This is a genomic window from Bradyrhizobium macuxiense (assembly GCF_007993935.1).
Lineage (GTDB): Bacteria > Pseudomonadota > Alphaproteobacteria > Rhizobiales > Xanthobacteraceae > Bradyrhizobium > Bradyrhizobium macuxiense_A.
Genome location: NZ_VITY01000004.1, coordinates 516,766 through 628,822 on the forward strand (window position 1 = coordinate 516,766; position 112,057 = coordinate 628,822).

At 64.9% G+C, this 112,057-nt stretch carries 104 protein-coding genes and 1 pseudogene (1 of these 105 cut by a window edge); 60 read left to right on the forward strand and 45 right to left on the reverse strand.

Annotated elements, in window-relative coordinates; genetic code table 11:
- The 5 genes from FBZ93_RS13665 to FBZ93_RS13685 all read left to right on the forward strand — a co-directional run.
- Positions 1-1,614 (forward strand): hypothetical protein (locus tag FBZ93_RS13665; protein WP_167529029.1); only part of this gene is annotated, 1,614 nt, incomplete at its 5' end.
- Between the two features lie 62 nt (positions 1,615-1,676).
- A complete protein-coding gene (locus FBZ93_RS13670; RefSeq protein ID WP_146986449.1) occupies positions 1,677-2,723 on the forward strand; it encodes a TAXI family TRAP transporter solute-binding subunit in 1,047 nt (348 codons plus the stop codon).
- A 77-nt stretch (positions 2,724-2,800) separates the two neighbouring features.
- Entirely contained in the window at positions 2,801-3,355 is a 555-nt protein-coding gene (locus tag FBZ93_RS13675; RefSeq protein ID WP_246667464.1) for a hypothetical protein, read from the forward strand.
- A 39-nt stretch (positions 3,356-3,394) separates the two neighbouring features.
- The gene (locus FBZ93_RS13680) at positions 3,395-3,994 is read left to right on the forward strand and encodes a DsrE family protein (protein WP_146986450.1); all 600 of its coding nucleotides are present in this window, start codon (positions 3,395-3,397) and stop codon (positions 3,992-3,994) included.
- Between the two features lie 180 nt (positions 3,995-4,174).
- Entirely contained in the window at positions 4,175-5,515 is a 1,341-nt protein-coding gene (locus FBZ93_RS13685; RefSeq protein WP_146986451.1) for a Rieske 2Fe-2S domain-containing protein, read from the forward strand.
- Between the two features lie 337 nt (positions 5,516-5,852).
- On the opposite strand, the gene FBZ93_RS13690 is transcribed toward FBZ93_RS13685, so the two are convergent.
- On the reverse strand, positions 5,853-7,460 hold the full coding sequence (locus FBZ93_RS13690) for a Na+/H+ antiporter (protein ID WP_146986452.1): 1,608 nt from the start codon (positions 7,458-7,460) through the stop codon (positions 5,853-5,855).
- Between the two features lie 209 nt (positions 7,461-7,669).
- Positions 7,670-8,044, reverse strand: a complete 375-nt coding sequence (locus FBZ93_RS13695) for a nuclear transport factor 2 family protein (RefSeq protein ID WP_146986453.1) — start codon at positions 8,042-8,044, stop codon at positions 7,670-7,672.
- A gap of 99 nt (positions 8,045-8,143) precedes the next feature.
- On the opposite strand from FBZ93_RS13695, the gene FBZ93_RS13700 reads away from it, so the two are divergent.
- Positions 8,144-8,590 carry a GFA family protein gene (locus tag FBZ93_RS13700; protein WP_167529030.1) on the forward strand — a complete coding sequence of 149 codons (447 nt, stop codon included), beginning with the start codon at positions 8,144-8,146 and terminating at the stop codon, positions 8,588-8,590.
- A gap of 20 nt (positions 8,591-8,610) precedes the next feature.
- On the opposite strand, the gene FBZ93_RS13705 is transcribed toward FBZ93_RS13700, so the two are convergent.
- A complete protein-coding gene (locus FBZ93_RS13705; protein WP_246667465.1) occupies positions 8,611-9,027 on the reverse strand; it encodes a hypothetical protein in 417 nt (138 codons plus the stop codon).
- 204 nt (positions 9,028-9,231) lie between these two features.
- On the opposite strand from FBZ93_RS13705, the gene FBZ93_RS13710 reads away from it, so the two are divergent.
- The gene (locus FBZ93_RS13710) at positions 9,232-11,130 is read left to right on the forward strand and encodes a caspase family protein (RefSeq protein ID WP_146986454.1); all 1,899 of its coding nucleotides are present in this window, start codon (positions 9,232-9,234) and stop codon (positions 11,128-11,130) included.
- A 209-nt stretch (positions 11,131-11,339) separates the two neighbouring features.
- Here the strand turns inward: FBZ93_RS13710 and FBZ93_RS13720 are convergent, their stop codons facing one another.
- The gene (locus FBZ93_RS13720; RefSeq protein WP_146986455.1) at positions 11,340-12,020 is read right to left on the reverse strand and encodes a DUF1345 domain-containing protein; all 681 of its coding nucleotides are present in this window, start codon (positions 12,018-12,020) and stop codon (positions 11,340-11,342) included.
- A gap of 18 nt (positions 12,021-12,038) precedes the next feature.
- Positions 12,039-12,959 (reverse strand): polyprenyl synthetase family protein, encoded by a 921-nt coding sequence (locus tag FBZ93_RS13725; RefSeq protein WP_050425858.1) that lies wholly within the window; start codon positions 12,957-12,959, stop codon positions 12,039-12,041.
- Positions 12,960-13,159: 200 nt separating this feature from the next.
- On the opposite strand from FBZ93_RS13725, the gene mtgA reads away from it, so the two are divergent.
- The 4 genes from mtgA (at position 13,160) to FBZ93_RS13745 (ending at position 15,530) form a co-directional block, all read left to right on the forward strand.
- Entirely contained in the window at positions 13,160-13,831 is a 672-nt protein-coding gene (gene mtgA / locus FBZ93_RS13730) for a monofunctional biosynthetic peptidoglycan transglycosylase (RefSeq protein WP_146986610.1), read from the forward strand.
- A gap of 157 nt (positions 13,832-13,988) precedes the next feature.
- Complete coding sequence (rpmF, locus tag FBZ93_RS13735) at positions 13,989-14,174, forward strand: 50S ribosomal protein L32 (protein ID WP_021077536.1); 186 nt, start codon at positions 13,989-13,991, stop codon at positions 14,172-14,174.
- A 228-nt stretch (positions 14,175-14,402) separates the two neighbouring features.
- A complete protein-coding gene (locus FBZ93_RS13740; RefSeq protein WP_146986456.1) occupies positions 14,403-15,041 on the forward strand; it encodes a hypothetical protein in 639 nt (212 codons plus the stop codon).
- Positions 15,042-15,059: 18 nt separating this feature from the next.
- Positions 15,060-15,530, forward strand: a complete 471-nt coding sequence (locus tag FBZ93_RS13745; protein ID WP_146986457.1) for a YybH family protein — start codon at positions 15,060-15,062, stop codon at positions 15,528-15,530.
- A 15-nt stretch (positions 15,531-15,545) separates the two neighbouring features.
- On the opposite strand, the gene FBZ93_RS13750 is transcribed toward FBZ93_RS13745, so the two are convergent.
- Positions 15,546-15,830 (reverse strand): hypothetical protein, encoded by a 285-nt coding sequence (locus FBZ93_RS13750; RefSeq protein ID WP_146986458.1) that lies wholly within the window; start codon positions 15,828-15,830, stop codon positions 15,546-15,548.
- 219 nt (positions 15,831-16,049) lie between these two features.
- On the opposite strand from FBZ93_RS13750, the gene FBZ93_RS13755 reads away from it, so the two are divergent.
- Positions 16,050-17,741 (forward strand): putative bifunctional diguanylate cyclase/phosphodiesterase, encoded by a 1,692-nt coding sequence (locus FBZ93_RS13755; protein WP_146986459.1) that lies wholly within the window; start codon positions 16,050-16,052, stop codon positions 17,739-17,741.
- Between the two features lie 161 nt (positions 17,742-17,902).
- Here the strand turns inward: FBZ93_RS13755 and phaR are convergent, their stop codons facing one another.
- Complete coding sequence (phaR, locus tag FBZ93_RS13760) at positions 17,903-18,493, reverse strand: polyhydroxyalkanoate synthesis repressor PhaR (protein ID WP_050404779.1); 591 nt, start codon at positions 18,491-18,493, stop codon at positions 17,903-17,905.
- Between the two features lie 312 nt (positions 18,494-18,805).
- Here phaR and FBZ93_RS13765 point away from each other — a divergent pair, with 312 nt between their 5' ends.
- The 3 genes from FBZ93_RS13765 to yddG all read left to right on the forward strand — a co-directional run bounded on the left by FBZ93_RS13765 (position 18,806) and on the right by yddG (position 22,195).
- Positions 18,806-19,984, forward strand: a complete 1,179-nt coding sequence (locus FBZ93_RS13765; RefSeq protein ID WP_146986460.1) for an acetyl-CoA C-acetyltransferase — start codon at positions 18,806-18,808, stop codon at positions 19,982-19,984.
- Between the two features lie 273 nt (positions 19,985-20,257).
- Positions 20,258-20,983 (forward strand): acetoacetyl-CoA reductase, encoded by a 726-nt coding sequence (phbB, locus tag FBZ93_RS13770; RefSeq protein WP_050425845.1) that lies wholly within the window; start codon positions 20,258-20,260, stop codon positions 20,981-20,983.
- Between the two features lie 339 nt (positions 20,984-21,322).
- Positions 21,323-22,195: an aromatic amino acid exporter YddG gene (yddG, locus tag FBZ93_RS13775; RefSeq protein ID WP_146986461.1), complete on the forward strand. Its 873-nt coding sequence runs from the start codon at positions 21,323-21,325 to the stop codon at positions 22,193-22,195.
- A gap of 85 nt (positions 22,196-22,280) precedes the next feature.
- On the opposite strand, the gene FBZ93_RS13780 is transcribed toward yddG, so the two are convergent.
- Together FBZ93_RS13780 and gloB are read right to left on the reverse strand one after the other, a co-directional pair.
- The gene (locus tag FBZ93_RS13780; protein ID WP_146986462.1) at positions 22,281-22,715 is read right to left on the reverse strand and encodes a cupin domain-containing protein; all 435 of its coding nucleotides are present in this window, start codon (positions 22,713-22,715) and stop codon (positions 22,281-22,283) included.
- On the reverse strand, positions 22,715-23,482 hold the full coding sequence (gene gloB / locus FBZ93_RS13785) for a hydroxyacylglutathione hydrolase (protein WP_146986463.1): 768 nt from the start codon (positions 23,480-23,482) through the stop codon (positions 22,715-22,717). The genes FBZ93_RS13780 and gloB overlap by 1 nt, the downstream gene beginning before the upstream one ends.
- 183 nt (positions 23,483-23,665) lie before the next feature.
- Here gloB and FBZ93_RS13790 point away from each other — a divergent pair, with 183 nt between their 5' ends.
- Positions 23,666-24,418 (forward strand): class I SAM-dependent methyltransferase, encoded by a 753-nt coding sequence (locus FBZ93_RS13790; protein ID WP_074132158.1) that lies wholly within the window; start codon positions 23,666-23,668, stop codon positions 24,416-24,418.
- Positions 24,419-24,568: 150 nt separating this feature from the next.
- On the opposite strand, the gene FBZ93_RS13795 is transcribed toward FBZ93_RS13790, so the two are convergent.
- Together FBZ93_RS13795 and prmC are read right to left on the reverse strand one after the other, a co-directional pair.
- Positions 24,569-25,348 carry a DUF4167 domain-containing protein gene (locus tag FBZ93_RS13795; protein ID WP_146986464.1) on the reverse strand — a complete coding sequence of 260 codons (780 nt, stop codon included), beginning with the start codon at positions 25,346-25,348 and terminating at the stop codon, positions 24,569-24,571.
- Positions 25,349-25,863: 515 nt separating this feature from the next.
- Positions 25,864-26,754, reverse strand: a complete 891-nt coding sequence (prmC, locus tag FBZ93_RS13800) for a peptide chain release factor N(5)-glutamine methyltransferase (RefSeq protein WP_146986465.1) — start codon at positions 26,752-26,754, stop codon at positions 25,864-25,866.
- 105 nt (positions 26,755-26,859) lie between these two features.
- Between prmC and FBZ93_RS13805 the strand changes: the two genes are divergently transcribed.
- The gene (locus FBZ93_RS13805) at positions 26,860-27,285 is read left to right on the forward strand and encodes an HIT family protein (protein ID WP_146986611.1); all 426 of its coding nucleotides are present in this window, start codon (positions 26,860-26,862) and stop codon (positions 27,283-27,285) included.
- A 79-nt stretch (positions 27,286-27,364) separates the two neighbouring features.
- On the opposite strand, the gene FBZ93_RS13810 is transcribed toward FBZ93_RS13805, so the two are convergent.
- Complete coding sequence (locus tag FBZ93_RS13810; protein ID WP_146986466.1) at positions 27,365-28,267, reverse strand: LysR family transcriptional regulator; 903 nt, start codon at positions 28,265-28,267, stop codon at positions 27,365-27,367.
- A gap of 129 nt (positions 28,268-28,396) precedes the next feature.
- Here FBZ93_RS13810 and FBZ93_RS13815 point away from each other — a divergent pair, with 129 nt between their 5' ends.
- From FBZ93_RS13815 to FBZ93_RS41085, 3 genes are read left to right on the forward strand one after another with little or no spacing between them, the layout of a single operon-like run.
- Positions 28,397-29,581: an MFS transporter gene (locus FBZ93_RS13815; protein ID WP_146986467.1), complete on the forward strand. Its 1,185-nt coding sequence runs from the start codon at positions 28,397-28,399 to the stop codon at positions 29,579-29,581.
- 20 nt (positions 29,582-29,601) lie between these two features.
- Entirely contained in the window at positions 29,602-30,144 is a 543-nt protein-coding gene (locus tag FBZ93_RS13820; protein WP_246667466.1) for a cyclophilin-like fold protein, read from the forward strand.
- A complete protein-coding gene (locus FBZ93_RS41085; RefSeq protein ID WP_208764005.1) occupies positions 30,113-30,772 on the forward strand; it encodes a hypothetical protein in 660 nt (219 codons plus the stop codon). Before FBZ93_RS13820 ends, FBZ93_RS41085 begins: the two co-directional genes overlap by 32 nt.
- On the opposite strand, the gene FBZ93_RS13830 is transcribed toward FBZ93_RS41085, so the two are convergent.
- The 4 genes from FBZ93_RS13830 to FBZ93_RS13845 all read right to left on the reverse strand — a co-directional run bounded on the left by FBZ93_RS13830 (position 30,729) and on the right by FBZ93_RS13845 (position 35,632).
- Complete coding sequence (locus tag FBZ93_RS13830; RefSeq protein WP_146986468.1) at positions 30,729-31,427, reverse strand: ABC transporter ATP-binding protein; 699 nt, start codon at positions 31,425-31,427, stop codon at positions 30,729-30,731. The genes FBZ93_RS41085 and FBZ93_RS13830 overlap by 44 nt on opposite strands.
- On the reverse strand, positions 31,424-33,283 hold the full coding sequence (locus tag FBZ93_RS13835) for a branched-chain amino acid ABC transporter ATP-binding protein/permease (RefSeq protein ID WP_146986469.1): 1,860 nt from the start codon (positions 33,281-33,283) through the stop codon (positions 31,424-31,426). The genes FBZ93_RS13830 and FBZ93_RS13835 overlap by 4 nt, the downstream gene beginning before the upstream one ends.
- Before the next feature lie 13 nt (positions 33,284-33,296).
- Positions 33,297-34,172 (reverse strand): branched-chain amino acid ABC transporter permease, encoded by an 876-nt coding sequence (locus tag FBZ93_RS13840; RefSeq protein WP_146986470.1) that lies wholly within the window; start codon positions 34,170-34,172, stop codon positions 33,297-33,299.
- A gap of 104 nt (positions 34,173-34,276) precedes the next feature.
- Positions 34,277-35,632, reverse strand: coding sequence for a substrate-binding protein (locus tag FBZ93_RS13845; protein ID WP_146986471.1), 1,356 nt, complete (start codon positions 35,630-35,632; stop codon positions 34,277-34,279).
- A gap of 244 nt (positions 35,633-35,876) precedes the next feature.
- On the opposite strand from FBZ93_RS13845, the gene FBZ93_RS13850 reads away from it, so the two are divergent.
- Together FBZ93_RS13850 and FBZ93_RS13855 are read left to right on the forward strand one after the other, a co-directional pair.
- On the forward strand, positions 35,877-36,365 hold the full coding sequence (locus FBZ93_RS13850) for a hypothetical protein (protein ID WP_074130713.1): 489 nt from the start codon (positions 35,877-35,879) through the stop codon (positions 36,363-36,365).
- 146 nt (positions 36,366-36,511) lie between these two features.
- Positions 36,512-36,982, forward strand: a complete 471-nt coding sequence (locus FBZ93_RS13855) for a MarR family winged helix-turn-helix transcriptional regulator (RefSeq protein ID WP_146986472.1) — start codon at positions 36,512-36,514, stop codon at positions 36,980-36,982.
- A gap of 114 nt (positions 36,983-37,096) precedes the next feature.
- Here the strand turns inward: FBZ93_RS13855 and prfA are convergent, their stop codons facing one another.
- The 3 genes from prfA to FBZ93_RS13870 all read right to left on the reverse strand — a co-directional run bounded on the left by prfA (position 37,097) and on the right by FBZ93_RS13870 (position 42,255).
- Positions 37,097-38,176, reverse strand: a complete 1,080-nt coding sequence (gene prfA, locus FBZ93_RS13860; RefSeq protein WP_146986473.1) for a peptide chain release factor 1 — start codon at positions 38,174-38,176, stop codon at positions 37,097-37,099.
- Positions 38,177-38,233: 57 nt separating this feature from the next.
- Positions 38,234-40,501 (reverse strand): phosphoenolpyruvate--protein phosphotransferase, encoded by a 2,268-nt coding sequence (gene ptsP / locus FBZ93_RS13865; protein WP_146986474.1) that lies wholly within the window; start codon positions 40,499-40,501, stop codon positions 38,234-38,236.
- Positions 40,502-40,998: 497 nt separating this feature from the next.
- Positions 40,999-42,255 (reverse strand): aspartate kinase, encoded by a 1,257-nt coding sequence (locus FBZ93_RS13870; RefSeq protein WP_146986475.1) that lies wholly within the window; start codon positions 42,253-42,255, stop codon positions 40,999-41,001.
- Positions 42,256-42,464: 209 nt separating this feature from the next.
- Here FBZ93_RS13870 and FBZ93_RS13875 point away from each other — a divergent pair, with 209 nt between their 5' ends.
- The 4 genes from FBZ93_RS13875 (at position 42,465) to FBZ93_RS13890 (ending at position 45,631) form a co-directional block, all read left to right on the forward strand.
- On the forward strand, positions 42,465-42,932 hold the full coding sequence (locus tag FBZ93_RS13875) for a PH domain-containing protein (protein WP_146986476.1): 468 nt from the start codon (positions 42,465-42,467) through the stop codon (positions 42,930-42,932).
- 14 nt (positions 42,933-42,946) lie between these two features.
- Positions 42,947-43,729, forward strand: coding sequence for a bifunctional 2-polyprenyl-6-hydroxyphenol methylase/3-demethylubiquinol 3-O-methyltransferase UbiG (gene ubiG / locus FBZ93_RS13880; protein ID WP_146986477.1), 783 nt, complete (start codon positions 42,947-42,949; stop codon positions 43,727-43,729).
- A 317-nt stretch (positions 43,730-44,046) separates the two neighbouring features.
- Positions 44,047-44,328, forward strand: coding sequence for a GIY-YIG nuclease family protein (locus FBZ93_RS13885; protein WP_146986478.1), 282 nt, complete (start codon positions 44,047-44,049; stop codon positions 44,326-44,328).
- A gap of 403 nt (positions 44,329-44,731) precedes the next feature.
- Entirely contained in the window at positions 44,732-45,631 is a 900-nt protein-coding gene (locus FBZ93_RS13890) for a DMT family transporter (RefSeq protein WP_146986479.1), read from the forward strand.
- Between the two features lie 58 nt (positions 45,632-45,689).
- On the opposite strand, the gene FBZ93_RS13895 is transcribed toward FBZ93_RS13890, so the two are convergent.
- The 5 genes from FBZ93_RS13895 to FBZ93_RS13915 all read right to left on the reverse strand — a co-directional run bounded on the left by FBZ93_RS13895 (position 45,690) and on the right by FBZ93_RS13915 (position 48,753).
- Entirely contained in the window at positions 45,690-46,130 is a 441-nt protein-coding gene (locus tag FBZ93_RS13895; RefSeq protein ID WP_146986480.1) for an EamA family transporter, read from the reverse strand.
- Positions 46,131-46,296: 166 nt separating this feature from the next.
- Positions 46,297-46,767 carry a DUF1178 family protein gene (locus FBZ93_RS13900; RefSeq protein WP_146986481.1) on the reverse strand — a complete coding sequence of 157 codons (471 nt, stop codon included), beginning with the start codon at positions 46,765-46,767 and terminating at the stop codon, positions 46,297-46,299.
- Positions 46,764-47,642: a carbon-nitrogen hydrolase family protein gene (locus tag FBZ93_RS13905; protein WP_146986482.1), complete on the reverse strand. Its 879-nt coding sequence runs from the start codon at positions 47,640-47,642 to the stop codon at positions 46,764-46,766. The genes FBZ93_RS13900 and FBZ93_RS13905 overlap by 4 nt, the downstream gene beginning before the upstream one ends.
- Positions 47,642-47,914 (reverse strand): glutaredoxin 3, encoded by a 273-nt coding sequence (gene grxC / locus FBZ93_RS13910; protein ID WP_146986483.1) that lies wholly within the window; start codon positions 47,912-47,914, stop codon positions 47,642-47,644. Before grxC ends, FBZ93_RS13905 begins: the two co-directional genes overlap by 1 nt.
- Positions 47,915-47,943: 29 nt before the next feature.
- On the reverse strand, positions 47,944-48,753 hold the full coding sequence (locus tag FBZ93_RS13915; protein WP_146986484.1) for a ComF family protein: 810 nt from the start codon (positions 48,751-48,753) through the stop codon (positions 47,944-47,946).
- Between the two features lie 78 nt (positions 48,754-48,831).
- On the opposite strand from FBZ93_RS13915, the gene FBZ93_RS13920 reads away from it, so the two are divergent.
- A complete protein-coding gene (locus FBZ93_RS13920; RefSeq protein WP_146986485.1) occupies positions 48,832-49,674 on the forward strand; it encodes a methyltransferase domain-containing protein in 843 nt (280 codons plus the stop codon).
- A gap of 416 nt (positions 49,675-50,090) precedes the next feature.
- Here the strand turns inward: FBZ93_RS13920 and FBZ93_RS13925 are convergent, their stop codons facing one another.
- Entirely contained in the window at positions 50,091-50,501 is a 411-nt protein-coding gene (locus tag FBZ93_RS13925; protein WP_146986486.1) for a (deoxy)nucleoside triphosphate pyrophosphohydrolase, read from the reverse strand.
- Between the two features lie 250 nt (positions 50,502-50,751).
- On the opposite strand from FBZ93_RS13925, the gene FBZ93_RS13930 reads away from it, so the two are divergent.
- On the forward strand, positions 50,752-52,101 hold the full coding sequence (locus tag FBZ93_RS13930; RefSeq protein WP_146986487.1) for a TadE/TadG family type IV pilus assembly protein: 1,350 nt from the start codon (positions 50,752-50,754) through the stop codon (positions 52,099-52,101).
- A gap of 105 nt (positions 52,102-52,206) precedes the next feature.
- On the opposite strand, the gene argJ is transcribed toward FBZ93_RS13930, so the two are convergent.
- Positions 52,207-53,448: a bifunctional glutamate N-acetyltransferase/amino-acid acetyltransferase ArgJ gene (argJ, locus tag FBZ93_RS13935; protein ID WP_146986488.1), complete on the reverse strand. Its 1,242-nt coding sequence runs from the start codon at positions 53,446-53,448 to the stop codon at positions 52,207-52,209.
- Positions 53,449-53,714: 266 nt separating this feature from the next.
- Complete coding sequence (locus FBZ93_RS13940; RefSeq protein WP_146986489.1) at positions 53,715-54,668, reverse strand: peptidylprolyl isomerase; 954 nt, start codon at positions 54,666-54,668, stop codon at positions 53,715-53,717.
- 432 nt (positions 54,669-55,100) lie between these two features.
- Between FBZ93_RS13940 and secA the strand changes: the two genes are divergently transcribed.
- Positions 55,101-57,965, forward strand: coding sequence for a preprotein translocase subunit SecA (gene secA, locus FBZ93_RS13945; RefSeq protein ID WP_146986490.1), 2,865 nt, complete (start codon positions 55,101-55,103; stop codon positions 57,963-57,965).
- A gap of 26 nt (positions 57,966-57,991) precedes the next feature.
- Here secA and FBZ93_RS13950 read toward each other — a convergent pair whose 3' ends face one another.
- Together FBZ93_RS13950 and FBZ93_RS13955 are read right to left on the reverse strand one after the other, a co-directional pair.
- Positions 57,992-59,203, reverse strand: a complete 1,212-nt coding sequence (locus tag FBZ93_RS13950; RefSeq protein ID WP_146986491.1) for an ABC transporter substrate-binding protein — start codon at positions 59,201-59,203, stop codon at positions 57,992-57,994.
- A gap of 190 nt (positions 59,204-59,393) precedes the next feature.
- Positions 59,394-59,774: a cupin domain-containing protein gene (locus FBZ93_RS13955; RefSeq protein ID WP_246667467.1), complete on the reverse strand. Its 381-nt coding sequence runs from the start codon at positions 59,772-59,774 to the stop codon at positions 59,394-59,396.
- Between the two features lie 458 nt (positions 59,775-60,232).
- On the opposite strand from FBZ93_RS13955, the pseudogene FBZ93_RS41945 reads away from it, so the two are divergent.
- Positions 60,233-60,751, forward strand: a pseudogene (locus tag FBZ93_RS41945) (tetratricopeptide repeat protein); the annotation flags it as partial.
- A gap of 9 nt (positions 60,752-60,760) precedes the next feature.
- The gene (locus FBZ93_RS13960; protein WP_246667469.1) at positions 60,761-63,088 is read left to right on the forward strand and encodes a tetratricopeptide repeat protein; all 2,328 of its coding nucleotides are present in this window, start codon (positions 60,761-60,763) and stop codon (positions 63,086-63,088) included.
- 90 nt (positions 63,089-63,178) lie between these two features.
- On the opposite strand, the gene FBZ93_RS13965 is transcribed toward FBZ93_RS13960, so the two are convergent.
- The gene (locus tag FBZ93_RS13965) at positions 63,179-63,616 is read right to left on the reverse strand and encodes a VOC family protein (protein WP_146986493.1); all 438 of its coding nucleotides are present in this window, start codon (positions 63,614-63,616) and stop codon (positions 63,179-63,181) included.
- 160 nt (positions 63,617-63,776) lie between these two features.
- Entirely contained in the window at positions 63,777-64,220 is a 444-nt protein-coding gene (locus FBZ93_RS13970; protein ID WP_038387042.1) for a MarR family winged helix-turn-helix transcriptional regulator, read from the reverse strand.
- A gap of 178 nt (positions 64,221-64,398) precedes the next feature.
- Between FBZ93_RS13970 and FBZ93_RS13975 the strand changes: the two genes are divergently transcribed.
- From FBZ93_RS13975 to FBZ93_RS14015, 9 genes are all read left to right on the forward strand, one after another.
- Positions 64,399-65,580: a substrate-binding domain-containing protein gene (locus FBZ93_RS13975; protein WP_146986494.1), complete on the forward strand. Its 1,182-nt coding sequence runs from the start codon at positions 64,399-64,401 to the stop codon at positions 65,578-65,580.
- Between the two features lie 65 nt (positions 65,581-65,645).
- Positions 65,646-66,830: a substrate-binding domain-containing protein gene (locus tag FBZ93_RS13980; RefSeq protein ID WP_146986495.1), complete on the forward strand. Its 1,185-nt coding sequence runs from the start codon at positions 65,646-65,648 to the stop codon at positions 66,828-66,830.
- 335 nt (positions 66,831-67,165) lie between these two features.
- Positions 67,166-68,680 carry an amidase gene (locus FBZ93_RS13985; RefSeq protein ID WP_146986496.1) on the forward strand — a complete coding sequence of 505 codons (1,515 nt, stop codon included), beginning with the start codon at positions 67,166-67,168 and terminating at the stop codon, positions 68,678-68,680.
- A gap of 36 nt (positions 68,681-68,716) precedes the next feature.
- Positions 68,717-69,574 carry a branched-chain amino acid ABC transporter permease gene (locus FBZ93_RS13990; protein ID WP_146986497.1) on the forward strand — a complete coding sequence of 286 codons (858 nt, stop codon included), beginning with the start codon at positions 68,717-68,719 and terminating at the stop codon, positions 69,572-69,574.
- Between the two features lie 5 nt (positions 69,575-69,579).
- Positions 69,580-70,800 (forward strand): substrate-binding protein, encoded by a 1,221-nt coding sequence (locus FBZ93_RS13995; protein WP_146986498.1) that lies wholly within the window; start codon positions 69,580-69,582, stop codon positions 70,798-70,800.
- A 7-nt stretch (positions 70,801-70,807) separates the two neighbouring features.
- Positions 70,808-71,905 carry a branched-chain amino acid ABC transporter permease gene (locus FBZ93_RS14000; protein WP_246667470.1) on the forward strand — a complete coding sequence of 366 codons (1,098 nt, stop codon included), beginning with the start codon at positions 70,808-70,810 and terminating at the stop codon, positions 71,903-71,905.
- On the forward strand, positions 71,892-72,626 hold the full coding sequence (locus FBZ93_RS14005) for an ABC transporter ATP-binding protein (RefSeq protein ID WP_146986500.1): 735 nt from the start codon (positions 71,892-71,894) through the stop codon (positions 72,624-72,626). The genes FBZ93_RS14000 and FBZ93_RS14005 overlap by 14 nt, the downstream gene beginning before the upstream one ends.
- Positions 72,619-73,320: a branched-chain amino acid ABC transporter ATP-binding protein gene (locus FBZ93_RS14010; protein WP_146986501.1), complete on the forward strand. Its 702-nt coding sequence runs from the start codon at positions 72,619-72,621 to the stop codon at positions 73,318-73,320. The genes FBZ93_RS14005 and FBZ93_RS14010 overlap by 8 nt, the downstream gene beginning before the upstream one ends.
- A 74-nt stretch (positions 73,321-73,394) precedes the next feature.
- Positions 73,395-73,625: a hypothetical protein gene (locus FBZ93_RS14015; RefSeq protein WP_146986502.1), complete on the forward strand. Its 231-nt coding sequence runs from the start codon at positions 73,395-73,397 to the stop codon at positions 73,623-73,625.
- Positions 73,626-73,652: 27 nt separating this feature from the next.
- On the opposite strand, the gene FBZ93_RS14020 is transcribed toward FBZ93_RS14015, so the two are convergent.
- The 5 genes from FBZ93_RS14020 to FBZ93_RS14040 all read right to left on the reverse strand — a co-directional run bounded on the left by FBZ93_RS14020 (position 73,653) and on the right by FBZ93_RS14040 (position 78,599).
- Entirely contained in the window at positions 73,653-74,048 is a 396-nt protein-coding gene (locus FBZ93_RS14020) for a nuclear transport factor 2 family protein (RefSeq protein WP_146986503.1), read from the reverse strand.
- Positions 74,049-74,446: 398 nt separating this feature from the next.
- A complete protein-coding gene (locus FBZ93_RS14025; protein WP_146986504.1) occupies positions 74,447-75,934 on the reverse strand; it encodes a L,D-transpeptidase family protein in 1,488 nt (495 codons plus the stop codon).
- 229 nt (positions 75,935-76,163) lie between these two features.
- Positions 76,164-77,126 carry an acetyl-CoA carboxylase carboxyltransferase subunit alpha gene (locus FBZ93_RS14030; RefSeq protein ID WP_050423919.1) on the reverse strand — a complete coding sequence of 321 codons (963 nt, stop codon included), beginning with the start codon at positions 77,124-77,126 and terminating at the stop codon, positions 76,164-76,166.
- 289 nt (positions 77,127-77,415) lie between these two features.
- Complete coding sequence (xerD, locus tag FBZ93_RS14035; protein ID WP_146986505.1) at positions 77,416-78,435, reverse strand: site-specific tyrosine recombinase XerD; 1,020 nt, start codon at positions 78,433-78,435, stop codon at positions 77,416-77,418.
- Between the two features lie 17 nt (positions 78,436-78,452).
- Positions 78,453-78,599 (reverse strand): hypothetical protein, encoded by a 147-nt coding sequence (locus tag FBZ93_RS14040; RefSeq protein WP_050405944.1) that lies wholly within the window; start codon positions 78,597-78,599, stop codon positions 78,453-78,455.
- 145 nt (positions 78,600-78,744) lie between these two features.
- Here FBZ93_RS14040 and FBZ93_RS14045 point away from each other — a divergent pair, with 145 nt between their 5' ends.
- Genes FBZ93_RS14045 through FBZ93_RS14055 form a run of 3 tightly spaced genes read left to right on the forward strand, consistent with a single transcriptional unit; the run spans position 78,745 to position 81,841 of the window.
- Positions 78,745-79,377: a shikimate kinase gene (locus FBZ93_RS14045; RefSeq protein ID WP_146986506.1), complete on the forward strand. Its 633-nt coding sequence runs from the start codon at positions 78,745-78,747 to the stop codon at positions 79,375-79,377.
- On the forward strand, positions 79,374-80,516 hold the full coding sequence (gene aroB, locus FBZ93_RS14050; RefSeq protein ID WP_146986507.1) for a 3-dehydroquinate synthase: 1,143 nt from the start codon (positions 79,374-79,376) through the stop codon (positions 80,514-80,516). Before FBZ93_RS14045 ends, aroB begins: the two co-directional genes overlap by 4 nt.
- Positions 80,517-80,533: 17 nt before the next feature.
- On the forward strand, positions 80,534-81,841 hold the full coding sequence (locus FBZ93_RS14055) for an HlyC/CorC family transporter (RefSeq protein WP_146986508.1): 1,308 nt from the start codon (positions 80,534-80,536) through the stop codon (positions 81,839-81,841).
- 149 nt (positions 81,842-81,990) lie between these two features.
- Here the strand turns inward: FBZ93_RS14055 and FBZ93_RS14060 are convergent, their stop codons facing one another.
- Together FBZ93_RS14060 and FBZ93_RS14065 are read right to left on the reverse strand one after the other, a co-directional pair.
- The gene (locus FBZ93_RS14060) at positions 81,991-82,440 is read right to left on the reverse strand and encodes a hypothetical protein (RefSeq protein WP_146986509.1); all 450 of its coding nucleotides are present in this window, start codon (positions 82,438-82,440) and stop codon (positions 81,991-81,993) included.
- Between the two features lie 76 nt (positions 82,441-82,516).
- On the reverse strand, positions 82,517-82,792 hold the full coding sequence (locus tag FBZ93_RS14065; RefSeq protein ID WP_146986510.1) for a BolA family protein: 276 nt from the start codon (positions 82,790-82,792) through the stop codon (positions 82,517-82,519).
- Positions 82,793-82,901: 109 nt separating this feature from the next.
- Between FBZ93_RS14065 and FBZ93_RS14070 the strand changes: the two genes are divergently transcribed.
- Positions 82,902-83,537, forward strand: a complete 636-nt coding sequence (locus FBZ93_RS14070; protein WP_050423915.1) for a J domain-containing protein — start codon at positions 82,902-82,904, stop codon at positions 83,535-83,537.
- A 172-nt stretch (positions 83,538-83,709) separates the two neighbouring features.
- On the opposite strand, the gene FBZ93_RS14075 is transcribed toward FBZ93_RS14070, so the two are convergent.
- Positions 83,710-84,804, reverse strand: coding sequence for a citrate synthase/methylcitrate synthase (locus FBZ93_RS14075; protein ID WP_146986511.1), 1,095 nt, complete (start codon positions 84,802-84,804; stop codon positions 83,710-83,712).
- A gap of 76 nt (positions 84,805-84,880) precedes the next feature.
- Here FBZ93_RS14075 and FBZ93_RS14080 point away from each other — a divergent pair, with 76 nt between their 5' ends.
- Positions 84,881-86,104 carry a citrate/2-methylcitrate synthase gene (locus tag FBZ93_RS14080; RefSeq protein ID WP_146986512.1) on the forward strand — a complete coding sequence of 408 codons (1,224 nt, stop codon included), beginning with the start codon at positions 84,881-84,883 and terminating at the stop codon, positions 86,102-86,104.
- A gap of 3 nt (positions 86,105-86,107) precedes the next feature.
- Here the strand turns inward: FBZ93_RS14080 and FBZ93_RS14085 are convergent, their stop codons facing one another.
- The gene (locus FBZ93_RS14085) at positions 86,108-86,770 is read right to left on the reverse strand and encodes a DedA family protein (protein WP_146986513.1); all 663 of its coding nucleotides are present in this window, start codon (positions 86,768-86,770) and stop codon (positions 86,108-86,110) included.
- A 296-nt stretch (positions 86,771-87,066) separates the two neighbouring features.
- Here FBZ93_RS14085 and cobS point away from each other — a divergent pair, with 296 nt between their 5' ends.
- From cobS to FBZ93_RS14120, 7 genes are all read left to right on the forward strand, one after another.
- Entirely contained in the window at positions 87,067-88,065 is a 999-nt protein-coding gene (cobS, locus tag FBZ93_RS14090) for a cobaltochelatase subunit CobS (protein ID WP_371814880.1), read from the forward strand.
- A gap of 3 nt (positions 88,066-88,068) precedes the next feature.
- Positions 88,069-88,479, forward strand: a complete 411-nt coding sequence (locus FBZ93_RS14095; RefSeq protein ID WP_095731654.1) for a GNAT family N-acetyltransferase — start codon at positions 88,069-88,071, stop codon at positions 88,477-88,479.
- Positions 88,476-90,374, forward strand: a complete 1,899-nt coding sequence (gene cobT, locus FBZ93_RS14100; RefSeq protein WP_146986514.1) for a cobaltochelatase subunit CobT — start codon at positions 88,476-88,478, stop codon at positions 90,372-90,374. Before FBZ93_RS14095 ends, cobT begins: the two co-directional genes overlap by 4 nt.
- Before the next feature lie 3 nt (positions 90,375-90,377).
- Positions 90,378-91,469: an esterase-like activity of phytase family protein gene (locus tag FBZ93_RS14105; RefSeq protein ID WP_167529032.1), complete on the forward strand. Its 1,092-nt coding sequence runs from the start codon at positions 90,378-90,380 to the stop codon at positions 91,467-91,469.
- A 130-nt stretch (positions 91,470-91,599) separates the two neighbouring features.
- Positions 91,600-92,712, forward strand: coding sequence for an NADH:flavin oxidoreductase/NADH oxidase (locus tag FBZ93_RS14110; protein WP_146986515.1), 1,113 nt, complete (start codon positions 91,600-91,602; stop codon positions 92,710-92,712).
- A gap of 176 nt (positions 92,713-92,888) precedes the next feature.
- Complete coding sequence (locus FBZ93_RS14115) at positions 92,889-93,989, forward strand: LLM class flavin-dependent oxidoreductase (protein WP_146986516.1); 1,101 nt, start codon at positions 92,889-92,891, stop codon at positions 93,987-93,989.
- A gap of 243 nt (positions 93,990-94,232) precedes the next feature.
- A complete protein-coding gene (locus FBZ93_RS14120) occupies positions 94,233-94,652 on the forward strand; it encodes a hypothetical protein (protein WP_146986517.1) in 420 nt (139 codons plus the stop codon).
- Between the two features lie 45 nt (positions 94,653-94,697).
- Here FBZ93_RS14120 and FBZ93_RS14125 read toward each other — a convergent pair whose 3' ends face one another.
- Entirely contained in the window at positions 94,698-95,876 is a 1,179-nt protein-coding gene (locus tag FBZ93_RS14125) for an ABC transporter substrate-binding protein (RefSeq protein ID WP_146986518.1), read from the reverse strand.
- 151 nt (positions 95,877-96,027) lie between these two features.
- Between FBZ93_RS14125 and FBZ93_RS14130 the strand changes: the two genes are divergently transcribed.
- Positions 96,028-97,026: a winged helix-turn-helix domain-containing protein gene (locus tag FBZ93_RS14130; protein ID WP_146986519.1), complete on the forward strand. Its 999-nt coding sequence runs from the start codon at positions 96,028-96,030 to the stop codon at positions 97,024-97,026.
- A gap of 48 nt (positions 97,027-97,074) precedes the next feature.
- Here the strand turns inward: FBZ93_RS14130 and FBZ93_RS14135 are convergent, their stop codons facing one another.
- Positions 97,075-97,695 (reverse strand): TetR/AcrR family transcriptional regulator, encoded by a 621-nt coding sequence (locus FBZ93_RS14135; protein ID WP_208764009.1) that lies wholly within the window; start codon positions 97,693-97,695, stop codon positions 97,075-97,077.
- A gap of 52 nt (positions 97,696-97,747) precedes the next feature.
- Between FBZ93_RS14135 and FBZ93_RS14140 the strand changes: the two genes are divergently transcribed.
- The 4 genes from FBZ93_RS14140 to FBZ93_RS14155 all read left to right on the forward strand — a co-directional run bounded on the left by FBZ93_RS14140 (position 97,748) and on the right by FBZ93_RS14155 (position 104,612).
- Positions 97,748-98,005, forward strand: a complete 258-nt coding sequence (locus tag FBZ93_RS14140; protein ID WP_146986520.1) for a hypothetical protein — start codon at positions 97,748-97,750, stop codon at positions 98,003-98,005.
- Positions 98,006-98,292: 287 nt separating this feature from the next.
- Positions 98,293-101,763, forward strand: a complete 3,471-nt coding sequence (locus FBZ93_RS14145; RefSeq protein ID WP_146986521.1) for an acyl-[ACP]--phospholipid O-acyltransferase — start codon at positions 98,293-98,295, stop codon at positions 101,761-101,763.
- Between the two features lie 87 nt (positions 101,764-101,850).
- The gene (locus tag FBZ93_RS14150) at positions 101,851-103,635 is read left to right on the forward strand and encodes a flavin-containing monooxygenase (protein WP_146986522.1); all 1,785 of its coding nucleotides are present in this window, start codon (positions 101,851-101,853) and stop codon (positions 103,633-103,635) included.
- 14 nt (positions 103,636-103,649) lie between these two features.
- The gene (locus tag FBZ93_RS14155; protein ID WP_146986523.1) at positions 103,650-104,612 is read left to right on the forward strand and encodes an alpha/beta hydrolase; all 963 of its coding nucleotides are present in this window, start codon (positions 103,650-103,652) and stop codon (positions 104,610-104,612) included.
- Positions 104,613-104,789: 177 nt separating this feature from the next.
- Here the strand turns inward: FBZ93_RS14155 and FBZ93_RS14160 are convergent, their stop codons facing one another.
- The gene (locus tag FBZ93_RS14160) at positions 104,790-105,995 is read right to left on the reverse strand and encodes an ABC transporter substrate-binding protein (RefSeq protein ID WP_146986524.1); all 1,206 of its coding nucleotides are present in this window, start codon (positions 105,993-105,995) and stop codon (positions 104,790-104,792) included.
- A 275-nt stretch (positions 105,996-106,270) separates the two neighbouring features.
- Positions 106,271-106,495, reverse strand: a complete 225-nt coding sequence (locus FBZ93_RS14165; protein ID WP_050423900.1) for a hypothetical protein — start codon at positions 106,493-106,495, stop codon at positions 106,271-106,273.
- Positions 106,496-107,395: 900 nt separating this feature from the next.
- Between FBZ93_RS14165 and FBZ93_RS14170 the strand changes: the two genes are divergently transcribed.
- Entirely contained in the window at positions 107,396-109,489 is a 2,094-nt protein-coding gene (locus FBZ93_RS14170; RefSeq protein WP_167529033.1) for an RDD family protein, read from the forward strand.
- 105 nt (positions 109,490-109,594) lie between these two features.
- Here FBZ93_RS14170 and rpmB read toward each other — a convergent pair whose 3' ends face one another.
- Complete coding sequence (gene rpmB, locus FBZ93_RS14175) at positions 109,595-109,903, reverse strand: 50S ribosomal protein L28 (protein ID WP_050423898.1); 309 nt, start codon at positions 109,901-109,903, stop codon at positions 109,595-109,597.
- Positions 109,904-110,256: 353 nt separating this feature from the next.
- Between rpmB and FBZ93_RS14180 the strand changes: the two genes are divergently transcribed.
- Both FBZ93_RS14180 and FBZ93_RS14185 read left to right on the forward strand, forming a co-directional pair.
- On the forward strand, positions 110,257-111,087 hold the full coding sequence (locus FBZ93_RS14180) for a DUF3108 domain-containing protein (protein WP_146986616.1): 831 nt from the start codon (positions 110,257-110,259) through the stop codon (positions 111,085-111,087).
- 671 nt (positions 111,088-111,758) lie between these two features.
- Positions 111,759-112,057 carry the beginning of a helicase-related protein gene (locus FBZ93_RS14185; protein WP_146986526.1) on the forward strand. Its footprint extends 3,256 nt past the window's final position, so only the first 299 of its 3,555 coding nucleotides appear in the window; it begins with the start codon at positions 111,759-111,761; its stop codon lies off the right edge, out of view.

Sequence of the window (112,057 nt, forward strand, 5' to 3'; positions counted from 1 at the left end):
CAGAAGTCGCTGGCGCAGGAGCACGAGCGGGCCGCGAAACTGGAGAAGGACCTTGCGGCGGCACGCCGTGACGTGGAGACGCAAACCGCGCTGGCGGCCAAGGCGAGCGATGAAACGGCGCGGCTGAAGAAGGCTTCGGAAAGCGGCGTTGCCGACTCGCAAAAGTCGCTGGCGCAGGAGCACGAGCGGGCCGTGAAACTGGAGAAGGACCTTGCGGCGGCACGCCGTGACGTGGAGACGCAAACCGCGCTGGCGGCCAAGGCGAGCGATGAAACGGCGCGACTGAAGAAGGCTTCGGAAAGCGGCGCGTCGGACTCGCAGAAGCCGCTGGAGCAGGAGCAGAAGCGGGCCGCAAAACTGGAGCAGGACCTCGCGGCGGCGCGTCGCGACGCGGAAGCGCAAACAGCGCTCGCGGCCAAGGCAAAAGACGAAGCGGCCCGGCTGAAGGAGGCCTCGCAAGGCGGCGCCGTGGACCTGCAGAAGTCTCTGGCGCAGGAGCATGAGCGGGCGGCGCGGTTGGAGAAGGACCTTGCGGCAGCTCGTCGCGACGTGGAAACGCAATCAGCGCTGGCGACCAAGGCAAGCGATGAGGCGACGAAGTTGAAGCAGGCCTCGCAAAGCGGTGCGGACCGGCAGAAGTCGCTGGAGCAGGAGCACGAGCGGGCCTCGCGGCTGGAGCTGGATCTCGCGGCGGCTCGCCGTGACGTGGAAACGCAATCAGCGCAAGCGGTCAAGGCGAGCGACGAATTAGCCAAGGCAAAGCTTGCAGCGGAAGCCGGCGCTGCGGAACTGCGCCGATCGATGCAGAAGGAGCACGAGAGGGGCGATGCACTGGCGCGCGATCTGTCGACGGCGCGCAGCAAAGTCTACGCCTACGAGGCGCAGGCAGCCCAAGCCGGCGACGAGGCAGCAAAGCGCAAGCAGGCAGAGTCAAGCGAAACAGCCGAGCTGCGACAATCCCTCCAGCGAGAGCAGCAGCGGGTTGAAGCGCTGGCGCGTGATCTCGCAACAAAGAAAAGCGAACTCGACGCGCAGGCCAAGCGGGCAGCCGAAGCGAACCTGCAAGCCGCCGGGATGAAGCAGGCCGCGGAGCAGGCCGCGGCCGAGCAGCGCAGCCTGTTGCAGAGGGAGCGTGGCAAGGCCGAGCAATTGGAGCGGGATCTTGCTTCGGCGCGCCGCGACATTGCTGCGTTCGCGGCCAAAGTGACGCCCGCCGTATCTCAGGTCGCCACCACCGGCAACGCCGGCCGCTCCGTGCAGGAGGCGGCGGCGAGCGCTCCGGCGCCGGCCGAGAACCGCGCTGTAGCGACGCCAACCGCGGGCAATGTCGAGACCGCCACTGACGGTGCGCAGGAGGCGAGACTGCTGGCGCGGGCGCGCTTGCTGCTGGAGCGGGGAGACATCGGGGGGGCGCGGGTCGTGCTGGAAAGCGTCGCCGAGACGGGCAGCGCCCAGGCAAGCTTCGCGCTGGCGGAAACCTATGATCCGCTGACCCTCTCGAACTGGGGAACCTATGGAACGCGTGGCGATGCGGCCAAGGCGCGCGATCTCTACGCCAAGGCCGAAGCCGGCGGAATCAAGGAGGCCAAGGCGCGATTCGAGGCGCTGCGTTGATCAAACGATCCGCGCAGCAAGGACGGACGCGCCGGCGCAATGTCGTGCAAAGGAGCTGCTCGATGAAAAGGTTGATCGGATTTCGCCCGCTGCTGCTTGCGGGCCTGATGTCGCTGCTCCCGGCGCTGCAGCCGCCCCCGGCGGATGCGCGGCCGCAACATGCCCAGCCACACAAGGCGCGCGTGGTCCGGGCCGAGCCGCCCCAGCAGCCCAGGCCTGAAGCCCTGGCGATGAATGCCTGGACGGTGGGCCTCGCCGGCGGCCTACTCGAGGGCGCGCCGATCCGCCTCGCCGCGGAGATGGCCCGCGTGGCCGATGACGGCGACAATCTGCACGTCCTGCCGGTGGTGACGCGGGGGGCCGCGGAGAATCTGAACTCGCTGCTGTATCTGCGCGGCATCGATGCGGCGATCATCAATTCCGACGCGCTCGAGGAATACAAGAGCCAGGTGCCGGACATCCAGCGGCGGATCACCTATGTCCTGAATCTGTTTCCATCCGAACTGCATGTCTTCGTTCGGCCGGAGATCAAGAGTCTGAGCGACCTCGCCGGCAAGAAGGTGAACTTCAACAATCAAGGTACGGCCGCAGCCTATTCAGGTCCGCTGATCTTCAGTCGCCTCGGTATCGATATCGAGAAGACGTTCATTCCGCATCAGGTCGCGCTCGAGCAGATGCGGAAGGGCGACATGGCGGCCGTCGTCTTCATCACCTCGAAGCCGGTCGATGCATTTGTGAAAGGCCGGTTTGAGTCGGGCTTCAAGTTCCTGCCGGTCCCGTATGACAGCAAGTTCGAGGACTATTATCTGCCGGCGGCGCTCGATGCGGCCGATTACCCAAATCTGATCAAGCAGGGCGATCATGTCGCCACGATCGCCGTCCCGACCGCCCTCGTCGCCTTCAATTGGCCGGCCAACTCGAACCGCTTCCAGCGCGTCGCGCGTTTCGTCGACCATCTGTTCTCGCGGATCGACAAGCTGCAGGGACCCGGCTTCGATCCGAAATGGAAATCGATCAACCTCGGAGCGACCGTGCCCGGCCTCGCGCGCTTTCCTGCCGCGCAGGCGTGGCTCGATCGGCAGACGTCGACGGCACGGGCATCGCAATGACCAGGCTTTCCGCCCCGCTTGTTGTGGCAATCGCCGTCATCAACGGCGTTGCCCTGGCGCAAGGGGTGGAAGATACCATGACAGATCCCATGGCACAGCTGCGAGCCTGTTCGCAGCTCGAACGTGAAGCGCGGCTGGAGTGCCTCGACAAGCTGTCGCATACCGCCGCACCGGCTCGCCGCGAAGCGTCGAAAGCTAATCGTTGGACCATCAGCGAGACGACGTCGCCGGTCGATTATTCGCCGATCGCTACCGCGACGACGTCCGATTCGGTCGATGCGTCCGTGAAGCTGTCGATCCGCTGTCGCGGCGGGCGGACCGAATTGTCCTTTGCGGGACCCGCACTCTCGGGCCGCGGCGACGGCTATGCGATTTCCTATCGCATCAATGACGGTGCGCCGGTGCAGGTCGCGGCAACCGTGCCGGCGGCTGGTTCCGGCGTCGCCGTCGCCGGCGATGTGGTTCGCCTGCTGCAATCGCTGCCCGATAACGCGGTGCTTGCCGTCCACCTCTCACGCGGTGCCGGGGCTGCCCATGATGCAACATTCTCGCTCGCGGGGCTGGACGCGATGCGCGCGAGGATGGCTGCGGTCTGCAAATGGCCGCTCGCCGTCGCAAGGCCCAGCAATTGAGAAAGTGTGCTTGCCGATTTTTCGAGATGGAGATGCTTGATGTGCAATTTTGAATCTGTAGCGAAATTCATGGCGATTGCCGCGGTCGCGGTGCTGGCGTCGACGCCGTTTGCGGCGGCCCAGCAAGGCGGAAAATACTGGGTGCCGGCCGCGCAGTCCGCGACTTACGCGGTGAGCGACGCCCGAAAACCTGAAACGTCGCGAGCCACCGCCGAAACGCGCAAGCGCTCCGCCTTTGCCCGCATGCACAATCCGGCGGCGCCGAAAGGAAAGGAGCATCATCTGATCCTGCAGGTGAACTCCAATGATCCTGCTGCCATGAATCTCTCGCTCAACAACGCAACCAACGTCGCCGAGTATTACAAGGGGCTCGGCGAAAAGGTGAAGATCGAGGTGGTCACGTTCGGCCCGGGCCTGCACATGCTGCGCGAGGATACGTCGCCGGTGAAGGCGCGCATCGAGGAAATGGCCCTCAGTACACCCGAGGTGTCGTTCAAGGCCTGCGGCAATACCCAGGAGAAGATGCAGAAGGCCGAGAACAAGTCCATCCCGATCATCAAGCAGGCGGAAGTCGTGAAGTCCGGCGTCGTGCGCGTGATGGAATTGCAGGAGAAGGGATGGGCGTACGTGAAGCCGTGAGCCGGAGGGCCAGCCGGCCCTGAACTGCCTTTCAGCCGGCGCGGCTTGCTGCGCAGAAGACGGGCGCAAACCAAAGGACTCGCGGGGCAGGGCTGCCGGCCGCGCAGCCAATCGCATTGACGTTCCGCATCCGCTACGCCAAGCTCCGGGAAAATCAAAAACAACTCCCGGGGAAACGCCATGCTCCGCGCCGAAGACAACAAGTTCCTCACCGAAGCCGGATCGGGAACGGGAATGGGCGAACTGCTGCGCCGGTTCTGGATTCCGGTGCTGCTGTCGGAAGAACTGCCGGAGCCCGACAGCGACCCGAAGAAGATCGTTGTGATGGGCGAGGAGCTGCTCGCGTTCCGCGACTCGAGGGGCGTGGTCGGAATCATCGATCAGTACTGCCCGCATCGCGGCGCCAATCTCTGGCTCGGCCGCAACGAGGAATGCGGCATCCGCTGCGTCTATCACGGCTGGAAGTTCGATACCGACGGCCGCTGCGTCGACATGCCGACCTCCTATCCGGACCTCAACGCCAAGGACCTGATCCGCATCAAGTCCTATCCGGTGCGTGAATGGGGCGAGATGATCTGGGCCTATATGGGTCCGGCCGATCAGATGCCCGAATTGCCCGCGCTGGAGATGGCGCTGCTGCCGGCCTCACACCGCTTCGTCACCAAGAAGTGGCAGGACTGCAATTGGGTGCAGGCGGCGGAAGGCTCGATCGACACCGCGCATTTCACCTTCGCGCATCTCTCCTTCGAGAAGGAGGAGAACGAGATCCTCGACATCAAGAAGCATTTCGTCAATCCGCTGACCCGGGTCGCGACCGACCACATGCGCTGGATCGCCGAGGACCCGCGGCCGGTGATCAAGATCAATCCGCATGAGGCCGGCCTCACGGTGGCCGGCGGCCGGCTCACCGGCAGCGACAACATCTATTGGCGGATCGCCCAGTTCCTGATGCCGTTCCACAGCTACGCGCCGAGCTCGATGCCGGGCGAGAACATGTTCGGCCAGACCTTCGTGCCGGTCACCGACACCAATTGCTGGATCTACACCTATGCCTGGAATCCGCACCGGCCGCTGACCGACGCCGAACGCGAAGGCTACGCCAACGGCAATGGCGTGATGGCCGTGGTGGACGAGAACTACGTGCCGCTGCGCAACAAGGCAAACGACTATCTGATCGATCGCAAGCTGCAGCGGACCAAGAGCTATACCGGCATCAAGGGCGTCTCCGAGCAGGACGCCGCGGTGCAGGACAGCCAGGGCCCGATCGCCGACCGCACCCGCGAGCATCTCGGCCCGACCGATCTCGGCATCATGCATTTCCGCAAGCTCATGATGGAGGCGGCCCGCGCGCTGCAAAACGGCGAGGCGCCGCCGCATGTCGCGCACCAGGATCGCTACACCGTGCGCTCCGGCGCCTGCGTCACCAGCAAGACCAAGGATCTCACCGCCGTGATGGTCGAACGGTTCGGCGATCCCGCCGGCTTCGTCGGCGGTCCCGGGCAGAACGCGGCTGCGGAGTAGCTGTCGTCCCGGCGAAGGCCGGGACCCATAGCCACAGGGCGCAGTTGTTGAAACACGCTGTGGCCCCAGCTTCGCCAACCAATTGGCATTTGTGGTAATGGGTCCCTGCCCCCGTGCGCAATTGCGCACTAGGCCGGGACGACGCGTGGAGAGATCCCGCGCTACAGCGGAATCCTCCCGCGGCGGAGTAAATTTGACCGTCGTCCCTGCGAAAGCAGGGACCCATAACCACAGGATGCAGTTGTTGAAACGCGCTGTGGCTCCAGCTTCGCAAACCAGTTGGTCCTTGTGGTTATCGGTCCCGGGTCGCGCTTCGCTTGCCCGGGACGACATCGGGTCAGAGCGGAATCCTCCGATACTCCCTGTTCGACAGGCTCGCCTCCTCCAGATCGAGGTCGCGCTCGATGCGGCGCCGGGTCTCGTCGGTGATCTTGCCGTCGCGCAGCAGCATGTGGATGAACTTGCGCTCGGAGGAGATCAGCTCCCGCGTCAACTCGGTGCCGGTGGCGGAGGTGTCGTGCTTGTCGGGGTCGAGCGAGTCGGGCAGCTGGTTGATGCGGATCTCGTGCCGTGAGCGCAACAGCTTGACCACCTCGTCGGAGAGCTCGCGGTCGTCGGTGATGGCATCGAGCGACTTCAGTGCGGCGTTCAGCGCCTCGCGCCGCGCCGCGATTTCCTGCTCGTGCTCGGCGACGTGCTCGCTGCGTCCGTCCCTGGCGAGGCCGAGCCAGCGCACCACCGGCGGCAGGGTGAGGCCGAGCCCGACCAGTGTCACGAAGATCACGCCGAAGGCAACGAACAGGATCAGGTCGCGATACGGGAAGGCTTCGCCGCTCGGCAGCGTCAGCGGCAGCGCCAGCGCCGCGGCCAGCGAGACCGCGCCGCGCACGCCGGTGAAGGCCACCACGAACACCGCCCGCCACGACGGCAGCGGATCGCGGTCGCGCAGCTGCCTGCTGAGCCAGCGCGGCAGATAGGTGCCGGGGAACACCCAGAGGAAGCGCGCAACGATCACGATGACGGCGACCAGCACGGTGGCGGTCAGGATGTCGTCCAGCGGAAACGACTTCGACTTCTCGTAGAGCGAGCGCATCTGGAAGCCGGTCAACAGGAACAGCAGGCCCTCGATCAGATAGATGATCAAGTCCCAGAAGAAGATGCCCTGCAGGCGCGTCGCGGCCGAGATCAATAGCGGTCCGTTCCAGCTCATATAGAGCCCGCAGGCGACGGTCGCGATCACGCCGCTGCCGCCGAAATGCTCGGGGATCCAGTAGGCGAGATAGGGCGTGATCAGCGACAGCGTGATCTCGACCTGGGGATCGCGGGCTCTGCGGCGGGCGCGCAGGCTGAGCCAGCCGACCGCGGTGCCGAACGCGATCTCGCCGGCAACGATGACGAAGAACGTGCCGGTCGCCTTCGGCAGCGAGAACAGCCCGGTGGTGATGGCGGCGAGCGCAAAGCGGTAGAGGATCAGCGCGGTCGCGTCGTTGGCGAGCCCTTCGCCCTCGAGGATCACCAGGATGCGCCTGGGCATGCCGAGCTTGCGCGCGATCGCCAGCGGCGCGACCACGTCCGGCGGCGCGACGATCGCCCCGAGCAGGAAGCCTGTGCTCCACGGCAGGCCGATCAGATAGTGGGTCGCGGCCGCGACCAGGAAGGCGGTGAAGATCACGCAGCCGACCGACAGCAGGATGATCGGCCGCAGATTGGCCTTGAACTCGCGCCAGCTCATCGCGACGCTCGCCGAATAGATCAGCGGCGGCAGCACCACCAGCAGCACCAGCTCGGGCGGCAGTTCCAGCGACGGCATGCCCGGCACGAAGGCCAGCACCACGCCGACCAAGAGCAGCAGGATCGCCGGCGCGATATCGGTCCGCCGCGCAACCAGGGCGGTTCCCGCCAGTACGCCGAGCAAGGTGAGAAAGATCTGAAATTTGGCTTCCATAACGGGCTCAATTCGCCCGGAAACCAGCGCCAGTCAATGCGGTCCGGCCGGAGCCGGACCGCTTGAGCATGATCCGGAAAAGTGGAAACCGGTTTTCCGAAAAGTTCATGCTCAAAACAAAGAGATGAGAACATGATGCGATTCCTTGGAAACGCATCATGTTCTTGCATGTGTCACAAAGCCGTCGTGGAGACGGGGTGGACCGCCGGTCAGTCCTTGAGGTCGTAGCGGTAGGACTTCGAGACGATCTGCCAGCCGTCGGCGAGCTTCATGGCGACAAGGTAGTCGGTGAAATAGCGCGGCGGCAGCTGGCAACGCACCTTGATGAAGGCGGTGTTGTCGTCGGAGCGGTCGATGGTGACGATGAAGTCCTCGCGCGGCTTGCCTTCGGCCTTCGCCGACGTGCGCTTGCGCACCAAAGCGAGCCAATCCGGCACGGTCAGGACCTTCAGCTCGCCCTTCTCAACCCAGCGCAGGTCCGCGCTTGGATGAAAGGCTTCGGCGAGCTTGTCGGCATTGCTCTCATAGAGGCCGTCGAAATAGGTTTGCACGACCTTTTCGACGGTGGATCGATCTTGGTTCATTGGTTGGTCCTCCCGGCAGGGTTTTGGCTGCTAGGATTTAGGCATGATCCGCCGGATTGCGCCATGGCCGGCGATAAAATTCCACGTGAGGGCCAAGTTGTGACTGCATCTGAAAATTCCAACGCAAATTCGCACGATCGCATTCTGACCGGCGAATGCTTCTGCCGTGACGTGCGCTACGAGGTGGCCGACGCGTTTGCCTATGCGCTGAATTGTCACTGCTCGAACTGCCGGCGCACCACGGGATCGGCGTTCAAGCCGTTCGCGGGGATCGTGCGCGAAAAGTTTGCCGTCACGCGCGGCGCCGACGGTCTCCTGATTTATGGCGATGAGATCACCCACGACGCGCATTGCGGCCGCTGCGGGTCGCTGCTCTATTCGCAGGTCCGTAACGGCGCTTATGTCCATGTCACGTTGGGGACGCTGCGCGATGCGCCTTCGATCCGGCCGACCGCGCATATCTTCGTCGGCTCCAAGGCGCCGTGGTACGCGATCCTGGACGACCTGCCGCAATATCAGGAGCACGTGACGCAAGACGGGGAATAAATGGCGGGGAATAAATCCGCTCAAGGCAGGTTCTTGTTCTGAGCTTGGTCCGCTTGTGCCGCTGACGTCTCGGACGGCCCCAGCGAGAAGGCGAGCACGACGTCGTCGGCGCGCTGCTTGAACTCCCTGCCGACCGCGGTGCGCGCGGCGTCGGCAAGTTCCTGCAACGGCTTGTCCTGCAGCAGGTGGGGGAAGGTGACGGTCACCGACGTGAGCCGGCCATTGTGCCAGTTGAACCCGACCGCCGGTTTGACCCCGACCATCGCAACCAGATCGTTCTCCACGGCCTTGGCGTGCTTGAAGCCATCGAACACGGCGTCGACCAGGCCACAGCCTGCGGCGCAGCCGGCCAGCAGCGCGAGGACGAGGAGGTTTCGGACCATGGCGCCGACCGTGCCGGCCCTGGCGGATGGAACCGCCGCGCTTGTGCCCTGCATCACGTCCTCCGTGCGTCTGTTCTCGTTGCCCGGATCGTGCACGAAAACGCGTGCCCGGCCAAATCCGAACCGGCGCTCGGTTTCGTCGACTAACAGTCAGGATGGCATGGTCCACGCCGGCGCGGATCGTGAGGCGTCTCACAAAGTGCCGCGCTTGATTCTGCTAGACGGACCTGCATGCTACAAAACGGCCAGAGTGTCGCCATGAACGGGTCTGGGTTCTTGAACTTGAATCGCTTGCTGCTCGCCGTCGCGGCCTTTCTGCTGATCGTCTGCCAGCCGGCCTTCGCCGAGAAGCGCGTGGCGCTGGTGCTTGGCAATTCGGCCTATCGGAACACAGCGCCGCTCGCCAACCCGGTCAACGATGCCTCGGTGATGGCCGCGACGCTGAAGAATGCCGGCTTCGACGCGGTCGACTTCCGCAAGGACCTGCCGGCCGTCGAGACCCGCCGCGCGCTGCGCGAATTCGCCGACCTCGCTCGCGATGCCGACATCGCGCTGGTCTACTACGCCGGCCACGGCATCGAGGTGGACGGTGCCAATTACCTGATCCCGGTCGATGCCAGGTTGGAGCGCGATACCGACGTCTATGATGAGGCGCTTTCGCTCGACCGCATCCTGGTCGCGATCGAGCCGGCGCGGAAGCTGCGGCTGGTGATCCTCGATGCCTGCCGCGACAACCCGTTCGCCAAGACCATGAAGCGGACGCTGGCGACCCGGGCGATCGGGCAGGGTCTCGCCAAGGTCGAACCGACCAGCCCCAATGTGCTGATCGCCTATTCGGCGAAGGCCGGCTCTACGGCGGCCGACGGCGACGGCAAGAACAGCCCGTTCACGATCGCGCTGTCGAAGTTCCTTCCGACCCCCGGTCTCGATGTCCGTCGCGCCTTCGGCTATGTCCGCGACGACGTGCTGAAGACCACCAACAACCGCCAGGAGCCGTTCGTCTATGGCTCGCTCGGCGGCGAGGACGTGCCGCTGGTGCCGGCCCCGGCCAAGCCGGCGCCGCCCGCCGCTGCCGCCGCGCCCACGGCACCCGCGCCGACGCCGCAGTCCGAAGCCCGCCGCGACTACGAGCTGGCGCTTCAGATCGGCAACAGAAGCGCGATGAACGCTTTCCTCGCCCAATATCCGAATGGCTATTACGCCAACCTCGCCAGGTTGCAGCTCGAGAAGTTCGCCGCCGAGGATGCGCGCGTCGCCGCCACCGAGAAGGCGCGTCTGGCCGAGCAGGAGCGTGCACGGCTCGCCGCCGAGGGCGCGCAGAAAGCGCAGCAGGCGAAGGCCGAGGCCGACGCGAAGGCCGCCGAAGCGGCGCGTCTTGCCGCCGAACGGGCCAAGCAGGTCGCGCAGGAGCAGGCCACGGCCGCCGAGCAGAAGCGTCAGGCGGATGCGGCGCTCGCCGATCGCGCCGCGGCGAGCAAGGCGGCTCCCGATCAGCCGGCAACGCAGGCTGCGGCCGCTCCGTCAGCCCCGCCGGCTTCCCCTGAGAAGAGCACGACCGTGGCTGCCCTGGCGACCGGTTCGCCCGAGGCCGATGTGGTCAAATCGGTGCAGACCGAATTGCGCCGCGTCGGCTGCCTGACCGGCGCCGTCGATGGCGACTGGAACGCGGCGTCGCAGCGCTCGCTGACGCTGTTCAACCGTTATGCCGGCACCAAGCTCGACATCAAGGCCGCCAGCGTCGACACCCTCGATGCCGTCAAGCTGAAGCAGTCCCGCGTCTGCCCGCTGGTCTGCGAGCGCGGCTACAAGGCCGACGGCGATCGCTGCACCAGGATCGTGTGCGCCGAGGGCTCGTTCCTCAACGACGACAATGAATGCGAGAAGCGGCGCGAGCGGAAGCCGGTCGCCAAGCGCGACGGCGACGAGCGGCCGTCGCGCCGCGAGCGCGAACGCGCCTTCAATCCGCAGCGCGAGCCGCAGGTCCCGTCCGCGGCCATTCCGCGCCCGCAGGGCCGTGCCAGGGCGGAAGGCGACGGCAGCGGTCAGATCATGTGCGATGCCTATCTGTGCCGGCCGGTCAGGCGCGGCTGCCATCTCGAGTACCGCGGCGGCGGCGGCCCCGGCGGCAACACCGGCAATGTCGAGGTCTGCAATTAGGGCATGGGGAGATTAGGTTGAGCTGGAGCCGCAGCGGTACTTCACCTCTCCCTTGGGAGAGGTCGGCGCGCAGCGCCGGGTGAGGGATTGCGGTCTCTCGGTAGCGCTGCGGCCCCTCACCCGATTTGCTGCGCAAATCGACCTCTCCCCGTTGGGGAGAGGTGAAGCGAAGCCCGTGGCCGAATCGTTCGATCCAAATTGAAAACGCGCTAGATCGCGCTCGCCGCGATGTTCACCATCAGCGCCAGCAGCGCGGTGTTGAACACGAACGAGATGATGCCGTGCACGGTCGCGGTGCGGCGGATGATCTTGTCGGTGATGCCGACATCGGAGACCTGCGCGGTCATGCCGATCACGAACGAGAAATAGACGAAGTCCCAGTAGTCGGCGTCGGCATGCTCATCGCCGCTCGGAAACTGCAATCCGCCGGGTGTCTTGCCGCGATAGAATTCATGGGCGTAGTGCAGCGCGAATGCGGTGTGGACCACCGCCCATGACAGCGTGATGGTGACGATCGCCACCGCCAGTCCGGCCGGGCTGCCCTTGGATGCGCCGAGTTCGAACACGATGGCCAACAGGCTCGCCAGCGCGCCGAACGCGGTCAGCAGCAGGATCAGGAAACGGCCGTCGTCCTGCAATATGGCGCTGCGCTTGATGTGGGCGACGCCACAGCGCAGCATCATCACATAGGCGAGCACGAGATAGAGCGCGGCGAAGGCATCCCAGCCGGCGAGCAGGCGCGTGACGAGGCGTAGCGAGCCGGGTATCAACAGCGCAACGACGATGCCGACCACGATCGAAGTGAAGGTGCGCGGCCGGCCCACCACCACGCGGACCGGCATCGGCAGCTTGCGGAAACGAACAAGGCGGTCGTCGAACTCCCTGTTCATTTCGCGCTTTGCTTTCCGCTAGTTCTTGCGATCGGCGACGAAGCGGGCGGCTGCGCGCAGCACGTCGCCCCGATCGCCGAATACCGACAGTGCGGCGTCGGCGCGCGCCAGCAGGTCGCGCACGCGCTGCTTGGCGCCATCGATGCCGAGTTGGGTGACGAAGGTGGTCTTGCCGAGCGCAGCGTCAGCGCCGGCGGGCTTGCCGAGTGCGGCAGCATCGCCCTCGACGTCGAGCAGGTCGTCGGCGATCTGGAACGCCTCGCCGAGCGCTTTGCCGTAATCGTCGAGCGCCTGGTATTCCTTCTGCGAGGCTTGGCCGAGGATCGCGCCGGCGATGCAGCCGAAGCGGAGCAGCGCGCCGGTCTTCATCTGCTGCAGGCGGGCGACGTCGACCGGCTCGCGATCGCCGAAGCGGCCTTCGCCGGCAAGGTCGAGGATCTGGCCGCCGGCCATGCCGCCGACCCCGGAGGCGCGCGCCAGCGCGCGGGTCAGCAGCAGGCGGACCTGGGCATCCCTGTGGATCGCATCGCGGGTGATGATGTCGAAGGCGATCGTCAGCAGCGCGTCGCCGGCGAGGATCGCGGTGGCGTCGTCATAGGCCTTGTGCAGGGTCGGGCGGCCGCGGCGCAGATCGGAATTGTCCATCGCCGGCAGATCGTCATGGATCAGCGAGTAGCAGTGGATGCATTCGAGCGCGGCGCCGACCAGCAGCGCGGATTCGCGGGGTATGCCGAATACCGCGGCGCTCTCGACCACCAGGAACGGCCGCAACCGCTTGCCGCCGCCGAGGCTCGAATAGCGCATCGCCTCGATCAGCCGCTTCGGGCGCACGATCTCGTCGCTCTCGGTCGCGTCGGACAGCAGTTTTGCGAGCAGGGCTTCGGTATCCTCCGCGGTCTGGTCCAGCCGCTTGGAAAACTCTGCAGTACCGGTCGTCATTAAGAATTGCTCCAGATCGATTTTCGGCCGGACAATCGTTGATGAGATCGGCTTCGTCAATTCCACCCTGCAGCGGATTCGCGCCTTAAAAGTGCTGGAAAAACCGTGAATTATCCGACAGACGTCTGACGATGCCGGCTGTCTCCTGGCGGGCAGGTGCTAAATCCTTGCTGAAGAGGTCCTCCCCGGGAACCCTCGTTTTGCGCATTGTCCGAATTTTATTGCTGCTTTTGCTGGCCGTGCTGTTGCTGCCCTATCTGGTGACGCCGTTCTACCGCACCGGTCAGCCAGTTTCGGCCCTGATGGCGTGGCGGAGCCTGCGCGGGGCCCCGGTCACACGGCATTGGGTCGATTTCGGCGCGATATCGCCCTATCTGCCGCGGTCCGTGGTCGGCTCGGAGGATGCCCATTTCTGCAAGCACCGGGGCATCGATTGGGGCGCGCTGCGCGAGGCGCTCGACGATGCCGAGGACGGCGAGGTGGCCCGCGGCGGCTCGACCATCACCCAGCAGGTGGCCAAGAACCTGTTCCTGTGGTCCGGCCGCAGCGTGATCCGCAAGGGGCTGGAACTGCCGCTGGCGCTCTGGATCGACTTCGTGCTGCCGAAGCAGCGGATCCTGGAAATCTACCTCAACATCGCGGAAATGGGCCCATCAGGGCAATTTGGCGCCGAAGCGGGCGCCCAATATGCCTTCGGTCGCTCCGCCGCGGCGCTGTCGCCCCGGGAAGCCGCGCTTCTGGCGGCGATTCTGCCAAATCCGGTCAAAAGAAGCGCCCGGAACCCGGGTCCGGGGGTGCGCAGGCTGTCCGGAACCTATATCGCTCGGGCCAATACCGTGACGCGCTGCTGGCGCGAAAATCGCGGCGATTGAGCGCGATTTCGGGCGCTTTTTGCTGCCTGCGGCCCTAGCTTTACGGAGTGCCTTCCTCTATAAGCGCGGCCTTACCGGCATCGCAGCTTGCGCTTCGAAGCGCTGAGCCCGTCCGCATTTCGGACGATGCCTCCGCAACACCCTAGAGGACACCGTCATGGCCGTTCCCAGAAGAAAAACCTCGCCGTCGCGCCGTGGCATGCGCCGTTCGGCCGATGCGATCAAGACCCCGACCTATGTCGAGGACAAGGACTCCGGCGAGCTGCGCCGTCCGCACCACCTCGACCTGAAGACCGGCATGTACAAGGGCCGTCAGGTTCTGAAGGCCAAGAAAGAGTCCTGATCGGACCTTCGGCTGCCGCGCCCGCAGGCGCGAGCATGACCCGGAAAAGTGCGTAGCGGTTTTCCCTCGCGACAAACGCAAAATGCGTTTGCGCGGAGGTCATGCTCTCATCAAAGCGGCGCTGCGCCTGAATTCGGCCAACGAGTGCGGTCAAGACGGGCGCGCCCGCGGCGAAGCCAATGAGCCTCGCCGCATTGCTGGTTCTCCCTGAATAAGGCGCAAGCCCCGATGGTCGGTTTTCCGCTGCTGCTCGTTCCGCTCGCGGTCTACAACATCATCGCCTTCCTGATGCCCGGCGTGTCTTTCACGGACCCGCTGATCAGGCTGACATTGCTGTCGGGCGAGCAGTGGCAGATCACGCTCAGTGACATGCTGCTTGCCGCCGGCGTGCTGCTGTTGCTGCTCGAGGTCATCAAGGGCGCGCGCCCCGGCGCGAAATATCTCACCGACCATCTGCTGTCGCTGATCGTGTTCGGCGCGGCCGCCGCCGAATTCGTGCTCTGGCCGAAATTCGGCAACTCGACCTATTGCCTGCTGACGCTGCTGGCGTTGGTCGATTTCATTTCCGGAATTGCGCTGCGCACGCGCCGTCGCGCGGTGGTCGCGCCTGCGGCACCGGCACCGAGCGTCAGCAAATCGCAGCCCGAGGCTCCGCAGCCCGCGCCTGTCGCGCAGCCCACGCCGCGGCCCGAACCCGCGCCTGTCGCTGCTCCTGCGCCCGCTGCGCCGCCGCCGGCCCCGCCAGTTCCTTCGGCGACGTCGGTCGCCGAATCCGTGCTGCTCGATCAGTCCGCGCCAAAGCCCACCGTCACCTCGCCGGATCTGCAGCCGGGCGGCCAGCCGCCGTCGGACGCGCCGCAGCGCTAGCGCGTTTTCGGGGGAGCCATGAGCCAAGACGCGCCCCTTCCGATCGCCGATCCGACCACCACCCGATCGATCTTCGACTGGCTCGAGCGGTTTGCCGCCTGCGTCAGGGCGGTCGACTATGCTGCCGCGCGTCCGTTCTGGCATTCGGACATCATCTCGTTCGGCACCTATCAGGAGCTGATCCACGGCCGCGCGCGCTGGACCGAGATGCAGTGGGATAACGTCTGGCCCCGCACCGCGGATTTCGCCTTCGATCTCGCGCACACGGAGGTGCTGATCAGCGCCGATGGCGGCATGGCGACGGTGATCACGCCGTGGACCAGCACCGGCTTCAATCCGGACGGCAGCCGCTTCGACCGGCCGGGGCGGGCAACGATCATCCTCGCGCGTCAGGCCGACGGGCGCTGGCTCGGCATCCACTCCCACATGTCGCTGCGCCGCGGCGTGCCGCAGGACAGCCACGGCAGCCGGCCGGTCAAGGCCCACTGATCGCGCGATGATTTGCTAGATGATTTGCCGGGTGCGCCGCGCAACGCTACGGCGTTCGTCGAAATGCGGGCCGTAGGCGGTCTGCGCGTCGGCCAATGACCCACGCCGCAGCCCGCGCGTCTGCGGTTCGTGCGCAGCAGTCGCGATCAAGTGAGCCAGAAAGGAAGGGTCCGCGTGGGGCAGCGGGATCTTGGGCGCCCAATGGGTGGTCACGGCCAGCGGCACCAGCGCCGTGCTGGTCACGGCGGCAGTGTCGGTGAACTCGCCGTCGAGGACCTCTGACTGATCGATATCGAGCATCGCCTGCGACCCGTTGGAGCGTCATAGTTTGGGACGTCGCGTCCCTCTGCAACACCCTCATGGCAAGGGTCATGCCCGCCATCCCCAGTTCGTTCCGCGGCAGTCGAAAACGTGGTTTCCAGATTATTTATCAACTTCTCCTAGCGTTGGATTCGCCGGAACCACTATCTTGAGAGCGTACAGAATCACCGGGTGCCGTCCCAAATCGAGACACGTTCGATGCCCCCTGTCCCGCCAGCTGCCAGCATTCTCGCCTCGCTCGGCCAAGCGACATTCGCCTGGGACCTGGCGAGCGACGCGATCGCCTGGAGCGACAATGTGGCGACGGTCTTCCCGGATATCCCGGACGCGGCGCTTGCGAGCGGCAGTGAGCTCGCAAAGCTGATCGAGCCGTCGCGCACCATTCGCGTCGACGCGCTCGGCCAGACCGCGCCGGCGCGGAGCGGGGAGCCGGTGCCTTACCGGATCGAGTACGGCGTACGGGCCATCACCTCGGCGCCGGTGATCTGGATCGAGGAGACCGGCTGCTGGTTTGCCGGCGCCGACGGCCGGCCGGCGCGCGTGCAGGGCGTCGTCCGCGTCAACAATGAAAGGCACGCCCGCGACGAGCAGCTCTTGAAGCTGTCGCGGCACGATCCGCTGACGGGCGAGCTCAACCGCACCCATCTGGTCGCCTCGCTCGCCGAGAGCATCGAGGAGTGCGCCCGCTTCCGCACCTCCTGCGCCTTCATGCTGATCGGCATCGATCATCTGGCACGCGTCAACGATGCCTTCGGCTTCGACGTCGCGGACGCCGTCATCGCCGAGGTGGCGAAGCGGATTCGCGCCCGGCTGCGCAGCGGCGACATGCTCGGCCGCTTCTCCGGCAACAAGTTCGGCCTGATCCTGCGCAACTGCACCGTCGACGACACCAATGTCGCGGCCGAGCGCTTCCTCGCCGCGGTGCGCGACGAGGTGGTGCCGACCAAGTCAGGCCCGGTGTCGGTGACGGCATCGATCGGCGCCGTCACCCTCCCGCGTCATGCGAAGTCGGCGGAGGAGGCGGTCAATCGCGCCCAGGAGACGCTGGATGCCGCCAAGAGCCGCCGCGCCGGATCGTTCGCGCTGTGGAAGCCGAATGTCGAGCGCGATGCGCAGCGCCGCGTCAACATCCGCGTCACCGACGAGATCGTCACCGCGCTGAACGAGCGCCGCATCGTGATCGGCTTCGAGCCGGTGGTCGATGCCCGCTCGCGGCAGCCGTCGTTCTACGAGTGCCTGGTCCGCATGGAGCAGGACGACGGCCGGGCGTTGCTGGCGCCCGACATCGTGCCGGTCGCCGAACGGCTCGGCCTGATCCGGCTGGTCGATCACCGCGTGCTGGAGCTTGCGATCGCAGAGCTCGCTTCAGCTCCCGGCGTACAGCTCAGCCTCAACATCTCGCCCGACACCACGATGGATCCGGACTGGTGGGCCACGATCGAATCCTTGATGCGCGCGCATCCCGGCGTCGGCGAGCGGCTGATCGTCGAGATCACCGAGACGGTCGCGATCCAGGACATCGACGACGTCCGCGGCTTCGTCACCCGGCTGAAGAATTTCGGCAGCCGGATCGCGATCGACGATTTCGGTGCCGGCTACACCTCTTTCCGCAACTTGCGCAAGCTCGGCGTCGATATTGTCAAAATCGACGGCGCCTTCGTGCAGAACATCGTGCGCTCGGCCGACGACCGCGCCTTCGTGCAAACGTTGATCGATCTTGCGCGCCGCCTTGAGATCAAGACGGTCGCCGAATGGGTGCAGGACGAGGAAGCCGCCGTGATGCTGCGCGAATGGGGCTGCGACTTCATCCAGGGCCGCCTGATCGGCCTCGCCTCGCCGGACCGGCCGTGGAACGCGCCGGCGGAGAAGGCCGTGCCGGCTGCGGGCTAGTCGGCCTGCACTGCAAGACCCGTCATCCTGAGGAGCCGCGAAGCGGCGTCTCGAAGGATGCACGGCCCAGCAGGTGGCCGTCGACCCATCGAGACGCGCGCTTTGCGCGCTCCTCAGGGTGACGGATCACGAAGCTGAACGTATTGCGCCGAAGCGAAGACCTACTCGTCCTTCTTCGCCGGCTGCGACATGCGCTCGAGGCGCTCCTGCATGTCCTTCATCTGGCGGCGCAGGTCGTCGATGTTGCCGTCGTCAGGTGTCGGCTCCGGCACCTTCTCGGTCTCCGTGCCGCCGCGCTGCGGCACGAACGGCTTGAACATCGAGAAGGTCTGCTGGAACAGCTCCATGTTGCGGCGGACCTGCTCTTCCAAGGGCGCAAACGGCGTGCCGCTCAGGGCACCCGCGATCTGCTTGCGGAATTTCTCCTGTTCCTTGGTCAGCGTCTCGATCGACTGTTCGAGATATTTCGGCACCACCATCTGCATGCTGTCGCCGTAGAACCGGATCAGCTGGCGCAGGAACGTGGTCGGCAGCAGGTTCTGTCCGGCCTTGTTCTCCTGCTCGAAGATGATTTGCGCGAGCACGGAGCGGGTAATGTCATCGCCGGTCTTTGCGTCGTAGACGAGGAAATCCTCGCCTTCCTTCACCATCGCCGCGAGATCCTCGAGCGTCACGTAGGTGCTCGTACCGGTATTATAGAGCCGCCGGTTCGCGTATTTCTTGATCGTGGTCGGTTGTTCAGATTTTGCCATGGGCTCTCACTTCAACACCGAAGAACCTGGAACCCCACGGCATCGCCGCAGGGCAAAATGCAACGCATCGCAGCAAAGGTAAGCATTTTCAAAGCGCTTCGGCTACCGTTTTGTGCTTTGCGGTTAATTCCAAAGCATAGGATTTGCTCAGGAATGTGCCAAGAGCGTCATTTTGAGTGCGCCGCGGCGCGTTTTGCGCGTCAGCGCGATTGACATGTCCCGACGAGGTTTACAGGATAGTCACCAAGAGACAGGCCCGCCAAACCGGCCGCCCGCCGTCGAGAAACCCAGCTACAACCATAGGAGATGTCCATGTCAGACGATGTCGTCATCGTCAGCGCCGCCCGCACCCCCGTCGGTAGCTTCAACGGCGCGTTTGCCACCACGCCGGCCCACGACCTCGGCGCGATCGCCATCAAGGCGGCGCTGGAGCGTGCCGGCGTCGAGGGTGGTCAGGTCTCCGAAGTCATCATGGGCCAGATCCTGACCGCGGCGCAGGGCCAGAACCCGGCCCGCCAGGCCTCGATCGCCGCCGGCATCCCGGTGGAAAGCCCGGCCTGGGGCGTCAACCAGCTCTGCGGCTCAGGCCTGCGCACGGTGGCGCTCGGCTACCAGGCGCTGCTCAACGGCGATTCGTCGATCGTCGTCGCGGGCGGCCAGGAATCCATGAGCATGGCCCCGCATGCGCAATATCTGCGCGGCGGCGTCAAGATGGGCGGCCTCGAACTGATCGACACCATGATCAAGGACGGCCTGTGGGATGCCTTCAACGGCTACCATATGGGCAACACCGCCGAGAACGTCGCCAAGCAGTACCAGATCACCCGTTCGCAGCAGGACGAGTTCGCGGTCGGTTCGCAGAACAAGGCCGAGGCGGCGCAGAAGGCCGGCAGGTTCAAGGACGAGATCGTCCCGGTCACCATCAAGTCCCGCAAGGGCGATATCGTGGTCGACGCCGACGAGTATCCGCGCCATGGCGCCACGCTCGACGCGATGGCCAAGCTCCGCGCCGCCTTCGAGAAGGACGGCACCGTGACCGCCGGCAACGCCTCGGGCATCAATGACGGCGCCGCCGCCGTCGTGCTGATGACCGCCAAGGAAGCCGCCAAGCAGGGCAAGAAGGTGCTCGCCCGCATCGTCTCGTGGGGCCAGGCCGGCGTCGACCCCAAGATCATGGGTACCGGCCCGATCCCCGCTTCGCGCACGGCGCTGAAGAAGGCCGGCTGGAACATCGCCGACCTCGATCTGATCGAGGCCAACGAGGCGTTCGCCGCGCAGGCCTGCGCGGTCAACAAGGACCTCGGCTGGGATCCGGCCAAGGTCAACGTCAATGGCGGCGCGATCGCGATCGGCCATCCGGTCGGCGCGTCGGGTGCGCGCGTGCTGGTGACGCTGCTGCACGAGATGCAGAAGCGCGATGCCAAGAAGGGCCTCGCGACGCTGTGCATCGGCGGCGGCATGGGTATCGCTATGTGCGTTGCACGCGACTGAACAAAAGGCAGCGAGGCCGGCTAGGTGATGAAAAGATCATCTGTCAACCGTGACGCGAACTGATAGAAAAGATGCCCGGCTTTGCGCCGGGCATTTTTGTTTCGAGAGCATGATCCGGACCCGGAGGGCCGCGTTAGCGCAAAGTGTGAAGCGGTTTTCCGAAAGGATCATGCTCAAAAAGGGAGCTGAAGCGCGACGATCCCATCGCGCTTCGTTGTGAGTGCGTAGGCCGGAGTTATCCGGTTATAAAAGACGGCCAAGGAGGAAACGGACATGGCACGTGTTGCATTGGTGACGGGCGGAACGCGGGGCATTGGAGCTGCGATCAGCAAGGCGCTGAAAGCGGCGGGCTACAAGGTGGCGGCAAGCTACGCCGGCAATGACGCCGCGGCGGAGAAGTTCAAGGCGGAGAGCGGGATTCCCGTCTACAAGTGGGACGTCTCATCGTTCGACGCCTGCGCGGCCGGCGTGAAGCAGGTCGAGGCCGATCTCGGCCCGGTCGACGTACTCGTCAACAATGCCGGTATCACCAAGGACACCGCCTTCCACAAGATGACGCTCGAGCAGTGGAATGCCGTGATCAACACCAACCTCGGCTCGCTGTTCAACATGACGCGCCAGGTGATCGAGGGCATGCGCGCCCGCAAGTTCGGCCGCGTCATTTCGATCTCCTCGATCAACGGCCAGAAGGGCCAGTTCGGCCAGGTCAACTACTCCGCGGCGAAGGCCGGCGACATCGGCTTCACCAAGGCGCTGGCGCTGGAGAACGCCAAGGGCGGCATCACCGTCAACGTGATCTGCCCGGGCTACATCAACACCGAAATGGTGCAGGCGGTGCCGAAGGACGTGCTCGAGAAGAACGTGATCCCGCAGATTCCGGTCAACCGGCTCGGCGAACCCGAGGAGATCGCGCGCGCCGTGGTGTTCCTCGCGGCTGACGACGCCGGTTTCATCACCGGCTCGACGCTGACCGTGAACGGCGGCCAGTATCACGCCTAGTCGCTTTTACATTCATTGCCTGCGACAAATGCAGGCGTTTGCGCTAGCGACGAAGCAATCCACTCCGGTATGAGGCCGCGTGGATTGCTTCGCAGCGCTTTTCATCAGCAGGGCTGTTGTCGGCAGCCACTCGGAACTGTAATCCGTCATCCTGAGGAGCGCGGAACGCGCGTCTCGAAGGATCGACGGCCCGGGTGTTTCCGCACACAAGGTCTCTCTCGCGGCGGCTGCAGGGCCGTGCATCCTTCGAGGCTCGCTACGCGAGCACCTCCAGCGACAAAGGCGAAGCCTTTGCGCGGGGATGACGGTGATAGCCTGTTGACTCGCAACGATAAGACAATGACGACCCGAACTGCCACCCTTGTCGGACTGACCGCCATCCTGATGTGGTCGCTGCTGTCGGTCATGACGGTTGCGACCGGGGCGATACCGGCGTTCCAGCTCGCCGCCATGACGTTTGCGATCGGCGCCGCGTTCGCGTTCGCAAGCTTCCTGTTGCGTCCGGCCGCCTTCGGCGCGTTGAAACAGCCGCTGGTCGCCTGGGTCGTCGGCGTCGGCGGGCTGTTCGGCTATCACGCGCTGTATTTCCTGGCGCTGCGGTTCGCGCCGCCGGCCGAGGCCGGCCTGCTCAATTATCTCTGGCCGCTGCTGATCGTGCTGTTCTCCTCGCTGCTGCCGGGCGAGCGGCTTGCGATCCATCACATCGTCGGCGCGCTGCTTGGGCTTGCCGGCACCGTGCTGCTGTTCGCCGGCAACACCGGCGCCTTCACAAGTGCGCAGATTCCAGGCTTTGTGGCGGCGTTTGTCGCGGCGTTCGTGTGGGCGGCCTATTCGGTGATGTCGCGGCGGCTCAAGGCGGTGCCGACCGATGCGGTGGCGGGCTTCTGCCTTGCGACGGCGGTGCTCGCAGCAGCCGTGCACATGATGGTGGAGACCACGGTGTGGCCCGCGACATCGCTGCAATGGTTCGCGGTCATAGCGCTCGGCATCGGTCCGGTGGGCGCGGCGTTCTTTGCCTGGGACATCGGCATGAAGCGCGGCGACATCCGCGTGCTCGGCGCCGCTTCCTATGCCACGCCGCTGCTCTCGACCGCGTTCCTGATCGCGGCGGGCTTTGCCAAGCCCAGCGCCAACATCGCCATCGCCGCGATCCTGATCGCGGGCGGCGGGTTGATCGCGGCGAAAGACATGGTGCTCAGAAAAAGAACGTAGGATGGGTAGAGCGCAGCGAAACCCATCATCTCGCCGCGTGGAGAGAAGTTGATGGGTTTCGCTGCGCTCTACCCATCCTACGAAGCTAGCGAGCTGGCTTCCAACCTTTCGGCGCTAGCTCGAACTTCGAAAACTCGAATCCCGGCGCGACGGTACAACCGACCAGCGTCCAGTCGCCGCTGCTTTCGGCGGCCTGCCAGGCGCCTGCCGGCACGATCGCCTGTGGCTGTTCGCCGTGCGCGACATCCGGCCCGAGCGTGATCGCGTGCTGTGGCTCGCCATCCCGCGCGATCTTCAGCGTCAGCGGTGCGCCCGCGTAATAGTGCCACATCTCGACGGCGTCGATGCGGTGCCAGTGCGAGCGCTCGCCGCGCGCGAGCAGGAAATAGATCGCGGTCGAATGCGCGCGTCCGTCGGCATCACGGCGCTCGTCGCGAAATGTCTCGCGATAATGCCCGCCTTCGGGATGCGGCTTCAAGTCGAGCCGCGCAATGATGTCGACAGCCGAGAGCTGTGACATCAGGACTTGTTCTTGCGCTCGCGGAGCTCGCCGAACACCAGCGCCGGGTCGGCGCCCTTCATGTGCAGCTTGGCCGCGACAGCGGGCTCGTCGGCGCGCAGGAACACGTTGGCCTTCTTTTCGTCGCCGAGCAGCACAGGAATCGTCGGCTTGTTCTCGGCGCGCAGCTTCGTCACTTCCTCGGCGCGGGCCTGCAGATGCGGATTGTCGGCCTCGATGGTGAGCGCGAACTTCACGTTGGAGGCGGTGTATTCGTGGCCGCAATACAGACGGAAATCGTCCGGCAGCGAGCGCAGCTTCAAAAGCGAATCCCACATCATCGGATAGGTGCCTTCGAACACCCGGCCGCAGCCGATCGAGAACAGCGTGTCGGCGGCGAACACCGCTTTCTCGCCGTCGAACACGTAGGAGATATGGTCGAGCGTATGGCCGGGCGTTTCCACCACGCGGGCCAGGAGACTGCCGACCTTGATCACATCGGCATTGGCGGCGCGCAGGTCGACATTGGCGATCTTCGCCGACTGGTCGTGCGGGGCGACGACGCGGCAGCCGTATTTCTGCTTCAGCTCGGCGACGCCGCCGACATGGTCGCCATGGTGATGGGTGATCAGGATGTCGGTCAGCGTCCAGCCTTCGCGCTCCAGCGCCTTGATGATCGGGCCGGCCTCCGGCGCGTCGATCGACGCGGTCGCCTTGGTGACGGGATCGTGGATCAGGTACCCGAAATTGTCGGTGAGGCAGCTGAAGGTGCGAATTTCGGCGGTCATGATATCTCCACGAACAAACGGGACGGGCATTTCAGAGCATGATCTTTTCGAAAAACCGGTGCCCGCTTTTTCGGATCATGCTCTTAACGCGCCCAATATAGGTGTGAAATATGGCGTTAACGCTCCGGCGGCAACGCAATTTTCCGCGCTCCCCGGCCGCAGGGGGCATGTTAGGCTGGCACCATGGACGTCATCGACCTCCGCGACTTCTATTCGCAGCGCCTCGGCATCGTGGCGCGGCAGCTGATCAACCGCGGCATCCGTGCACGGTGGCCGAACGCGGAAGGCCAGCGCGTGCTCGGCCTCGGCTATCCGACGCCTTACCTCGGCCTGTTCCGCGATACCTGCGAGCGCTGCATCGCCTTCATGCCGGCGGCCCAGGGCGTGCTGAAATGGCCGACCGGACGGCCGGCGCTGGCGACCCTGATCGACGAATTCTCGATGCCGCTGCCGGATGCCGCGGTCGACCGCGTGCTCTTGGTGCATGCGCTGGAGATGTCCGACGATCCGGAGCGGTTGCTGCGCGAGGTGTGGCGGGTGCTGTCGCCGTCGGGACGACTGATCGCGATCATCCCGAACCGCCGCGGCGTGTGGACGCGCACCGACGCCACGCCGTTCGGCCATGGCCGGCCCTATTCACGGGCGCAGATCACCCAGCTGTTGCGGCAGACCTGGTTCACACCAGCGTCATGGGGCGAGGCGCTGTTCATGCCGCCGGTGCAGGGCAGCTGGTTCCTGCGCTCGGCGATGGCGTGGGAGCGCGTCGGCGCGGCGCTGTCGATGCCGTTCGCCGGCGTACATATCGTTGAAGCGAGCAAGCAGGTGTATCGCGCGATCCCGGCGCGGCGCGAGCGCACGCAACTGATCCCGTCGTTGCGGCCGGTGCTGGTGCCGTCCTCGACGGCGACGCGCAAATCCAGTCACTCGGAATCGTAAACGGGGTGGGGTGATCTTTCAACGCGGGCGGAGCCCGATTGGAGAGATCACCCCACCCCGTTACGCATTCCGCTACGCTTCATGCGCAACGACCCCCGAGCGAGCTTCGCTCGTCTCGACCCCTCCAGGGGAGGGTGGCTGCGCGGTGCGTTACTCGTTGCCCGGATTGAAGTCGTCGCCGGTCGGCGCGGGCTGCGCTGCCATGTCGGGGCGCGGACCGTGCGGACGGCGGCGGCGGCGCGGGAAACGCTCGCTGCGCTCACCGCGTTCGGCAGCACCGCCATTGTTGCCTTCATAGGCGCCACCGTTGACCTGCGGCTGCGCGCCGCCGGTGATGAACGAGGGCAGGCGATCGACGCCGCCGGCATCGGCCATCGCGGGCTGCGGCTGGTTCTGCGGTTGCGGCTGGTATTGCGGCTGCGCACGATGCTCGCGTTCGCGGTGTTCACGCGGCTGCTGCTGGTCACGCTCGCGGTGCTCGCGCGGCTGCTGCTCGCGCTGGTACGGCTGCTGGCCGTTGTCGCGCATGAAGGGTTGCGGCTGCTGCGGCACGAAGCCCGGCTCCTGGCCGAAGCTTGAATAGCCGTCGCTGTCGTCGTCGCCGTCCTCGGTCGCGACCGGCTCGGCGTCGGGGCGCGGCTGCTGCTGATTCTGCCGGAACTGCTCCTGTGCGGCCGCGATGATCCGGTAGTAGTGCTCGGCGTGCTGGTAGTAGTTTTCGGCTGCCACCGGATCGCCGGAGGAGCGTGCATCGCGCGCCAGCTGAACGTATTTCTCGGCAACGTGGGAGGCCGTGCCGCGGATCTTGATGTCGGGTCCGTTCGATTCGTACACCCGTGTCAGGGGATTCTGGCCGCGCCGGTTATTGTTGTTGTTATTGTTGTTGTTATTCCGGTTGCGCATCCGCTTGTTGTTCTGACCGTTTCTCATCTGTCGCCTTTTATTCCAGCCCTGAAGTTATTGCAGTCCACAGTGCGATTCTCAGAAGTCCGATTCCCAGAAAGTCCGATTTCTCAGAAGTCCAAATTTCTCAGAAGTCCGATTTGCAAAGTCCGATTCGACGCGCGCCTAGGCGCACGGAATCGCAATACCGTTCGAAGTGGCTTCGATGTCGCTGACCATCGCGTTCAGCAAATACGCGTTCCCCAACCGCCGACAAAACCCGCCAGCGACCAAATCATTCCGCCCGTCGAGACAGGCCCAGTTCTCGTGCGTAAGTCTTCAAGCGCAATAACAGGCTTTCGTTCGCTTGGCGGTCGAGAGCAGCACAGCTTCGGCTATTGCGCTCAATGAGACCTGCGTTCCTGGAACCTTTCGATCGGCGGGCTCTGCTGAACCCTGGTCATCACCCGTAACGGTTTACGGGGCCAGCACCGATGTTGTGCCCGGAACGTAGTCGTTCCCGGGAGATAATCCAAGAGGTTTTTTTTCGTTCCAATAGGACTTTATCGGGGCGGCCGGCGGGCGGAAACGGCCCTCGGAATGCCCCCCAGATCGGTCCTGGGCGGCCCCGTTGGGGATAACCCCGAAGCCGTCATCAGCGCTTCAACGTCGCCGCTCTGGCCCTGTCCGACTTCCACAACCAGAAATCCACCCGAGCTCAAAAGACCCGCAGATTGCGAGATCAGCGCACGGTAGGCATCGAGCCCGTCGGCGCCGCCGTCGAGTGCCGCATGCGGGTCGTGTGCGCGCACCTCGATGTCGAGGCCGGCGATGTCGGCCGAGGGGATGTAGGGCGGATTGGACACGATCAGGTCGAACGCGCCGGTCAGTCCGCTGGCATAGTCGCACTGGATCCACGTGGTGCGATCCGCGAGCCCGAGCTCGGTGGCGTTCCGGCTCGCGGTCTCAAGCGCCTCCGCCGAAATGTCGGTGGCGAAGCCATGCGCGTGGCGCAGTTCCGAGAGCAGCGCCAGCAGGATCGCGCCGGAGCCGGTGCCGAGATCGGCGATCCGCAATGCGCGGTCAGCCGCACCATCGGCCCGCAGCAGCTCGAGCGCGCGCTCGACTACGGTCTCGGTGTCGGGGCGCGGCACCAGCGTCGCGGCGGAGAGATGCAGCGGCAGTGCCCAAAACTCTTTCATGCCCAGAACGCGCGCGACCGGTTCGCCGGCGAGGCGCCGCCGCGCAAGGGCCTCAACGCGATCCGCTTCATCCCGGGTCAGGATGCGCTTGGCGCCGGCGACCATGCCGGTCAGGTCGAGCCCAAGCGCGGCGCCGACCAGCAGGCGCGCATCGAGCGCGGCATCGTGGCCGCTGACGGCATTGAGGCGCGCGGCCAGCATGCGGCGGGCGCTCTCGACGGTCTGGCTGCCATGTTCAGCTGATGCGCTCATTGCGCGTTGTTAGCCGATGGTCGATGCGGCGTCGATATGGCTTGCGCCGCGCGTTGCCGGCGCGCACGGTCGACGTCTCAAATGATCAATCCGGAACGCGCGACCATGACGGGATATGACGACCAGAACATCTTCGCAAAGATCCTCCGCGGCGAGATCCCGAGCTTCAAGGTTGATGAGACCGACCGGACCTTTGCGTTTCTCGACATCATGCCGCGTTCGCCGGGGCATACGCTGGTGATTCCGAAGGCGCCCGCGCGCGGCATCCTCGACATCACAGAAGACGACCTTGCCGCGGTGGCGCGGACGGCCAAGCGCATCGCGATCGCCGCAATGAAGGCGTTCTCCGCCGACGGCATCATCATCCAGCAGTTCAGCGAGCCCGCCAGCGGCCAGGTCGTCTTACACCTGCACATGCATGTGATGCCGGTGAGGGAAGGCATAGCACTGCTGCCGGCACAGACCGTCAAGGCGGACATGGATGTGCTCGCCGATCATGCCAGGCGCATGATCGCGGCGCTGGCAGGCTGAACGAGGGCGCGTACTTATAATTTGCCGGTCATGTCCGCTTTGCCCCGGCTCCGGTTGAAGCCCAGACAGACTTGATTGATCACGATCGCCTCCTGTGATCGCGTAAAGCATCGACGATTACTCTGAACGCGGGCAGGTTCTGACGACGGTTTGGATAATAGAGAAAGTAACCTTCAAAGAAGGGCGACCAATCGTCGAGAACCTGCACCAGTTCACCCGAATCGATGTGCCGCTCCACAATGTTTTCGGGAACGTAGGCGATGCCGTATCCGTTCACGGCCGCGTCGATCATGGCGTACGAATTGTTGAAGGTGAGCTGGCCGCTCACCCGGACGCGCAAGGCCTGGCCTTTCTTCTCGAACTCCCAGACGTAGAGTCCGCCCGCCGTCTCGTGGCGCATGTTGATGCAAACGTGCCGGACCAAGTCTTGCGGATGCTCCGGCGCTCCATGCTCGGCGAGATAGCCCGGTGATGCCACGGCGACAAGGCGCCAGTCCGGACCGATCCTGACTGCGATCATGTCCTTCTCGACGCTCTCGCCCAGCCGCACACCGGCATCGAAACCTTCCTCGACGATGTTGCGGAAGGTGCTGTCCAGGATCAGCTCGACGCTGATGTCAGGATAGTCTTTGAGGATCGGCTTCAGTTTCGGCCATACGACGCTTTCCAGCGCGTGGTCGGACAGGGTCAGCCTGATCGAGCCGGACGGCTTCTCGCGGAGCGCCGTCAGCGCCGCGATCTCCTCCTCGATTTCGGCGATGCGCGGGGTAATCGTTTGCAGGAGGCGCTCACCAGCGGCAGTCGTCGCGACGTTCCGGGTCGTGCGCGTCAGAAGCTGCAGTCCCATGCGGTGCTCGAGCTGCTTGATGGTATGGCTCAGCGTAGATTGGGCCACGCCGAGCTTGGCCGCCGCCTTGGTAAAGCTGCGCTCATCGGCAACGACCTGAAACCATGTCAACTGGTTGAGATCGGTCTTGGCCATTGGCTCCCTTGCCTCGTCCAGATTATTTATCGATGCGGTCGATAAGTCTATTCCAATTTCGACGGCTAATTAGTTAATGGCAAGTCCACTAGGTTTGCCCTGCAACAATTCACGCAGGAGCAAACGGACATGGTGGCTGCGGCCGCAATCGAAGAAGGCAAACCGGCCGCCGCTTGGGGCGCCGTTCTCTCGATGGCGCTCTGCGTGGCGATGCTGATCGCCTCGGAGTTCATGCCGGTCAGCCTGCTGACGCCGATGGCCGAAGGGTTGCGCGCGACCGAGGGTCAGACCGGACAGGCGATCTCGATCAGCGGCCTCTTCGCGGTGACGGCCAGCCTGCTCATCACGACCGTCGCCGGGACGCTGAACCGGAAATGGGTCATGGTCGCGATGACGGCGGTGATGCTGCTGTCACTCGTCCTGGTCGCAGCCGCGCCGAATTTCATGGTGCTGATGATCGGCCGCGCGCTTCTCGGCATCTGCATCGGCGGCTTCTGGGCGCTGGCGACGGCCGTCATCATGCGGCTCGTTGCCGAGAGTGACGTGCCGCGCGCGCTTGCCCTGATGTATGGCGGGCAAGCCATCGCGGCCGCTTTTGCCGCTCCCATCGGCAGCTATCTCGGCGGCCTGTTCGGCTGGCGCGAGGTGTTCTGGGCGCTGACACCCATCGTTGCCATCAACCTCGCCTGGCATGTCGCTGCGCTGCCGTCGCTGCCCGCGAACCGGAAGCAAAATTTCCGGGCCATGTTCGACCTGCTGAAGCGTCCGTATTTCCAGCGCGGGCTTGCAGCCTGCATGCTGTCCTGGGGCTCGGCTTTCACCATGTTCACCTATCTGCGACCGTTTCTGGAGCGGGTGACAGGCGCGGATGTGACGACGCTCTCCGTCCTCCTGCTGATGCTCGGCTGCGCGGGGTTCATCGGCACATGGGCGGCTGGCCGTTTCATCAAAGGCAACGTCGCGCCTTTCCTGAAGCTGCCGGCGCTTGTGATGGGCGGAGCCACTGTTGGGCTGTTGCTGCTTGGCTCCTCGGTCGTCGCCGCGAGCCTGTTCATGGCGATCTGGGGAGCGATGAACACGATGTTCTCGGTCATCTGGATGACCTGGATATCGCAGAACGCGGATGACGTACCCGAGGCCGCCGGCAGCCTGATGGTCGCAGCGATCCAGGCTTCGATTCTGGTCGGCGCAATGTTGGGCGGCTTCCTGCTCGACGGCATTTCGATCCAGGCAACCTTTATTGGCAGCATCGTTCTGGCCCTGCTCGCCATCGCGTTGATCGGGAACGGGCAACGTTTGCTGAAACCGGAATGAGAAGGCGCGAGAAGGCATCGATGGATGCCTCCAGCACGAACATCTGCAACTCCCCTCGCAACACGGGGAATCGAATGACAAGCGGGAGGGCGAAGCTTTCACGACGCGTATTGCTAACGGGCGCTGCTGCCAGCCTCACAGTTCATTTCGTTGTTCGCGCGCAGACCAACGCGACTTCGGATGGGAAAGGGACCGCCATGTATCTCAGATTTGTCTTCGCCGATGAGGACTTCACGGCAACGCTGGAGGACAATCCCTCCGCGCGCGATCTGTTCTCGATGCTGCCGCTCGACCTGAAGATCAGCGACTACTCGACCAACGAGAAGATCGCGTACCTGCCGCGCAAATTGACGGAAGAAGGAAGCGGACGCTTCGAAAGTGAGGCGGTCGGCGACCTTTGCTACTACGCCCCCTGGGGCAATCTGGCGCTATTCCACGGTCCCTATCGCTGGTCGCGCGGGCTGATTCGGCTCGGCCGACTCGATCAGGGCGCCAAGCCGCTGCTGGTGCGCGGCGAGCATTTGTTGCGCGTTGAAATCGTTTCTCAGCCTCACCTCCGATGAAGATGACTCCTTCACCATCGTCAATACCAGCGCATTCGGTCGCCATGACGTTGGTGCCGATCATGGGGCGGTTCTGGCCGGCTTCCTGGTGATCGGCGCGGCACTGCCGGTGCTGCCGTTTCATGTGAGTCACGACCTTGACTTCTCAACGCTTGTTGTCGGCCTCGTCGCAGGCGCGCAGTTCGCCGCGTCGCTGGCCACGCGCATATGGTCCGGCTCCTATTCGGACGCCAACGGCGGAAAGCGCAGCGTCGTGCTCGGGCTCATCGCCGCCGCGGCCGCCGGTCTGTTGTATCTCCTGTCGCGCGCCTTCTTTCAAATGCAAGTAAGCGCACCAGACTGGTTTAGAAAAAGGGTTACGCATCAATCGTGCTGCTTGCGCCGCGTTGGGAAGCGGCACGGTCCTTCCCCCGCAAAACACAGTTTGCGGGCGAGGGGCGTTCGCAAGATTTCGGAATATTGGAAATATACCCCTGATTTGCCCGACGGGTCAAGCCGCCGCGTCGAACGCCGGCAGCCGCCGGCACCTTTGCATGGGGTTGTTTTCGATATTTTGGCCGCACGCCTGCGGTGGCGGGTTCGCTCTACACCCCGAGATACCGTTGCAGCACGTCGGGCTGTGCCTTGATTTCCTGCGCCGGCCCTTCATGGACGATGTGTCCATTGTTGATGATGTAGATGCGCTGCGCCAGCGCCAACGTCGCGGCGAGGTTCTGCTCCACCAGCACGATGGTCTGTCCGGCCTCGGCCAGATCGCGGCACGCCTTCATCAGGTCGCGCACGATCACCGGCGCCAGCCCCTCGAACGGCTCGTCGAGCAGGATGATCTTGGGATCGCGCACCAGCGCGCGTGCGATCGCCAGCATCTGCTGCTCGCCGCCGGACAGATCCGTGCCGCGGTTGCCCCGCCGCTCGCGGAGCCGCGGGAACATCTCGTAGATGCGCTCCAGCGGCCAGCGCTGCGAGGCGGTCAGGCCGGCGATCACGAGGTTCTCCTCGACGCTCAGGCTGCCGAAGATGCGGCGCTCCTCATGGACCAGCTGCATGCCGGCCTGCGCGATCCTGTGGCTCTTCTTGCCGGCGATATCGACGCCGTCGAACCGCACCGAGCCGCGGCGCGGGGTGACCACGCCCATCAGGCTCTTCAGCGTCGTGCTCTTGCCGGCGCCGTTGCGGCCGAGCAGCGCCACCACCTCGTTGCGCTCGACGCGCATCGACACGTCGAACAGGATGTGGGAATCCCCGTAATAGCTGTTCAGTCCATTGACTTCGAGCAGGCTCATGCGGCGAGCTCTCCATGCACGCCGCCAAGATAGGCTTCCTGGACGGTCGAATTGTTCTTGATCTCTTCCGGCGTTCCCTCGACCAGCACGCGGCCTTCCTGCAGCACGGTGACGCGCTCGGCGAGTTCGAACAGCGCATCCATGTCGTGATCGATGATGATCATGGTGCGGCCCTGGCTGATCGATTTCAGCAGCTTCACGGTCTCGACACGCTCGCGCGGGCTCATGCCGGCCAAGGGCTCGTCGAGCAACAACAGGCTCGGCGATGTCGCGAGCGCGAGCCCGATCTCGAGCCGCCGCTTCTCGCCATAGGCGAGCTCGGAGACCGGCGTATCCGGCCGCGAGGTGAGATTAACCAGCTCGAGCGTGTGCTGCACGCGCTCGGACAGGCCGGGGATGCTGTCGATGCTGCGGAACAGGTCGAGCTTGAACTTGCCGCGCAGCCCGGACAGTGCCGCGATCACCAGGTTCTCGCGCACGGTCAGCCCGGCGAACAGCTGGTTGACCTGGTAGCTCTTGGTGAGGCCGAGCTGGCAGACGTCGGTAACGTTCATGCCGGTGATGTCGCGGCCCTCGAACACGATGCTGCCCGAGGTCGGGTGCACCTCGCAGGTCAGCATCTTGAAGAAGGTCGACTTGCCGGCGCCGTTGGGGCCGATGATGCCGCGCAACTCGCCGTGATTGACGGTGAAGTCGATATCGCTGTTGGCGAGCAGGCCGCCATAGCGTTTGGTCAGGCCTTTGGCCTGGAGGATCGGACCGGAGGGACTGGCCTCGGGGCGCGGCCGCACGGGCGTTGGCGCAGCGGCGGTTACCGCGGCATGCGGCGTGCTTGCGACGGCGACCAGCTCCGGCTCGCTCTCGTCCGGCTCGCGCGCGCCGTGCTGTCCGGTCAGCAGGCCGTAGAGATCGGCGAGCCCGCCGATGATGCCGCGGCGCAGGAAGCACACCAGCAGCACGAACACGACGCCGAGCACGAGCTTCCAGGCCGCGCCGAGCCCGAGTGTCGCCTGCAGGAAGTCCTGCAACGACAGCCACACCGCGGCGCCGACCAGCGGCCCGAACAACGTGCCGCGGCCGCCGATCGCGGTTTGCATCACGAGCTGGCCCGAGGTGTCGAAGGTGAAGGCGTCGGGCGGCATGAAGGCCTGCAGCACGCCGAGCAAGCCGCCGGCAAAGCCGGCATAGGCGGCGGCGATCACGAAGGCGGTCAGCTTGTAGCCGTGGATGTTGTGGCCGACCGCGGTCGCCCGCAGCGGATTGTCCCGGATCGCACTGAACACGGCGCCGACCGGCGAGCGCACGATGCGCAGCGCGATCACGACGCCGATGAAGTAGCAAAGCGCCAGGAACTGGTAGAGCGACCAGCCGGTGGTGAAGTGCAGCGTGGTGAAGCCGAGATGGAGGCTCGGGGTCGGCACGCCTGGCAGTCCGTTCTCGCCGCCGGTGAAGTCCGATAGCGGATTGAACTCGACGAAGAAGAATACCTCCGCGATCGCGACCGTGATCATCGCGAAGTAGATGCCGGTGCGGCGTAGCGCGATCAGGCCGATCAAATAGCCGGTGGCGGCGGCCGCGATCATGCCGATCACGAGTGCGAGCACGACATAGGGGAAGCCGGCGCTGGTCAGCAAATAAGCGGCGACGAAGCCGCCGGTGCCGTAAAACGCCGATTGGCCGAACGACAGCAGGCCGGTGAAGCCGAACAGGATGTCGAAGCCGAGGCCGAACAGGCCCCAGACCAGGATCCGGTTCACCGTGTTGGGGGCGAAGCCGAGCCACGGCAGCACGAAGGGCGCGAGGACCAGGCCCGCGGCGGTCAGGAATTCGATCAGGTATGGGCGCTGCTTCAGCATTTGGGATCCGTCGTCATTCGCGGCCCTGCGTGCCGAGCAGGCCATGCGGTCGGAGCACGAGCACGAGCGTCATCGCCGCGAACAGCATGACGTAGGCATAACCGGGGTTGAACATCGAGGTGATGCTGATGATCTCGCCGGCGATCAGCCCGCCGAGGATCGCGCCGGGAAACGAGCCGACGCCGCCGATCACCACGACGACGAAGGTCTCGACCAGGATGTCGTCGCCGACACCAGGCGTCAGCGACACCACCGGCGCGTTGATGATGCCGGCGAAGCCCGCGGCCATCGCGCCGATGCCGAACACGATCATGAAGACGCGGTAGACGTTGATGCCGAGCGAATCGACCATCACCGAATCCTCGATGCCGGCGCGCACGATCATGCCGAGCCGGGTGCGATAGAGGATCAGGAACAATCCGCCGAGCGCGACCGCGACGATGCCGACCACGGCGAGCCGGTAGGTCGGGTAGAACAGGAAGCCGAGCGAGGTGATGCCCTGCAGCAGTGCCGGCGGTGGCACCACCTGCGACTGGCTGGTGAAGATCAGGCGGACGATCTCGACGAAGCAGATGCCGAGGCCGAAGGTCACCAGCAGCTGGTCCTCATGCGGGCGATGGTAGAAGTGGCGGATGATGATCCGCTCCATCGCCACCCCGAGCACCATCACGAACAGCGAGCCCGCGATGACGGCGAGAATGAACGAGCCGGTGTAGGAATAGGCCACATATCCGGCGTAGCCGCCGATCATGAACATGGCGCCGTGGGCGAGGTTGAGCACCCCGAGCGTGCCGTAGATGATCGTCAGTCCGGAGCTGATCAGCGCGAGCAACGCGCCGAGCGCCAGCCCGTTGAAAAGTTGCGAGATGAAATTCGGCCAGTTGATCATGGCGTGCGTTCAGTTGGCCCCGGTCAATGGAGGATAGGTTCCGACACAAAGCGGCGCCGCGGATCGGGTCGCCCCGCCCACGGCGCCGAGTCGTCCCACGTCGATCAGGTGTAGTCGCCGAGATGGCAGCCGAACGCGTCCGGCTTCTGCATGAGGCCGTCGCCGGGGACGATCTCGACCACCTCGTAATAGTCCTCCTTGTTCTTCATCTCCTTTTCCATCTTGCCGCGGACGATGATGACGGGGCGGACGCACTGGTGATCCTCGGGGCGGTAATGCACGTCGCCGACCAGCGAGGGGATGGTCTCACCCTTCTCGTAGGCCTTGATGACATCGGGCGGATAGAAGCTGCCGGCTTCCTCGACCATGCGGGCCCAGTGCGCGAAGCTGACATAGGCGTTCTCGGCGCCCCATTCCGGCTTGTAGCCGAACTTCTTCTCGAAGGTGTCGTTGAACAGCTTGGCCAGCGGATACTTGTCCTCGATGGTCCACCAATAATCCGTCGCGGCGTAGACGCCCTGCATCAGGCCGCCGGTCTCGCGGGCGATGAACGGCACCTGGTAGGGCACCACGAGCTTCATCTTGTCGAGCACGCCGAACTGCTTGGCCTGCTGCGTCGACAGCACGGCGTCGTGGCCCCAGTTGACGTTGATCAGCACGTCGGCGCCGGAGTTCGCGACGTTGAGCAGGTACGACGAATAGTCGGGCGCGCCGAGCGGCGACACCTGATTGGTGACCGTCGTCCAGCCCGCCTGGGCGAGGAAATCCTGCATCGACTTGGTCACGGTGTGGCCGTAGGTGTAGTCCGGCGTCAGGTAGGCGGCCTTCTTGCCCTTGCCGAACTGCTTGATCAGCACCGGCGCGATCGCAGCCGCCGCGGTCTGACCGAAGAAGTTCTGGCGGAAGCCGTAGCGCACGCAATCCTTGCCGGTGGTGTCGTTGGAGCCGGAGATGCCGCAGACGAAGATCACCTTCTCGCGCTGCGCCAGCTTGTTCAGCGCAACCGCGACCGCGCTCGATGTGCCGCCGGTGATCATCACCGCCTTGTTCTCCGAGATGAAGCGCTGCTGCGCCTGCACCGCCTCGTTCGGCTTCGCCGCGGAATCCGCGACGCCGTACTTCAATTCCTTGCCGAGCACGCCCTTGCTGGTCTTCGGCGAGATCTTCTTGATCAGCTCGTGGCCGCTGTTGATGTGCTCGATCGCGAGCTGATAGCCCTTCAATTCATCCTCGCCCTGCACGGCATAGGTGCCGGTGCGCGGCACCGAGATGCCGATGAAGGCGGAGGAGCCGGACGTGCCGGCGGGAAAGGTCCCGATCGCCGGCTTGTCCTCGGCGAATGCCCGCGATGCGATCGAAGCCGGCAGCACGGTGCCGCCGATCAGGCCGGCGCCGGCCTGCAGCAGGGTGCGACGCGAGACGTTGAATGCGCTGCCCGGCCGAAAATCCTTGGTGCTCATCGCTCGATATCCTCCAATTATATTGATTGTTGGCGCGCATGTTCATTGGTCGCCGGATCGGATCGATCGGCGGCTGGATGCGCCGGCTGCGATGGAGCAGCCCGTCACAGGTACAATTCCCCACCGGGATATTTAGTCAATGTCGCCTTTCGTCGAATCATATCGGCCTACGATAGAATTAATGTCGTTCCACGATGTATCGAGGGTTTACCGCCCCGGTGCGGGTCCTGTAAGTGAGGGGGCGATGATCCAGGAGCCTTCAAGTCGCAGCGCAAATACCGCGGAGCACGCCGTCACCGCGGACGGCGGCGCCGAGCCATCGGGCGGCCTGAGCATCCGCGCGATGAACGTCCTGAAGGAGTTGTCGGTGGAACTGACCGACGACGTGCCGCCGAAGGTCGGCTGGACGCCGCCGGACGATCTGCTGCGACTGCTCACCGCGCGTCATCTTGCGACGGCGCGAAATTGCGGACGGCAGACCATGCGCGAGATCATCGATTGGGCCGCCTCGCGCGGGATCTCGATCCCGGCGCCGCATCATACCGGCAAGTCGCTGTCCGAAGTCTGGGGCGGCCTGGTCGAGCGGGCCTCGGCCGGGCATCTCACCAAGAGCGAGATCACCGAGGCGCTGGAGAAGTCGATCCGCCGCCGCAGCCCGCGTATTCCGGTCGCCTTCCAGATCGTGCTCTTGAAGATATTGAGTTCGAGCTACGATCACTGGCCGCAGCCGTGATCTTGCCGGACTGCTCGGTGCGACAGTCAAACCGTTGAAAACATAAGTGCAAAGGCTGCCGGTAGGATGGTCCGCCCGGCCCGGGCTTGCTAGCGTCGCGCAGGCTTCTGCCGTTCGGCGGAGCGAACCAGCGACGGGACGACGGAATGCCTCAAGCCAAGCAGCGACGAACGCCAGGCGCGACCACGAAGCGGAACGCGGTCGCCGCGACGGTGGACTACCGGGCGCTGGCGCAATTTCGCTTCGAGCTGCGGACGTTTCTCGCATTCAGCGAGGAGGGGGCCCGCAAGGCCGGGCTGACGCCGCAGCAGCATCAGGCGCTGCTCGGGATCAAGGGCTTCGTCGAGCCCGGCCCTCCGAGCGTCGGCGATATCGCCCGCTTTCTGCTGATACGACACCACTCCGCCGTCGAATTGATGAATCGCATGGCCAAGCTCGGGCTGATCAGCCGGGTCGCCGATCCCAAGGACGGCAGGCGGGTTCAGCTCAAGCTGACGGCGAAGGGCGAGCAGAAGCTGCAGGCGATCTCGAAGAAGAACATCGAGGAGCTGCGCCGCGCCGCGAGCCCGGCATTGCGCCGCTTGCTGAGATCCTCACCGCAGGCGGGCGAGCTGTAAGCGGCCGCGCGCGTCAGAGCGTTTTCGAGCGAAGTGGATACCGGTTCGCGTGAAGAAAACGCGTCAAGACAAAACCTAGGGCCCCGGTCCGATTCCATCGGAACGGGAAAGGCTCTAGGCCGCCGCGCCCTGCGCCGCGAGCTGCGCGGCCTGGTGCTCGGTGGTCAGCGCATCGATCAGTTCGCCGAGCGCCTCGCCCGCGACCACCTGCGGCAGTTTGTAGAGCGTCAAATTGATGCGGTGGTCGGTGACTCTCCCTTGCGGGAAATTATAGGTGCGGATGCGCTCGGAGCGGTCGCCGGAGCCGACCTTCTCCCTGCGGTCGGCGGAGCGCGCGGCCTCGACGCGCTGACGCTCGGCGTCATAGATGCGCGAGCGCAGGATGTTCATCGCCGACGCCCGGTTTTTGTGCTGCGAGCGGCTGTCCTGCATCATCACCACGATGCCGGTCGGCAGATGGGTGATGCGGATCGCGGACTCGGTCTTGTTGACGTGCTGGCCGCCGGCGCCGCCGGCGCGCATGGTCTCGATCCGCAAATCGGTGTCCTTGATGTCGACGTCGACGTCCTCGACCTCGGGCAGCACGGCGACGGTCGCAGCCGAGGTGTGGATGCGGCCCTGCGTCTCGGTGTCGGGCACGCGCTGCACGCGATGCACGCCGGATTCGAATTTCAGCTTGGCGAAGGCGCCGCGGCCCTGCACCTCGGCGATGATTTCTTTGTAGCCGCCGACGGTGCCCTCGCTCGCCGAGATCACCTCGACCTTCCAGCCCTGCAAGGCCGCGAAGCGCTCATACATCCGGAACAGGTCGCCGGCGAACAGCGAGGCCTCGTCGCCGCCGGTGCCGGCGCGGATTTCCAGCATCACGTTGCGATCGTCCATCGCATCCTTCGGCAGCAGCGCGATCCGGATCTGCTGCTCGAGCTCGCCGATGCGCGCCTGCAACGTCTCCAGTTCGGCTTCCGCCATGCTGCGCATCTCGGGATCGGTCCCCGCGTCCGCCAGCAACGCCTCGGTGTCGACGAGTTCAGTGCGAGCAGAGCGATAGAGCTTCACCGCATCGATCAGCGGATTGAGCTCGGCGAGCTCGCGCGTGATCGCAACATAGCGGTCGGACTTCACCTCGCCGAGCAGCTCGGCCTCGAGCGAGGCGTGATGGGCGAGCAGGACGTCGAGTTTGGCTTCGGGTAGCATGGCGGTATCTCGAATTTGCTGAAGGCGCGAAGGGTGGCGGAAGCGACGGCAGCGTCGCTACAAGGCCAGCCCCTCGGTTTCCGCAAACTTCGTCAGCGCCTCGCGGATCGAGACGCTGCCGACCGGCGCGTCGAGCAGCGGATTGATCATCGCCTCGGCCTTGGCGGCGTCGAGGTCGAGAATCAGCGCTTTCACCGGGCCATGCGCGGTCGCCGACAGCGACAGCGAGCGATAGCCGAGCGCAATCAGCGCCAGCGCGCCGATCGGCTTCGAGGCCATCTCGCCGCACAGCGAGGCGGCCTTCTTCGCGCTCTTGGCCTTGCGCACGATGTCGCGCAGCGCGCGCAGGATCGGCGCCGACAGGATGTCGAAGCGCTCGGAGACCTTGGCATTGCCGCGGTCGACCGCGAACAGGAACTGGAACAAATCGTTGGAGCCGACCGAGACGAAGTCGACCTTCTTCAGGAGTTCGTCGAGCTGGTAGAGCAGCGCCGGCACCTCGACCATGGTGCCGATATCGATCCGCTCGGGCAGCGAATGGCCATGCTGGCGCAGATAGGTCAGTTCGCGCTCGACGATCGCCTTGGCCTGATCGAATTCGGCGATGTCGGAGATCATCGGGAACATGATCTTCAGCGCGCGGCCGCCGCCGGCGCGCAGCAGCGCGCGGATCTGGCCGCGCAGCAGGCCGGGACGGTCGAGGCCGAGCCGGATCGCGCGCCAGCCGAGCGCGGGATTTTCCTCGACCACGGTCTCCATATAGGGCAGCGCCTTGTCGCCGCCGATGTCGAGCGTGCGGAAGGTGACGGGCTTGGAGCCGGCGGCGTCGAGCACGGTGCGGTACAGCGCGAGCTGGTCGCTCGAGCGCGGCAGGTTCGGGCTCACCATGAACTGCAATTCGGTGCGGAACAGGCCGATGCCGGCGCTGCCGGTGTCGTCGATATGCGGCAGGTCGATGGTCAGGCCGGCATTGATCAAAAGTTCGATCGGCTGGCCGTCCTTGGTCACGCAGGCCTTGTCGCGCAGCGCCGAATATTGCGCCTGCCGCCGCGCCCGGAACCGGACGCGTTCGGCATAGGCGGATTCGATCTCGGTCGAGGGGCGGACATAGATCTCGCCGGAGATGCCGTCGACGATGATGGCATCGCCGGGATCCGCGATGCCGGGCGCATTCGGCACCTCGCCGACCGCGGGAATGCCGAGCGCGCGCGCCACGATCGAGACGTGCGAGTTCGCGGTGCCTTCTTCCAGCACCAAGCCGCGCAGCCGCTTGCGGTCATAGTCGAGCAGCGCCGCGGGGCCCATCGCACGGGCGATCAGGATGGCGTTGTCGGGCAGCTGCTCGCGCGACGGCGCATGGTCCTGGCCGACCAGTTGCCGCATCAGGCGATGACCGAGATCCTCGAGGTCGTGCAACCGGTCACGCAGATACGGATCGGTCGAGCGCAGCATGCGCGCGCGGGTGTCGGACTGCACGCGCTCGACGGCGGCTTCCGCGGTGAGGCCGGTGGCGACCGCCTCGTGCAGCTTGTGCGACCAGCCCTGGTCGTTGGCGAACATGCGGTAGGCTTCGAGCACCTCGCGATGCTCGCCGCCGTCGGCGACGTCGCCGCGCTCCAGCATGCGGTCGAGATCGGCGCGCAGATTCGCGAGCGCGGTGTCGAGCCGCTTGACCTCCTTCGGCAGGTCCTCGGCGATATAGTTGGTGATGACGACGCGCGGCTCGTGCAGCACGACATGGCCGAGCGCGATGCCGTCGGAGAGCACTGCTCCGGTCTTGTGCAGCGAGTGCCGCGCGGCGGGCTCGGCGCCGGGCTGCGCCAGCGCGGCAAGCTCGCCGGAGGCGATCATCTCCGCCAGCACCATGGCGGTGGTCTGCAGCGCCTCGACCTCTTCCTCGACATAGGTGCGCTTGGCGCGGTTCTGCACCACGAGCACGCCGAGCGTGTTGCCGGCGCGCAGGATCGGCACGCCGAGGAACGAGTGGTAGGCCTCTTCGCCGGTCTCCGGGCGGTAGGCGAAGGCCGGATGGCTTTGCGCGTCGGACAGATTGAGCGGCGTCGCCTCGCTGGCGACGAGGCCGACCAGGCCCTCATGCGCGCTCAGCACGGTGCGGTGCACGGCGTCGCGGTTCAGACCTTCGGTGGCATAGAGTTCGAGGGTGTTGTCGATGCGCAGCACGTAGCAGGAGCAGACCTCGGCCACCATGTTGGCCGCGATCAGCACCACGATCTTGTCGAGGCGCTCCTGGGCGGAGACTTGCTCCGCCATAGTCTCGCGGAGCCGTCTCAACAGGATGCGTGGGCCTCCCGACGCGCTCCGCATATGCTTCAGTCCCTCCCCACGAGGCCGGCGCACCGGGCCGGCCGGCCGCTGGCGCAAAACTCGTCAAAAACAACAATTTTAGTCATTCGGTGTCGCCGCTTGCGCCAGTTCCCGCCGATTCGGGATCACCAAAACTGTGCCACAGTTTGCGACAGCCTACCTGACTGGCCGTATAGCCAATCGAGGCTCGCTTTGCCAAGCAAAACGCCTGCCAGTAGCAAATAACGTCTGCGCCAGCCCAATGCTGCGCCCGCTAAGAAATTCTAACTCCGGGGCGGGGGTAGTCGAGCACGGCTCCCGCTCTCCGTCATTCCGGGGCTCGCCAACGGGTCCGCGCAAAGCGCGGCCCGATGACAGGCTCCGCGAGAACCCGGAATCCATTTCCCCACGGAACATGCGGCCCAATGATTCCGGGCTCGCGCCAAGGCGCGCCCTCAGGTGCGCAATTGCGCACCGGGGAATGACGGCGGAGAGAGCCTGTCCGCCGCCGGCAGACCCTACGCCTGATCCAGCCCGTACAGTGTGTGCAGCGTGCGCACCGCGAGTTCGGTGTAGGCGGCGTCGATCAGAACCGAGAACTTGATCTCAGAGGTGGTGATGGCGCGGATGTTGATGTTGCGCTCGGACAGCGCCTTGAACGCCTTCGCCGCGACGCCGGCGTGGCTGCGCATGCCGCTGCCGATCACCGACACCTTGGCGACGTCGGTTGCGGTGTCGAGCCTGATATAGCCGATCTTGGCCTTGGCGGAGGTAATGGTGTCCTTGGCGCGGTTGTAGTCGGCGGCCGGCACGGTGAAGGTGAGGTCGGTGGTCTTGCCGTCCTCCGACACGTTCTGCACGATCATGTCGACGTTGATGTTGGCGTCCGCGAGCGGCCCGAAGATCGCCGCGGCGACGCCCGGCTTGTCCTCGATCTGGCGCACGGAAATCTGGGCTTCGTCCTTGGAGAAGGCGATGCCGGTGACGACGTGCATTTCCATGATTTCCTCCTCGCTGCAGATCAGCGTGCCCGGCGGCTGGTTGGCGTGCGGGTCGATATCCTCTGGCTTGTCGAAGCTGGAGCGCACGAAGATCGGCATGTTGTGCACCATGCCGAGTTCCACGGAACGAACCTGCAGCACCTTGGCGCCCTGTGAGGCCAGCTCCAGCATATCCTCGAACGCGATCTTGTCGAGCCGGCGCGCCTTCGGCACCACGCGCGGATCGGTGGTGTAGACGCCGTCGACGTCGGTGTAGATGTCGCAGCGGTCGGCTTTCAGCGCGGCGGCGATCGCCACCGCCGAGGTGTCCGAACCGCCGCGGCCGAGCGTGGTGATGCGGCCGGTATCGGGATTGATGCCCTGGAAGCCGGCGATCACGGCGACTTCCTTGCGCTCCTTGAAGCGGGTGATGATCTCGCTGCCGTCGATCTCGAGGATGCGCGCCGAGGCATGAGCGTCCGAGGTCTTGATCGGGATCTGCCAGCCCTGCCAGGAGCGCGCCTGGATGCCGATGCCCTGCAGCACGATCGAAAGCAAGCCCGAGGTGACCTGTTCGCCGGAGGCGACCACCGCGTCATATTCGCGCGCGTCGTGCATCGGCGAGGCTTCGGTGCACCAGGCCACCAGCTCGTTGGTCTTGCCGGACATCGCGGAGACCACGACGGCGACCTCGTGGCCGGCGTCGACCTCGCGCTTCACGTGCTGCGCGACGTTGCGGATACGATCGATATTGGCGACGGACGTACCGCCGAATTTCATCACGAGGCGGCCCATGACGACGCGTCTATTCCTTTAAGAGGATAAGTAGGTTAACCCACGCCGAAAACCGCAAGCGCGGGGACCGAAAGGCGCGTATACATAGCGCCGCGCCCGGGGGCAAGCCGGTTGGTAGGGGTCCATTGGGGTCCTCCGGGGGTGTTTTTGCCGGTTGCGGGCGGGCTGTGGCGCAACGGTGACTCGGGGGTCATGCGAAGGCGGATTGGATGGGACGCTATATCGACGATATCCTGCAGCCCGGCGAGAAGGTGCTGTATTCCACCAATGCGCACTGGATGTTCTATCTGCCGGCGATCGGGGCCTGGATCGTGGTGCTGGCGCTGCTGATCCTGTCGCGGATGACGACGGTCGATGCCCTCGTGCTGGTCTGCCTGGCGGCGGCCGCCGTGGTCGCGGTGGCGGCGCTGTACTGGACCGGCGCGGCCTGGTTCCATCGCTGGACCACGGAAACCGACGTCACCAATTTCCGCGTGGTGCACAAGAGCGGCTTCATCAAGCGCCGCACCTTCGAGATGAGCCTCGACAAGGTCGAGAGCGTCGACGTCAACCAAAGCATTCTGGGGCGCCTGCTCAATTATGGCGACGTCACCATCCGCGGCGTCGGCGAGGGCATCGAGACCATCAAGACCATCGCCTCGCCGCTGTCGTTCCGCAATTCGATCACCGCGCGATAGGGGCGCGCGCAATCATGGCACCGCAAACAACGCTTTCCAGTTCCTCCGCCAGTTCCTCCGCCAATGCCTCCTCGGGCTCGGTCGATCCGGCGGAGGTCGCGAAGTTCTCGAAACTGTCGGATGAATGGTGGGATCCGCGCGGCAAGATGGCGCCGCTGCACAAGATCAATCCGTTGCGCCTGACCTATATCCGCGACGCCGCCTGCCGCAAGTTCGAGCGCAACGCCAAGAGCCTGAGCTGCCTGTCCGGCCTGCGCCTGCTCGACATCGGCTGCGGCGCCGGGCTGTTGTGCGAGCCGTTCACGCGGTTAGGGGCCCAGGTGATCGGGATCGATCCGTCCGCCACCAACATATCGGCGGCGAAGCTGCACGCCGACAAGGGCCACCTGTCGATCGACTACCGCTGCACCACGGTCGAGGAGATGGACGCGCGCGAGCGCTTCGACATCGTGCTGGCGATGGAGGTGGTCGAGCATGTCAACGACGTCGGTGCCTTCATCAAGCGCTGCGCTGTCATGCTCAAGCCCGGCGGGCTGATGGTGGTCTCGACCCTGAACCGCAACTGGAAGAGCTTCGCGCTGGCGATCGTCGGCGCCGAATACGTGCTGCGCTGGCTGCCGCGCGGCACCCATGACTGGAGCAAGTTCGTCACCCCCGCCGAACTCGAGCGCTATCTCGGCGACGTCAACCTCACCGTCACCGAGCAGGCCGGCGTGGTCTACAACCCGCTCGCCGACAAATGGACCGTCTCGACCGACATGGACGTGAATTACATGGTGGTGGCGGAAGAGGTGTGAGTTAGGCCCCCGATCTCGGCCATACGATAGGTGTCGTCCCTGCGAACGCAGGGACCCATAACCACCGGCCCAAATAATTGGGCGAGGTCAGCGTTCCGATTTGTTGTAGGGTCGGCTGTCCGGCCATCGTGCCCCAAACACCTCCCTGTGGTTATGGGCCCCCGCGTTCGCAGGGGCGACGCGGAGTTTGTGGCGCGACTGGTGGAGATGTGAGACGCTGTGTCCTCCCAAAGGTGTCCTCCCAAAGGTGTCGTCCCTGCGAAAGCAGGGACCCATAACCACCGGCCCAATAATTCGGCGAGGTCAGCGTTCCGAGCATGCATTACGTCTACATCCTCGCAAGCCGACGCCATGGCACGCTGTATATCGGCGTGACGAATTCCGTGCAGAAACGGCTCGAGGAGCATAGAGCCGGAATAGGCTCATCGTTCGTCAAGACATATGGTGTCTACCGCCTCGTCTACGTGGAAGCCTACGAACGGGCTGAAGAAGCCATCGCTCGCGAAAAGCAACTCAAACGATGGAAGCGCGACTGGAAGATCGAGCTGATTGAGCGCGAGAATCTCGAATGGCGAGACCTCAGCGATCTGCTCGTCTGACTGGTGTGCCACAAACCGCTTCCTGTGGTTATGGGTCCCTGCTTTCGCAGGGACGACGGGGAGTTTGCGGCGGCCGATGGCGATTTGAGATCGGTTATATTGGCTCGGCTCTCGTCAACCTAGCCGGTGTCGTCCCTGCGAAAGCAGGGACCCATAGCCACCGGCTTGAGTTGCCTGACGACGGTCGGCGTTTCGCTGATCGCTCTGGAGCGAGCTGCAGCCTCGCTTGTCTGACAGCAGTGCCCCAAACCTCTGCCTGTGGTTATGGGTCCCTGCGTTCGCAGGGACGACACCGAGTGTGTGGTTCGCGCGCAGCCCTGTCATGCACCGGCTCGGTTGACCGCGTCGGCTGCAATCGGCACGCTGCAGGCGTACTCCCGCCCGGCACATTTCCTTATCCCGCATGCTCACCATCGCCTCGCTCTGGATTCCCTTCACCATCGTCGCTGCGTTCGGGCAGGTGGCGCGCAATGCGATGCAGCGGCAGCTGACCGGGCCGCTCGGGACCTGGGGCGCGACCAATATCCGCTTCTTGTTCGGCCTGCCGTTTTCGGTGGTGTTCTTCCTGCTCGCGATCCTCGTGACCGGCGACCCTGTGCCGTGGCCGATGGCGTCGTTCTGGCCGTGGCTGCTGTCCGGCGCGCTGAGCCAGATCGTCGGCACCGGCTTCATGCTGCTGGCGATGAACGACCGCTCCTTCGTGGTGACCACGGCCTATATGAAGACCGAGGCGATCCAGACCGCGATCTTCGGCTTCCTCTTCCTCGGCGATCATCTGACGTCCGCCAAGGTCATCGCGATCGTGATCGCGACCGTCGGCGTCGTGATCACCGCGCTCAGGCCCGGCGGGCAAAAGAGCTTTGCCGATCTGCGCCCGACCGTGCTCGGCCTCGGCGCCGCCGCGGTGTTTGCGATCTCCGCGGTGAGCTTTCGCGGCGCCATCATCGCGGTGCCCGATGTCTCGTTCGTGACGGCGGCCTCCTACACGCTGATGTGGAGCCTCCTCGTCCAGACGCTGATCCTGTCGGTGTATCTCTTGCTGCGCGCGCCCGACGTGCTGCGGAAGATCCTCGGCCTGTGGCGGCCCTCGATGTTCGCGGGCTTCATGGGCGCGTTCTCCTCGCAATTCTGGTTCCTGGCGTTCGCGCTCACCGCGGCTGCCAATGTGCGCACGCTGGCGCTGATCGAGGTCCTGTTCGCGCAGGGCGTGGCGTATTTCTCGCTGAAGCAGCCGTTCTCGCTGCGCGAACTGACGGGCATCGTGCTGATCGTGATCGGCGTCGCGCTGCTGATTGCCGCGTAGACTCTTGTTTGACGCGTTTTCTTCACGCGAACCGGTGCCCACTTCGCTTGAAAACGCTTTAGCCTTTCACAGCAATCAGCACGGCTCCCGCCGAGATCAGCGCGATCCCGACCCAGCCATAGGCCGAGGGGCGTTCGCCGAGGAAGACGGCGCCGAACAGCGCCACCAGCACCACGCTGAGCTTGTCGATCGGCGCGACCAGCGTGGCGGGTCCGAGCTTGAGTGCGCGGAAATAGCAGATCCACGACGCGCCGGTGCCGAGCCCGGATAGCAGCAGGAACAGCCAGCTCCTCGCCGAGATCGGTCCGGACTGGGTGAACTGCCCGGTTGCAAACAGGATCGCCGAGAGCGTGATCAGCACGACCACGGTGCGGATCAGGGTGGCGAGATCGGAGTTGATGCCCTCGACCCCGACCTTGGCGAAGATCGCGGTCAGGGCGGCGAAAACGGCGGAAAGAAACGCCCAGACCTGCCAGGAAGAAAATGTCTCGGGGGTCATCTGGGACGCTCGGCCGGTTTGGCCCCACCCGTCATTGCGAGCGAAGCGAAGCAATCCATCGCGCAACAAGTCCGAAGCTGGATTGCTTCGTCGCGGAATTTATCATCGGGCCCGCCAGAGCGGGACCCGTTGGCTCCTCGCAATGACGAGGATGGAGGCGGTTCGCCTAGTTCCGATCTTCCGGCAGCGTCGGCAGCGGCGAGACCTCGACGCCCTCGTCGATCAGCGCGCGCGCTTCCTCGGGCGAGGCTTCGCCATAGATCGGCCGATGCTCGATATCGCCGTAATGCATCTTGCGCGCCTCGTTGGGGAAGCGGTCGCCGACATTGTCGGCGTTCTTGACGATGTGGTCGCGCAGTTCCTTCAGCTTGCTGCGCAACTCGCGCTCCTGCGCCATCATCAGCGATGTCGATTCGCTGGGCGTCGTTTCGACGGGCATCGCCGGCGCCGGCTGGGCCGGTTCGCGGCCCTTCTTGCTGACAACCCGCGGCGCCATGATGGCGCGCTCGACCTTGTCAGAGCCGCAGGACGGGCAATTGATCAGGTGACGCCGCTCCTGCGATTCGTAGGCCGAGGAACTCTGGAACCAGCTCTCGAACTGATGACCTTGCTCGCAGCGCAGCGTGTAGCGGATCATGCCGAACCCCGGACGAGGTGCAGATGTTCCGGGCCGGCCTTGGGGTCGGCGATGCCGAAACGCCTGCCATGCTGCAGCGAGGGAATGGTCTTGCGCGCGGTCTCGACCTTGGCGGGATCGATCTCGGCGAGGAACACGCCGGGCTCGACGCCGCCCTCGGCAAGGACCTCGCCCCAGGGGTCGATGATCAGCGAATGGCCGAAGGTCTCGCGCTTGTTCTCATGCAGGCCGGCCTGCGCCGCTGCGAACACGAAGCAGCCGGTCTCGATGGCGCGGGCGCGCAGCAGCGTGTGCCAATGCGCTTCGCCGGTCTTGCGGGTGAAGGCCGAGGGCACGGTGAGGAACGACGCCCCGGCCTCGGCCAACGCACGATACAGCGCCGGGAAGCGCACGTCGTAGCAGATCGTGAGGCCAATCCGGCCCCAGGGCAGGTCGGAGATCACGGCGGTCTCGCCGGGCTGGTAATTGGCCGATTCGCGGTAGCTCTCGCCGCCCGGCAGATCGATGTCGAACATGTGGATCTTGTCGTAGCTCGCGAGCACATTGCCCTCGGGCCCGATCAGGAACGAACGGTTGACCGCCTTCTCCGGCGAGTAGCGCAGCGCCAGCGAGCCGATATGCAGATGAATCTTCAGCTCGGCGGCGAGCGCGCGATACGCCTGCAGCGACTTGTCGTCCTCTTCGCTCGCCAAGTGCTCGAACAGCGCCTTGCGGTTCAGCTGCATCATGTTGCTGACCTCAGGCGTCAGCACATATTTGGCGCCCTGCGCCGCCGCCTCGCGGATCAGCCGCGTGCCCTGTTCGAGACTGGGCTCCGGCAGCAATCCGGTGCGCATCTGCACCATCGCAGCGGTGAAAATGTTGTCCGTGCCCATCAGGCGCCGCCTCCATTGCTGAGTAGGCCGTCGAGCTTGCCCTCGCGGTCGAGCGCGTAGAGCTCGTCGCAGCCGCCGACATGGGTCTTGCCGATGAAGATCTGCGGGAAGGTCGACCCGGCGCCGGCGCGGTCATACATCTCGTCGCGATAGGCCGGGTCGCTGGCAACGTTCAATTCGGTGAACGCGGCGTTCTTGCGCGTCAAAAGCGATTTGGCCGCGGTGCAATAACCGCAGCCCGGGCGGGTGTAGATTTCAATGGCAGCGGTCATGGTGCGCTCGGTTGAACTTGAATGACGGATTATATGGGAGCGCGGTGGGTATCGACAACCCGGGCAAACACCAGCACGTCGACCTGCGCGGCTTTGGCGCGCAACAACGCCCGCGCGCAGGCATCGACTGTCGCGCCCGAGGTCAGGACGTCGTCGACCAGGACCACACGGCGGCCCCGGATGTCAGCCTTGCGTTCATCGGCGACCCCGAATGCGCCCTGCACATTGCTGGCGCGGTCCTTGCGCGACAGCCCGATCTGTTGCTCGGTGGCGCGGGTGCGCCGCAGCGCCTCGGAGACCATTTTGACGCCGCTCTGGCGCGCGATCACCTTGGCGAGCGCCCCGGACTGGTTGTAGCGCCGGCTCCAGCCGCGCCGCCAATGCAGGGGAACCGGCACCAGCATGTCGGCGTCCTGTAGCAATTCCTTCCCCGCGCGCGCCATCCAGCGGCCCATTGTCGGCGCCAGATCGGTGCGATCCTGGTATTTCAATGCGTGCACCAAGGTGCGCGCGACGTCGTCATAGCGCACCGCGGCGCGGGCCCTGCTGTAGGCCGGCGGATTGGCGATCGCCTCCATCGACAGCAATTCGGGGCCGGGATCGTAGACAAAGGGAATGCCGAGCCGCGGGCAGAACGGCGCCGCGATGAACGACAATTTGGCCCAGCAGGCCGCGCAGACGCCCTCGCCATGGACCGGCTCGCGGCAGGACACGCACAGCGTCGGCAGCGCGATGTCGAGCAGGAGCCGCGCTGTCTGCAGCCAAACGCCCCCGACCGCGCCAAGCGCGCGCTGAACATGTCCGGTAATAGAGCGTGTCGGTGATGCCTCGGCGTCCATGGCGGGCGAGGCTAGCGTTTGAGCAACGCGGGCTCAAGGCGCATTGCCTGCGGCGGCGGTCCGGCGTAACCAGCGCGGATGGCAACGACCCCGGCCACGGCCCCCATTCTGTTCGATCGCGTCTTGCTCGGCGCGCGGCTGGCGCGTGCGCAGGCCGCGGGGGCGGCGACGTTCCTGCTCGAGCGCGCCATGGAGGACATGGCGGACCGTTTGCAGGCGGTATCGCGCAGCTTTTCGGCGGCTGCCGATGTCTGGACGCCGGGTGACGGTCTTGCAGACGCCCTGCGCGGGCGCGTCGCCACGGTCGATGCGATCGGCTTTGCCGAGGCGGAAGCGCTCGGTCTGCCGCCGGAGTCGCTCGATCTCGTTGTCTCCGCGCTGGCGTTCCAGTTCGTCAATGATCTGCCGGGCGTGCTGGCGCAGCTTCGCCGGGCGCTGAAGCCGGACGGGCTGCTGCTTGCGGCGATGCTCGGCGGCGATACGCTGACTGAGCTGCGGCAGAGTTTTGCCGCGGCGGAAGCCGAGTGCGAGGGCGGGGTGTCGCCGCGCGTCGCGCCGTTCGCCGATCTGCGCGACATCGGCGCGCTGTTGCAGCGCGCCGGCTTCGCGCTGCCGGTCACCGACGTCGACCGCGTCGTGGTGCGCTATTCAAACGCGTTCGCGCTGATGGCCGACCTCAGACGGATGGGTGCGACCAATGTGCTGCGCGAGCGCCGCCACGCCCCGACCCGCCGCGCCACCATGCTGCGCATGGCGCAAATCTACGGCGAGCGCTTCGCCGACCCCGACGGCCGCATCCGCGCCACCTTCGACATCGTCTGGCTCTCCGGCTGGGCGCCGCATGAAAGTCAGCCGAAGCCGTTGAAACCGGGTTCGGCGAAGGCGAGTTTGGAGGCCGCGGTGAAGCAGGCGAAGCGCTGAAGCATGAGGTGAGCACGCTGCTCAGGCTCCCTCCCCCCTTGCGGGGGAGGGTTGGGGAGAGGGGTAGCCCCGGGCGGGATACTAGTGTGATCATCGCTTTCGCAATTCTGCACCTGTCTTCAAGATGCATGCTGAGAGAGCGCGCCGTGTGGCACCCCTCTCCCCAGCCCTCCCCCGCAAGGGGGAGGGAGCCCGTCCACCGTGTGTCCCTTACGGTCGATCGCAGTCGTCGATGCGATCCAACCTCTCTCACAGGGAGGGCGACGGTTGCTTGCACGATTTCGGAATAATGGAATTATGCCGGTGAGTTGCCCGACGTGTCAAGTCGCCGTGCCGGACACCGGCGGCTGCTTTGCATGGGGTTGTTTTCGATATTTTGGCAACGTGCCTGCCCCAGGTGGATGAGGCGACGAAGATCACAGCAGCAAATCCATCAGGTGCGGCAGCAGCGGGATGTCCGCCGGCGGCATCGGGTAGTCGCGCAGTTTGTTCGGGCGGACCCAGGCGAGGTTCTGGCCCTCGCGTGCCACCACCATGCCCTCCCAGCGCCGGCAGATGTAGAGCGGCATCAAGAGATGGAAGGTCTCGTAGGCATGGCTGGCGAAGGTCAGCGGCGCGAGGCACGGCTCGCTCACGGTGATGCCGATCTCCTCGTGCAACTCGCGGATCAGGGTCTCTTCCGGCCGCTCGCCGGGCTCGATCTTGCCGCCGGGGAATTCCCACAGGCCCGCAAGCGCCTTGCCTTCGGGGCGCTGCGCCAGCAGCACGCGCTTGTCGGCATCGACCAGCGCGCAGGCGACGACGAGGGTCAGCTTGATGTCAGCCATGCGGCCAGGATGTCCCTTCTGCAGCATGATCCGGACCCGGCGGGCCGCGTTAGCGCAAAGTGCGAAGCGGTTTTCCGTAAGATCATGCTCAAACAATGAGTCAGCAAGCTTTCATTAACCAGCTCCGCGTCGACAGCCAAACGATTTGTCTTCGCGGGTCTTTTCTGCGCGCGCGATAATTCGGCCTTAATTCGCGATCGGCAGGGTGAAGGGGTTGATCGACCCATCATTTTCTTTGCCGACATAACCCATGAGCACCTTGATCCGGACCATCAGCCGTTTTCGCCGCGATCGCTCCGGAAATATCGCAATGATCTTCGGCCTTGCCCTGCTGCCGCTGCTCATCGCGGTCGGATGCGCGGTCGACTATTCCCGTGCCAACCAGATCCGCAGCAAGCTGATATCGGCCGCCGATGCTGCGAGCGTCGGATCGATCGCCAAGGCCTCGCCCGGCTTCATCGCGGCCGGCGCCATGACCTCGGACGGCGAGATCTCGGCGGGAGAAGCCGATGCGAGGAAGATCTTCAACGGCAACATCTTCAACCAGAACGGCTTCACGCTGACCAGCGTCACGCCCACCATGACCAAGAGCGGCGGCACCATCACCTCGACGGTGCAGTTCTCCGCGGACGTCCCGACCATGTTCCTCGGCGTGATGGGGCGGAGCAAGGTGAGCGTGTCCGGCACGTCGACCTCGACCGCGAACATGCCGCTTTATATCGATTTCTATCTGCTGCTCGACAATTCGCCGTCGATGGGGGTCGGCGCCACGCCGACGGACGTCACCGCTCTGGTCAACGCCACCACCGGCAACAGCTTCAAGCCGAACGACCAATGCGCCTTCGCCTGCCACGACTACAATGATCCCAACAACTACTACAATTTGGCGAAATCGCTTGGCGTGACGACGCGGATCGACGTGCTTCGCAGTGCGACCCAGCAATTGATGGATACTGCGGCGGCGACCCAGACCTATTCGAGTCAGTTCCGCATGGCGATCTACGACTTCGGCGCGTCCTCGGCGACCTATGGCCTGCGAAGCCTGTTTTCGCTGTCGTCCAGCCTGTCGAGTGCAAAGTCGGCGGCGGGCAACATCGACCTGATGGGCGTTTACGGCAACAACGATTCCTATACCGCGGACAAGGACAGCCAGTTCACCGCGATTTTTCCGCAGATCAACAACGCGATCGCAAACCCGGGTGCCGGCACGTCGTCGGCGCCGATGAAGTATCTGTTCTTCGTGTCCGACGGCGTCGCCGATGAACCCAATTCAAGCTGCCTGAAGCCGATCACCGGCAGCAATCGCTGCCAGTCGCCGATCAACCCGGCGCTCTGCACGGCAATCAAGAACCGCGGCATCAAGATCGCGGTGCTCTACACCACCTACCTGCAGCTGCCGACCAACAACTGGTACATGACCTGGATCGATCCGTTCAATCAAGGTCCGTTCGGCCCGTCGCCGAACAGCCAGATCGCCCAGAACATGCAGGCCTGCGCCTCGCCGGGCTTCTATTTCGAGGTCAGTCCGACGCAGGGCATCGCGGACGCGATGAACGCTCTGTTCAAGAAGGCGGTCGCCGACGCGCGGATCTCGAGCTGACGCTCTAACACCGTCATTGCGAGCGAAGCGAAGCAATCCATCTGTCCGCATGCTCGGACAGATGGATTGCTTCGTCGCTTCGCTCCTCGCAATGACGGGAGTCTCTTACGACCGGTAATCGCCGTTGATCGCGACGTATTCCTTGGTGAGGTCGCAGGTCAGCACGCGGTCTTTCGCCTTGCCGAGGCCGAGCGCGACCTTGATCTGGATCTTCGGCGCCTTCATCGCCTCCGACACCTCTTTCTCATTGTAGGACGGATCGCGTGCGCCGCTCTTGGCGACGCGGATGCCGTTGAAGGAGATCGAGAGCTTGTCGCGGTTGGCGGGTTCGCCCGCCTTGCCGACCGCCATCACCACGCGGCCCCAATTGGCGTCCTCGCCGGCGATCGCGGTCTTCACCAGCGGCGAATTGGCGATCGACATCGCGATCTTGCGCGCCGACGGCTTTGTCGTCGCGCCCTCGACCACGACCTCGACCAGCTTGCGCGCGCCTTCGCCGTCGCGCGCCACCTGCTCGGAGAGGTCAGCGAGGATCTGCTGGAACGCCTTGGTGAAGGCCTTCAGGCGCGGGTCGCTGGCGCGCGAGATCTTCGGCGCGCCGTTGGCGGCCGCAGCGCCGGTCGCAAAGGCGAGCAGCGTGTCCGAGGTCGAGGTGTCGCCGTCGATGGTCAGCGCATTGAAGGTGTCCTCGACGCCGGCCTTGAGCAGCGATTGCAGCACGCCGGCCGACAGCGGCGCGTCGGTGAAGATGAAGGACAGCATGGTCGCCATGTCGGGCATGATCATGCCGGCGCCCTTGGCCATGCCGTTGATCGTCACCTTGGCCTTGCCGAGCTTGACGGTCGCGGTCGCGACCTTCGGGAAGGTGTCGGTGGTCATGATCGCCTTGGCGGCGTCCATCCAGAGGCCCGGGGTCGCGGTCTCCGCGAGCTGCGCCAGCACGCCGTCGAACTTGGTGGCGTCGAGCGGCTCGCCGATCACGCCGGTGGAGGCCAGGAACACGTCCGACGTCGAACAGCCGACCGCCTTCGCCGCGATCTGCGCGGTCAGTGCGGTGGACGCCTTGCCGGTCTTGCCAGTGAAGGCATTGGCGTTGCCGGAATTGACCACCAGCGCACGCGCGGCTCCGCCCTTCAGCTTGGCGCGGCACCATTCGACCGGTGCCGACGGGCACTTCGACTTGGTGAAAACGCCGGCCACCGTCGTGCCCTTGTCCAGCAGTGCGAGCAGCACGTCGGTGCGGCCCTTGTAGCGGATGCCGGCGGCAGCGGTCGCAAGCCGCACCCCCGCGATCACGGGCATCTCGGGAACGTCAGGCGGGGCGAGGGGGGAGACGGCGGTGGACATCGGCAAGCTTCCGGCTACGGGGAGGGAAGCGCTGCATAACATCTCGTTGCCTGAAGCGGGAGAGGGCAACGCGAGTGTCATCAATCGTTCAAGAAGCGATGATCCGTAGCCCGGATGCAGCGAAGCGAAATCCGGGGCCGCGGTGCCCGCGGATCATCCTGTCCCGGATTACGCTGCGCTCCATCCGGGCTACGAATGCACTGCAAACGCAAATGGCCGGGACATGCCCGGCCATCGCAACTTCGATCAGTTCAGCGCAGCGAGGCTTACTTCTTCGCCGGCGCCATCTTGTTGTCGGCGGGCTTCGGCGCGTCCTTGGCCGTATCGGCCGGAGGGGTGGTGGCCTTCGGCGCGTCCTTCGCCGCATCGGCGGCCGGCTTGTCCATGCGCTCGACCTTGGCGGCCTCGCGCAGCTTGGCGACGTAGTCGGCTTGGGCCTTGCGGGTCACATAGGTCTCGATCTGGGCCTTCACCTGCTCGAAGTCGGGCGCCTTGCGGTTGCGCTTTTCCTCGACCTTGATGATGTGCCAGCCGAACTGCGACTTGACCGGGTCGGAGATCTTGCCCGGCTCGAGCGTGAAGGCGACCGCGGAGAATTCCGGCACCATCTGCTCCTTGGTGAAGAAGCCGAGGTCGCCGCCGTCGGAGGCGCCGGGATCCTTGGACTTCTTCTTGGCGAGCTCGGCGAAATCCGCACCCTTGTCGAGCTCGGACTTGATCGCCTTGGCCTCGTCCTCGGTCTCGACCAGGATGTGGCGGGCGCGCACCTCCTGCTCGCCGGTGATCTGCTTGGCGGCCTCTTCATAGACCTTCTTCATGGCGTCGTCGGTGGTCGCGGCCTTGCCCTCGCTGGCAAGCAGGCTGTCCATCAACAGGCGGTTACGGGTGAAGGCGAGCCGCTTCTTGAAGTCGTCATTGTTCTCGATCTTCTTGTCCTCGGCGGCCTTGGACACGATCTTCATGTCGATCAGGAAGGACAGCACGTTGTCCTTGCGGGTCGAGGGGTCCATCTGCTGCAGGCTCGGGCCGAGTTCCTCCTCGGCGAGCGCCACGTCGCTGGCGTGGATCTCGGATCCGTTCACCTTCGCCAGCACCGGGTCGGATTCCGCGGCGCGGACCGGGAGGCCGGCAGCCAGCACTGCGACAAGACAGCCCGTGGCGGCCAGGGTGGCGAGGCCGAGGCGCAGGCCGGTTTTGGTTTCCGGAGGCGAGGTGGTCATGCAAAATCCTTGGTCTAAAGGGGGGAAGCTCGAGCGGGGCGGACACTCGCCCAATCGTGTTACATTGGCAACGCGAAAGTCTTGTCAAAATGATGAATTCCTTGACATCTTGGCGGCGTTGACAACCCCCCGACCGGGCCATATCTCTGGCCGACCGTGTCAGCGGTGAGAGCGCTTATTTTGCTGCGTTTTTCGCCGTTGAACCCAGGATGGCCCGTTTCCCACTCAATTGGCGGAGGAGCCCCGGGCCGGGGCTCGAACCGTAGCGCGTCACGGTGAGTTGATAGGCGATCCGGCGGACCATCTCAGGCTGTATTCCAAGACTGAAATCCAAGACAAAAATCCAAGATAAAAATCCCAGACTTCCAAGCAAGACTTCCAAGCAAAGACTGAACCAAGACCGAACTCGAGACCGAAGAACAGGAATTTCGCATGATCGGCGCGCTCGCCCGCAAGTTTTTCGGCTCCGCCAACGACCGTCGGGTCAAGGGGTATCAGTCCCGCGTCAGCGCCATCAACGCCCTGGAGCCTGAGCTCGTCAAACTGACCGACGACCAGCTCAAGGCCCGCACCGCCGAATTCAGGCAGCAGCTCGCCAGCGGCAAGACGCTCGACGACATCCTGGTTCCGGCCTTCGCCACGGTGCGTGAGGCGGCCAAGCGGACGCTCGGCCAGCGCCATTTCGACGTCCAGCTGATCGGCGGCATGGTGCTGCACGAGGGCGACATCGCCGAGATGAAGACCGGTGAAGGCAAGACGCTGGTCGCGACGCTGGCGGTCTACCTCAACGCGCTCGCCGGCAAGGGCGTCCATGTCGTCACCGTCAACGACTACCTCGCCCGCCGCGACTCCGACTGGATGGGCCAGATCTATGCCTTCCTGGGGCTGACCACCGGCGTGATCGTGCACGGCCTCGACGACGCCGAGCGCAAGGCCGCCTATGCCTGCGACATCACCTACGGCACCAACAACGAATACGGCTTCGACTATCTGCGCGACAACATGAAGTACCGCCTGGAGGACATGGTCCAGCGCGAGCATTTCTACGCGATCGTCGACGAAGTCGACTCGATCCTGATCGACGAGGCGCGCACGCCGCTGATCATCTCCGGCCCGCTCGACGACCGTTCGGACTTCTACAACACCATCGATACCTTCATGCCGCAGCTGACCAAGGTCGCCGACTTCGAGGTCGACGAGAAGCAGCGCACGGTGACGCTGACCGAAGGCGGCATGGAGAAGCTCGAGAATCTGCTGCGCGACGCCGGCCAACTCAAGGGCGATTCGCTGTACGACGTCGAGAACGTCTCCGTCGTGCATCACGTCAACCAGGCGCTGCGTGCGCACACGCTGTTCACCCGCGACAAGGATTACATCGTCCGCGACGACGAGGTGGTGATCATCGACGAGTTCACCGGCCGCATGATGCAGGGCCGGCGCTATTCGGAAGGCCTGCACCAGGCGCTGGAAGCCAAGGAGCACGTCACGGTCCAGCCCGAGAACCAGACGCTGGCCTCGATCACCTTCCAGAACTATTTCCGCATGTACCAGAAGCTGTCCGGCATGACCGGCACGGCGCTGACCGAAGCCGACGAACTGTTCGACATCTACAAGCTCGAGGTCGTCGAGATCCCGACCAATCTGCCGGTGGCGCGCCTCGACGAGGACGACGAGGTTTACCGCACCCAGAACGAAAAATACGGTGCGATCCTTGCCGAGATCGAGCGCGCCAACAAGCGGCTGCAGCCGGTGCTGGTCGGCACGGCGTCGATCGAGAAATCGGAAGTGCTGGCCGACTACCTCAAGAAGCACGGCTACAAGCAGATCGACTTCACCTCCGAATCCGGCATGGAGAAGCTCTACGCCGCCGCGCGCGCCGGCAAGCCGGCAAAGCTGTTCGCGGTGCTGAACGCCCGCTTCCACGAGCAGGAAGCCTACATCGTCGCCGAAGCCGGCGTGCCGGGCGCGATCACGATCGCAACCAACATGGCCGGCCGCGGCACCGACATCAAGCTCGGCGGCTCGCTCGAGATGCGGATCCAGCAGGAGACCGCAGGGATCACCGACGAGGCCGAGAAGGCCAAGAAGATCGAGCAGATCAAGGCCGACATCGAGCGCTTCCGCGAGATCGTGCTGAAGGCGGAAGAGGATTTCGAGGTCGAGCCCGCCAAGGGCAACAAGCCCGCCAAGACCGTGAAGAAGCCGGGCGGCCTCTACATCATCGGCTCCGAGCGCCACGAATCTCGCCGCATCGACAACCAGCTGCGCGGCCGTTCCGGCCGTCAGGGCGATCCCGGCCGCTCGAAATTCTTCCTGTCGCTGGAAGACGATCTGATGCGCATCTTCGGCTCCGACCGGCTCGACAGCATGCTGCAGCGGCTCGGCCTGCAGGAAGGCGAGGCCATCATCCATCCCTGGATCAACAAGGCGCTCGAGAAGGCCCAGCAGAAGGTCGAGGCGCGCAACTTCGACATCCGCAAGAACCTCTTGAAGTTCGACAACGTCCAGAACGACCAGCGCAAGGTGATCTTCGACCAGCGCGTCGACCTGATGAAGGACGACAGCGTGGTCGAGACCGTGACCGACATGCGCCACGCCTTCGTCGAGGACGTGGTCGCCAAGCACATCCCCGAGCACGCCTATGCCGAGCAGTGGGACACCGCGGGCCTCAAGGAAGAGCTGAAGCGCGTGCTCGATGTCGATCTGCCGGTCGACGAATGGGCCAAGGAAGAGGGCATCGCCGACGAGGAGCTGCTCACCCGTATCGAGAATCACGTCGACGAGCGCATGGCGGCCAAGGTCGCGCAATGGGGCCCCGACGTGATGCGCTACGTCGAGAAGACCATCCTGCTGCAGACGCTCGACCATCTCTGGCGCGAGCACCTGATCATGCTCGATCATCTGCGCCAGGTGATCGGCCTGCGCGGCTATGGCCAGCGCGATCCGTTGCAGGAGTACAAGACCGAAGCCTTCAATCTCTTCCAGGAGATGAGCGCGCATCTGCGCGAGGCGGTCACCGCGCAGCTGATGCGGGTTGAGATCGTGCCGCCGGACGAGCCGCCGCAGCCGCTGCCGGTGATGGAAGCGCACAAGGTCGATCCCAACACCGGCGAGGACGAGTTCGCCCGCGCCAGCCTGCTTGAGGCCACCTACGCCCAGGCCTCGCTGGCCCCGGGCATGCCCGCCGCCGACCGCAATCCGAACGACCCGGCAAGCTGGGGCAAGGTCGGCCGCAACGAGGACTGCCCCTGCGGCAGCGGCAAGAAGTACAAGCACTGCCACGGACGCTACGCGTAACGCAGTCTAACCGGACCGTTTGGCCATCACCGCTTGGCGAGAGGACATCCGTCCTCGCCTGCCGGGCGAAACGCCTGATCGCCCGGGATCGTGCCAATGATCTTGTAGTAGTCCCAAGGGCCACTCGATTCGTCGGGTGTCTTGACCTGTACGAAATACATGTCGTGCAGCAGCCTGCCGTCTTCGCGGAGCTTGCCGCCCTTTGTGTAGAAATCGTTGACCGGAATCTCGCGCATTTTGGCCATCACCGCTTTCGGCTCGTCGGTGCCGGCGGCCTCGATGGCGCGAAGGTAATGACGGACCGCGGAATAGACCGACGCCTGCGCCGAGGTGGGTATGCGTCCATGTCGTTCGAAAAAGCGCTTCGACCAGGTGCGCGTTTCGTCGTTGCGATCCCAGTAGAACCCGGTGACGAATCGCAGGCCTTGCGCCGCTCGTAGTCCGAAGCTGTGAACGTCGGATATGAAGGCGAGAAGCGAGACGAGCGTCTGGCCACGGCGTGACAGTCCAAACTCGGCTGCCTGCTTGGTGGCGTTGATCATGTCCCCGCCGGCATTCGCCAGTCCGACGACCTTCGCGCCCGAGGCCTGCGCCTGCAGCAGGTAGGAACTGAAATCCGCGCTGTTGATGGGGTGGCGCACGCTTCCCAACACCTTTCCGCCGCTGGCCAGAACGGCGCTGCTCGCGTTAGCCTCCATCGAATAGCCGAAGGCGTAATCTGCGGTGATGAAGAACCAGGTGTCCCCACCGCTGCCGACCATCGATCGAGCGAGTGTGTTGGTCAGTGCATATGAATCTTGCAGCCACGACGCCTCGTTTGGCGTGCAGTTCTTTCCCGTGAAGGCAGTGGTTCCGACGGCCCCGGCGATGGCGATGCGATTTTTCTGGAGTGCAACCTGCTCGACCGCAAGCGCGACGGATGAATTGTCGAAGCCGACCGCCATATCGACGTTATCGACGTCGAACCAGTGACGTGCAATTGCGGCGCCGATGTCGGCCTTGCTTTGATGGTCGCCGACCACGATGCTGACGGGCTTGTTCAGCACCTTGCCGCCGAAGTCCTCCACCGCCATACGTGCGGCGATGACAGAGCCCGGCCCGCCAAAATCGGCGTACACGCCGGACTGATCGTTCAGTACTCCAATTCGTACCAGATCGTCCGAAATCTGTGCGATGGCTGCCCCGCTATGGCAGGATGCCAGACAGCCCAAAAGCACCGCGAGATGTGGCAACCGCATGGGCTCACCGTCGGTGTCGGAGTGGACGGCGCCGATCCTACTTGGTCCTCATTCGATTATCGATGGTCGAATAGAGAACCGGGCGCGCCCCAAGATGCCATCGACCATGCGGTGCTTGCCTTCAGGGGTACCCGAATGGATGATGCTCGCAGCTCGCGCCCGGCCGTCGCGCGGCAGCCGTTGTGCGGCGCTACTTCGGAGTGTCGTAGAGCGGCTTGCCCTTGTCGACGACATGGACGGTCAGCAGCTTGATCGTCTTGTCGCCCACGACCTTGTAGGCGCCGTGTGGTGCATCCCGCACATTCAGGCCAACGGCGCCGGTCGGAACGACCATTTGCTTTCCGTCGGGCAATTCGATGGTGCCGCCTTCGAGAAAGTAATACGACTCGTCGCCGTGATGGATGTGGAGCGTTGAGACGTCACCGGGCTTCAACTCGCTGACGCTCGTGACGATCTCCATATTTGTCCCGGTCAGGTCGCCACGCTTGAGCTCTTTTCGATGCGGTGAGTCCTGCGCGCTCGCCGACGTGACCAACATTGCAGCCACAGCAATTCTGATTATCGCTTTCATCGCAATCGTGCCTCCCCCGGAAATGTCACCAAATATCGCCACCTAAGTATCGCCGCCCAGCTTCCAGGAAATTCCGGATGCTGGCAAGGTTGTGGGCGCCCGATCACATCCCGCGCTGCAAATTCGAGCTGCCTTCAAGCCCAATCAGGCAGTGAGCTGGCGTCAACCCAAGCAGGTTATCCGCGGTCCGCCTCTGCCCGGAATGTGCTCGCGACTTGCCTGTCGAAGCAACCGCTGACGGCGCGGTGCACAGCTTCCCTCATTGGAGAATGACGATTGTGTCGGGAGTTTCGCGTCTGGGTTGCGTGTTGGTCCCGCCAAGCGCTATCATAGATTGATGGATGGGGAGGGGCACCCCAGCCGCACGTCGGGACAACTCAAGATCAAACCAGCCAGCATGGGCCAGGGTGCACCGCATGAGTGCCGCCGCGAGAGCATTTCAAGATGCCACAAGGGCGATGAATGGCGGGAAGCCGCTGGAGGCCGAAGCGCTGTTTGCCAAGGCTGTGACGCTCGAGCCGGATCTGGCCGAGGCGTGGCTCGGCCGCGGCAATGCATTGGCCGGGCTCGGGCGCTACAACGAAGCGCTTGCCACCTATGACAGGGCATTGGCGCTCAAGCCCGGCCTCGCCGGGCCATGGCTCGGTCATCTGCTGGCCAATCTCGGGCGTCATGATGAATCCCTTGCCGCTTATGACAAGGCACTCGCATTGCGGCCGGACCTGGCTGAGGCGTGGCTTGGCCGCTGTCATTCGCTCGTCAAGCTGGAGCGTCATGGCGAGGCCCTTGCCGCCTACGAGAGGTCGCTGGCGCTCGAGCCGCGCATGGCTGCGCCATGGCTCGGTCATCTCTTTGCGAGCCTGGGGCGCGATCAAGAAGCCCTCGCCGCTTACGACAAGACGCTGGCACTCAGGCCCGATCTGATCGAGGCATGGCTCGGCCGCGGCAACATCCTGTTCAAGCTCGGGCGTCTCGACGACGCCCTGGTGGCGCATGACCGGGTGCTGGCGCTCAGGCCCGACCTTGCCGAAGCATGGCTCGGCCGCGGCAATCTGCTGACGGCGCTCGAGCGCTATGACGCAGCCGCTGCCGCTTACGAGCGGGCGCTGGCACTGAAGGCCGATCTGGCCGAGGCGTGGCTCGGCCGCGGCAACCTGCTCGTCAAGCTGGATCGCCATGATGCGGCCGCCGCGGCCTACGAGCGGGCACTCGCGCTCAAGCCCGGCCTGCTGGAGGCATGGCTCAGTCTCGGCAACACGCTGGCGGAGCTGAAGCGTTTCGATGAAGCCCTTGCTGCGTGTGACAAGGCATTGGCGCTCAGGCCTGACCTGGCTGAGGCATGGCTTGGCCGGAACAACGCGTATTTCAAGCTGGGGCGCTATGAGGATGCTCTTGCCGCCTCCGACAAGGCGCTGGCGCTCAAGCCCGATCTGGCAGCGGCTTGGCTTGGCCGTGGCGATGCGCTGTTCAAGCTGGAGCGCCATGGCGAAGCGCTCATCGCCTACGACAGGGCGCTGGTAGCCGGTCCCGATCTGGCTGAGGCATGGCTTGGTCGCGGCAACGTCCTGACAGAATTGCAACGTGACGACGAAGCCCTTGTTGCTTGCGATAAGGCGCTGGCGCTCAAGCCTGACTTGGCCGAGGCATGGCTCGGTCGCGGCAATGCCGACGCCAAACTGAATCATCCGAACGAAGCCGTGAGCGCCTACCGCAAGGCATTGGCGCGCAAGCCTGATCTCGCGGAGGCCTGGCTCGGCTGCGGCAATGCATACTCGGAACTGGCGCGTCATGATGAAGCGCTTGCCGCCTATGACAGGGCGCTCGCGCTCAAGCCCGACCTGGTTCGGGCGTGGCTTGGCCGTGGCAATTTGCTCACGTCCATGGAGCGCCATGACGAGGCGCTTGCCGCCTACGAGAGAGGGCTGGCGCTCGAGCCGGATGGTGTCGGTCTCCAGGGTCTTCGGCTGCGATCGAAGCAGAACCTCTGCAATTGGGATGATTTTGAGTCCGAGTGCAGCCACCTGATCGAATCGGTCGCGCATGACGAGCTGGTCACCGACCCGTTCGCTTTTCTGTCCCTCGCGTCCCGTAGCGAAGACCAGCACATTTGCGCGAAGCGGTGGACGCGGCGATACCAGCAAGCAAGAGAGCCTGTCTGGAATGGAGAGGTCTACAAGCACGACAGGGTCCGCATCGGCTATGTGTCTGCGGACTTTCAGGAGCACGCAACGGCCTATCTGATGGCCGGCGTCTTCGATAGCCACCGAAGGTCATTGTTCGATGTGACGGCGATATCGATCGGCCCGAGCGACAGCTCGCCCATGCGCCGCCGCCTCGAGAGCGCGTTCGAACACTTCCTCGATGCCGGACGGCTGAGCGACGCGGAGGTCGCAGCGAAAATAGCGGCTGCGGAGATCGATATCCTCGTGGACCTGAAGGGCTTCACGAAGTCGGCGCGCACCAACATCTTTACCCGTCGCGCGGCGCCGATCCAGGTCAACTATCTGGGATATCCCGGCACCATGGGTGCCGATTACATCGACTACATCATTGCCGATCCGACGGTGATCCCTCCTGCCGCGCAGCGCGACTATTCGGAGAAGGTCGTCTATCTGCCGGATTGCTACCAGCCCAACGATTCGAGGCGTCGCGTCGCGGAGACAACGCCCACCAGGGCGCAATGCGGACTTCCGGAGCAAGGCTTCGTCTTCTGCTGCTTCAACAACAACTACAAGATCACCCCCGACGTCTTCGATGTCTGGATGCGGATTCTGCGCAAGGTGCCGGGAAGTGTCCTCTGGCTGTTCGAGAGCAATGCCGCCGCGCCAGCGAATTTGAAGCAGGAGGCGGAAAGGCGCGGCGTTGACGCCGCACGGATCGTGTTCGCCAGGAGCGTGCCGCTCCCGGATCATCTGGCCAGACACCGGCTGGCGGACCTGTTTCTCGACACCTTGCCTTACAATGCGCACACCACGGCGAGCGACGCCCTATGGGCGGGTTTGCCGGTCTTGACCCGGATCGGCGAGACGTTTGCGGGCAGGGTGGCGGCGAGCCTGTTGAAGGCGATCGGCTTGCCGGAACTGATTACGGATAGTCCGGAGCGCTATGAAGGTCTGGCGATCGAGATCGCGCAGCGCCCGGAAATCCTCCAGGCCCTGAAGACGAAGCTCGCGGACAATCGCCTTCGCGCTCCCCTGTTCGATACAAAACGGTTCACCGAACAGATCGAGGCGGCTTACCTCGCAATGCACGAGCGCTTCCAGGCTGGCCTGGCGCCCGATACGATCGTTGCGGAGGATCGCGCGAAGGCCTGAGCCTTGCCGCCCCGGGAAGTCAGGGCGGCCGGTCGCGCTGTGCATGCCCAAGTGTGCGTGGCCCGCGTGTGCGTGTCCGCGCCCGACGTCTCATCCGCCGGCATAGGCCCTGTCGAGGTCGGCGATCACGATCTTCTGCATCTTCAGCATCGCCTGCATGACGCGATCGGCGGCCTTGCGATCGGGATCGCCGAGGTAGCGGCTCAGTGCGGTTGGGATCACCTGCCAGGACAGGCCGAAGCGGTCCTTGAGCCAGCCGCAACGCGATTCCTGGCCGCCGTCGGTGAGCTTGTTCCAGAAGTAGTCCACCTGCTCCTGGGTCTCGACGCTGAGGAAGAACGACACCGCCTCGTTGAACTTGTGCTGTGGTCCGCCATTGAGCGCGTAGAACCGCTGGCCCTCGAGCTCGAAGCTCGCCATGAAGTCGCTGACGGTCTCGATCTCGGCGTTGGGGAACACCGATTTGTAGAAGGCGACAGCGTCGCGGACGTTGTTGTCGAGCCAGAGGAACGGCGTGATCGAAGGCATGGCGGATGTCCTCGCTAGTGAATCGGGTGGACCTAAAGCGCCCAGGCGCGAAGGCTGCGCCACGGGCGCGCCCAAAGGACGCAAAGGTCCGCCATATCCCGACATTTCCCTGCCGGTCTTTTTTCGGTGATTTTTGATCGTGGCGCCGTGCCGCGCCGCCTCAATTGGCGCTGCCGATCAGGCTTTCCAGCAGGCGCTTGAGCTCGGTGGTCGACTTGTCGCCGTAGCTCTCGACGATGTGCTCCTCCTGGCTCACCGCCAGCGAGTTGAGCCGGCGGCACAGCGCCTTGCCGCGGTCGGAGACGAACATCAGCACCTTGCGGCGATCCTTGGGGTCCTGGACGCGGTAGACCAGCGCGTCCGACACCATACGGTCGATCATCTTGGTCAGCGTCGGATGGTTGAGCAGCACGGCATCGGCGAGCTCGCCCATCGAATGGCCGTTGCCGTCGGACAGAACCTTCAGGATGCGCCACTGCTCGACCGGCACGCCTTCCTTGGCCAGCCGCGTCTCCAACTGCCGGTTGATCTCCCGGTTGGCTTGCGCGAGCAGGTAGGTGAGGTGTTCGGTGATCGGGGAGTTTTCTTTCGGCGGTTTAGCCACGGCGTGAGACCTGGTTCCTGACCCGGTGAATGAATGTCCGGCAATGCATGCCATTTCTATATGCACTTCAATTGTTGAATATTCAATATTTTCCCCTAGGATATTCCCCCAACCAAAGGGCGGATGCCGCGACCGCCCGCTGGCTGCGTTGCGTATTGCTTCCCAGACAGGAGTTGGCGTGCTCTCGACGGTCTCTTACCAGGCGTATGGCGGCTTGCCCGTCGCGCCGCTGCACCTGTTTCGAAGTCCGTCGTCCTGCGCGGCCGATCTCGCTTTGACCGTCAAGCCGGGCTCCTCGCGCCGCGGCGGCACCGACAGCAAGCTCCGGATCGGCAATTTCATCACCTTCTCCGGCGCGCCCGGAATCTGGGGGCCGATCTCCGCCAACAGCGTCATGCTGGCCGTCGCCGAGATCAACCGGCGCGGCGGCATCCGCGGCCGCGAGGTCGAACTGTCGATGTACGACGCCGGCGGGCCGATCGACGAGGTGGTGCGCCGCGCTGAGCGGGCGATCGCGTTCGACGAGATCGACGTGATCATGGGCTCGCATATCTCTGCGGTGCGCCTTGCGCTGCGCAAGGTCACGAGCGGCCGCATCCCCTATGTCTACACGCCGGTCTATGAGGGCGGCGAGCGGACGCCCGGCGTAATGGCGATCGGCGAGACGCCGCGGGCCGAAAGCCGGCCGGCGATCCACTGGCTCACCGAGGTCAAGAAGGCGCAGCGCTGGTACCTGATCGGCAGCGACTATGTCTGGCCCTGGCAATCGCATCGCGCGGTGAAGCGCTACATCAAGGAGGCCGGCGGCCAGGTGGTCGGCGAGGAGTTCGTGCCGCTCGGCGAGGACGATCACGAGCCGCATCTGGCGCGGATCCGCGCCGCAAGGCCCGATGTCGTGCTGATCACCCTGATCGGGACCGACAGCATCACCTTCAACCGCGCCTTCGCCGAGGCCGGGCTCGCCGCCACCACGCTGCGCTATGCGGGCGCGATGGACGAGACCGTGCTGCTCGGCATCGGTCCGGATGCAACCGAGAACCTGTTCTGCGCCTCCGGCTATTTCGGCTGCGTCGGCTCGCGCGCCAATGACGAGTTCCAGACCAGCTACCGCGCGATGTTCGGGGCGCATGCGCCACCGATCGGCTCGGTCGGGCAGTCGAACTATGAGGGGATGCGCTTCCTCGAAGCGGCGGCCAACCGGGCTCGCTCGCTGTCGATCGGTCCGTTGTCTGCTGCGGCGCGGAACCTCGTCTACGGCGGTGCACGCGGCAGCGTGACCATTCGTGACGGCCGCGCCGAAATGCCGATCTATCTTGCCGAAGCCGACGGTCTCGACTTCAATCTGATCAAGACGATCTAGCTTGGCACCGTCGTCCGCGAGGGCGATGCCGTGGGGCGGCGTGCCGGTGCCAGACAGGAGCAGGTGTGCATTCGACGCTCAACGTCACGGCAAGAGACCTTCCGTTCCCGCCATCCCTGCTGTTCAGGAACCTGGCGTCGGCGGCGTCGGATCGCGTGCTTGCGCCGATGGATCGTGGCGGATTCGGTCCACGCGGTGCGCGCAACCGGCTGCGGATCGCAGGCTTCGTCTGCTGCTCCGGTTCGCCCGGGATGTGGGGGCCCGCCGCGACCTCGACCGCGCAACTCGCCGTTAGCGACATCAACCGGCGCGGCGGCATCCTCGGCCGCGAGATCGAGTTCTCGGTCTACGACGCCGGCGGGCCGATCGAGGATGTGCTGGACCGCGCCGAGCAGGCGATCGCGTCCGACGAGGTCGATCTCATCATGGGCATGCACACCAGCAGGGTGCGTGTCGCGTTGCGCGGCCTCATCACTCGCAGCAGGATCCCCTACATCTACACACCGGTCTATGAGGGCGGCGAGCGGACGCCGGGCGTGATTGCGATCGGCGAGACCCCGCGCTGGCAGAACCGGCCGTCGATCCACTGGCTGGCCGAGGCCAAGCGCGCCTCGCGCTGGTACCTGATCGGCAGCGACTATGTCTGGCCGTGGCAGTCGCACCGCGCGGTGAAGCGCTACATCAAGGAGACCGGCGGCCTCGTGGTCGGCGAGGAGTTCGTGCCGGTCGGCGAGGACGATCACGAGGCGGCGCTGGAACGGATCCGCGCCGCGAAGCCCGATGTCGTGCTGATCTCGCTGATCGGCACCGACAGCGTGACCTTCAACCGCGCCTTCGCCGACGCCGGGCTCGCCGCCACCACGCTGCGCTTTGCCGGCTGTTTCGACGAAACCGCACTGCTCGGCATCGGCGCCGACAAGACCGAGAACCTGTTCTGCGCCTCCGGCTATTTCCCCTCGGTCGGCTCGCAGGCCGGCGACGATTTCAGGGACCGCTATCGCGCGATGTTCGGGGCGTTCGCGCCGCCGGTCGGATCGTGCGGCGAGTCCGCCTATGAAGGCTTCTGCCTGTTGGAAGCTGCCGCCAATCGCGCCGGTACACTGGACATGCGGCCACTGCTTGCGGCGGCGGACAACCTGGTCTATCGCGGCCCGCGCGGTCCGGTCACGGTGCGCAGCGGCCACGCCAGGATGCCGATGTATCTTGCGGAAGCCGACGGCCTCGACTTCAGGGTGATCAAGGCGATCTGAGTGGCGGTGACGCTTTGGCCGTCATTGCGAGGAGCGAAAGCGACGAAGCAATCCATTGTCCCGTTCTGCCGAGCCATGGATTGCTTCGCGGAGCCTGTCATCCGGCGGCGCTTCGCGCTGACCGGGTGGCTCGCAATGACGAGGGCAGAGGTCTAAGACTCTCCGACCCACGAGGCGACAGCCTCGGTGAGCGATCTGTGAAATAATACTTGAAAAGGAAAATATTTCCGTTTTCAATACAGCAACGGGGTGAGCGGTTCGCGCGGCGTCAACGCGCAGCTCGCTGCCCTGCGCCGAGGGATCAGATCCAAGATCAAAAACTTCAGGAGAGCGCCGTGACCGTCGTCCTTCCCACGCCAACGCAACTTCGTGCCGTCGCCGAGCAGTGCGGCCTGTCTCTCACCGATGAGGACGTGGCCTCGTTCCGCGGCCTGATGCAGGGCTCGATCGAGGCCTACAACCTCGTCGCCACGATGCCGGACGAACTGCCCGAGGTGAAATATCCGCGCACGCCCGGCTATCGCCCGGCGCCGGAAGAGAACAAGCACAACGCCTGGTATCGCAAGTCGACGGTCAAAGGCGCGGCCTCCGGCAAGCTCAAGGGCAAGACGGTGGCGCTGAAGGACAACATCATGCTGGCCGGCGTGCCGATGACCAACGGCTCGTCGACGCTGGAAGGCTACATCCCCGACTTCGACGCCACCATTGTCACCCGCATGCTCGATGCCGGCGCGGAGATCGCCGGCAAGACCCACTGCGAACATTTCTGCCTGTCCGGCGGCAGCCACACCGGCTCCTACGGGGCGGTGCACAATCCGCACAAGATGGGCTATTCGGCCGGCGGCTCGTCGTCAGGCTCCGGCGTCGTCGTTGCGCTCGGCGAGGTCGACATGGCGATCGGCGGCGACCAGGGCGGCTCGATCCGCATGCCGTCCTCGTTCTGCGGCACCTACGGCATGAAGCCGACCTGGGGTCTCGTGCCCTACACCGGCATCATGCCGATCGAGATTTACGTCGACCACACCGGCCCGATGACCGCGACCGTGGAAGACAATGCGCTGCTGCTCGAGGTGCTGGCCGGCGACGACGGCTATGATCCGCGCATCAAGGCGCCGAAGGTCGAGGACTACACCAAGGCGCTCGGCAAGGGTGTCAAGGGCATGAAGATCGGCATCCTCAAGGAAGGCTTTGAGCAGCCGACCGCGGAAGCCGCGGTGAATGAGAGCGTGCGCGAGGCGGCCAAGCGCCTCAAGGATCTCGGCGCGTCGGTCGAGAATGTCTCGATCCCGATGCATATGGCGGGCGGCGCGATCTGGACCCCGATCGGCACCGAAGGCCTGACCCAGACCATGATGTTCGGCGACGGCTATGGCCTCAGCCGCGGCGACCTCTATTCCACCTCGCTGATGGATTTCCATCGCGGCTGGCGCCGCCAGGCGGATTCGCTGTCCGAGACCACCAAGCTGTTCATGATGCTCGGCACCTACATCAACAACAATTTCGGTCCGCGCTTCTACGGCAAGGCGCTCAACATCTCCCGAAGGCTCGCCGCGGCCTACGACAAGGCGTTCAAGGACTACGATCTGCTGCTGATGCCGACCACGCCGATGAAGGCGACGAAACTGCCCGAGGCCAATGCCAGCCGCGAGGAATATGTCGCCCGCGCGCTGGAGATGATCTCCAACACCGCGCCGTTCGACATCACCCATCACCCGGCGATGTCGCTGCCCTGCGGCATGGTCGACGGATTGCCGGTCGGCCTGATGCTGGTCGGCCGGATGTTCGAGGAGAGCACCATCTATCGCGCCGCGCACGCCTTCGAGCAGGCCGGCGACTGGAAGAAGATGTGAGGCGCCGCTTGTCGCAGACCGGAGGGATCGAACACCATGGCTAGCACCTTCGCCGCGGTGTTCGAGATCGTGAGCTTCGGCGCCATCATCGTGCTGGTCGTGCTCGGGCTCGGCATCATCGCCAGCATGATGGGCATCTTCAACTTCGCGCAGGGCGAGTTCGTCCTGCTCGGGGCCTATGTGACCTACCTGGCCTATGCTCATGGCGCGCCGGTCTGGGCCGGCATGGTCGCGGCCCCCTTCGTGGTCGGCGCGATCGGCTTCGTGCTGGAGGCGCTGATCATCCGGCGCTTCTACGCCGCGCCGATCGTGGCGATGCTCGGCACCTATGCGCTCGGCCTCATCATCCGCGAAAGCGTCCGCGGGCTGATCGGCGGCTTCTACCTCACGGTGCCGGAGCCGATCGGCGGTTCGATCGACCTTGGTTCGGTCCACATCTCGGCCTGGCGCTTCACCATCATCGTGATCACGCTGCTGGTGATGGGCGCCTGCTATCTGCTGCTGGCGCGCACCAGCTTCGGGCTGCGGGTCCGCGCCACGCTGGAGAACCCGGCACTGGCGCGCGCCTCGGGCATCTCGACGCCCCTGATCTACGGCGCGACCTTTGCGTTCGGCGCGGCGCTGGCCGGGCTCGCCGGCGCGTTGATCGTGCCGGTATTCAGCCTGTTTGCCGATCTCGGCATCCGCTTTTTGATCCAGGGCTTCGTTGCCGTGATGGTCGGCGGGGTCGGGTCCTTCATCGGTCCGGTCGCTGGCGCCGGCGTGATCGGCACGCTCAGCGCGGCGCTGCCATGGGTCATGTCGCCCGTCGTCGCCGACGTGCTCGTCTTCGTGCTCGCCATCGCCTTCATCAAATTCCGGCCGCAAGGCCTCATTGCTGGGAAAGGGGTCTAATCACCATGTCGATTGAACGCATGAACCTGACGCGCCGCCGCTTCATGAGCAATTTTGCCTTCGCGACCGGCGCACTCGCGACCGGGGTCGGCAGTTGGGTGATCAGGCCGGACTGGGCCAACGCCGCCGAGGGCCCGATCAAGGTCGGCATCGCGACCGACCTGACCGGCCCGATCGCCTATGCCGGCAATGCCGACGCCAACGTCGCCAAGATGGTGATCAAGGAGATCAACGCCGGCGGCGGCCTGCTCGGCCGCCCGCTCGAGCTCTACATCGAGGACACCGCCTCGAACGAATCGGTCGCGGTCGGCAATGTCCGCAAGCTGATCCAGCGCGACAAGGTCGACATGGTGCTGGGCGGCATCACCTCGTCGATGCGCAACGCGATCAAGGACCCGATCGTGGCGCGCGGCAAGACGCTCTACATCTATCCGCAGCTCTACGAGGGCAAGGAGTGCACGCCCTATCTGTTCTGCACCGGGCCGACGCCGGCGCAGCAATGCGACACCTTCATTCCCTGGCTGATCAAGAACGGCGGCAAGAAGTTCGCGCTGCCGAGCGCCAACTATGTCTGGCCGCACACGCTCAACGTCTACGCCCGCAAGGTGATCGAGGACAATGGCGGCGAGGTCGTGTTCGAGGAGTATTACCCGCTCGACCAGGTCGACTTCTCGGCCACGGTGAACCGTGTCATCTCCAACAAGGTCGACGTCGTCTTCAACACCGTGATCCCGCCGGGCGTCGGTCCGTTCTTCAAGCAGCTCTATGAAGCGGGCTTCCTCAAGAACGGCGGCCGGCTCGCCTGCGTCTACTATGACGAGAACACGCTCAACATCAATCAGGCCAACGAGATCGAGGGGCTGGCGAGCTGTCTCGACTATTTCAAGGTGCTGACCAAGGAAGATCCGTTCGACGCCAAGCTGCAGGCGGCTTATGAGAAGGATTTCCCCGGCAACTTCCTGTTCGCGGCCGGCAGCGCCGCCACCGGAACCTATCGCGGCCTCAAGCTGTGGGAAGCCGCGGTCAAGGAAGCCGGCAAGGTCGATCGCGAGTCGGTCGCGGCCGCGCTCGACCACGCCAAGATCGCCGAAGGTCCGGGTGGACCGGCCGAAATGGTGCCGGGCAAGCGTCACTGCAAGATGAAGATGTACACCGCTGTTGCCAAAGGCGGGAACTATGAGATCGTGGCGCGCAGCGACGGTCTCGTTGATCCCAAGGAGTGCTGAGCGATCCATGGGTGGAGCAAGCGAGGCCGTCGCACGCGTCGGTGAGGAACCAGATGTCGTGACGGGTGAAAGTGCACCGGCCGCACGCGCGCCGGCGGGACAGGCATCGGCAGGATGGAAGGTCCTGCCGATCGTGGAAGGGCTGGTGCTATTGATCGCACTGGTCCTGCCATGGGTGCTGCAGGATTATCTCACGGTGTTCGCCACCCGTGTGGTGATCCTCGCGCTGTTCGCGCTGTCGTTCGATCTGGTGTGGGGCTATGCCGGCATCATGAGCTTCGGCCAGGCGCTGTTCTTCGGCGCCGCCGGCTATGGCGTGGCGCTGATGGCGCGCGACCTCAATGTCACCTCGATCCTGCTGATCCTGCCGGCCGGCACGCTGATCGGCCTCACGGCGGCGCTGCTGCTCGGCGGTTTCCTGCTGCTCGGGCGCTATCCCTCGAGCGTGATCTTCGTCTCGCTCGGCACGCTGACCGGCTCCTATGCCGCGGACCGGCTGGCGCGCGGCTGGTACTATCTCGGCGGCCAGAACGGCATCCCGTCGATCCCGCCGCTCACGCTCGGCAACTACGAGTTCGAGGAGGGGCCGGTCTACTACTACATGGTGCTCGGCATCCTCGTCGTGGTCTATCTGCTCTGCCGCTTCCTGGTGCGCTCGCAATTCGGCCTCGCGCTCGCCGGCCTGCGCGAGAACGAGCAGCGCATCGCCTTCTTCGGCTACAAGGCGCAGCATCTGAAGGCGATCATCTTCGCGGTCGGCGGCACCATTGCCGGGCTCGCCGGCAGCCTCTATGCCTTCCACGAAGGCTTCGTCTGGCCCAACATGCTGGGCGTCGTGTTCTCGACCCAGGTCGTGCTCTATGTGTTGTTCGGCGGCTCCGGCACGCTGATCGGCGCCGTGATCGGCACCGTGATCATCGAGGGCGTCTCGTTCTGGCTGTCGGACAATTACCGCGACGTCTGGCCGATCATCCTCGGCGTGCTGCTGCTGCTCGTGATCATGTTCCGCCCGCTCGGGCTGATCTCCTTCGTGCTCGGCGAGCGCGAACGGGTCGGCAGTTTCGGCAAAGCGCCCAGCAAGGAGTCCGGCAATGCCGCTCCTTGAAGCGTCAGGGATCAGCAAGGTATTCGGCAAGCTCACCGCGCTTGACGGTGCGGCGTTGACCGTCGGCGAGAACGAGTTTCACGGCCTGATCGGGCCGAACGGCTCGGGCAAGAGCACGCTGATGAAATGCGTCGCCGGCGCCGAGGTGCCGACCACGGGCAAGGTCAGCTTCATCAACACCGACATCACCGCGTTCACGCCGACCGAGCGCGCTCGCGCCGGCATGAGCCTGAAATTCCAGATCACCTCGGTGCTGCCAACGCTGACGCTGTACGACAACATCCTGCTGGCGCTGCAGGCGCATTGCTCGCTGTTCGATCTCGTGCTCTCGCGCACCCGAAGGAAACTGCACGATCAGGTGATGACGATGCTGACCCAGTTCCGTCTCGCCGATCGCGCGCATGATGCCGCGGCGGCGCTGTCGCACGGCCAGCAGCAATGGCTCGAGATCGCGATGGCGCTTGCCGGCAAGCCGCGGCTGTTGCTGCTCGACGAGCCGACCGGCGGCATGAGCCTCGAGGAGCGCCGCGTCACCGGCGAATTGTTGCAGCCGATCAAGCAGCATTGCTCGCTCGTCATCGTCGAGCACGATCTCGATTTCATTCGCGACATCTGCGACCGCCTCACCGTGCTCGACCAGGGCAAGGTGCTGGCATCGGGGACGGTCGCGGAAATCCAGGCCAACAAGAACGTCCAGGAGATCTATCTTCGCCGTGCCTGAGCAAACCTTCCTCGATATCAGGCATCTCGATGCCGGTTATGGCCGCAGCCAGGTGCTGTTCGATGTCAACATCGGCATTCCCTGGCGCGGCGGCGTTGCCGTGCTCGGCCGCAATGGCGCCGGCAAGACCACGCTGATGAAGACCATTGTCGGCGAGCTTACGAGCTCGCAGGGCGAACTGCACTTCGATGGCCGCGACATCACCCGCCGCCGCACCGAGGAGCGCGTGCGCTCCGGCATCGGCTATGTGCCGCAGGAGCATTCGGTGTTCGCCCGCCTGTCGGTGCGCGACAACCTCGCGGTCGGCTCGCTGACCAATTCCGATACGAGCGCGGTCGATCGCGTGCTCGAGATTTTCCCGAAGCTCGGCCAGCGCCTCGACCAGCCGGCCGGCACACTGTCCGGCGGCGAGCGCAAGATGCTGGCGATCGGTCGCGCCATGCTCGGCAATCCGAAGCTGCTGCTGTTGGACGAGCCGACCGAGGGCGTCTGGATCGGCGTGATCGAGGAGATCACCGAGCGGCTGATCGAACTCGCCAAGAGCATCTCGGTGGTGATCGTCGAGCAGCATCTCGATCTCGCGCTGCGCGTCGCCGACTACGCCTATGTGCTCGACCGCGGCCGCGTCGCGCTGCAGGGCGGCGCAAGCGAGGTACGCAACGATCCGGAACTGCTGCGGTATCTCGCGCCGTAGAATCCCTGGGTTCCCTCCGGCTCCTTTGGGAACGAAGAGCCCCCGCTGCCGTTGGGCCGCGGGAGGAATTCACGATGCGCTATTTTTCGATTGCTGCAGCTTTAGCCGTTGCCGTCATGAGCAGCGGCGCCGCGCTGGCGCAACATGCCGGCACCAAGTTGGAACAATCCGCGTGCTCGCGCGATGCCCAGCGCTTCTGCCGCAAGGACCTCGGCAATGACGGCGCCGTGCAGAACTGTCTGCAGATGAAGCGCGAGAGTTTGAGCCGAGGCTGCAAGAAGGTTTTCGAAAGTCACGGCATGTAGCCGCCGCTGCTGCGGCAACGCGTCGGCTCAGTGCGACGATGTCCCGTCGACGTGCTCGACGAGGTGCGCCCGTGACGGCGCGGGGTCAAACCGGTCGGCGAAATACTGCGTTTCGTGGACGACCAGCCCGTCGCGGAACTCCATGATGCTCACCACGTAGGATGGCCTGTCGTCATAGGTGAGGATGTACTCGGTGATCCATAGATCGCCGCCGCCGATCATGCGCCGGATCGCGAAGCGCTTCTTGTTCGGCTGCACCGTCCGGCTCTGCTGAATGTTGTGCCGGCCGCGGATCCGCTCGCCCGATTGCGGATAATCGAGTACGGCTTCGTCGCGGTAGATGTCGTGCTCGCGTTCGAAATCGCTCGCATCCGACGCCTCCCAATGGCGCTCCAGCGCCGCGCGTACGGCTCTATCGTCCATCGCAATCTCCTGGCTGTACCCGCGTGCATGATCTGACGATTGTCGGCGTGCAGTTGGCAAGGGGAATGTGGTCACGAAGACGAGCGTGACGCGGCCTTTCGGTTCAAGCAGCGCTGTCTCTGGAATACTGGATCACCCGCTTTCGCGGGTGACGACACCGGTGGTATGGCACTGGAATCGAGAACCATCCCATCGTCGTCCTGGCGAAAGCCAGGATCCATTACCCCGAATGGTCATTGCTGCGCGATGGCTGGGGCCACGATCTTCCTCACAACCCAACGCGGTGGTTATGGGTCCTGGCTTTCGCCAGGACGACGTGGAGGGGCCATTCAACATGTGCAGTGAAAATCGCGCTCGTGGCGCGCCGGCTTTCACCGGGACGACGAGGTGGCTGCCGCTTACTTCACTGCGGAGAAGCGGGTGTCGAACGAGTTGGTCTGCACGACGGGTGCGGAGCCGGCGAGTTGGGTCGATGATGTCGCCGCCGGTGCGGCTGCAGCAGTGTCGGCGACTTGCGGCTTCGGCGCGGGCCTGGCGGCCGGCTTCGGCTCGGCCTTCGGTGCGACGCGCACAACCGATTGCGGCTTGGCTTCGGCAACCTTCGGCTTGGCTGGAGCGGCAGCGGCCGGGGGCTTGGCGGCCGGCTGGCTCGCATCGGCGGTGCTGCCGATGCCGACTTTGCGGGCAAAGCTTGAGAAGAAGCCTTCGGACTTGTCGGACGCATTCGCCGACGCCACACGGGTGGTGGCTGGCGGTGTGGTCGACGACGCTGTCGCGACCGAGGTCGACGAGGTCGTCGCCACCACAGGCTCTTCCTGCTGGACGGCGAGATTCGGCCTGGGCGGATTGACCGTGCCGGGGATGGTGCCGGGCGCGCGCGCCAACGACATCGATGCCAGCGCCTGGCTGTCGCCGCCTTCGGAGAGACCGGTGTTTCCTTCCGGAATCTTTGAGGCGAAGATCGCGTTCATGCCGCCGTCGATGCCGGTGTTGAGGCGCGCCACCGGCGTGCCCTTGGCGGCCAGCTTGGCCATCTCGGCGTCGTCGCGCTGTTCCTTTTCGCGCACAGCGCTCGCGATCTCGTCGGGGATCACATAGGCCGGGCACTTCGCCGATGCATTGAACACCGGGTCGCGCACAGCATCCGCCGGCTTCGCCGCGTCGAACACGTATTTCTTCTCGCAGAAGTCGACCTTCGGCTCCTGCTTCGTCACCTCGAAATGATCATTGCCGACCTTGATCATCTTCCAGAACGGCATGTTCGGATTGTTGCGGTGCTTGGCCATGTTCACCGCGGTCATCCGGAACGGATAGGCTTGAAACTGGAACGCCTTCTGGCCACCGAAGAAGGATTCGCGGCCGAGCGAATAGATCTCCGCGATCTGCTCGTCGGTCATCGCGTAACAGCCGCGCGACGAGCAGTCGCCATGCACCATCAGCTCCGAGCCGGTGCGGCCGAGCGACTTGTCGAAGGCGTTGGGATAGCCGGTGTTGAACGACAGGTAATAGGCCGATTGCGGATTCATCTGGCTCGGGTTGATCGAGTAGAACCCTTCCGGCGCCTGGCGATCGCCTTCGCGGACCTTCGGGCCGAGATCGCCCGACCAGCGGCAGATCGGGTAGGTCTTGAGCAGCGCGAACTGGCCGGAGCGGGTCTGCTTCCAGACCTCGAGCTCGGCCTCCTGCTTGAACAGGCGCACCAGGATCGGCGACTGCAGATCCATGTCCTTCTCGGCCATGGCGGCGACGAGTTTCGGCGGGACCGGCTGGTTGGCCTTGGCGTTCTGGGCGAGCGAGATCTGGTCGCTGTCACAACCGGCGAGCATGACGCCTGCGGCGAGCACCGCCGAAGTCAGAAGCGCGCGTACGAGCGTGCGATGAGTCAAGTCCGAGCTCCACACCCACCGGGCGATTTTCGCGACCCCAACACGGCGAATATGCCCTGAAGCCATTGTGTAAAATATTAGCCTTCGACCACCCCTGCTCGCAACCTGAACCGGGGCTGACAGCCTTCACGGTAGCAGGCATGGTTCAAGGAACGTTAAAGACCCGGCTCGGGGCCCAATTACGGCAAAATCGGCCGATTTGGTCGAAAAATCCGACTATTTAGGTGGGTCAGGCCAGCTTGCGGCCGATATCGAGGAACTTCTGGCGCCGCTGTTTGCGAATCGCGTCCGGATCAAGATTTCGTAGGTCGTTGAGCGCCTGGGCGATGGCGTCGCCCGTGGTCGCGATCATCGCGGCGGGGTCGCGATGCGCGCCGCCGGAGGGCTCCTTGAGGATCTGGTCGATCACGCCGAAGCGCAGCATGTCCTGCGCGGTGATCTTCATGCTGTTGGCGGCTTCCTGCGCCTTGGTGCCGTCGCGCCACAGGATCGAGGACGCCGCCTCCGGCGAGATCACGCTGTAGATCGCGTGCTCCATCATCAGCACGCGGTTGGCGGTGGTGATGGCGATGGCGCCGCCCGACATGCCTTCGCCGGTGACGATCGCGACATTGGGCACGCCGAGCGACAGGCAGGCGTCGGTCGAGCGCGCGATCGCCTCGGCCTGGCCGCGCTCCTCGGCGCCGATGCCGGGATAGGCACCGGCCGAATCGACGATCGACAGCACCGGAATGCCGAAGCGGTCGGCCATCTCCATCAGGCGCACCGCCTTGCGGTAGCCTTCGGGGCGCGCCATGCCGAAATTGTGCTTGATGCGGCTGTCGGTGGTGGCGCCCTTCTCCTGGCCGACCACGCAGATGCTCTCGCCGCGGAAGCGGCCGAAGCCGCCGATCAGGGCCTCGTCGTCAGCGAACTTGCGGTCGCCGGCCATCGGCGTGAATTCGGTGATCAGGCCACCGATGAAATCGGTGAAGTGCGGCCGCTGCGGATGCCGTGCCACCAGCGTCTTCTGCCACGGCGTCAGATTGGCATAGAGGTCGGTGAGCGCCTGCGCCGCCTTGTCCTCGATCCGCGCGACCTCGTCGCCGATGTCGCTGCCGCTCGCGGCAAGCGCACGCAACTCGTCGATCTTGGATTCAAGCTCGGCGACGGGTTTTTCGAAGTCGAGATAGCTGCGCATCGGATCGGGCATCAACTCAATATAGGGAGGAACGGTGCGAGGGGCGAAGCGGTTTTGGCGGTGGCAAGAGAAGTTTCGTAACTTCAATCGGTTAACGCGCATTCCGGCGGAACGCACGCTTCGGGATCGCAGGCAGGTGACGCTCTTTCTGCGGAGATGGTGCGGAAGTCAAGGCGGATCAGGTGACGGTATCCGTATCTTCGATCCACGTAGCCCGGATGGAGCGAAGCGTAATCCGGGGCAAGTCGGGCCGCCGATGGTCTGTCCCGGATTGCGCTGCGCTTCATCCGGGCTACGGGTGCTACGATTTTTCGGCCAGCGGATGCAGGTCGCGGACCAGGCTCTTCAGCCGCTCCTCGACCACATGGGTGTAGATCTGGGTGGTCGAGATGTCGGTGTGGCCCAGCAGCGTCTGCACGATGCGCAGGTCCGCGCCGTTATGCAGCAGATGGCTGGCGAAGGCGTGGCGCAGCACGTGTGGGGAGACCAGCCGCGGCGCGAGGCCGGCGGCAGCCGCAAGCTCCTTCAGGTCGCGGGCGAAATGCTGCCGGGTCAGATGGCCGCTCTCGCCGGAGGAGGGAAACAGCCATTTCGAGGGCACCGCCTTCTTCGCCTTCGGCTGCATCACTTCCAACGCCGCGAGGTAATCGGCCATCGCCTGGCGCGAAGCATCGTTCAGCGGCACCATCCGTTCCTTGTTGCCCTTGCCGCGCACCACGATCATCCGCGCATCGCGCCGCGCCGCGGCGACCGGCAACGACACCAGCTCGGAGACGCGCAGGCCGGTGGCGTAGAGCACCTCGAGCAGGCAATACAGCCGCAGCGCGCGCAGCCGCTGCGCCGGCGAGACGTCGGTCTGGGTCAGTTCCTTGGCGCGGGTCAGCATGCGGTCGACGTCGGAGATCGACAGCACCTTGGGCAGGCCGCGGCCACGCTTCGGCCCGGAGAGGATTGCGGCCGGATCGTCGGAGCGGACCCGCTCGTTGAGCAGGAAGCGGTAGAGGTGCCGCATCGCCGACAGCCGCCGCGCCACGCTGGTCGACTTGAAGCCTCTGGTGTCGAGGTCGGCGAGGTAGCCGCGCAGTGCCTCGGTGTCGGCGCTGGTGAAATCGGCGCCGGCATGGGCGAGGTAGTCGGAAAAATCCGTGAGGTCGCGCCGGTAGGCGTCGAGCGTGTTGGCGCCTGCGCCCTGTTCCGCGGCGAGCATGTCGAGGAACAACGCGGTCAGCTTGGCGTCGGAGGACTTGGCAGGGGTCCTGGCAGGGGTTTTGGCAGTTGTCCCGGCTTGGGTCTTGGCGGGATGTTTGGCAGCTACGGGCATGCCCCGAATCATAGCGGCTATTTCTTGAGGAACTTATCCGGCGGGATGGTCACCGACATTTCCCGCGGTTTCGGGTGCACGAAATTCGCCAGCGCGAAGACGATGCCGTAGCCGATCCCGAAAATCACGGCGACGACCGTCAGGAAGCGGAACAGGCTGGGCATGGAGGCGACTCGGGCGGCGAATTAACCAATGAAATCATCCAACATGTTCCCCGCGCGGTTGCAAGAGTCGCTGGTAACGGTGTCGCCGGGGGTAGTATAGGTGGCTCGAATTCCAAACAATTCGTCCCAATATCCGAGCTTTTTGATGTCCGACGCAGCCGTACCGGCACCCACCCACCCGACCCTGGAGGCCGACATCGCGGCCGCGCTGGGGCCGCGGTCGATCGTGCTGGTCGGCATGATGGGGGCCGGCAAGTCGACCATCGGCCGGCGGATGGCGGCGCGGCTCAAGCTGCCGTTCACCGATGCCGACACCGAGATCGAGACGGCGGCCGACATGACGATCCCCGAGATCTTCGAGACCCATGGCGAGGCTTATTTCCGCGACGGCGAGGCGCGGGTGATCGCCCGCATCCTCGACAGCGGCCCGATCGTGCTGGCGACCGGCGGCGGCGCCTTCATGCGCGAGGAGACCCGGAGCCGGATCCGCGACCGCGCGATCTCGATCTGGCTCAAGGCCGACAGTGATATCATCATGCGCCGGGTCCGCCGCCGCGCCGATCGGCCGCTGCTGCAGACCGCCGACCCAGAGGCGACCGTCAACCGCCTGCTCAGCGAGCGCGAGCCGGTCTACGGCACCGCCGACCTGACGATCGCCTCGCGCGACGTGCCGCACGATCGCATCGTCGACGAATGCCTGGAGGCCCTGCATGCGCATCTGTGCGGCGCGCGGCCGGCCGGCGAGCCACCACCTGATGGATTGAACGCGACCTCATGACTGCGCCCCTGAAGCATTCCGCCTCCGTTACCGTCGACGTCGCGCTCGGCGACCGCGCCTATGACATCGTCATCGGCCGCGACGTGCTGGCCTCGCTCGGCGAACGCGTCGCGGCGCTGCGGCCCGGCGTGCGTACCGCCATCGTCACCGACCGTACCGTCGCCAAGCATTGGCTGGAGCCGACCGAAGCGTCGCTCGCCGCCGCAGGCGTGCCGACGTCGCGGATCGTTGTCGAGGAGGGCGAGGGCTCGAAGAGCTACGCGACGCTGACACAGGTCAGCGAAGCGCTGATCGCAGCGAAGATCGAGCGCAATGATCTCGTCATCGCGCTCGGCGGCGGCGTGGTCGGCGATCTCGCGGGCTTTGCGGCCGCGATCCTGCGCCGCGGTGTTGATTTCGTGCAGGTGCCGACCTCGCTGCTCGCACAGGTCGATTCCTCGGTCGGCGGCAAGACCGGCATCAACTCGCCGCAGGGCAAGAACCTGATCGGGGCCTTCCATCAGCCCGTGCTGGTGATTGCCGACACCTCGGTGCTCGACACGCTGTCGCCGCGCCAGTTCCGCGCCGGCTACGCCGAGGTCGCAAAGTACGGCATCCTCGGTGACGAGGCGTTCTTCGCCTGGCTCGAGACGAACCACGGCGACATCTTCGCCGGCGGCGCCGGGCGCGAGCACGCGATCGCGACCTCCTGCCGAGCCAAGGCCGGCGTCGTCTCCCGCGACGAGCGCGAGACCGGCGAGCGCGCGCTGCTCAATCTTGGCCACACGTTCGGCCATGCACTGGAAGCCGCGACCGGCTTCTCCGACCGCCTGTTTCACGGCGAGGGTGTCTCGGTCGGCATGGTGCTCGCCGCGGAATTCTCGGCGCAGCTCGGCATGATTTCACCTGACGATGCGGCCCGCATCGCCCGTCATCTTTCCGCGGTAGGACTGCCGACGCGCCTGCAGGACATCGCAGGCTTCACGCAGGAAGGTCTCGCCGATGCCGACGCATTGCTGGCGCTGATGGCGCAGGACAAGAAGGTCAAGCGCGGCAAGCTCACCTTCATCCTGCTGGAGGCGGTCGGCCGCGCCGTGATTGCCAACAATGTCGAGCCGCAGCCGGTGCGCGACTTCCTGCAAGCCAAGCTGAAGGCTTAAAGCCACGGATCACGCCAGTGGGATGGTTGACCTTCTCGATCGTGCTGCTCTGTCTCTTCATCTCCGCGTTCTTCGCGGCGAGTGAGACCGCGCTGACCGGCGCCTCGCGCGCCAGCATGCTGCGGCTGTCGAAACAGGGCAACAGCGAGGCCGGAGTCGTCTCAAGGCTGATCAACATGCGCGAGCGGATGATCGGCGCGCTGCTGCTCGGCAACAATATCGCCAATATCGGCGCCTCGGCGCTGGCGACCGGGGTGTTCACCGCCTGGTTCGGCGATGTCGGCGTGCTCTACGCCACTGCGGTCATGACCGTGATGGTCGTGGTGTTCGCCGAGGTGCTGCCGAAGACCATCGCCATCAACGCGCCCGACCGCATCTCGCTGCTGGTCGCGCGGCCGATGCGGCTGACGATCTTCGTGCTGGGGCCGCTGCTCACCATCATCGAGACCATCGTGCTGGCGCTGATGAAGTTGCTCGGCATCAAGGTTGGCGCCCATCAGGCGGTGCTGTCGCCGACCGAGCGCCTGCGCGGCGCGGTTGACCTGTTGCATCACGAGGGCAAGGTCGAGAAGCAGGACCGCGACATGCTCGGCGGGTTGCTCGACCTCAGCGAGCTGCAGGTCTCCGACGTCATGGTCCATCGCACCGAGATGACCATGGTCAACGCCGACCTGCCGCCGGAGGAGCTGGTGCGCGAGGTGCTGGCGAGCGAATACACCCGCATCCCGCTGTGGCGGGAGAAGCCGGAGAACATCGTCGGCGTGCTGCACGCCAAGGATCTGCTGCGCGCGATCCGCGCCAATGAGGGCGACATGTCCGCGATCGATGCCTCCGCGATCGCGCTGCCGCCCTGGTTCGTGCCGGAGATGCGCCCGGTCTCCGAACAGCTGAAGGCGTTCCGCCGCCGCAAGACCCACTTCGCCCTCGTGGTCGACGAGTATGGTGAGGTCGAAGGCATGGTGACGCTGGAGGACATCCTTGAGGAGATCGTCGGCGACATCTCCGACGAGCACGACGTCGTCGTCGCCGGTGTGCGGGCGCAGCCGGATGGCTCGGTCGTAGTCGACGGCTCGGTGCCGATCCGCGATCTCAACCGCGCGATGGACTGGCGCCTGCCGGACGAGGAGGCGACCACGGTCGCCGGCCTCGTGATCCACGAGGCGCGCTCGATCCCGGAGCGCGGCCAGAGCTTCACCTTCCACGGCTTCCGTTTCCGCGTGCTCCGCCGCGAGCGCAACCGCATCACTGCGCTGCGCATCGTCGCCGTGCCGCGCGAGGCCGAGCTCGACGAGAAGAAGCCGAAGCGGGCGGGGACCGCGTTCTAGCCTTTGCGCGGCAATACAAGTCCATCACCGTCACCCTGAGGAGCCGCCAAGCGGCGTCTCGAAGGGTCGACGGGTACGAGCGGTGGCCGTGCATCCTTCGAGACGCGCTACGCGCTCCTCAGGATGACGGTTCAGGTCGTCGCGTCTGGCTACTCGATATCGATCGAGATGCCCGACAGCTTCCATGCGCCGTCGGAGGGGATGAAGCCGAGCTGATATTTCACCTGCTTGGGCGTGGTGTCGAAATGGCCCTTCAGCCGCAGCACGCCCTTGTCGTCGATCCTGGCGTCCTCATCGAGCACGATCGGCTTGGCGACCACGGCGTCGAACACGGCGTGCTTATCGACCAGGTCCTTGAAGATGGTCTGCAGCTTGTCGGGCGGAAACTGGTCGCGGAACGGCTTCGAGATCTTGGCGTGGAACACGGTGAAATTATTCGCGGCGACCGCGTCGTTGAGCGAGACCAGGATGCTTTTGATCAGCACCTCCTGGACGAACGGGCTCGGCATATCCAGCGCCGCGGCCGGGCGTATCGCGCAGATCAGGAGCAGGCAGGCGGCGGTGACGATCGACCGGAAACGTGGCCAGCAAGGGATCATCAATGGCCCCATCTAAGGCGCGGAGGTGCTATTCTCATAACGGAAAACCGCTGCTTCGTCTTGAGGCAAGCGCGAGCTAGCGCGGCTTTTCCCCGGGGCCGTGTGCGTGGATCGCCAGCGCATGCACCGAGCCGGCGAGTTCCTGCGTCAGCGTCGCATTTATCATGCGATGGCGTTCGATCCGGCTCTTCCCTTCGAAGGCCGGAGACACAATATATACCCTGAAATGCGTCTCCCCGCCTGGCCTGTGGCCGGCGTGGCCCTCATGCAGATGTGACTCATCGACGACGTCGAGGCTTTCGGGCAAGAAAGCTTCACGCAACTTGTTTATGATAGCGTCTTTGGTGCTCATGGCGGCGGAGTTAGGTTCGCGACGGCTTTTCGTCAATGGTGCTAGCGGGAAACGAGGTCTGCGCAATGTCAAGACTTGAAGATTTGTGCATTGCGTAGTCAAAGAGATCATGCCGATCGATTCATCAAAATTCTTCGACTCCATTCGCATCAAGCCGACCAAGGTGAGTGCGAAGCGCCAGGCGCAGGCCGGCGAGCAGGCCGTGACCTGCGAGTGGGCGGGTTGCCAGAACAAGGGCGCTCACCGCGCCCCGAAGGGCCGCGAGAATTCGCGCGAGTATTGGCACTTCTGTCTCGATCACGTCCGCGAGTACAACCAGTCCTACAATTTCTTCCAGGGCATGAATCCTGACGACGTCGCGCGCTACCAGAAGGACGCGCTGACCGGTCATCGTCCGACCTGGAAGATGGGCGCCAACAACGGCAAGAAGGAGAGCGGTCTCGATGCCGCCTCCGATCCGTTCCACGTGTTCTCCGAGCTCAACGGTCGCGGGCGCTGGCGCCCGGGGCCGGGCGGCGCGGAGCCCAAGCCCGAGACCCGCAAGGTCATGAACGCCGAGCGCAAGGCGCTGCTGGTGATGGGATTGGGGGCCGAGGCGACGCTGGAAGACGTCAAGTCGAAGTACAAGGCGCTGGTGAAGCAGCACCACCCCGACGCCAATGGCGGCGACCGCTCCACCGAGGATCGCCTGATCGAGATCATCAAGGCGTATAATTATCTGAAGACCGTGGTGCGCGAGGCCTAAGCTTGCACTTCCGTCGCCCCTGCGAAAGCAGGGGCCCATAACCACCGGCCGTTATTGTCTCCCACGATGTTTACCCGGCTGCCCTATTGATGGGCCGCGGCGTATGGGTCCCTGCTTCCACAGGGACGACAGCGGAGAATGTAGCTCCGCTGTCGATCTCATCGGTCAGCTCCTAGCCCTTCGGCACCGCGCCGACGTACGACGAGCTCGGCCGGATCAGCCGCCCGGTGCGGCGCTGCTCCAGCGCGTGCGCGGTCCAGCCGGCGGCGCGGGCCACGGCGAAGATCGGCGTGAACGCCTGCCGCGGGATCTCCAGCCCATCGAGCAGGATCGCGGTGAAGAACTCGACATTGGTCTCGAGCGGCCGCTCCGGATTCTTCTTCCGCAGCGCCTCGCGGATATAGGCTTCGACCTCGCCGGCAAACGGCAGGTCGGCACCACTGGCCTCCAGGCGCTCGATCGCGACCTTCAGCACGTCGGCGCGCGGATCGCGCACCCGATAGACGCGGTGGCCGAAGCCCATCAGCCGCTCGCCATGCGCCAGCGCGCCGTCCACCCAGGGCTTGATGCGCTCGCTTGTGCCGATCGCATCCAGCATCTCCAGCACCGGCTCGGGCGCCCCGCCATGCAGCGGACCGGTCAGCGCGCAATAGCCGCCGGTGATGGCCGCGAACAGGTCGGCCTGGGTCGAGGCGATCACCCGCGTGGTGAAGGTCGACGCGTTCATGCCGTGGTCGCAGACGGTGACGAGATAGGCGTCGAGCGCCGCGACCTCACGCGGCGCAGCCTTGCGGCCCAGCAGCATATGCAGCGTGTCGGCGGCGTGGCTGACATTCGGATCGGGCGCGATCGGCGCATGGCCCTTGGCTTGCTGCACCAGGGCGCCGGCGATCACGGGGAAGGCGCCGACGATGGTCGCCTCGTGTTCCAGCCCGTTCTCGCCGCGAAGGCCCGCGATCGCAGCCCGGAAGCCGTCGACAACAGACATGCCGCGCGTTGCCGGCAGCAGGTCGGCCAGCCGTGCGAAGGCGCGTTCGCGGGCGGCACCTAAGCTGGCGCGGACATTGGCTTCGCTCAGCGACTTGCCGGTGGCGCCGTTCCACAGCCGCGCGGTGACGCCCTCGAAGCTCGACTTGCCGGCGAGGTTAGCTACGTGCTCGCCGGCGATGATGAGTTCGCCGCGCGCGCCGTCGACATGGCTCAACACGGTCTCGGCGGCGGGAACGCCGTCCAGACCGATCTGGCTCTTGGTGAGAATCATGTTCATGGCCCGATCTCCTTGCTTCACCCCCTCAAGGTCGGGCCTCTCGACGAGTTGATCAATCTTGATTATATAAATCAATATGAAAAAATCCGCCGAGCTGTACCTCTCCGCCCGGGAGGCCGCCGCCGAGCTCGCGATCTCACCGGCGACCCTCTACGCCTATGTCAGCCGTGGGCTGATCCGCTCCGAGCCGTCGCCGGATTCGCGCAGCCATCGCTACCGCGCCGAAGACATCAGGGGTCTGAAGGAGCGCCGCGTGCCGTCGCCGGAGCCGCGCGGCTTCCGCAATTTCGATGCCGATTTGCCGGTGATGGATTCGGCGATCGCGACCATCACCGAGCAGGGGCCGATCTATCGCGGCGTCAACTGTGTCGATCTCTCGCAGCGCGACACGCTGGAGCACACCGCGACGCTGCTGTGGGACGTCACCGGCGTCGATCCGTTCGCGCCGGACAATTGCCCGCATGTCTCCGATGAAATGCGTGCCATTGCCGAGGCCGCGCGGCGCGCCCAGCCGATCGATCGCACGGTCGCGGTGCTGGCGCTGGCGGCAAGCGCCGATCCCGGCGCCTTCACCCGCGCGCCCGATGGCCGCGCGATGGTCGGCGGGCGCATCTTGCGGCTGCTGGTCGCGACCATGCTGAACGCTGTGCCGTCGGCCGAGCCGCTGCACGAGCAGGTGGCGCGGGTCTGGACGCCCGACAACAAGCACGCGCCCGATTTGATTCGTCGCGCGCTGGTGCTGCTCGCCGATCACGAATTGAATGCGTCCACCTTCACCGCGCGCTGCGCGGCGTCGACCGGCCTCAATCTGTACGATGCCGTGATTGCGGGGCTCGTCGCGTTGAAAGGCCCGATGCATGGCGGCGCCGGCGTGCTCGCCTCGCGCCTCGTCAAGACGATGATCGACAATGACGTCGCGCCCGTGGTCCGCGAGCGGGTTGCGCTCGGCGAGCGCTTCGCCGGCTTCGGTCACGGCGTCTACAAGAAGGGCGATCCGCGCGCGATCTCATTGCTCGAGGCGCTGACGCGGGCCGGCGCGCCGCGCAAATTCACCAGGGAGGTGCCGGAGCGGATCGCGGAAGCCACCGGCGAATTCGTCAACATCGATTACGCGCTGGCGGTACTGGTGCATGCGCTGCGGATGCCCGCAGGGAGCGAGCTCGCGCTGTTCGCGATGGCTCGCAGCGTCGGCTGGATCGCGCATGCCAGCGAGCAGCTTCAGCTCGGCAAGCTGATCAGGCCCCGCGCGCGCTATGTCGGCCCGGCACCCGGGCGGGCGGGCACGACCAATAGCATCTAGGTCTTATTCGGCCGGCTTGGACGGTTCGATCATGCCGCCGCCATGGCGGCGGCGGATGGTCCAGATCGCCAGCGCCAGAATGACCGCGCCGCCCGCCACCGCGAACATCCATAGATGCTTGCCGACATGTTGATGATGCGGCAGGCCGGCATAGTCGTGCAGTGCGGTGACGGCGAGCACGCCGGGCAGCACATGCGCCGGCGCCCAGAGCAGGATGGCGGGGATGTTGACCGCGTAGAAGCGCGTCGGCGGCATGTCGAGCGCGCCGGCGGTGATCGGCACGAAGGCGCGAATCGGCGGCACGAAGCGGGCGAAGAACACCGCGAGCACGCCCCAGCGGTTGAAGAAGGCTTCGCTCTGCGCGACCACGCGCGGGTAGTTGGAGAGCGGCCAGGCCGAGAGGATCTCGCGCTGGCTGCGATAGCCGATCATGAAGGCCGTACCGTCCCCGAGCATCGCGCCGCAAGCCGCCGCGGCGAGCACCGGCCACAGCTTCAATTCGCCGCCAGGGACCAGTGCGCTCAGCGCCAGAATGATCGTCGAGCCCGGCACCAGCGAGCCGACCACCGGAACGGCTTCCAGCAGGGCAGCCAGAAACAGCGTCAGGTAAGCGAGCCAGGCATGGGCCGAAACGAATGCGATCAAAGGGTCAAGGAATGAAGTCACAGAATCCCTGGGTGGCGATGAAACAGGTCCGAGAGCTAACAACTCCGCGCCGGGCTGAAAAGTGCCCGGCCCGGACAAGGCCGCCGTGGCGCTGCGGCGAAAGTACGGCGGGATTTGCAGAGCAGCCTTCCAAAAACCGAGTTTCGCGCCTATCTTTATGATACAACGACGGAACTTTGATTTGCCCGTGGGCTTCTGCCGGCCGATGCTCTCTGCTAGGCTTGTGCGTAGCACCCCATCCGCAGCCAAATGACCTTAAATCTGGTTTCGGGAATGCCCGGGACCTCGGAGGATGAATGACGACCGCCGTCCAGACCAAAGAGCAAGAACCCGTCGGCATGCCCGACATGAAGGTTTCGGTTCGGCAGGTCTTCGGGATCGATAGCGATCTGGAAGTTCCCGCCTATTCCGAAGTCGATCCGCATGTGCCGGAAGTCGACAGCGACTATCGCTTCGACCGCGCCACCACGCTCGCGATCCTCGCCGGCTTTGCCAAGAACCGCCGCGTGATGGTCACCGGCTATCACGGCACCGGCAAGTCGACTCACATCGAGCAGGTTGCGGCCCGCCTCAACTGGCCCTGCGTACGCGTCAACCTCGACAGCCACATCAGCCGTATCGATCTCGTCGGCAAGGACGCCATCGTGGTCAAGGAAGGCAAGCAGGTCACCGAATTCCGTGACGGCATCCTGCCCTGGGCGCTGCAGCACAACATCGCGCTGGTGTTCGACGAATACGATGCCGGCCGCCCGGACGTGATGTTCGTGATCCAGCGCGTGCTGGAAGTCTCCGGCCGCCTGACGCTGCTCGACCAGAACAAGGTGATCAAGCCGCATCCGGCGTTCCGCCTGTTCTCGACCGCCAACACGGTCGGCCTCGGCGATACTTCGGGCCTCTATCACGGCACCCAGCAGATCAACCAGGGCCAGATGGACCGCTGGTCGATCGTCACCACGCTGAACTACCTCGCCCATGACGAGGAAGTCGAGATCGTGTTGGCCAAGGCGCGCCACTACCGCACGCAGGAAGGCCGCGACATCGTCAACAAGATGGTGCGCCTTGCGGATCTCACCCGCAACGCGTTCGCCAATGGCGACCTGTCGACGGTGATGAGCCCGCGCACGGTGATCACCTGGGCCGAGAACTCGGACATCTTCAACGACATCGGCTTCGCGTTCCGCGTCACCTTCCTCAACAAGTGTGACGAGCTGGAGCGGCCGCTGGTCGCCGAGTTCTACCAGCGCTGCTTCAATGTCGAGTTGCCGGAATCCTCGGTCAACGTGGCGCTCAGCTAATCCATGCCGAAAATCTCCGTCGAGCGCACAGTCACACAGACGAAGAAGGCGGTGCTCGGCGGATTGCTCCGCTACAACAACGAGAAGATGGGGAAGCAGAAGTACAAGCGCTTCGCCATCTCGCTGCGGCAAGGCGACGAGATCGTCGGCGGCATCGTCGGCGAGGTCTGGACTGCGGTGTTGTTCATCCAGCTGTTCTGGATGGAGCAGAAGTTTCGCAACAAGGGTTTTGGCGCGAAGCTGATCAAGGCGATCGAAGACGAGGCGCGGCGCTTCGGAGCCACGCAATCCTATCTGGATACGATGAGCTTCCAGGCGCCGGGCTTCTACCGCGCCAACGGATATAAAGAGTTCGGTTCGATTGAGGGGTATCCCGGCGGCGTCACGCGCCACTGGTTTACGAAATCGCTATGACAGCCTCCAATATCAAATTCCGTCCCGGATCGAAGGAAGCGCCGACCGAGCCGTTCAAGCGCTCGGTGTCGGCGTGCCTGAAGGCGATCGCCAAGAAGCCGGAGCTCGAGATCTCTTTCGCCGCCGAGCGGCCCGGGCTTGCGCCCGGCAAGGCGCGGCTGCCGGAGCCGGCGCGCAAGATGACCAAGCGCGATGCGGCGATCGTGCGCGGCCACGCCGATTCGATCGCGCTCAAGATCGCCTGTCACGATCCCAAGGTGCATCGCAAGCTGATGCCGGGCAATCCGCAGGCCCGCGGCGTGTTCGAGGCGGTCGAGCAGGCGCGCGTCGAGGCGATCGGCTCGCGGCGGATGGCCGGCGTTGCGAAGAACCTCACCGCGATGCTCGACGATCATTTCCACCGCGGCAAGTATGACGAGATCACCGACCGCGCCGACGCGCCGCTGTCGGATGCGCTGGCGATGCTGGTGCGCGAGCGTCTCACCGGCATGGCGCCGCCCGCGGCCGCCAAGAAGATGGTCGATCTCTGGCGTCCGACGCTGGAGGACAAGATCGGCTCGCGGCTCGACCAGCTCAGCCGTTTCACCGAGGACCAGGCGAGGTTCGGCGACCTCGTCCATGATCTCTTGTCGGCGCTCGATCTCGGCGACGACCGCAACATGGATTCCGACGACGACGAGGATCAGGACGAGAACCAGGACGGCGAGAGCGATCAGTCCGGCGCCGAAGGCTCGCCCGATTCCGACGCCGCGCAGGAGATGAGCGCCGATCAGGCCCAGACCACCGCGGACGAGATGAGCGAAAGCGCGATGGAGAGCGCGCAGGCCTCCACGTCAGACACGTTCGACGACGGCGAGCTCGGCGACGACGAGACGCCGGGCGAGGCGACGCGGCCGAATTCGCGCGGTCAGAACGAACCGCGCGGCCCGGAATATCATGCCTTTGCGCCGAAATTCGACGAGGTGATCGCGGCTGAAGACCTCTGCGACCACGACGAGCTCGAGCGGCTGCGCTCCTATCTCGACAAGCAGCTCGCGCATCTGCAGGGCATCGTGGCGCGGCTCGCCAACCGTCTGCAGCGCCGCCTGATGGCGCAGCAGAACCGCGCCTGGGATTTCGATCTCGAGGAAGGCATCCTCGATCCGGCGCGGCTGTCGCGCGTCGTCACCGATCCCTATCATCCGCTGTCCTTCATGCACGAGAAGGAGGCGACCTTCCGCGACACCGTGGTGACGTTGCTGCTGGATAACTCCGGCTCGATGCGCGGCCGTCCGATCACGGTCGCCGCCACCTGCGCCGACATCCTGGCGCGCACGCTGGAGCGTTGCGGCGTCAAGGTCGAGATCCTCGGCTTCACCACCCGCGCCTGGAAGGGCGGGCAGTCGCGCGAGGCGTGGCTTGCCGCCGGCAAGCCGGCCAATCCCGGACGTCTCAACGATCTCAGGCACATCATCTACAAGTCGGCCGATGCGCCGTGGCGTCGCGCGCGGAAAAATCTCGGCCTGATGATGCGCGAGGGTCTCCTGAAGGAGAACATCGACGGCGAGGCGCTCGACTGGGCGCACAAGCGTCTGCTTGCGCGTCCCGAGCAGCGCCGCATCCTGATGATGATCTCGGACGGCGCGCCGGTCGACGACTCCACGCTGTCGGTCAATCCCGGCAACTATCTCGAGCGGCACCTGCGCCACATCATCGAGGAGATCGAGACCCGCTCGCCGGTCGAGCTGATCGCGATCGGCATCGGTCATGACGTGACGCGCTACTATCGCCGTGCCGTCACCATCGTGGATGCCGAAGAGCTTGGCGGTGCCATCACCGAAAAGCTCGCCGAGCTGTTCAGCGAGACCCACGGCTCGGCGCCCGCACCGGGCACCCGGCGCCGCCTCCACTCGTGAGACATGCGCTCACCCCTTAGCCGCCGCCATTTCCTGAGAGATGTGGCGGCGGGGCTGTCGGCCGCAGCGTTACCGCGTCTCGCGCAGGCGGAAGGCGCGAGCCAGCCGGCGCTGACGCCGGGACCGCCCGGCAGGCCGGGCCGTCACCGGGTCGATGAACCCGTCGCGGTCGAGGTCAACGCACGGTCGCTGCCGTCGTTCGACATCCGTGATCGTGCAAAGGTGCGGTTCGGCGCGCTGGAATATCGCAGCGGTCTCATTCTGACCTCGTCGTTCTCCGGTTTCGGTGGCCTCTCGGCGCTCAGGCTCGACGCCAGGGGCGAACGCTTCATCGCGGTCAGCGACCAGGGCACCTGGTTCACCGGCCGCATCGTCTATCGCGGCCGCGACATGATCGGGCTCGACGATGTCGAGGCGGCGCCGCTGCTCGGGGCCGACGGCCGGCCGATTACCGCGACCCGTGGCTGGTATGATTCTGAATCGCTCGCGCTCGACGGCTCGATAGCCTATGTCGGGCTCGAGCGGGTCAACCAGGTGCTGCGCTACGATTTCGCCAAGGGCTTCACCCGCGCGCGCGGCGAGGTGGTGCCGCTGCCGCCGGCGGCGCGCAAGCTGCCCATCAACAAGGGGCTCGAGGCATTGGTCTTCGTGCCCAATCTATCCAAGGGACAGGCGCTGGCCGGCACGCTGATTGCGATGTCGGAACGCGGGCTCGATGCGAGCGGCAATTTGATCGCCTTCCTGGTTGGCGGCAAGACGCCGGGTCAGTTCAGTGTCCGCCGCACCGAGAATTTCGACATCAGCGACGCGGTGCTGCTGCCGTCGGGCGATCTGTTGATCCTGGAGCGGAAATTCTCCTGGCTCGGCGGCGTCGGCATCCGCATCCGCCGCCTCGCGCTGTTCGACATCGCGCCCGGCGCCGTCGTCGACGGCCCGGCGATCTTCAATGCCGATCTCGGCAACGAGATCGACAATATGGAAGGCATCGACGCCCATGTCACCGCGGAGGGCGAGACCGTGCTGACAATGATCTCCGACGACAATTTCTCCCTGATCCAGCGCAATCTGCTGCTGCAATTCACGCTGGTGGAGTGAGGTGCCGCCAAGGGGCACCGTTAGAGCATTGCTGATCTGCTTCCGGCCTGCGGGCATTCCGGACGGTTGGTGATCGCCCGGGCTGCCTCTATCTTCATGTGGCCTTGTCCCCGATCCCGGATATCCCCGCATGAGCACCCTGTTTTCGCCGATCGAACTGCGCAGCCTCAAACTCTCCAATCGCATCATGGTCTCGCCGATGTGCCAGTACTCGGCCGTCGACGGCTCGGCCACCGACTGGCACTTCACTCACATCAACATGCTGGCGCTGTCGGGTGCTGCGATGTTCTGCATCGAGGCCACCCATGTCGAGGATATCGGGCGGATCACACCGGGCTGCCTCGGCCTCTACAGCGATGCCAATGAGGCGGCGCTGAAGCCGATCCTGGCCTCGGTGCGCAAGCATTCCAAGGCGGCGGTCGCGATGCAGCTCGCCCATGCCGGCCGCAAGGCGTCGAGCCAGCGTCCGTGGGAGGGCGGGCAGCTGATCCCGATTGCCGATGGCGGCTGGCAGACCGTTGGGCCTTCGGCGGTGCCGCACAAGGAAAGCGAGGCCGCGCCGGTGGCGCTCGACGACGCCGGCCTGAAGCGCATCCGCGAGGCCTTTGTCGCGTCGGCGAAACGCGCCGACCGGCTCGGCATCGACGCGCTCGAGCTGCACGGCGCGCACGGTTATCTGCTGCACCAGTTCCTGTCGCCGATCGCCAACAAGCGCACCGACCGCTATGGCGGTTCGCTCGAGAACCGCATGCGCTTCCCGCTGGAAGTGTTTGATGCGGTGCGCGCCGTATTTCCGGATCACAAGCCGATCGGCATGCGGGTGTCGGCGACCGACTGGGTCGAGGGTGCCTGGGACCTTGCGCAGACAGTTGAATTTGCCAAGGAGCTGAAGAAGCGCGGCGTCGACTGGATGGACGTCTCCTCCGGAGGCGTGTCGCCGCTGCAGAAGATCCCGCTTGCGCCGGGCTATCAGGTCCCGGCGGCGCAGGCGGTGAGGGAGGCGACCGGCGTCACCACGATGGCGGTCGGCCTGATCACCGAAGCGAAGCAGGCGGAGGAGATCGTCGCGTCCGGGAAGGCCGACATGGTCGCGCTCGCCCGCGGCATGCTCTACGACCCGCGCTGGGGCTGGCACGCCGCCGCCGAGCTCGGCGGCGAGGTGAGCGCGCCGCCGCAATATTGGCGCTCGCAGCCCTCGACCCAGAAGGCGCTGTTCGGCAAGACCACGTTCGGCGCGCGGTAGAACCTTTGCCCGGATGGAGTGAGGCGAAATCCGAGAGTATCTCGGGTGAGCCACCATCCCGGATTGCGCTTCGCTCCATCCGGGCTACGTCGATCAGCCATTGTTCTGCCGCTGCCAGGGCAGCTACTCTCCGAGTGCGTGCGGAAGACACGCATCGAAACAAAGAGAGGAAACCCATGGAACTCGGATACTTCGCGATGCCGTCGCATCCGCCGGAGTGCGGACTGAAAGAGGGCCACGACTGGGACCTGCAGGTGCTGCGCTGGCTGGACGAGCTCGGCTATCAGGAAGCCTGGATCGGCGAGCATCACACCGCGCCCTGGGAGCCGCATCCGTCGCCCGATCTGTTGGTGGCGCAGGCGCTGCTGCAGACCAAGAACATCCGCATCGGGCCCGGCGGCTTCCTGCTGCCGTACCATCATCCGGCCGAGCTCGCCAACCGCGTCGCGATGCTCGATCACATCTCGAACGGACGCCTGAACTTCGGCGTTGCCGCCTCGGGTCTGCCGAGCGACTGGGCGATGTTCAACGTCGACGGCATGTCCGGCCAGAACCGCGACATGACCCGCGAGGCGCTCGAGATCATCCTGAAGATGTGGACCGAGCCGGCGCCGTGGACCCACAAAGGCAAGTTCTGGACAGTGAGCAAGCCGGACACGATGTTCGACTTTCTCAAGCCCCACATCAAGCCTCAGCAAGCGCCGCATCCGCCGATCGGTGTCGCGGGATTGTCGAAGAACTCGGACACGCTGAAGCTTGCCGGCGAGCGTGGCTTCATTCCGATGAGCCTCAATCTCAATCCGGCCTATGTCGGCAGCCATTGGGACTCGGTCGAGGCCGGCGCCGCCAAGACCGGCCGCAAGCCGAGCCGCAAGGACTGGCGGATGGTGCGCGAGGTCTTCGTCGCCGATACCGACGCGGAGGCCTGGAAGCTCTCGACCGGCGACATGATGGGCCGGATGATGGGCGAGTATTTCCTGCCGCTGCTCGGCCATTTCGGTTTCAAGGATTATCTGAAAGCGTCGCCCGACGTGCCGGACAGCGACGTCACTGTCGAATATTGCGCCCGCAACAACTGGATCGTCGGCTCGCCTGCGACGGTCACCGAGAAGATCGAGAAGATCTATCAGGAGGTCGGCGGCTTCGGCGTGCTCCTGGTGTTCGGCTTCGACTACAAGCACAAGCCCGAGGCCTGGCACAATTCGCTGCGGCTCTTGAAGCAGGAAGTGCTGCCGCGGCTGAAGCATCTCGACGCCTCGGTCGGCCGCGCGGCGTAAGCGGATGAGATCACGCGGGGCAGCGGCAACGCTGCCCCGCGTTTCACGTCGTGACCCCGCCGGAAGCAGCCGCCGGATCGATCGCTACCTTGGATCGATCAATCATCATTCCATGCCGCGATAGGTGTGAACCGGCGCACCAAAGCGTCACGAGGTCGCGGCCATTTGAGACGTGGCGACTTTCGCGACGTGTCGAAAAGGCCTAGCTTGATTGGCGGCGCAATTCATTGATGAGGCATAGCGATGCGCAGCCGCGTCAGAAAATTTGCCCATGTCCTGGAGCGCTTCGGCCTTGCCCTGGCGGGCGCCGCAAGCGGCCTGTTCGTCGCCATCCATGTCGGCTCGAGCGTGTCGGCGCTGACCTCGCAGGCGTTCCTGCTGATCATGATGCTGGGCGGCGCGATCGGCTTCTATCTCGGCATCGACACGCCGCCAAAGCTCTTCCACCCGAAGGAGGCCGCCTCGACGCGCAAGATCGACGCGGCGGAGCTGCTCAGCGCGATCGGCACCTTCCTCGCGACCATGGTGGCGTTCTTCTCGGTCGGCGTCGTGGTGCTGCGCAGCGAGCCCGATATCGCCTGGACCGCGGCGATCATGGCGGGCTGGGTGCTTGGCGTCGCCATGCAGATCGTCGCCGGCACGATCGCCCGCACCCGGGTCTGACGCGGCGGAGCGGAGCGAGGCCAGGCCGGCTTCGCTCCGCCTGGCTTATTTATTTGCGATCTTGCTGGGGTCCTTGACCGCCTTGAAGGTCTCGTGCTCGACGGCGTACAGCTCGCCGCCGACCTTCTCGACCTTGCGGATGTAGATGTCGTGGATGACGTCGCGCGTCATTGGGTCGATCGACATCGGGCCACGCGGGCTTTCCCAGGCCATGCCCTTCATGGCTTCGATCAGAGCGTCACCATTGGTCTTGCCGCCGGTCGCTTTCAACGCCGCGTAGATCAGATGCATGCCGTCATAGGCGCTGACACTGATGAAGTTCGGGCGGACGTTGGCATTGGCCTTGCGGAACGCTGCGACATAGTCGCGGTTCAGGTCGGAGGGATGCGCCGCGGAGTAGAACCCCGCCGTGATCGTGCCGATCATGGCATCGCTCATCCCCGGCAGGTCCTCGTCGTCGGCGAGGTCGCCGGGGCCGATCAGCTTGATCCCGCTCTTGTCCAACCCGCGCTCGACAAATTGCTTGGCCAGGATACCGGCCTGGCTTGTCGGGACGAAAATGAACAGCGTATCGGGATTGCCGTCCCGCGCACGCTGCAGGAACGGCGCGAAGTCGGGATTGGCCAGCGGCACTTTCAGCGCTTCGACGACCGATCCGCCCGCCGCGGTGAAGCTCGCCGAAAATACCCCGGCGGCTTCACGCCCGGGTGCCCAGTCGGACGCGATGATGGTGGCCCGCTTCGATCCGTTCTTGGCCGCCCAGTCCGCCAACACGCTGGCCTGCTGCGCATGCGTCCAGCTGGTGCGCACGAAATAGGGCGACCTTTCGGTCACGATCGACGTGCCCGATATCATGACGACGGTTGCCGTCTTGCTCTCGGTGACCAGCGGTGCGAGCGCTAGCACGCTCGGCGTCAGCCCGCCGCCGAGGATCTCGGCCTTGTCGTTGACGATCAGCTCCTGCGCAATGCGCTTGGCGTTATCAGGTACGCTGGCATCGTCGCGGACGATCAGTTCGATCTTGCGGCCGGCGATCATGTCGCCGTGCTGCGCCATGTAGAGCCGCGCCCCGGCGACCGCCTGCTTGCCAACCGGCCCCAGCACGCCGGTCAACGGCATCACCAGCCCGACCTTGACGACGTCCTGCGCCCGGGCGGGTGCCGGTTGCACCGCCGCGAGCGCCAGCACAGTCCCGACCAACACCGCAAGCGGCGTCCTCGACATGGTCAACCTCCGGCGTGCCCGGAAATGATGCCGGGCCAGTCCGCGACTATCGGCTTCGCCGCAGGGAAGTCCTGATCAACAAGTGACAGAACGGCGAAATTCCTGCTAAATTTCCCGGATTGGTGCCGTCTGTGGGCATGGAGTGATCTCTATGGACCCGGCGACTGATTCCATTTTGATTTTTGATTCATTTGTGTTCGATCCCGCCCGCGGCGTCGTTCGCGTGGATGGCGTCGAGCTTGATCTCAGGCCGAAATCATTCGCGGTGCTCGCCTGTCTCGTCGGCAACGCCGGGCGGTTGGTATCCAAGCAGGATCTGCACGCGGCAGTCTGGGGCAACGTCGCCGTCTCGGACGATTCGCTGGTACAGTGTATCCGCGAGCTGCGCCTGAAGTTGCGAGATGGCGAGCACCGCATCATCAAGACGGTGTCGCGCCGGGGATACCGGCTCGATGCCGAGCCCGTTCTGCCTTCGCACGACCATGAACCGAGCAACGTCCCGCGTCCGGCGTCAACTTCCCGGAGCCTCGCGGCACGTCCCGCCGCGCTTCCCCGATGGTGGCTGGCCGGTGGCCTGTCGGTGATCGCCTTCGCGACTTTGGCCACCGCTCCGCTGATTGCCGATGGCATGCGGCATCCTCTGGCGGAGTTGGTGAATTGGCTTGCGCCTGGGGATCACGGCATCGTGCCAGATCAGGATGTCGAGCGGATCGCCTCACTGGCCGTCGAGAAGCAACTGCCGCTTCCCGCCTTTCGCATTCGCGCGCCGGCAGACGACGTGCCGGACAATGTCCGCCGCTTTCTCGGTGTGTGGGCGAGTGACGAGGGATGGATCAACTCGCACCGCCAATTCATGATGATCGTCACCAGTGTCGACCGCGAAGGTGTTGCGACCGGCTATCTCGTGAACGGACCGGCGATGCCGCATAGCCGTACACCCGGACCCGGCTTCTCCGGCGGTTTTACCGGGCAAGTCTCGGACGGTATCCTGCGATATGACGGCAATGCGGGAGTGCATTCCGCTTCCATCACCGGGGACGGACGGATCGAGTTCAAGCTCGTCTTTCGTGAAGGAGGGACAGGTGTCGTGTTCCTCGAACCGCTCTGGACTCTCGCCCGTCCAGGCCGCGTCGCACACAATCAGACTTGATCCCCGTTCGCGATGCTGGTCGCCACGCAGATCGTTGCCCGGGCTTGGCTACGCGCCGCGCGTGACGCCCAATCCGGCGAGGTGCGTGTCGACGAACTGCGCGAGCCGCTCGCGCAGCTGCTCCGGCGGGACCGCGACCATGCGCTCCTCGAGGCCGAGCGAGATGATGCCGTGGACCGCGGAGAACATCATCCGCGACAGCAGCGCGACGTCGTCAGGATCGCGATCGGGCAGCAGCCGCAGCAGCGGCGCATGCATCAGCGCGAACGCATCCATCACCATCGCGAGGATATCTTCCGGAAACGGCCGGTCGTCCTCCATCCGGTGCTCGAACAGTGAGCGCAGCAGATTGGCATGCTCGGTGGCGAAGCCGAGATAAGCGTCCGCGAGCCCGTGCAGCTGGCGCAGGGGATCGTCTGATGGAACCGCCTTGAGCCGCGCGGTCAGAGCCTGAACGGTCTCCCGGTTTACGGTCAGGATCAGGCCGTCGAAGTCGCCGAACTCGTTATAGACGCTGCCGATGGAGCAGCCGGCGGCCTCGGCGACATCGCGAACCTTCAATGATCTCAATCCTTTAGTGGCGATATACCGACGCGCGATCTCGATCAGCAAAGCGCGCCGCTGAAGTTTTTTCCGGTCTCGTCGCGATTCTTCTTGAACAATGTTCATTTTCGAGCTACTTATTTGAGCGTTGCTCAAGTTGGCATAGGAGGCCACTCACATGCAGACCCTAGCACTTCAATTGACCACCACCTTCGTCGATGACGCGATCGAGCTCGTGAAGGGCTTTGGCCGCACCATCCTGTCCCTGGCGATGGCGCCGATCGAGCGGATCGCCCGCGCCTGCGACGTCGCAGGCGTCCTGGAGCAGCGGCGCGCCGATCGGCGCGCCAAGCGCCCGGCGGCACAGCGTGGCGGCCGCTGCAAGTCACGCAACTGCCGATGGTCACCGTTCCGCGGCCTGAGTGAACTGACCTGAAGCGCTCACCCCGCAATTGTCGCCGAAACCTCAACAAAGCGCTCACCATGTCCTCGCGAGCCGATCTCGAGATCGATCAACCCCAGGTCTGGATAAGGTCTCGTACATCTCTGGCGGGCAATGTCCCCGCGGCCCGGCACTTGCGGATGTGCGCCGGTTCGAACCGATACGTTGCGGAAAAGACTAAAGGCTGCGGGATATCAGTCATTTTCACCACGCCCCCCATTCTCTGCCCCACGAATTCGCAGACCTGCCAGCGCCGTGCGCGCTAACCCAAGGAACCGGTCATGATCAAGGAATTGATGACGTCCCGCCGCTTCGCGCCGCTGTTCTGGTCGCAATTCTGCTCGGCATTGAACGACAACGTGCTGAAGAACGCGCTGGTCATCATGCTGCTGTATGGCGTCGCCAATGAGCAGGGGCCGGCATTGGTCCAGCTCGCGGGTGCGGTGTTCATCGCTCCGTTCTTCGTGCTGTCGGCGCTCGGCGGCGAACTCGCCGACCGTTACATCAAGTCCGTCGTCGCCCGGCGGCTGAAGTTCTTCGAGATCTTCGCCGCCGCCTTCGCCGCGGCCGGCTTCTTCACCCATTCGATCCCGCTGCTGTTCATCGCGCTGGCGCTGTTCGGCATCGTGGCCGCGCTGTTCGGCCCGGTGAAGTACGCGGTGCTGCCCGACCAGCTGTCGGTGTCCGAACTCGCGACCGGCAACGCGCTGGTCGAGGGTGCGACATTCATGGCGATCCTGATCGGCACCATCGCGGGCGGCATGTTCGTCGCCGGCGCCAGCCACATGGGCTGGATCTGTGCCGCCGTGGTCGGCCTGTCCGTGCTGTCCTGGGGATTTGCGTCGCGCATTCCGGTGACGCAGCCCTCCGCGCCGGATCTGCCGATCACCAGGAATCCCTGGACCTCGACCGTGCGCCTGTTGAAGTCGCTCTATTCCGAGCCGCGGCTGTGGGACGGCATGGTGATCGTGTCCTGGTTCTGGATGGTCGGCGCGATCGTGCTGTCGCTGCTGCCTGCGCTGATCAAGGAAGGCGTCGGCGGCACCGAGGGCGTGGTCACGCTGTGCCTCGCCGTGTTTGCGATCGGCATCGCCGCCGGTTCGCTGTTCGCCGCGCAGCTCAGTCATGTCAGGCCGAATCTCGCACTGGTGCCGATCGGCGCCATCGTGATGGGCGTGGTCGGCCTCGACCTCGCCTGGGCGATTGCCACCACCTCGCTCGGCAAGGATGTCACCGCGGCTGCGTTCGCGACCTCGTTCGGTGGCTTCCGCATGCTGGCCGACTTCTTCCTGTTCGCGTTCGGCGGCGGCCTGTTCGTGGTGCCGTCGTTCGCCGCGGTGCAGGCCTGGACCGCGCCGTCCGAGCGCGCCCGCATCATCGCCGCCGGCAACATCCTGCAGGCGGGCTTCATGGTCGCCGGCGCAGTGTTCGTCGGCGCGCTGCAGGCTACCGGCCTGCCGATCGCCTGGATCTTCTTCGGCCTCGCCATCGCGAGCTTCGGCACCGTCTGGTTCGTGTTGACCAAGTGGGGCAAGGAGGGCGTCCGCGATTTCGGTGCGCTGCTGTTCCGCGCGCTGTTTCGTCTCGAGGTGCGCGGCATGGAGAACCTGCCGCCCGAAGGCACTCGGATGCTGATCGCGCCCAACCATGTCAGCCTGGTCGACGGTCCGCTGCTGCATGCCATGCTGCCGATCGATGCGAGCTTCGCGGTCGACACCGGCATCTCCAAGGCGTGGTGGGCCAAGCCGTTCCTGAAGATGATCAAGCACTACACGATGGATCCGTCGAAGCCGCTGGCTGCGCGCGACCTGATCAAGCTGGTCGCCGCCGGCGAGCCGGTCGTGATCTTCCCCGAAGGCCGCATCACGGTCTCCGGCTCTCTGATGAAGGTCTATGACGGCACCGCGATGATCGCCGACAAGGCCGACGCGGTGGTGGTGCCGGTCCGCATCGAGGGCGCGCAGCGCTCGCATCTCAGCTATCTCAAGAATGGCGAGATCAAGCGCTCCTGGTTCCCCAAGGTGACGATCTCGATCCTGCCGCCGGTGAAGCTGCCGGTCGACCAGGCGCTGAAGGGCAAGGCGCGCCGCAACGCCGCCGGCGCCGCGCTGCAGGACGTCATGATCAACGCCATGGTCCAGAACGCGATGCTCGACCAGACCCTGTTCGAGGGCCTCGGCCACGCCTATCGCGACCGCGACACCGGCAAGCCTGTTATCGAGGACGCGCTCGGCACCAAGCTGACCTATCGCAAGCTGATCCTCGGCGCGCAGGTGCTGAGCCGCAAGCTCGAGCAGGGCACCGTTGTCGGTGAGAATGTCGGCGTGCTGCTGCCGAATTCGGCCGGCGTTGCCGTCGTGTTCATGGCGCTGCAGACCATCGGCCGCGTGCCGGCGATGCTCAACTTCTCGGCAGGCCCGGTCAACGTGCTGGCCGCGATGAAGGCGGCGCAGGTCAAGACCGTGCTGACCTCGCAGGCCTTCATCGAGAAGGGCAAGCTCGACAAGCTGATCGCGGCAATGGCCGGCCAGGCCCGCGTCATCTACCTCGAAGACGTGCGCGGCGGCATCACCCTCACTGATAAGATCGCGGGCTTCCGCGCCGGCATCGCGCCGCGCGTCGCGCGACATGCGAATGATCCCGCGGTCATCCTGTTCACCTCGGGCTCGGAAGGCACGCCGAAGGGCGTCGTGCTGTCCCACCGCAACATCCTCGCCAACGCGGCGCAGGCGCTGGCGCGGGTCGATGCCAACGCCAACGACAAGGTGTTCAACGTCCTGCCGGTGTTCCATTCGTTTGGTTTGACCGGCGGCATGATGATGCCGATCCTCGGCGGCATTCCGATCTTCATGTATCCGTCGCCGCTGCATTACCGGATCGTGCCCGAGCTGATCTACCAGACCGGCGCGACCATCCTGTTCGGCACCGACACGTTCCTCACCGGCTACGCCCGCTCGGCGCACGCCTATGATTTCCGCACGCTGCGGCTCGTCATCGCCGGTGCGGAAGCGGTGAAGGAGCGCACGCGGCAGGTCTACATGGAGCGTTACGGCATCCGCATCCTCGAGGGCTACGGCGTCACCGAGACCGCGCCGGTGCTCGCGATGAATACGCCGATGGCCAACCGTCAGGGCACCGTCGGCCGGATCTCGCCGCTGATGCAGTACCGCCTCGATCCGGTCCCGGGCATCGAGGAGGGCGGACGCCTGTCGGTGAAGGGGCCGAACGTGATGCTCGGCTACCTCCGCGCCGAGAACCCCGGCGTGCTCGAGCAGCTCGCCGAGGGCTGGCACGACACCGGCGACATCGTCACCGTCGACGCGCAGGGCTTCATCGCGATCAAGGGCCGCGCCAAGCGCTTTGCCAAGATCGCAGGCGAAATGGTCTCGCTCTCGGCGGTCGAGACGATGGCGTCGGCGCTGTGGCCGCAGGCGATGTCGGTTGCGGTCACGCTGCCCGATCAGCGCAAGGGCGAGCGCATCGTGCTGCTCACCACGCAGAAGGATGCCGACCGCGCCGCCATGCAGCGCCAGGCCAAGAGCGTTGGCGCCTCCGAGCTCGCGGTGCCCGCCGACATCCGCATCGTCGACAAGGTGCCGCTGCTTGGTACCGGCAAGACTGACTATGTCGGCGCCACCGCGCTCGCCAAGGAAATAGCGGCGGAACTCGCCGCCGCGCCCGCGGCGCAGGCCGAACCCGCGGACGATGAGGGTGAAGCCGAGCCGGAGACGCTGCAGCAACACGTTGCATGAGCCTTGGCCTGAGTCCCGGCATGATGGTTGTGCTTTTCGGGAGCATGTTGTCAGATAGACGGCAACTGCTCCCGAGAAAGCATGATCATGCTGGACAAACTGAACCCGGCTACGGCGGACGCGCCTGAACTGATCGCCGAGCGCTGGATCGGCGCGCTCGATGCGGCGCTCGCCGGCCGCGCCGCTGAGGGTCTTTCCGGGCTATTCGCGCCCGAGAGCCACTGGCGCAACATCTTCGGTATCTCCTGGCACTTTGCGACGTTCAGCGGGCGGCAGCGCGTCGTTGCCGAGCTGCTGGAACGCGCTGCCGCGGTCAACGCGCGCGGATTTCGCCTTGATGATCGTGCCTTGATACCGCGACGCGCCGTGGTGGCCGGACGCGAGGTGATCGAGGCCGTCTTCACCTTCGACACGTCGAATGGGCCGGGCACCGGCGCGATCCGACTGCTGCACGATGCGGGCGGGAATTCCGCGGCGTGGACGTTCTCCTCCATGCTCGATTTCAATCGCATCTGCGACGCGCGCGGAGATCAAGCCGCGGAGCAATCCCATGCGCGCGATTTCGCCGCACCCGACTGGCTGGAGCAGCGCGAGGCCTCGCGCGCCTATGCCGACCGCGAGCCTGATGTGCTGATCGTCGGCGGCGGCCATGCCGGCATCGCGACTGCCGTCGAGTGCAAGCGGATCGGGCTCCACGCCCTGATCGTCGATCGCGAGCGCCGCATCGGCGACAATTGGCGGCTGCGCTATCGCGGCCTCAAGCTGCACAACAAGACACCGGTCAATCTGTTTCGTTACCTGCCGTTCCCGCCGACCTTCCCGGACTACATCCCGAAGGACAAGATCGCGAACTGGCTGGAAAGCTATGTCGACATCATGGAGCTCGACTTCTGGACCGAGACCTCGTTCGAAGGCGCGCGCTATGACGACACGATGCAACGCTGGACGGTGACGCTGCAACGAAACGACGGTCCGCGCACGCTGCATCCGAAGCACATCGTGCTCGCAACCAGCGTCAGCGGTACGCCGAACATTCCGACCATCCCCGGCATCGAGCGCTTCGGCGGCAAGGTGCTGCATTCCAGCCAATTCGCGGCGGGGCGGGAATGGACAGGGCGCTCGGTGGTCGTGTTCGGCACCGGCACCAGCGCGCATGACATCTGCCAGGAGCTGCATGCGGCCGGCGCCGACGTCACCATGATCCAGCGCAGCCCGACCATGGTGGTCAATGTCGAGCCGGCGCAGCTCTACGACAAGACTTATCTCGGCGACGGTCCGCCGATCGAGGTGCGCGATATCCTCAATTCCGGCGTGCCGCTGCCGGTGATGAAGGTCGCGCACAAGATCATCACCGACGAGGTGAAGCGGCTCGATGCGGCGCTGTTGTCACGGCTGGAGCGCGCCGGCTTCCGTCTCGAATTCGGCGAGGACGGCACCGGCTGGCCGCTCAAGTTCCGCTCCCGCGGCGGCGGCTATTACTTCAACGCCGGCTGCTCCGAGCTGATCGCCGACGGCAAGATCCGCCTGATCCAGGCTGCCGACATCGTTGATTTCACCGCAACCGGCCTCGCGCTGAAGGACGGCACATCGCGCGCCGCCGAGCTGTTCGTGCTCGCCACCGGCTACAAGGGCCCCGCTTATTTGGTCGGCAGGCTGTTCGGCGACGATGTCGCCGCGCGGGTCGGGCGGGTCTGGGGCTTCGACGACGCGACACAGGAGCTGCGCAACATGTGGACGCGCACGCCGCAGCCCGGCCTCTGGTTCACCGGCGGCGCGTTCTCGCAGGCCCGCATCTATAGCCGGTTCATCGCGCTGCAGATCGCCGCGATCGAGGCCGGCACGCTTTCCAAGCACTTGAATTGCAAGCACTGAACTGAAGGACTCCCATGCCGCTCCCGCTCGATGCCATCATTGCCAACATCATCCCGCTGCTGCCGCTGCGCGACCCTGCCACCATGACGCCGCAGAGCGCGCGCGATTCGCTGCGCGCGCTGGCCGAGGCGCGCAAGGCAGTGCCGCCGCCGCCGGTCGATGTTGCCAGCGACATCGAGGTGCAGGGCGCCGGCGGCAAGCTCGCCGCGCGGCTCTATCGCAACGGCAGCGGCACGGCGCCGACCGTGATCTTCTTCCACGGCGGCGGCTGGGTCGCCGGCGATCTCGAGACCCATGATCGCCAGGCCCGCAACCTCGTGATCGAGACCGGCGCCGTGGTGATCTCGGTCGATTACCGCCGGCCGCCGGAAACGCGCTTTCCCGGCGCGTTCGAGGATGCATTCGCCGCGGTCCGCGACGTGGTGGCGCGCATCAGCGAATTCGGCGGCGATCTCTCCCGCGTCGGCGTCGCCGGCGATTCCGCGGGCGGCAATCTCGCCGCGACCACGGCGCTCGCCTGCCGCGACACCGGCATCACGCTCGCCGGGCAATTGCTGGTCTATCCCGTCATCGACGTGGTCGGCAATTTCGCCGATCCGACAGAGAACGCCAAATTCCCGTCGCGCGCCGAGAATGCGGAGGGCTACTTCCTGTCGCGCGCGGTGATGGAGTGGTTCTGCGGCCACTATCTCGCGAACTCCGCGCAAGGCACTGACTGGCGCGTCTCACCGTTGCGCGCGACGAGCCTCAAACGTGCCGCGCCGGCGGTCGTCACCACAGCCTGGTTCGACCCGCTGCGCGACGAGGGCCATGCCTACGCCAAGGCGTTGCAGGCGGCCGGCGTGCCGGTGGCGTATCACACAGGCGAGGGGCTCATTCACGGCTATTTCGGCCTCGGCGATGCGTCGGACGCCGCGCGCGCCGAGGCGCAGCGCGCGCGGGCGGATTTTCGGGTGTTGCTGGAGCGGGGAGTTTGATTCCTTCCCGTCGTCCCGGCCAAGCGAAGCGCGAGCCGGGACCCATAACCACAGGGTGCAGTTGTCGTGCGACGCTGTGGCCCCGGCTCGCTCCATCCCCACGCCCTGTGGTTATGGGTCCCTGCTTACGCAGGGACGACGAGTCTTGGCTTGGATGATTTAGCGTCCCATCACCCCTCAATCATTCCCGATCGTGTCGCCGAACAGCTGCCAGGTCTCGCCGTTGAACTTCTGCAGCCGCATCGCTTCGACCGGGAAATAATCGGTCGGCGAGGTCTTCACCTTGATGCCGGGCAGGAACATCGGCAGCGCGATGTCGAGGTTGGCGGCCTGCTTCATGATGTTCTCATGGGTGAGGTCGTCGCCGCATTGCTTGAGCACCTGCACCGTCGCCTCCGCCACCACATAGCCGTAGACGATCAACTGGTCCTGCAGATTGCCCTCCGGAAAATAGCTCTTCATGAAGTCCTGCCAGGCGATCACGTCCGGATCCGTCTTCCATTGCGGATCGTTCGGATCCTTCAGCGAGTAGGACGAGATGATGTCCTTGGAATATTCGAAGCCGGCCGGCTTCAGCACCGAGGACACCGAGGTCGAGGTCGCCGCGAGGAAGAACAGGTCCGGTTTCCAGCCGATCTCGCCGATCTTCTTGATCGCCTGCGCCGCCTGCTTGGGGATCGCGTGCATGAACAGCACGTTGGCGCCGGAGGCTTTCAGCTTCACGATCTGGCTGTCGACGGTCGGGTCGGTCGATTCATAGGTCGCTTCCGCCACCACCATCTTGGCGGTGTTCTCCGGCCCCAGCCCCTTCTTGAAGCCGTTGCCGTAATCCTTGCCGGCGTCGTCGTTCTGGTAGAACAGCGCGATCTTGGCGTTCGGCTTCTGGGTCAGCACATATTTCGCATAGACCGCGGTCTCGGCCTGGTACGACGGCTGGAAGCCGATGGTCCACGGATAATGCGCGTAATCGCCCCACAACGTGGCGCCGGCGCCGACGAACAGCTGCGGCACTTTCTTGTCGTTGAGATATTTGCGCACGGCAAGGCCCGTCGGCGTGCCCAGTGGATTGAGGATCGCGGCGACCTCTTCCTGCTCCACCAGCTTGCGGGTCTGCTCCACCGTCTTCGGCGGCGAGTAGCCGTCGTCGAGCGTGATCAGGTTGATCTTGCGCCCGTTCACGCCGCCCTTGTCGTTGATCATCCTGAAGTAGGCGGCCTGCGTCTTCGCGATCACGCTGTAGGCCGACGCCGCGCCCGAGAATGGCGAGGTCTGTCCGAGCTTGATCTCGGTGTCGCTGGCACCCGCGCCGTATTTCTTCTCGGCGGCGTGCACCTGCGTCGCGAGCGCAAGCGTGAGCGCTGCCGTGATGGCCTTCCAATTCATCGTGAGCCTCCCTGTGCGTTTTTTTGTTGTTCGCGCGGGAGAGCTTACGCAGGTCGGGGGAGGCAGGCTTGCGACGAGGCGCCGGGGCAGGAATGCGAAAATGCGGCGGGGTGCAATTGAGGGCGGGGGCATAACCACCAGCGTCGTCCCGGCGAAGGCCGGGACCCATTACCCCGGCTGCCTATTTGGTGCGACGCTGGGGCAACATTCCGCTCAACGGCAAATATCAGTGGTAATGGGTCCCGGCCTGCGCCGGGACGACGATGATGGAAAGATCAGCGGTAGCGCACGCTGCCGGTGGTGACCGGATCGGTCGGCAGCACGGTGGCGCCGGCGCGGTTGGCGGCGGCGGAGGTGATCATGCCGGGCTCGCCCTTCAGCACATTGCGGGGCGGGTTGAATTCGAGGATGACGAGGGCGGCGGTCGCGAGCACCGCCACGGCGGCGGTTGCGAGCGCAGGCACCAGTCTTCCGCGCGTATCGGCTGCGCGAACTTGCATTGATCAATTCCTTTATCGGGATCGTTCTTTGGACGTGACATAAGAACGGCCAAGCTTCTTCCCAAGAGTGCGGCATGCATGCCTCACAATCAGTTGTACCGGCCGTGATGTCCCTCACGGTTTTCGAGCCGCACGGCTTAGCCGCGTCGAATCGAAATCGTGTCGGACGGCTTGTTTGCACACCATGAGTTGGAAGAGATCGTGGCGTTTTGCATGCGGCTCATGCGCTCGTGATGATGCGAATGAGTTTGTGATTAATATCCATGCGGAGAGCCCGATTTGCCTTGATTTATAGGGTTTCTGAACCGGCCGAGGCGCCTGCGTTAAGCCTTTCTTCACGGACGAGCAGCGCATCGACATGGATTCGCGCGCGGTGGGTGAGCGATGACATCGCTGTCATTGGCAGCAGATGGCAATGATGCTTCGTCATTGAAAGCGGACGCCTTGGCGGAGACGGAAGCCGCTGCATGGGCGGAAGACAATCCATCTCTTCTCGCGCGACACGGTGGATGATTTTGCTTCACGCTTCATCGTGCAGAGAAGAATCCGCTCGCGTCTCGTCGCGCGCGCCCATCGCGTCCACCGCATCCCGCCTCAACGTCCGTGACGATCGCGATACGTCTCTCTCAGAGGAGGCGGGACGAGTTGCTTGTACCGGTGAGTTGGGGGGAGGAATATTTTCTTCGCGAGGACTGGACAGGATGTGCCGCCTTGAAAAGACGGGTGAAATTCGCGTTCTCGCGCAAGCCCTCTGCGCGCCAGCGCACCGTTAACTCACGGGAGTTGCAACAGCTTGCCACGGCAACCGAACTTCGGCACCATGCCGCCGCGGCGTGTCCCGGCAGGTTGTGGGATCGCGGGCGGGCTCCGGGTGAGCCGATTTTGTTTGGCAGTTTTGTCTTGAGTGACCTTGCGACCGATTCCCCGCTTCAGATCGTGGAGGGCGTGGCGCGCGAACGCGGTGGCTTCTGGCGCCGCGTGACGGCGTTCGCGATCGATCTTGCCATCGCAACCTTGTTGCTCCAGGTGCTGGCGTTTGCGTTATATCCCGCGACCGGCGGGCGCGTGCAATTTCCCGGCGGCTTCATGCTGCTCACTTGCGACAAGCTCGCGGCTGTCCCCGCCGGCTTCGAGGTCCCGACCGATTTCGTTCCCACCGCGATCTCGGATTGCCGGCAGGGCTTGTTCCAGCTGACTTCGGCACGCGTCCTGTACCTGACGAAGGTTACGCAGAATGGCGGTTTCACCACAACAAGGCAGATCACTTACCTGCGCGATGCCGAGGGCAAGCCGGTCGCGGAGCCGATCCTCGGCCTGTTCTGGCTGCCGCTGTTCTTCGTGCTGCGCCTGTTGTTCGATCGCCGGGGCGGCACGCCGGGCCGCCGGCTGCTCGGTCTTCGTCTCGCTGACGCCGCACATCCGCCACCGTCAAGCGCGGTGCTGCGCCGCTATCTGATGCAGGCGCTGCCGCTCGCACCCTACGTCGCCGGGCCGCTGCTGCTATCCCAGTTCGGGGTGCGCATCACACCGCTCGGCGAGGCCTGGTGGATGGTGATGATCCTGCCCACGATGTGCGGCGGCATCGGCGCGCTGATCGCGCTGCATCACGTGATCTATCGCAAGGAGGCCTTCTACGATTCGTTTGCGCAGACCAGTGTGCTGCGGATCGATGGCGCCAATGCCGTGGTGCGGTCCGCCGCCGTGCTACCGTTGCTACCGCCGCCCTTGCCCGGCGTCGTGCCCGATCAAGTCGAACCTGCTCTGCGCGATGTGTCTGATCAGGCCGAGCAGGCCGTTGCCGATGCATTGGACGTTGCGCAGGCGAGTGCCGCTGCGCCGCGGCCCTCCATGGCGCTGCCGCCGCCCTTGCCGCGGCGGGCCAATTACCTCGTGCGGCACTGGCGCGGCGAGCTGTCGCTGCCGGTCTCCTATTGGGTCAACGGCACCGCGCTCGGCGCCGGCCTTGGCGTTGCGATCGCCGTGGTCGGCCACCTGCTCAACGAGCGCGGCAGCGAATATCTGGTGTTGTGGCTGGTCTCGGTGATCGCGATCTGGGCGTCGATCGTGCTGTTGCGAATCTGGGTCACGGTCGGCGTCTGGCGCGCGGCGTCGCGCTACCAGGCGCGCGGCAAGTCTTTTTGGGGCGGCGCAGCCAAAGTCGTCTCCGCACTCGGCATGGTGTATGTCGCCTACAGCTGCGCATTCGTCGGGGCCCCGCAGATCGCAGGTGTCTACGAGATTGTCGCGGGCGATGCGCGCGTTGGACCGCATCAGTTCCGTGTGCTGGCAGACGGCCGCGGGTTGGAATTCACTGGCGGTATCACCTTCGGCGTTGCCCGCGAGCTTGAGACCTTCCTCAACGCAATGGGCAGCCTCAGGACGGTGCAACTCAACTCGATCGGCGGACGCATGCGCGAGGCGCAAAAGATGTCCGACCTGATCAAGGCGCGCGGACTCACCACGTATGTGACGCAGAGCTGTCTCTCGGCCTGCACCGTGGTGTTCCTTGGCGGCAAGGAGCGCGTGCTGCTTGCGAAAAGCGGCAAGCTTGGTTTTCACCAGACCTCGTTTCGCGGCATGACCGCGCTCGACCGCCAGGTTGCCATCGAGACCGAAATCGTGCGGTTGCAGGGCTTCGGTCTCAGCCGTGCATTCGCCGAGCGCGTCACCGCGACGCCACCAAGCGGCATGTGGTATCCCGACCAGGATGAACTGCTGCGCGAAAAGGTGGCGACGCGGCTGTATATTCCACAATCGAAGAAACCTGCGGGCGGAAGCGCGCCAGCTGCGACTGCTACGCCACAAGCATCTGCAACAGACGGCAGCGCGACGGCCGCTGGCGGAGATCGCGTCTTCCCGACGCCAGGCCAGCCACTACAGATGGAATCCGGCACCTACCAGACCGGCCGTGCGTTCATTCCGGCAGAGGTGATGAAGCGGCTGACGGCCAAGCCGGCTGCGAAGACGACGACGACCGAGGCGCAGAAGAACTGAAGCACCGTCTCACGACTGTGGTTCGACTCGGCCCAACGAAAACGGCCGGGTCATCGACCCGGCCGTTCAAAATTCTCTTCGCGAATTCCGCTCTCGCAGCTTCGCTCAGCTCGCCTTCTTCACCGGCGCCGGCTTGCCGACCTTCTTCTCGATCGCGCGCTTCAGTTCGAGGGCGCGGGGCGAGAGCACGTCGGCCTTGGCCTTGAGCAGGTAGGCGTCGAGGCCGCCATTGTGGTCGACGCTCTTCAGCGCATTGGTCGAGACGCGCAGGCGCACGTTGCGGCCGAGCGCATCCGAGATGAAGGTCACGTTGGCCAGGTTCGGCAGGAAGCGCCGCTTGGTCTTGATGTTCGAGTGGCTCACCTTGTGGCCCGTCTGGGGGCCCTTGGCCGTCAGTTCGCAGCGCCGGGACATCTTACAAAATCCTTTTCCATCCCCGCCTCTCTGTCAGGCGTGCATTCGCACGGCCCGCGCGGGGGTTTTGAATTCGCGTCCATTTTCCAGGAACCGCGGGTGTATAGGGGGAGATCGCCCAAGCGTCAAGATTATATCGCCGCATGGCGCTACCGGAGAATGCCGGTTCATAAGCCGTTCCAGCCACTTAACAGCTGAAATGGCAACCATATAAAGGGCGTATTCGGCTGCAAGTCTTGGTTCCATAAGAGATGCGCACGTTGTCCGGCCGAATTGAAGGACCAAGCGGACAACGAACAGAGCGCCGATAGCAGGACCGTCAGGTAGGTTAAGTGACCACCGCCATTGCCATTTTGCCCCCGCTCGGCCGGCTCCTCGGCCTGTGCGCGGGTGCCTTGCTGCTGTTTTGTGCCGAGCGCGCCAGCGCGCAGGGGCGGCTCGACGCCCAGTATGAGGCGACCTTGGCCGGTATCCCGGTCGGCAAGGGCAGCTGGACCATCGAAATCGGCGACGACAGCTTCTCGGCCGCAGCCCAGGGCGGCACCGCGGGCCTCCTGAAGGCGTTTTCCGGCGGCACCGGCGCGGGGGCCTCGCAGGGCCGTGTCGTCAACGGTTCGCTGGTGGCCTCCTCCTACACCGCGACCACCACCACCTCGAAGAAGTCCGAGACGATCCGGATGGTGCTCGCCAATGGCGGCATCAAGGAATCCGCGATCGAGCCCGAGCCGCCGGTCGATGCCGACCGCCTGCCGGTGACCGAGGCGCAGAAGAAGAACGTGTTCGATCCGATGACCGGCTCGTTCCTGCGCGCGCCCGGCAATGCCGAATTGATGAGCCCGGACGTCTGCCGCACCGGCGCCGGCGTGTTCGACGGCCGCATGCGCTACGACCTCAAGCTGGATTTCAAGCGGGTCGAGATCGTCAAGGCCGAGCGCGGCTATCACGGCCCGGCGCTGGTCTGCGCGCTCTATTTCGTGCCGATCTCGGGCTACATCCCGGATCGCCCCGTCATCAAATACCTCGCCGCCCAGCGCAACATCGAGATCGCCTTCGTGCCGATCGCAGGCACCCGCCTGCTGGTGCCGTTCCGCATGACGATCCCGACCCCGCTCGGCCAGGCCATGCTGGAAGCCACCTCGTTCGTCACCACAGCCGCGCCGCCGCGCGTGGCGAAGACGCAGTAGCCCCTTCACCTCTCCTTGTTGGAGAAGGTGCTTTGGAGGCGTTGTGCGGCGCTTGTAGCCCGGATGGAGCGAAGCGAAATCCGGGGCGTCTATCCGCGGATCAACTGTCCCGGATTATGCTTCGCTCCATCCGGGCTACGCAGTGCTGGCGACGGTCCGGGGCATGCAACAAACGTCATGGAATCCAGTTGACTCTTGCCCGCTTCTGATTCGACTCGGCCCCCCTGGAACTTAAGGAATTCAGTCCGCATATCCCCTGCTTGTGGAGCCCTCTCAAACTTGATCTAGTGCCGCCGCCTTGGACTCCGCCGAGATGTTGCGGTGAACGTTTCGGGCCTGGAATGGAGTCAGCGATTCGGCCGCGATTCGTTCTAGACTCGTTCCAGAGCTTAAGGGCGGCGCCAAAAGCGTCGCATTGTGAGACAGATTTTGCGAAAGGATGCGTGCAGGAGTGAAGACCGAGGCGTCAGTCTTTCACCGTCACCCTGAGGAGGCCGCGGAGCGGCCGTCTCGAAGGGCGACGGCCCACCTGTCTTGGCTAGCGGATCGCCACGTGTGGAAATATCTCGGCCGTGCATCCTTCGAGACGCGCTGACGCGCTCCTCAGGATGACGGGACGGACATCACGCCAGCTCTGACCGCAGCAACAATTCAAGAAACACCTGCAAAAAATGGTTTTCTCAACTTCGTTCGGAAATGACCGCGTGCCCGGTGCGGGCGTCACCGCAGTGCTCGGGCCGACCAACACCGGCAAGACGCATCTCGCCATCGAGCGCATGCTGGCGCATTCGTCCGGCCTGATCGGGCTGCCGCTGCGGCTGCTCGCGCGCGAGGTCTACAACAAGATCGTCGATCGCGCCGGCGTCAACAACGTCGCGCTGGTGACCGGCGAGGAGAAGATCAAGCCGAAGGCGCCGCGCTTCTGGGTCTCCACCGTCGAGGCGATGCCGCGCGATCTCGATGTATCTTT

What these genes read in the sequence shown, in the direction of transcription:
- FBZ93_RS13670 (WP_146986449.1), top strand. Translation starts at nt 1,677, where the DNA reads ATGAAAAGGTTGATCGGATTTCGCCCGCTGCTGCTTGCGGGCCTGATG.
- FBZ93_RS13675 (WP_246667464.1), top strand. Translation starts at nt 2,801, where the DNA reads ATGACAGATCCCATGGCACAGCTGCGAGCCTGTTCGCAGCTCGAACGT.
- FBZ93_RS13680 (WP_146986450.1), top strand. Translation starts at nt 3,395, where the DNA reads ATGTGCAATTTTGAATCTGTAGCGAAATTCATGGCGATTGCCGCGGTC.
- FBZ93_RS13685 (WP_146986451.1), top strand. Translation starts at nt 4,175, where the DNA reads ATGCTCCGCGCCGAAGACAACAAGTTCCTCACCGAAGCCGGATCGGGA.
- FBZ93_RS13690 (WP_146986452.1), bottom strand. Translation starts at nt 7,460, where the DNA reads ATGGAAGCCAAATTTCAGATCTTTCTCACCTTGCTCGGCGTACTGGCG.
- FBZ93_RS13695 (WP_146986453.1), bottom strand. Translation starts at nt 8,044, where the DNA reads ATGAACCAAGATCGATCCACCGTCGAAAAGGTCGTGCAAACCTATTTC.
- FBZ93_RS13705 (WP_246667465.1), bottom strand. Translation starts at nt 9,027, where the DNA reads ATGCAGGGCACAAGCGCGGCGGTTCCATCCGCCAGGGCCGGCACGGTC.
- FBZ93_RS13710 (WP_146986454.1), top strand. Translation starts at nt 9,232, where the DNA reads ATGAACGGGTCTGGGTTCTTGAACTTGAATCGCTTGCTGCTCGCCGTC.
- FBZ93_RS13720 (WP_146986455.1), bottom strand. Translation starts at nt 12,020, where the DNA reads ATGAACAGGGAGTTCGACGACCGCCTTGTTCGTTTCCGCAAGCTGCCG.
- FBZ93_RS13725 (WP_050425858.1), bottom strand. Translation starts at nt 12,959, where the DNA reads ATGACGACCGGTACTGCAGAGTTTTCCAAGCGGCTGGACCAGACCGCG.
- rpmF (WP_021077536.1), top strand. Translation starts at nt 13,989, where the DNA reads ATGGCCGTTCCCAGAAGAAAAACCTCGCCGTCGCGCCGTGGCATGCGC.
- FBZ93_RS13740 (WP_146986456.1), top strand. Translation starts at nt 14,403, where the DNA reads ATGGTCGGTTTTCCGCTGCTGCTCGTTCCGCTCGCGGTCTACAACATC.
- FBZ93_RS13745 (WP_146986457.1), top strand. Translation starts at nt 15,060, where the DNA reads ATGAGCCAAGACGCGCCCCTTCCGATCGCCGATCCGACCACCACCCGA.
- FBZ93_RS13750 (WP_146986458.1), bottom strand. Translation starts at nt 15,830, where the DNA reads ATGCTCGATATCGATCAGTCAGAGGTCCTCGACGGCGAGTTCACCGAC.
- FBZ93_RS13755 (WP_146986459.1), top strand. Translation starts at nt 16,050, where the DNA reads ATGCCCCCTGTCCCGCCAGCTGCCAGCATTCTCGCCTCGCTCGGCCAA.
- phaR (WP_050404779.1), bottom strand. Translation starts at nt 18,493, where the DNA reads ATGGCAAAATCTGAACAACCGACCACGATCAAGAAATACGCGAACCGG.
- FBZ93_RS13765 (WP_146986460.1), top strand. Translation starts at nt 18,806, where the DNA reads ATGTCAGACGATGTCGTCATCGTCAGCGCCGCCCGCACCCCCGTCGGT.
- phbB (WP_050425845.1), top strand. Translation starts at nt 20,258, where the DNA reads ATGGCACGTGTTGCATTGGTGACGGGCGGAACGCGGGGCATTGGAGCT.
- yddG (WP_146986461.1), top strand. Translation starts at nt 21,323, where the DNA reads ATGACGACCCGAACTGCCACCCTTGTCGGACTGACCGCCATCCTGATG.
- FBZ93_RS13780 (WP_146986462.1), bottom strand. Translation starts at nt 22,715, where the DNA reads ATGTCACAGCTCTCGGCTGTCGACATCATTGCGCGGCTCGACTTGAAG.
- gloB (WP_146986463.1), bottom strand. Translation starts at nt 23,482, where the DNA reads ATGACCGCCGAAATTCGCACCTTCAGCTGCCTCACCGACAATTTCGGG.
- FBZ93_RS13790 (WP_074132158.1), top strand. Translation starts at nt 23,666, where the DNA reads ATGGACGTCATCGACCTCCGCGACTTCTATTCGCAGCGCCTCGGCATC.
- FBZ93_RS13795 (WP_146986464.1), bottom strand. Translation starts at nt 25,348, where the DNA reads ATGAGAAACGGTCAGAACAACAAGCGGATGCGCAACCGGAATAACAAC.
- prmC (WP_146986465.1), bottom strand. Translation starts at nt 26,754, where the DNA reads ATGAGCGCATCAGCTGAACATGGCAGCCAGACCGTCGAGAGCGCCCGC.
- FBZ93_RS13805 (WP_146986611.1), top strand. Translation starts at nt 26,860, where the DNA reads ATGACGGGATATGACGACCAGAACATCTTCGCAAAGATCCTCCGCGGC.
- FBZ93_RS13810 (WP_146986466.1), bottom strand. Translation starts at nt 28,267, where the DNA reads ATGGCCAAGACCGATCTCAACCAGTTGACATGGTTTCAGGTCGTTGCC.
- FBZ93_RS13815 (WP_146986467.1), top strand. Translation starts at nt 28,397, where the DNA reads ATGGTGGCTGCGGCCGCAATCGAAGAAGGCAAACCGGCCGCCGCTTGG.
- FBZ93_RS13820 (WP_246667466.1), top strand. Translation starts at nt 29,602, where the DNA reads ATGGATGCCTCCAGCACGAACATCTGCAACTCCCCTCGCAACACGGGG.
- FBZ93_RS13830 (WP_146986468.1), bottom strand. Translation starts at nt 31,427, where the DNA reads ATGAGCCTGCTCGAAGTCAATGGACTGAACAGCTATTACGGGGATTCC.
- FBZ93_RS13835 (WP_146986469.1), bottom strand. Translation starts at nt 33,283, where the DNA reads ATGCTGAAGCAGCGCCCATACCTGATCGAATTCCTGACCGCCGCGGGC.
- FBZ93_RS13840 (WP_146986470.1), bottom strand. Translation starts at nt 34,172, where the DNA reads ATGATCAACTGGCCGAATTTCATCTCGCAACTTTTCAACGGGCTGGCG.
- FBZ93_RS13845 (WP_146986471.1), bottom strand. Translation starts at nt 35,632, where the DNA reads ATGAGCACCAAGGATTTTCGGCCGGGCAGCGCATTCAACGTCTCGCGT.
- FBZ93_RS13850 (WP_074130713.1), top strand. Translation starts at nt 35,877, where the DNA reads ATGATCCAGGAGCCTTCAAGTCGCAGCGCAAATACCGCGGAGCACGCC.
- FBZ93_RS13855 (WP_146986472.1), top strand. Translation starts at nt 36,512, where the DNA reads ATGCCTCAAGCCAAGCAGCGACGAACGCCAGGCGCGACCACGAAGCGG.
- prfA (WP_146986473.1), bottom strand. Translation starts at nt 38,176, where the DNA reads ATGCTACCCGAAGCCAAACTCGACGTCCTGCTCGCCCATCACGCCTCG.
- ptsP (WP_146986474.1), bottom strand. Translation starts at nt 40,501, where the DNA reads ATGCGGAGCGCGTCGGGAGGCCCACGCATCCTGTTGAGACGGCTCCGC.
- FBZ93_RS13870 (WP_146986475.1), bottom strand. Translation starts at nt 42,255, where the DNA reads ATGGGCCGCCTCGTGATGAAATTCGGCGGTACGTCCGTCGCCAATATC.
- FBZ93_RS13875 (WP_146986476.1), top strand. Translation starts at nt 42,465, where the DNA reads ATGGGACGCTATATCGACGATATCCTGCAGCCCGGCGAGAAGGTGCTG.
- ubiG (WP_146986477.1), top strand. Translation starts at nt 42,947, where the DNA reads ATGGCACCGCAAACAACGCTTTCCAGTTCCTCCGCCAGTTCCTCCGCC.
- FBZ93_RS13885 (WP_146986478.1), top strand. Translation starts at nt 44,047, where the DNA reads ATGCATTACGTCTACATCCTCGCAAGCCGACGCCATGGCACGCTGTAT.
- FBZ93_RS13890 (WP_146986479.1), top strand. Translation starts at nt 44,732, where the DNA reads ATGCTCACCATCGCCTCGCTCTGGATTCCCTTCACCATCGTCGCTGCG.
- FBZ93_RS13895 (WP_146986480.1), bottom strand. Translation starts at nt 46,130, where the DNA reads ATGACCCCCGAGACATTTTCTTCCTGGCAGGTCTGGGCGTTTCTTTCC.
- FBZ93_RS13900 (WP_146986481.1), bottom strand. Translation starts at nt 46,767, where the DNA reads ATGATCCGCTACACGCTGCGCTGCGAGCAAGGTCATCAGTTCGAGAGC.
- FBZ93_RS13905 (WP_146986482.1), bottom strand. Translation starts at nt 47,642, where the DNA reads ATGGGCACGGACAACATTTTCACCGCTGCGATGGTGCAGATGCGCACC.
- grxC (WP_146986483.1), bottom strand. Translation starts at nt 47,914, where the DNA reads ATGACCGCTGCCATTGAAATCTACACCCGCCCGGGCTGCGGTTATTGC.
- FBZ93_RS13915 (WP_146986484.1), bottom strand. Translation starts at nt 48,753, where the DNA reads ATGGACGCCGAGGCATCACCGACACGCTCTATTACCGGACATGTTCAG.
- FBZ93_RS13920 (WP_146986485.1), top strand. Translation starts at nt 48,832, where the DNA reads ATGGCAACGACCCCGGCCACGGCCCCCATTCTGTTCGATCGCGTCTTG.
- FBZ93_RS13925 (WP_146986486.1), bottom strand. Translation starts at nt 50,501, where the DNA reads ATGGCTGACATCAAGCTGACCCTCGTCGTCGCCTGCGCGCTGGTCGAT.
- FBZ93_RS13930 (WP_146986487.1), top strand. Translation starts at nt 50,752, where the DNA reads ATGAGCACCTTGATCCGGACCATCAGCCGTTTTCGCCGCGATCGCTCC.
- argJ (WP_146986488.1), bottom strand. Translation starts at nt 53,448, where the DNA reads ATGTCCACCGCCGTCTCCCCCCTCGCCCCGCCTGACGTTCCCGAGATG.
- FBZ93_RS13940 (WP_146986489.1), bottom strand. Translation starts at nt 54,668, where the DNA reads ATGACCACCTCGCCTCCGGAAACCAAAACCGGCCTGCGCCTCGGCCTC.
- secA (WP_146986490.1), top strand. Translation starts at nt 55,101, where the DNA reads ATGATCGGCGCGCTCGCCCGCAAGTTTTTCGGCTCCGCCAACGACCGT.
- FBZ93_RS13950 (WP_146986491.1), bottom strand. Translation starts at nt 59,203, where the DNA reads ATGCGGTTGCCACATCTCGCGGTGCTTTTGGGCTGTCTGGCATCCTGC.
- FBZ93_RS13955 (WP_246667467.1), bottom strand. Translation starts at nt 59,774, where the DNA reads ATGAAAGCGATAATCAGAATTGCTGTGGCTGCAATGTTGGTCACGTCG.
- FBZ93_RS13965 (WP_146986493.1), bottom strand. Translation starts at nt 63,616, where the DNA reads ATGCCTTCGATCACGCCGTTCCTCTGGCTCGACAACAACGTCCGCGAC.
- FBZ93_RS13990 (WP_146986497.1), top strand. Translation starts at nt 68,717, where the DNA reads ATGGCTAGCACCTTCGCCGCGGTGTTCGAGATCGTGAGCTTCGGCGCC.
- FBZ93_RS13995 (WP_146986498.1), top strand. Translation starts at nt 69,580, where the DNA reads ATGTCGATTGAACGCATGAACCTGACGCGCCGCCGCTTCATGAGCAAT.
- FBZ93_RS14000 (WP_246667470.1), top strand. Translation starts at nt 70,808, where the DNA reads ATGGGTGGAGCAAGCGAGGCCGTCGCACGCGTCGGTGAGGAACCAGAT.
- FBZ93_RS14005 (WP_146986500.1), top strand. Translation starts at nt 71,892, where the DNA reads ATGCCGCTCCTTGAAGCGTCAGGGATCAGCAAGGTATTCGGCAAGCTC.
- FBZ93_RS14015 (WP_146986502.1), top strand. Translation starts at nt 73,395, where the DNA reads ATGCGCTATTTTTCGATTGCTGCAGCTTTAGCCGTTGCCGTCATGAGC.
- FBZ93_RS14020 (WP_146986503.1), bottom strand. Translation starts at nt 74,048, where the DNA reads ATGGACGATAGAGCCGTACGCGCGGCGCTGGAGCGCCATTGGGAGGCG.
- FBZ93_RS14030 (WP_050423919.1), bottom strand. Translation starts at nt 77,126, where the DNA reads ATGCCCGATCCGATGCGCAGCTATCTCGACTTCGAAAAACCCGTCGCC.
- xerD (WP_146986505.1), bottom strand. Translation starts at nt 78,435, where the DNA reads ATGCCCGTAGCTGCCAAACATCCCGCCAAGACCCAAGCCGGGACAACT.
- FBZ93_RS14040 (WP_050405944.1), bottom strand. Translation starts at nt 78,599, where the DNA reads ATGCCCAGCCTGTTCCGCTTCCTGACGGTCGTCGCCGTGATTTTCGGG.
- FBZ93_RS14045 (WP_146986506.1), top strand. Translation starts at nt 78,745, where the DNA reads ATGTCCGACGCAGCCGTACCGGCACCCACCCACCCGACCCTGGAGGCC.
- aroB (WP_146986507.1), top strand. Translation starts at nt 79,374, where the DNA reads ATGACTGCGCCCCTGAAGCATTCCGCCTCCGTTACCGTCGACGTCGCG.
- FBZ93_RS14060 (WP_146986509.1), bottom strand. Translation starts at nt 82,440, where the DNA reads ATGATCCCTTGCTGGCCACGTTTCCGGTCGATCGTCACCGCCGCCTGC.
- FBZ93_RS14065 (WP_146986510.1), bottom strand. Translation starts at nt 82,792, where the DNA reads ATGAGCACCAAAGACGCTATCATAAACAAGTTGCGTGAAGCTTTCTTG.
- FBZ93_RS14070 (WP_050423915.1), top strand. Translation starts at nt 82,902, where the DNA reads ATGCCGATCGATTCATCAAAATTCTTCGACTCCATTCGCATCAAGCCG.
- FBZ93_RS14075 (WP_146986511.1), bottom strand. Translation starts at nt 84,804, where the DNA reads ATGAACATGATTCTCACCAAGAGCCAGATCGGTCTGGACGGCGTTCCC.
- FBZ93_RS14080 (WP_146986512.1), top strand. Translation starts at nt 84,881, where the DNA reads ATGAAAAAATCCGCCGAGCTGTACCTCTCCGCCCGGGAGGCCGCCGCC.
- cobS (WP_371814880.1), top strand. Translation starts at nt 87,067, where the DNA reads ATGACGACCGCCGTCCAGACCAAAGAGCAAGAACCCGTCGGCATGCCC.
- FBZ93_RS14095 (WP_095731654.1), top strand. Translation starts at nt 88,069, where the DNA reads ATGCCGAAAATCTCCGTCGAGCGCACAGTCACACAGACGAAGAAGGCG.
- cobT (WP_146986514.1), top strand. Translation starts at nt 88,476, where the DNA reads ATGACAGCCTCCAATATCAAATTCCGTCCCGGATCGAAGGAAGCGCCG.
- FBZ93_RS14105 (WP_167529032.1), top strand. Translation starts at nt 90,378, where the DNA reads ATGCGCTCACCCCTTAGCCGCCGCCATTTCCTGAGAGATGTGGCGGCG.
- FBZ93_RS14110 (WP_146986515.1), top strand. Translation starts at nt 91,600, where the DNA reads ATGAGCACCCTGTTTTCGCCGATCGAACTGCGCAGCCTCAAACTCTCC.
- FBZ93_RS14115 (WP_146986516.1), top strand. Translation starts at nt 92,889, where the DNA reads ATGGAACTCGGATACTTCGCGATGCCGTCGCATCCGCCGGAGTGCGGA.
- FBZ93_RS14120 (WP_146986517.1), top strand. Translation starts at nt 94,233, where the DNA reads ATGCGCAGCCGCGTCAGAAAATTTGCCCATGTCCTGGAGCGCTTCGGC.
- FBZ93_RS14125 (WP_146986518.1), bottom strand. Translation starts at nt 95,876, where the DNA reads ATGTCGAGGACGCCGCTTGCGGTGTTGGTCGGGACTGTGCTGGCGCTC.
- FBZ93_RS14130 (WP_146986519.1), top strand. Translation starts at nt 96,028, where the DNA reads ATGGACCCGGCGACTGATTCCATTTTGATTTTTGATTCATTTGTGTTC.
- FBZ93_RS14135 (WP_208764009.1), bottom strand. Translation starts at nt 97,695, where the DNA reads ATGAACATTGTTCAAGAAGAATCGCGACGAGACCGGAAAAAACTTCAG.
- FBZ93_RS14140 (WP_146986520.1), top strand. Translation starts at nt 97,748, where the DNA reads ATGCAGACCCTAGCACTTCAATTGACCACCACCTTCGTCGATGACGCG.
- FBZ93_RS14145 (WP_146986521.1), top strand. Translation starts at nt 98,293, where the DNA reads ATGATCAAGGAATTGATGACGTCCCGCCGCTTCGCGCCGCTGTTCTGG.
- FBZ93_RS14150 (WP_146986522.1), top strand. Translation starts at nt 101,851, where the DNA reads ATGCTGGACAAACTGAACCCGGCTACGGCGGACGCGCCTGAACTGATC.
- FBZ93_RS14155 (WP_146986523.1), top strand. Translation starts at nt 103,650, where the DNA reads ATGCCGCTCCCGCTCGATGCCATCATTGCCAACATCATCCCGCTGCTG.
- FBZ93_RS14160 (WP_146986524.1), bottom strand. Translation starts at nt 105,995, where the DNA reads ATGAATTGGAAGGCCATCACGGCAGCGCTCACGCTTGCGCTCGCGACG.
- FBZ93_RS14165 (WP_050423900.1), bottom strand. Translation starts at nt 106,495, where the DNA reads ATGCAAGTTCGCGCAGCCGATACGCGCGGAAGACTGGTGCCTGCGCTC.
- rpmB (WP_050423898.1), bottom strand. Translation starts at nt 109,903, where the DNA reads ATGTCCCGGCGCTGCGAACTGACGGCCAAGGGCCCCCAGACGGGCCAC.